This is a genomic window from Anabaena sp. 4-3 (genome assembly GCF_001597745.1).
Taxonomy (GTDB): Bacteria; Cyanobacteriota; Cyanobacteriia; order Cyanobacteriales; family Nostocaceae; genus Trichormus.
Genome location: NZ_LUHJ01000061.1, coordinates 103,481 through 205,986 on the forward strand (window position 1 = coordinate 103,481; position 102,506 = coordinate 205,986).

At 41.5% G+C, this 102,506-nt stretch carries 86 protein-coding genes, 1 other RNA gene, 1 pseudogene and 1 CRISPR repeat array (1 of these 89 cut by a window edge); of the genes and pseudogenes, 41 read left to right on the forward strand and 47 right to left on the reverse strand.

Features of this window, described 5'->3' with window-relative positions; all coding sequences use genetic code 11:
* From A3775_RS15605 to A3775_RS15645, 9 genes are all read right to left on the reverse strand, one after another.
* On the reverse strand, positions 1-860 hold the 5' end (the start) of the coding sequence (locus A3775_RS15605; RefSeq protein ID WP_066425758.1) for an ATP-binding protein. The gene continues 1,444 nt to the left of window position 1, outside the view; the window shows 860 of its 2,304 coding nt (coding positions 1-860); it begins with the start codon at positions 858-860; the stop codon falls past the left edge of the window.
* 420 nt (positions 861-1,280) lie between these two features.
* Positions 1,281-2,765 (reverse strand): dolichyl-phosphate-mannose--protein mannosyltransferase, encoded by a 1,485-nt coding sequence (locus tag A3775_RS15610; RefSeq protein WP_066425759.1) that lies wholly within the window; start codon positions 2,763-2,765, stop codon positions 1,281-1,283.
* 405 nt (positions 2,766-3,170) lie between these two features.
* Positions 3,171-4,448: direct repeats of the CRISPR family, unit length 37 nt; unit sequence GTTTCAATCCCTAATAGGGATTAGATGAAATTTCAAC.
* Between the two features lie 366 nt (positions 4,449-4,814).
* Positions 4,815-7,274 (reverse strand): phosphoenolpyruvate synthase, encoded by a 2,460-nt coding sequence (gene ppsA, locus A3775_RS15615; protein WP_066425763.1) that lies wholly within the window; start codon positions 7,272-7,274, stop codon positions 4,815-4,817.
* 404 nt (positions 7,275-7,678) lie between these two features.
* Positions 7,679-9,082 carry a WD40 repeat domain-containing protein gene (locus A3775_RS15620; RefSeq protein ID WP_066425765.1) on the reverse strand — a complete coding sequence of 468 codons (1,404 nt, stop codon included), beginning with the start codon at positions 9,080-9,082 and terminating at the stop codon, positions 7,679-7,681.
* 218 nt (positions 9,083-9,300) lie between these two features.
* Positions 9,301-10,206 (reverse strand): DUF1338 domain-containing protein, encoded by a 906-nt coding sequence (locus tag A3775_RS15625; protein WP_066425921.1) that lies wholly within the window; start codon positions 10,204-10,206, stop codon positions 9,301-9,303.
* A gap of 79 nt (positions 10,207-10,285) precedes the next feature.
* The gene (locus A3775_RS15630; protein WP_066375443.1) at positions 10,286-12,178 is read right to left on the reverse strand and encodes a response regulator; all 1,893 of its coding nucleotides are present in this window, start codon (positions 12,176-12,178) and stop codon (positions 10,286-10,288) included.
* 432 nt (positions 12,179-12,610) lie between these two features.
* A complete protein-coding gene (pyrR, locus tag A3775_RS15635; protein ID WP_066375440.1) occupies positions 12,611-13,153 on the reverse strand; it encodes a bifunctional pyr operon transcriptional regulator/uracil phosphoribosyltransferase PyrR in 543 nt (180 codons plus the stop codon).
* 173 nt (positions 13,154-13,326) lie between these two features.
* Positions 13,327-14,286 carry an adenosylcobinamide-phosphate synthase CbiB gene (gene cbiB / locus A3775_RS15640; protein ID WP_066375437.1) on the reverse strand — a complete coding sequence of 320 codons (960 nt, stop codon included), beginning with the start codon at positions 14,284-14,286 and terminating at the stop codon, positions 13,327-13,329.
* A gap of 152 nt (positions 14,287-14,438) precedes the next feature.
* Complete coding sequence (locus A3775_RS15645; protein WP_066425766.1) at positions 14,439-14,882, reverse strand: Rrf2 family transcriptional regulator; 444 nt, start codon at positions 14,880-14,882, stop codon at positions 14,439-14,441.
* 386 nt (positions 14,883-15,268) lie between these two features.
* Between A3775_RS15645 and A3775_RS15650 the strand changes: the two genes are divergently transcribed.
* Positions 15,269-15,682, forward strand: a complete 414-nt coding sequence (locus tag A3775_RS15650) for an AbrB family transcriptional regulator (RefSeq protein WP_066375434.1) — start codon at positions 15,269-15,271, stop codon at positions 15,680-15,682.
* 87 nt (positions 15,683-15,769) lie between these two features.
* On the opposite strand, the gene A3775_RS15655 is transcribed toward A3775_RS15650, so the two are convergent.
* Complete coding sequence (locus tag A3775_RS15655) at positions 15,770-17,647, reverse strand: chloride channel protein (protein WP_066375433.1); 1,878 nt, start codon at positions 17,645-17,647, stop codon at positions 15,770-15,772.
* Between the two features lie 470 nt (positions 17,648-18,117).
* On the opposite strand from A3775_RS15655, the gene A3775_RS15660 reads away from it, so the two are divergent.
* A complete protein-coding gene (locus A3775_RS15660) occupies positions 18,118-18,504 on the forward strand; it encodes a hypothetical protein (RefSeq protein ID WP_066375423.1) in 387 nt (128 codons plus the stop codon).
* 85 nt (positions 18,505-18,589) lie between these two features.
* On the opposite strand, the gene A3775_RS15665 is transcribed toward A3775_RS15660, so the two are convergent.
* From A3775_RS15665 to A3775_RS15710, 10 genes are all read right to left on the reverse strand, one after another.
* Complete coding sequence (locus A3775_RS15665; protein WP_066375421.1) at positions 18,590-20,209, reverse strand: glycosyltransferase family 39 protein; 1,620 nt, start codon at positions 20,207-20,209, stop codon at positions 18,590-18,592.
* A 243-nt stretch (positions 20,210-20,452) separates the two neighbouring features.
* The gene (locus A3775_RS15670) at positions 20,453-21,745 is read right to left on the reverse strand and encodes a recombinase family protein (protein WP_066425769.1); all 1,293 of its coding nucleotides are present in this window, start codon (positions 21,743-21,745) and stop codon (positions 20,453-20,455) included.
* 160 nt (positions 21,746-21,905) lie between these two features.
* Positions 21,906-22,265, reverse strand: coding sequence for a VOC family protein (locus A3775_RS15675; RefSeq protein WP_066375415.1), 360 nt, complete (start codon positions 22,263-22,265; stop codon positions 21,906-21,908).
* Between the two features lie 378 nt (positions 22,266-22,643).
* Positions 22,644-22,913, reverse strand: coding sequence for a DUF2795 domain-containing protein (locus A3775_RS15680; RefSeq protein ID WP_066375412.1), 270 nt, complete (start codon positions 22,911-22,913; stop codon positions 22,644-22,646).
* A 331-nt stretch (positions 22,914-23,244) separates the two neighbouring features.
* A complete protein-coding gene (locus tag A3775_RS15685; RefSeq protein WP_066375410.1) occupies positions 23,245-23,931 on the reverse strand; it encodes a PHP domain-containing protein in 687 nt (228 codons plus the stop codon).
* Positions 23,932-24,328: 397 nt separating this feature from the next.
* On the reverse strand, positions 24,329-25,351 hold the full coding sequence (purM, locus tag A3775_RS15690) for a phosphoribosylformylglycinamidine cyclo-ligase (RefSeq protein WP_066375404.1): 1,023 nt from the start codon (positions 25,349-25,351) through the stop codon (positions 24,329-24,331).
* A 557-nt stretch (positions 25,352-25,908) separates the two neighbouring features.
* On the reverse strand, positions 25,909-26,115 hold the full coding sequence (locus A3775_RS15695; protein ID WP_066375399.1) for a hypothetical protein: 207 nt from the start codon (positions 26,113-26,115) through the stop codon (positions 25,909-25,911).
* A 178-nt stretch (positions 26,116-26,293) separates the two neighbouring features.
* Positions 26,294-26,887, reverse strand: coding sequence for a superoxide dismutase (locus A3775_RS15700; RefSeq protein ID WP_066375397.1), 594 nt, complete (start codon positions 26,885-26,887; stop codon positions 26,294-26,296).
* Between the two features lie 658 nt (positions 26,888-27,545).
* Positions 27,546-29,150 carry a bifunctional pantoate--beta-alanine ligase/(d)CMP kinase gene (locus tag A3775_RS15705; protein ID WP_066425771.1) on the reverse strand — a complete coding sequence of 535 codons (1,605 nt, stop codon included), beginning with the start codon at positions 29,148-29,150 and terminating at the stop codon, positions 27,546-27,548.
* Between the two features lie 221 nt (positions 29,151-29,371).
* Positions 29,372-30,478, reverse strand: coding sequence for a septal ring lytic transglycosylase RlpA family protein (locus tag A3775_RS15710; protein WP_066375393.1), 1,107 nt, complete (start codon positions 30,476-30,478; stop codon positions 29,372-29,374).
* 801 nt (positions 30,479-31,279) lie between these two features.
* Between A3775_RS15710 and glsA the strand changes: the two genes are divergently transcribed.
* The gene (glsA, locus tag A3775_RS15715; RefSeq protein ID WP_066425772.1) at positions 31,280-32,254 is read left to right on the forward strand and encodes a glutaminase A; all 975 of its coding nucleotides are present in this window, start codon (positions 31,280-31,282) and stop codon (positions 32,252-32,254) included.
* A 97-nt stretch (positions 32,255-32,351) separates the two neighbouring features.
* Here glsA and A3775_RS15720 read toward each other — a convergent pair whose 3' ends face one another.
* Positions 32,352-34,367: a family 10 glycosylhydrolase gene (locus A3775_RS15720; protein WP_066425774.1), complete on the reverse strand. Its 2,016-nt coding sequence runs from the start codon at positions 34,365-34,367 to the stop codon at positions 32,352-32,354.
* Between the two features lie 276 nt (positions 34,368-34,643).
* On the opposite strand from A3775_RS15720, the gene A3775_RS15725 reads away from it, so the two are divergent.
* The gene (locus tag A3775_RS15725) at positions 34,644-35,174 is read left to right on the forward strand and encodes a hypothetical protein (protein ID WP_197480174.1); all 531 of its coding nucleotides are present in this window, start codon (positions 34,644-34,646) and stop codon (positions 35,172-35,174) included.
* On the opposite strand, the pseudogene A3775_RS23700 reads toward A3775_RS15725, so the two are convergent.
* Positions 35,127-35,264 (reverse strand): annotated as a pseudogene (locus A3775_RS23700) (nucleoside transporter C-terminal domain-containing protein); the annotation flags it as partial. The gene A3775_RS15725 and the pseudogene A3775_RS23700 sit on opposite strands and share 48 nt — an antisense overlap.
* A 149-nt stretch (positions 35,265-35,413) precedes the next feature.
* Between A3775_RS23700 and A3775_RS15730 the strand changes: the two are divergent.
* Positions 35,414-36,181 (forward strand): PEP-CTERM sorting domain-containing protein, encoded by a 768-nt coding sequence (locus tag A3775_RS15730; RefSeq protein ID WP_156481654.1) that lies wholly within the window; start codon positions 35,414-35,416, stop codon positions 36,179-36,181.
* Positions 36,182-36,269: 88 nt separating this feature from the next.
* Here A3775_RS15730 and A3775_RS15735 read toward each other — a convergent pair whose 3' ends face one another.
* Complete coding sequence (locus A3775_RS15735) at positions 36,270-37,667, reverse strand: amidohydrolase (protein ID WP_066375386.1); 1,398 nt, start codon at positions 37,665-37,667, stop codon at positions 36,270-36,272.
* A gap of 82 nt (positions 37,668-37,749) precedes the next feature.
* On the opposite strand from A3775_RS15735, the gene A3775_RS15740 reads away from it, so the two are divergent.
* The 3 genes from A3775_RS15740 to A3775_RS15750 all read left to right on the forward strand — a co-directional run bounded on the left by A3775_RS15740 (position 37,750) and on the right by A3775_RS15750 (position 39,676).
* Positions 37,750-38,541, forward strand: a complete 792-nt coding sequence (locus A3775_RS15740) for a cysteine hydrolase family protein (protein ID WP_066375383.1) — start codon at positions 37,750-37,752, stop codon at positions 38,539-38,541.
* 2 nt (positions 38,542-38,543) lie between these two features.
* Entirely contained in the window at positions 38,544-38,981 is a 438-nt protein-coding gene (locus A3775_RS15745) for a cupin domain-containing protein (RefSeq protein ID WP_066375381.1), read from the forward strand.
* Between the two features lie 197 nt (positions 38,982-39,178).
* Complete coding sequence (locus A3775_RS15750; RefSeq protein WP_197480175.1) at positions 39,179-39,676, forward strand: molybdenum cofactor biosynthesis protein MoaE; 498 nt, start codon at positions 39,179-39,181, stop codon at positions 39,674-39,676.
* 92 nt (positions 39,677-39,768) lie between these two features.
* Here A3775_RS15750 and A3775_RS15755 read toward each other — a convergent pair whose 3' ends face one another.
* The 12 genes from A3775_RS15755 to A3775_RS15810 form a co-directional block, all read right to left on the reverse strand.
* Positions 39,769-39,960 (reverse strand): RNA-binding S4 domain-containing protein, encoded by a 192-nt coding sequence (locus A3775_RS15755; protein ID WP_066375375.1) that lies wholly within the window; start codon positions 39,958-39,960, stop codon positions 39,769-39,771.
* Positions 39,961-40,125: 165 nt separating this feature from the next.
* On the reverse strand, positions 40,126-40,902 hold the full coding sequence (locus A3775_RS15760) for an ABC transporter ATP-binding protein (RefSeq protein ID WP_066375373.1): 777 nt from the start codon (positions 40,900-40,902) through the stop codon (positions 40,126-40,128).
* Between the two features lie 79 nt (positions 40,903-40,981).
* Complete coding sequence (locus tag A3775_RS15765; protein ID WP_066375371.1) at positions 40,982-42,007, reverse strand: iron ABC transporter permease; 1,026 nt, start codon at positions 42,005-42,007, stop codon at positions 40,982-40,984.
* 462 nt (positions 42,008-42,469) lie between these two features.
* Positions 42,470-43,384, reverse strand: a complete 915-nt coding sequence (locus tag A3775_RS15770; protein WP_066375368.1) for a manganese catalase family protein — start codon at positions 43,382-43,384, stop codon at positions 42,470-42,472.
* Between the two features lie 325 nt (positions 43,385-43,709).
* A complete protein-coding gene (locus A3775_RS15775; protein ID WP_066375366.1) occupies positions 43,710-44,051 on the reverse strand; it encodes a cupin domain-containing protein in 342 nt (113 codons plus the stop codon).
* Positions 44,052-44,067: 16 nt separating this feature from the next.
* Positions 44,068-45,237, reverse strand: coding sequence for a zinc-dependent alcohol dehydrogenase (locus A3775_RS15780; RefSeq protein WP_066425775.1), 1,170 nt, complete (start codon positions 45,235-45,237; stop codon positions 44,068-44,070).
* Between the two features lie 121 nt (positions 45,238-45,358).
* Positions 45,359-45,757, reverse strand: a complete 399-nt coding sequence (locus A3775_RS15785; RefSeq protein WP_066375364.1) for a hypothetical protein — start codon at positions 45,755-45,757, stop codon at positions 45,359-45,361.
* A gap of 320 nt (positions 45,758-46,077) precedes the next feature.
* Positions 46,078-47,247: a zinc-dependent alcohol dehydrogenase gene (locus tag A3775_RS15790; RefSeq protein WP_066425776.1), complete on the reverse strand. Its 1,170-nt coding sequence runs from the start codon at positions 47,245-47,247 to the stop codon at positions 46,078-46,080.
* 293 nt (positions 47,248-47,540) lie between these two features.
* Entirely contained in the window at positions 47,541-50,402 is a 2,862-nt protein-coding gene (locus tag A3775_RS15795; protein WP_066425777.1) for a hypothetical protein, read from the reverse strand.
* A gap of 630 nt (positions 50,403-51,032) precedes the next feature.
* The gene (locus A3775_RS15800) at positions 51,033-51,719 is read right to left on the reverse strand and encodes an SRPBCC family protein (protein WP_066425779.1); all 687 of its coding nucleotides are present in this window, start codon (positions 51,717-51,719) and stop codon (positions 51,033-51,035) included.
* 172 nt (positions 51,720-51,891) lie between these two features.
* The gene (locus A3775_RS15805; RefSeq protein WP_066375353.1) at positions 51,892-52,986 is read right to left on the reverse strand and encodes a DJ-1/PfpI/YhbO family deglycase/protease; all 1,095 of its coding nucleotides are present in this window, start codon (positions 52,984-52,986) and stop codon (positions 51,892-51,894) included.
* Positions 52,987-53,045: 59 nt separating this feature from the next.
* On the reverse strand, positions 53,046-53,447 hold the full coding sequence (locus tag A3775_RS15810; RefSeq protein ID WP_066375352.1) for a DUF2267 domain-containing protein: 402 nt from the start codon (positions 53,445-53,447) through the stop codon (positions 53,046-53,048).
* Between the two features lie 394 nt (positions 53,448-53,841).
* Here A3775_RS15810 and A3775_RS15815 point away from each other — a divergent pair, with 394 nt between their 5' ends.
* Positions 53,842-54,258, forward strand: coding sequence for a DUF6335 family protein (locus A3775_RS15815; RefSeq protein ID WP_066375350.1), 417 nt, complete (start codon positions 53,842-53,844; stop codon positions 54,256-54,258).
* Between the two features lie 125 nt (positions 54,259-54,383).
* Here the strand turns inward: A3775_RS15815 and A3775_RS15820 are convergent, their stop codons facing one another.
* Positions 54,384-54,791 carry a universal stress protein gene (locus tag A3775_RS15820; RefSeq protein WP_066375349.1) on the reverse strand — a complete coding sequence of 136 codons (408 nt, stop codon included), beginning with the start codon at positions 54,789-54,791 and terminating at the stop codon, positions 54,384-54,386.
* 90 nt (positions 54,792-54,881) lie between these two features.
* On the opposite strand from A3775_RS15820, the gene pgk reads away from it, so the two are divergent.
* Positions 54,882-56,084, forward strand: a complete 1,203-nt coding sequence (gene pgk, locus A3775_RS15825) for a phosphoglycerate kinase (protein ID WP_066375347.1) — start codon at positions 54,882-54,884, stop codon at positions 56,082-56,084.
* A gap of 360 nt (positions 56,085-56,444) precedes the next feature.
* Positions 56,445-56,663 carry a hypothetical protein gene (locus tag A3775_RS15830; RefSeq protein WP_231867022.1) on the forward strand — a complete coding sequence of 73 codons (219 nt, stop codon included), beginning with the start codon at positions 56,445-56,447 and terminating at the stop codon, positions 56,661-56,663.
* Between the two features lie 18 nt (positions 56,664-56,681).
* Here A3775_RS15830 and A3775_RS15835 read toward each other — a convergent pair whose 3' ends face one another.
* Positions 56,682-60,356 carry a PAS domain S-box protein gene (locus A3775_RS15835; RefSeq protein ID WP_369817215.1) on the reverse strand — a complete coding sequence of 1,225 codons (3,675 nt, stop codon included), beginning with the start codon at positions 60,354-60,356 and terminating at the stop codon, positions 56,682-56,684.
* Positions 60,357-60,390: 34 nt separating this feature from the next.
* Between A3775_RS15835 and A3775_RS25275 the strand changes: the two genes are divergently transcribed.
* On the forward strand, positions 60,391-60,525 hold the full coding sequence (locus A3775_RS25275; protein ID WP_255363869.1) for a hypothetical protein: 135 nt from the start codon (positions 60,391-60,393) through the stop codon (positions 60,523-60,525).
* 295 nt (positions 60,526-60,820) lie between these two features.
* Here the strand turns inward: A3775_RS25275 and bioF are convergent, their stop codons facing one another.
* From bioF to A3775_RS15850, 3 genes are all read right to left on the reverse strand, one after another.
* A complete protein-coding gene (gene bioF, locus A3775_RS15840; RefSeq protein WP_066425783.1) occupies positions 60,821-61,984 on the reverse strand; it encodes an 8-amino-7-oxononanoate synthase in 1,164 nt (387 codons plus the stop codon).
* Positions 61,985-62,213: 229 nt separating this feature from the next.
* Positions 62,214-62,852 carry a Holliday junction branch migration protein RuvA gene (gene ruvA, locus A3775_RS15845; protein WP_066375342.1) on the reverse strand — a complete coding sequence of 213 codons (639 nt, stop codon included), beginning with the start codon at positions 62,850-62,852 and terminating at the stop codon, positions 62,214-62,216.
* Positions 62,849-63,598 carry a sucrose-phosphate phosphatase gene (locus A3775_RS15850; RefSeq protein ID WP_066425789.1) on the reverse strand — a complete coding sequence of 250 codons (750 nt, stop codon included), beginning with the start codon at positions 63,596-63,598 and terminating at the stop codon, positions 62,849-62,851. Before A3775_RS15850 ends, ruvA begins: the two co-directional genes overlap by 4 nt.
* Positions 63,599-63,713: 115 nt before the next feature.
* On the opposite strand from A3775_RS15850, the gene A3775_RS15855 reads away from it, so the two are divergent.
* Complete coding sequence (locus A3775_RS15855) at positions 63,714-64,121, forward strand: thiol-disulfide oxidoreductase DCC family protein (protein WP_066375339.1); 408 nt, start codon at positions 63,714-63,716, stop codon at positions 64,119-64,121.
* Between the two features lie 16 nt (positions 64,122-64,137).
* Here A3775_RS15855 and A3775_RS15860 read toward each other — a convergent pair whose 3' ends face one another.
* Positions 64,138-64,569, reverse strand: a complete 432-nt coding sequence (locus tag A3775_RS15860) for a hypothetical protein (protein WP_066375337.1) — start codon at positions 64,567-64,569, stop codon at positions 64,138-64,140.
* A gap of 379 nt (positions 64,570-64,948) precedes the next feature.
* Here A3775_RS15860 and psbQ point away from each other — a divergent pair, with 379 nt between their 5' ends.
* The 3 genes from psbQ to A3775_RS15875 all read left to right on the forward strand — a co-directional run bounded on the left by psbQ (position 64,949) and on the right by A3775_RS15875 (position 67,610).
* The gene (psbQ, locus tag A3775_RS15865; protein ID WP_066375336.1) at positions 64,949-65,416 is read left to right on the forward strand and encodes a photosystem II protein PsbQ; all 468 of its coding nucleotides are present in this window, start codon (positions 64,949-64,951) and stop codon (positions 65,414-65,416) included.
* Positions 65,417-65,533: 117 nt separating this feature from the next.
* A complete protein-coding gene (locus A3775_RS15870; RefSeq protein WP_066425925.1) occupies positions 65,534-66,622 on the forward strand; it encodes an FAD-binding oxidoreductase in 1,089 nt (362 codons plus the stop codon).
* A 139-nt stretch (positions 66,623-66,761) separates the two neighbouring features.
* Positions 66,762-67,610 carry an alpha/beta fold hydrolase gene (locus tag A3775_RS15875; protein WP_066425790.1) on the forward strand — a complete coding sequence of 283 codons (849 nt, stop codon included), beginning with the start codon at positions 66,762-66,764 and terminating at the stop codon, positions 67,608-67,610.
* Between the two features lie 72 nt (positions 67,611-67,682).
* On the opposite strand, the gene yidD is transcribed toward A3775_RS15875, so the two are convergent.
* Entirely contained in the window at positions 67,683-67,913 is a 231-nt protein-coding gene (gene yidD / locus A3775_RS15880; protein ID WP_066375332.1) for a membrane protein insertion efficiency factor YidD, read from the reverse strand.
* 63 nt (positions 67,914-67,976) lie between these two features.
* Between yidD and A3775_RS15885 the strand changes: the two genes are divergently transcribed.
* The 7 genes from A3775_RS15885 to A3775_RS15910 all read left to right on the forward strand — a co-directional run bounded on the left by A3775_RS15885 (position 67,977) and on the right by A3775_RS15910 (position 76,770).
* On the forward strand, positions 67,977-68,690 hold the full coding sequence (locus A3775_RS15885; protein WP_066425793.1) for a diacylglycerol/polyprenol kinase family protein: 714 nt from the start codon (positions 67,977-67,979) through the stop codon (positions 68,688-68,690).
* Between the two features lie 276 nt (positions 68,691-68,966).
* The gene (locus A3775_RS15890) at positions 68,967-69,578 is read left to right on the forward strand and encodes a hypothetical protein (RefSeq protein ID WP_066375327.1); all 612 of its coding nucleotides are present in this window, start codon (positions 68,967-68,969) and stop codon (positions 69,576-69,578) included.
* Between the two features lie 1,119 nt (positions 69,579-70,697).
* A complete protein-coding gene (locus A3775_RS15895; RefSeq protein WP_066425794.1) occupies positions 70,698-72,827 on the forward strand; it encodes an HlyD family efflux transporter periplasmic adaptor subunit in 2,130 nt (709 codons plus the stop codon).
* A 95-nt stretch (positions 72,828-72,922) separates the two neighbouring features.
* Positions 72,923-75,091 carry a peptidase domain-containing ABC transporter gene (locus A3775_RS15900; protein ID WP_066375321.1) on the forward strand — a complete coding sequence of 723 codons (2,169 nt, stop codon included), beginning with the start codon at positions 72,923-72,925 and terminating at the stop codon, positions 75,089-75,091.
* Positions 75,092-75,506: 415 nt separating this feature from the next.
* Complete coding sequence (locus tag A3775_RS15905) at positions 75,507-75,740, forward strand: hypothetical protein (protein ID WP_156481655.1); 234 nt, start codon at positions 75,507-75,509, stop codon at positions 75,738-75,740.
* 307 nt (positions 75,741-76,047) lie between these two features.
* Entirely contained in the window at positions 76,048-76,233 is a 186-nt protein-coding gene (locus A3775_RS24345) for a hypothetical protein (protein ID WP_156481656.1), read from the forward strand.
* 288 nt (positions 76,234-76,521) lie between these two features.
* Positions 76,522-76,770 (forward strand): hypothetical protein, encoded by a 249-nt coding sequence (locus tag A3775_RS15910; protein ID WP_066425796.1) that lies wholly within the window; start codon positions 76,522-76,524, stop codon positions 76,768-76,770.
* A gap of 105 nt (positions 76,771-76,875) precedes the next feature.
* Here the strand turns inward: A3775_RS15910 and A3775_RS15915 are convergent, their stop codons facing one another.
* Positions 76,876-77,796, reverse strand: coding sequence for an alpha/beta fold hydrolase (locus tag A3775_RS15915; protein WP_066425928.1), 921 nt, complete (start codon positions 77,794-77,796; stop codon positions 76,876-76,878).
* An 822-nt stretch (positions 77,797-78,618) separates the two neighbouring features.
* Between A3775_RS15915 and A3775_RS15920 the strand changes: the two genes are divergently transcribed.
* The 5 genes from A3775_RS15920 to A3775_RS15940 all read left to right on the forward strand — a co-directional run bounded on the left by A3775_RS15920 (position 78,619) and on the right by A3775_RS15940 (position 82,987).
* Positions 78,619-79,173: a thioredoxin family protein gene (locus A3775_RS15920; protein ID WP_066375315.1), complete on the forward strand. Its 555-nt coding sequence runs from the start codon at positions 78,619-78,621 to the stop codon at positions 79,171-79,173.
* Between the two features lie 70 nt (positions 79,174-79,243).
* Positions 79,244-79,972, forward strand: coding sequence for a UMP kinase (pyrH, locus tag A3775_RS15925; RefSeq protein WP_066375313.1), 729 nt, complete (start codon positions 79,244-79,246; stop codon positions 79,970-79,972).
* Entirely contained in the window at positions 79,959-80,507 is a 549-nt protein-coding gene (gene frr / locus A3775_RS15930) for a ribosome recycling factor (protein WP_066375312.1), read from the forward strand. The genes pyrH and frr overlap by 14 nt, the downstream gene beginning before the upstream one ends.
* Positions 80,508-80,647: 140 nt before the next feature.
* A complete protein-coding gene (locus tag A3775_RS15935) occupies positions 80,648-81,769 on the forward strand; it encodes a geranylgeranyl reductase family protein (protein WP_066425799.1) in 1,122 nt (373 codons plus the stop codon).
* A 345-nt stretch (positions 81,770-82,114) separates the two neighbouring features.
* Positions 82,115-82,987 carry an MBL fold metallo-hydrolase gene (locus A3775_RS15940; protein WP_066425803.1) on the forward strand — a complete coding sequence of 291 codons (873 nt, stop codon included), beginning with the start codon at positions 82,115-82,117 and terminating at the stop codon, positions 82,985-82,987.
* 23 nt (positions 82,988-83,010) lie between these two features.
* Here the strand turns inward: A3775_RS15940 and A3775_RS15945 are convergent, their stop codons facing one another.
* A complete protein-coding gene (locus A3775_RS15945; RefSeq protein WP_066375305.1) occupies positions 83,011-84,708 on the reverse strand; it encodes an NAD-binding protein in 1,698 nt (565 codons plus the stop codon).
* 175 nt (positions 84,709-84,883) lie between these two features.
* On the opposite strand from A3775_RS15945, the gene A3775_RS15950 reads away from it, so the two are divergent.
* Positions 84,884-85,381 (forward strand): hypothetical protein, encoded by a 498-nt coding sequence (locus A3775_RS15950; RefSeq protein ID WP_066425804.1) that lies wholly within the window; start codon positions 84,884-84,886, stop codon positions 85,379-85,381.
* Between the two features lie 135 nt (positions 85,382-85,516).
* Here the strand turns inward: A3775_RS15950 and A3775_RS15955 are convergent, their stop codons facing one another.
* Positions 85,517-85,924 (reverse strand): hypothetical protein, encoded by a 408-nt coding sequence (locus A3775_RS15955; protein ID WP_066425807.1) that lies wholly within the window; start codon positions 85,922-85,924, stop codon positions 85,517-85,519.
* A gap of 409 nt (positions 85,925-86,333) precedes the next feature.
* Here A3775_RS15955 and A3775_RS15960 point away from each other — a divergent pair, with 409 nt between their 5' ends.
* The 3 genes from A3775_RS15960 to A3775_RS15970 all read left to right on the forward strand — a co-directional run bounded on the left by A3775_RS15960 (position 86,334) and on the right by A3775_RS15970 (position 88,727).
* Positions 86,334-87,797: an AAA family ATPase gene (locus tag A3775_RS15960; protein ID WP_066425811.1), complete on the forward strand. Its 1,464-nt coding sequence runs from the start codon at positions 86,334-86,336 to the stop codon at positions 87,795-87,797.
* Between the two features lie 190 nt (positions 87,798-87,987).
* A complete protein-coding gene (locus tag A3775_RS15965) occupies positions 87,988-88,404 on the forward strand; it encodes a XisH family protein (RefSeq protein WP_066375297.1) in 417 nt (138 codons plus the stop codon).
* Positions 88,392-88,727, forward strand: a complete 336-nt coding sequence (locus A3775_RS15970) for a XisI protein (protein ID WP_066375295.1) — start codon at positions 88,392-88,394, stop codon at positions 88,725-88,727. Before A3775_RS15965 ends, A3775_RS15970 begins: the two co-directional genes overlap by 13 nt.
* A gap of 99 nt (positions 88,728-88,826) precedes the next feature.
* On the opposite strand, the gene ilvA is transcribed toward A3775_RS15970, so the two are convergent.
* Positions 88,827-90,338: a threonine ammonia-lyase, biosynthetic gene (gene ilvA / locus A3775_RS15975; protein ID WP_066425813.1), complete on the reverse strand. Its 1,512-nt coding sequence runs from the start codon at positions 90,336-90,338 to the stop codon at positions 88,827-88,829.
* Positions 90,339-90,350: 12 nt separating this feature from the next.
* Between ilvA and A3775_RS24350 the strand changes: the two genes are divergently transcribed.
* From A3775_RS24350 to bchD, 3 genes are all read left to right on the forward strand, one after another.
* On the forward strand, positions 90,351-90,554 hold the full coding sequence (locus A3775_RS24350) for a hypothetical protein (protein WP_156481657.1): 204 nt from the start codon (positions 90,351-90,353) through the stop codon (positions 90,552-90,554).
* A gap of 359 nt (positions 90,555-90,913) precedes the next feature.
* On the forward strand, positions 90,914-92,827 hold the full coding sequence (locus A3775_RS15980) for a GTPase family protein (RefSeq protein ID WP_066425815.1): 1,914 nt from the start codon (positions 90,914-90,916) through the stop codon (positions 92,825-92,827).
* A 258-nt stretch (positions 92,828-93,085) separates the two neighbouring features.
* The gene (gene bchD, locus A3775_RS15985; RefSeq protein WP_066375287.1) at positions 93,086-95,107 is read left to right on the forward strand and encodes a magnesium chelatase ATPase subunit D; all 2,022 of its coding nucleotides are present in this window, start codon (positions 93,086-93,088) and stop codon (positions 95,105-95,107) included.
* Between the two features lie 210 nt (positions 95,108-95,317).
* On the opposite strand, the gene A3775_RS15990 is transcribed toward bchD, so the two are convergent.
* Positions 95,318-95,638, reverse strand: coding sequence for a hypothetical protein (locus tag A3775_RS15990; RefSeq protein ID WP_066375285.1), 321 nt, complete (start codon positions 95,636-95,638; stop codon positions 95,318-95,320).
* A gap of 561 nt (positions 95,639-96,199) precedes the next feature.
* On the opposite strand from A3775_RS15990, the gene A3775_RS15995 reads away from it, so the two are divergent.
* From A3775_RS15995 to A3775_RS16020, 6 genes are all read left to right on the forward strand, one after another.
* Positions 96,200-96,685: a pentapeptide repeat-containing protein gene (locus A3775_RS15995; protein ID WP_066375283.1), complete on the forward strand. Its 486-nt coding sequence runs from the start codon at positions 96,200-96,202 to the stop codon at positions 96,683-96,685.
* The gene (locus A3775_RS16000; RefSeq protein WP_066425930.1) at positions 96,685-97,830 is read left to right on the forward strand and encodes a 5-(carboxyamino)imidazole ribonucleotide synthase; all 1,146 of its coding nucleotides are present in this window, start codon (positions 96,685-96,687) and stop codon (positions 97,828-97,830) included. Before A3775_RS15995 ends, A3775_RS16000 begins: the two co-directional genes overlap by 1 nt.
* Before the next feature lie 102 nt (positions 97,831-97,932).
* A non-coding RNA gene (gene ssrS, locus A3775_RS16005) (6S RNA) lies at positions 97,933-98,116 on the forward strand.
* Between the two features lie 355 nt (positions 98,117-98,471).
* Entirely contained in the window at positions 98,472-99,740 is a 1,269-nt protein-coding gene (locus tag A3775_RS16010) for a pitrilysin family protein (protein ID WP_066425817.1), read from the forward strand.
* 94 nt (positions 99,741-99,834) lie between these two features.
* The gene (locus A3775_RS16015) at positions 99,835-101,121 is read left to right on the forward strand and encodes a pitrilysin family protein (RefSeq protein ID WP_066425819.1); all 1,287 of its coding nucleotides are present in this window, start codon (positions 99,835-99,837) and stop codon (positions 101,119-101,121) included.
* Positions 101,122-101,527: 406 nt separating this feature from the next.
* Complete coding sequence (locus tag A3775_RS16020) at positions 101,528-102,403, forward strand: peptidoglycan-binding protein (protein ID WP_066425820.1); 876 nt, start codon at positions 101,528-101,530, stop codon at positions 102,401-102,403.
* The last annotated feature ends 103 nt before the right edge of the window (positions 102,404-102,506 follow it).

Genomic DNA, 102,506 nt, shown 5'->3' on the forward strand with positions numbered 1-102,506 from the left:
ATTAATCCCCAGAGTTTTTGGTCTTTAATTAAGGATATAGTTAAGGAAGCACCTACACCCATATTGTGCAAATATTCTAAATGGCAAGATGCCGGACTTCTGAGGATAGAGTTAGTTAAATCTATCGGGCGATCGCTCACCGGATTATTATCTGGTACAATCTGCACAGGTTCAGCATGAGCATCTGGAATTACCCGAATCGAATTAGAAATAAATAATTTTCTGGCTGGGGTGGGAATATCCGACTCTGGGTAATGTAAACCTAAATATGATTCCAGACTATCAATTTTTTCTTCCGCCACAACTGAACCATGTCCATCATCATCAAATTTATATAACATCACTCGGTCAAAACCAGTGACTTTTCGGACTTCTTGGACGATAATCTGACAAAAGTCCCGCAGATTTGCTGTTTTCTCTAACTCATTAATCGAAGCTTTCGCTAGATGATAAAAGCTTAAAAAAGGAATATTTTCTTGAGTAATTGCAGGTTCTAATTCTAAAACCAGAAATCCCTCAGAATTGCGATGAAACACCGCATCAAACACAATGTAATCATCGCCTTTCTTCCGTACCCACAGTTTAGTAGGATTGATAAATTCGATATTACCTGCTAGTAAACCTGTTTTAATTCTTTCCATTTGAAAAGAATCGAGTAAATCATCTAGCGTCTTCTGTAAAATATCTTCAGCCTTAATGCCAAAAATAGACCAAGTATTGTTACTAACTTGTAAGATTTTTAAGTCAGGCTCTTCTAAAACTAAAAGTACCCCATGCGGTTGAATTTCACTATAAAGATGGATGGGAGCTTCTTTTAAGCTAGTAACATTAATTGTGGGTAAATCTATACTTATAGTCATAAAAATATCCTTTATCGTCTGGTAACAGCCAAATTACAGCAAAATTAAAGTTTTTAGCGGTCTGTTTGGGTTTACAATACTTAAAATTATGGTTTATAGTCAAACAATCAACAAACTCAGATTGAGCAGCCCTGAAAACATTTCCAGATAAAATTGTGTCTTACTTTCAGAGATGCTACTGAATTTAGCAGCCTGATATATATGCCCTCATCAACTTGTTCAGACTGCTTAACTTATGACTCCTCAGTAGTTGAATGCAGCTTTCTCTACACCTGCTTGCGTTACCAGTCTAACAACAAGTAACCATACATACAGATAAGAAATGTAAAATGTAGCTGATTAACCAAGCAGTTTATATGTAGCTATGTAAAGACTGTTGATTCTTGATGGTTGACTAATGACTAATGACTAATGACTAACTCAAACCCAAGAGTTAAACCACATCCGTAGTCTATAATCTTCAGGAGACAGAGGTAAACCTAAATAAAGCGGTAGCCAAAAGATAAAGGCAGCGATAATCATAAATGAAATTGTCATACCAACAGCGCGGAGTGGTAGATAATAACTGCGTAGACATTGATCTATGAACCAGGCGATCGCTAAAAATGCAAATACAACCGCCGTCATATAATGATAGATAAACGCGCACCTTGTCACCCTCACCCAAGGTAGTAAGTTGATGGCGTAATTCAAGACTATATATAAACCTATCCAAGTATCAACAGACAGTTGTGCAGGTAAAGATAACCGCTTGCGTTTAACTACAGCAACTACTACTGGTAATAACAACATTCCTAATAAAAATAATAAGGCAGCAAAACCAAACCACCATAAAAAAGGATTACCCATTGCATGAACATCATAATACACCTTTGCCGCACCACTAGGTAAAGGCGGCCCCAACACAGGTAGAGGTTCATTGATATTTTGTGCTGTTTGATAATAATAAGCCATTGGTCGAGTCATTAACGGCCATTTGTACCAAGCAGCACAGTAAGGGTGAACAGAAGGACTATTTCCGCCCAGGCGTTCATGAAATGCTAAAATTTCTTGATGTACTCTAATAAATCCATATTTAGGATTGATTTGTAAATGGGGAATCCAAATCAAACTATAAACACTGACGGGAATGATGCCTAAAAATAAGATAAATTGCCAAAAGTTAATTTGGGTGAGCTTTTGTAATGATAGAATATTAGCAGCAGGAATAGACGGCTGAAGCGTCCACTGAAATAGTCGTTTAAGCAAATTTTTGGCTTGATTTCCGGCTATGAGTAACTGGTGTATCCAACCCAAACCCCATATTAGATACATACCAGCCAGGAAAAATAAACCATTCCATTTTGTTCCACAGGCAGCACCAAAAGCAACACCTGATAGTGTGAGGTAAAAATTACGTTTTTTTGACTGTGTGGATAATGCTAATAAAAATAGCCACTGTCCTAATAAACCAAATAATACAATATAAATATTGATTAAGGCATAGCGAGACTCAACAATAAATATGCCATCTAAAGCGGTGAAAAAACCTGCAAGTAAAGCAAAACCCCGTCGATAACTGATTTGATAGGCGATATTAGCAATAATTAGCGGGATAAATGCACCTGATAAGGCATTCATCCATCGATAACTTTCAGGCGATCGCAGTGAACCAGTGAGTCCATTTATCGGTTCTTGCCAAAAAGGAACATGACTACCAAGCCACATTCCTAAAGCTATCATATATTTACCTAAAGGTGGATGTCCATCAAAAAATTGTGTCTGGGTAAGATAGTTATTCGCAAACTTAGCATAATAGATTTCATCAAATACCAAAGTATTAAATCTATCGAGTCCCCAAAACCGGAAAGCGAGTGATATCAAAAATATCCCCAGCAAGCCAATGCGATACAGATTTTTAGTCATTAGTCAAGAGTCATTAAAGGTTTGTAGTGAGGACTTTAGTCCTCATCATCCTTGTCATCAGCAATCAGCCACTCACTACGAACTATATATTATCGAATAGGACGGCGACTAGCACCCATCTCTAACCCTGGGGTTGTGTTTTTCTGACTCGTTTCTGGGGTATGGGGTTGATTTATCTCACGCAGAGGCGCAGAGGCGCAGAGAGAGTCAGGAGTTATGATTTCAAGACTTTACTCCTTTTAGCAATGTCTGTTTTTCTTTAGATTTGTTGTATGTGTCTTTTGGTGTTGCTGAGAAGGTTATTTTATGTTTCGCGCATACCGCTAAAGCGGAACCCGCAGGGTAGGCGCATTCGCCGCAAGGCGTTCTCGCAGAGTAGGCGCAAAGAAATTGCTTCAGTTTATTGTTTCAATCCCTAATAGGGATTAGATGAAATTTCAACGGCTGAGTTGAACGCACGCAACAAAAAACGTGCATTTTTGTTTCAATCCCTAATAGGGATTAGATGAAATTTCAACATTATTCTCAGTTCTAAATCTAAAAATTAACCCCGTTTCAATCCCTAATAGGGATTAGATGAAATTTCAACACTGAATAGCATCAAAATCAACAATCATATCGCAGATGTTTCAATCCCTAATAGGGATTAGATGAAATTTCAACCTCCCGAACACACTCAATGGGTTGAAGAATATTGGGTAAGTTGTTTCAATCCCTAATAGGGATTAGATGAAATTTCAACAAAATCCCCCAGCTTTCGCCCAATTTCATTTTTTGGTTTCAATCCCTAATAGGGATTAGATGAAATTTCAACTGTGGTAGTACAAAATTCTTCCATGAAGCCTTAGAAGCGAATAGTTTCAATCCCTAATAGGGATTAGATGAAATTTCAACTCAAGGCTAATCCTATAAAAAGCCTCTGGTTTGTTGTTTCAATCCCTAATAGGGATTAGATGAAATTTCAACGTTAGATTTGCGTCTATCAGTCTCCTTTGCTAGTTTCAATCCCTAATAGGGATTAGATGAAATTTCAACTTGGGCGATCGCAGTTCTTAAAAAGTGATCCTAAAAGTTTCAATCCCTAATAGGGATTAGATGAAATTTCAACATGTCTAGTCTTTTTGTCTTTGTCAATAAGTCTAGTTTCAATCCCTAATAGGGATTAGATGAAATTTCAACAGTTTTTAAAAATGCAGTTGTAATTAATGTGTGGTTTCAATCCCTAATAGGGATTAGATGAAATTTCAACTGCCAGAGTTGCTAAGAGGTCGTTTCACGTATATCAGTTTCAATCCCTAATAGGGATTAGATGAAATTTCAACTGAAGATTTACCTTATGTTTATTCTGATAATACTTTGTTTCAATCCCTAATAGGGATTAGATGAAATTTCAACGACCCCCTGGTCGTCCTCCAAAAAATACTACTGAAGGTTTCAATCCCTAATAGGGATTAGATGAAATTTCAACGTCAATATGGCAAGGGAGAAGGCGGATAAAATTGGTTTCAATCCCTAATAGGGATTAGATGAAATTTCAACCTCATTAAGTTGTTGTGAGGCATCGATAGTATTATCGTTTCAATCCCTAATAGGGATTAGATGAAATTTCAACTCGACCAGTACCATCGACTGTGTTAACCATGTCTGTTTCAATCCCTAATAGGGATTAGATGAAATTTCAACTGCGGAAGCCGGAAAGCTAATAAATATAAGGTTTTCAAGGTTCAGATTCGCGGATGGGTCTATTATAACACGAGAAAATGTCAGTTGATTTAAGCAAAATCGCTGAAACCCTTGCTGTGTAAGGTGCGCGGATGGTTTTAAATTAATTTTTCTGCAAAAGCCCGCCCCATAAGGAATACAGCCATTATTGCCAAACCCCAATTTTGTACACCTACCCATCCGCGCATTCAACACAATTTTTACCCAATTCCCAGTCCCCAAGAGAATGTTTAGACAGCCTCAAATTCTACCATAGTCCCACTCCCCTAAATTGTAGAGACGTTTCATGAAACGTCTCTACATATTCCAGGGGGTTAGGTCGAAAATTCAAACATCCTTAATCGACTCCTCCACCTTCGCCACCTGCAACATAGTCTTTAACACAGAATCAGGATTCAAACTCATCGAATCAATCCCCTGTTCCACCAAAAACTCAGCAAATTCCGGGTAATCACTGGGTGCTTGTCCACAAATCCCGATTTTGCGGTGATGCTTTTTCGCTGCATCTATGGCCATTTTTACCATCTGCTTCACCGCCGGACTGCGTTCATCAAACAGTCGCGCCACTAAAGCCGAATCTCTATCTAACCCCAATGTTAACTGAGTTAAATCATTAGAACCTATGGAAAACCCGTCAAATATCTCTGCAAACTGTGCCGCCATAATCACATTACTCGGCAACTCGCACATCACATACACCTGCAAGTTGTTCACACCTTGTTGTAAACCATTTTTTGCCATCTCTGCTAAAACTAACTGTCCTTCTTCGGGTGTGCGACAAAAAGGAATCATCGGGATAACGTTAGTTAAACCCATCTCGTCCCGCACTCGCTTAATGGCTTGACACTCTAAAGCAAAACCTTCTTTGTAACCTGGATCATAATATCTTGCCGCACCCCGCCAGCCTAACATCGGGTTTTCTTCCTTGGGTTCAAATTCTCTCCCACCTTCTAAGTTGGCGTATTCATTACTTTTAAAATCAGACATCCGCACTATCACAGGTTTGGGATAAAAGGCTGCGGCAATTCTAGCAATCCCTTGGGCTAATTTATCAACAAAATACTGGGGTTTATCGGCATACATCGCCGTAATCACAGCAATTTTAGCTTTTGCCTCGGCATCTGCTAATTTATCGTAATGAATCAACGCTAAAGGATGTATTTTGATTTGGTTAGCAATAATAAATTCAGTCCGCGCCAAACCTACGCCATCATTAGGTATAGCTGATAAACTTAAGGCTTCTTGAGGATTACCCACATTCATTAAAATTTGGGTACGAGTCCGGGGTAAGTTTTCTAAAGTCACTTCTTGGACTTCAAAAGGTAATATACCTTGATAAACTTTGCCTTCTTCCCCTTCTGCACAAGATACGGTAACTTCTTGTCCTGTAGTTAAAACTTCCGTGGCGTTTCCACAACCAACAATAGCCGGTACTCCTAATTCTCTGGCGATAATTGCTGCATGACAGGTACGCCCGCCAGAATTAGTAATAATTGCACTGGCGCGTTTCATAATTGGTTCCCAGTCGGGGTCTGTGCGCTGGGTGACTAACACTTCTCCCGCTTGGAAACTATGAATTTGTTTCACATCGTCAATTACTCGGACTTTCCCCTGACTAATAGCTTCACCTATCGCCCTACCTGTGACTAGGGGGTGTGGGGTGGATTTTTCTTGATTCCCTAAAACTAACCGATAATTCCGCAAGACGTTACTCTGCTTCTGCGACTGGACTGTTTCAGGACGGGCTTGCACTATAAATAATTGTTGAGTAATTCCATCTTTCGCCCATTCAATATCCATCGGTGTATAATTTCCGTGGACTTGAGAATAATGTTCTTCAATTACACTAGCCCACTTTCCTAGTTGTAAGATTTCCTCATCACTCAAGGCAAATTGATTTTGTTCTGCTTTTGGTACTGGAATATTTTTAGTAAATTCTGAACCTTGGTCATAGACCATTTTTAATTCTTTGCTGCCCAATCTTTTATCGATAATGGGACGAAAGCCTGTTTTTAAAGTCGGTTTAAATACATAATATTCATCGGGGTTAACTGTTCCTTGTACGACGTTTTCCCCTAAGCCATAAGCGGCGGTAATTAAAGCCGCATCTTTAAAGCCTGTTTCGGTGTCAATGGAAAACATTACCCCAGAGGTGGCTAAGTCAGAGCGTACCATTTTCTGCACACCCACGGCTAAGGCGACACTAAAATGATCAAAGCCTTTGGTGTGACGGTAGGAAATAGCCCTGTCGGTAAATAGGGAAGCGAAACAACGATGACAAGCTGCTAATACTGCTTCTACACCTACTACATTTAAATATGTTTCTTGCTGTCCGGCAAAACTTGCGTCGGGGAGGTCTTCGGCGGTTGCACTGGAACGCACTGCGACATCTGTGTTAGGGTTGTAGAGTTGACACAAGCTGTCATAAGCATTTGCGATCGCCTGTCGTAATTCTAACGGAAATGGTGTATTCATTAAGAGCGATCGCGCCTGTTTTCCTACCGCTTGTAAATTGTGGACATCCTCAACATCTAAATCAGCAAATAATTCTCTTAACTTCGCTTCTAAACCCGCACCTTGAATAAAATAATGATAAGCATAAGCCGTAGTTGCAAACCCCATTGGTACATTCACACCTTGGGGTGTTAACTGTTGAATCATTTCCCCCAAAGACGCATTTTTACCACCCACCAAACCAATATCCGCAATGCCAACTTCATCAAACCAGAGAACCAGTGATTTATCTTTAGAGTATTGAGCTACCTTTTGATGAGATACTGTCACCATAGATATTACCTCCCCAGTTGATGCTCTGGTTGTTATAGTGAGTTTTTGTCTGTTTTTCTTATTTTGCAATCCCAGCCCAATAGACACCAAATATTGTGTTTTTTATCTTGGTCGATTGCTTAATATTTCCTTTGGGATCACCATAACAAAAAAAATTCGCTTTTGGTTTAACAAGCAACATAAGTATTGTTTTTCGGTAATTTATTCCCAAAGATAGATGTATAAATTCATAATTTGTTACAAATTCAACAGTCCTAAAACATTGGAGACTGGTGAGCCAGCGCGGTCTTGGGGGTCTCCCCCAGGAGCGACTGGCGAACCCCGAAGGGGGGACTGGGGAAGCAGGGGAGAAAAACTAATGACCAATGACTAATAACTAATGACTAATAACTAATGACTAATAACTAATGACTAACATTCAACCGCCACACCCTCACCCCTCTGTCATCGGTAGCAGCGAGGGTTTTACCATCAGGACTGAGTGCTACGTGAGTTGTAACAATTCCCTTTGGTTTTTGCCACGTTAACAATTTTTTACCTGTGCTGATTTGCCAAATTTGCAGAGCATCACCATTACTAATTAGGGTTTGACTATCGGGAGTAATTAGCAAAGTGTTGACTGTTCCTACGTTGGGAATAGTTTTCACGACTTTTTTTGTGTTGATGTCCCAAATTTGCAAATTGTTTTGTTGAGCAGTAATCAGGATTTTACCGTCTGGTGTAACTGCTAGTGTAGTGATGCGTTTGCCCTGGTTATCACCAAAAGATTGCAGACGCTCACCTGTATTAATATCCCTGATTTCTATCTGATTGCTGTAATATCTATTTGCCACAACTAAAGTTTTACTATCGCCAGTAATATCCACAGGATAACCAGGGTCTAAAGTTTCTAATTTAGCAGGAATAGTACGCAATAATTTTCCAGTGCTGACTTGCCAAACTCCCAAATCCCTGATAGGTTTATCCGTCATTTTTAAGCCGATAAGGGTTTGACCATCAGGAGTCAGCTTGATAAAATTAGAACCTGCCAACCTATGGATAATTTTACCTGTTTCTAGTTCCCGGATTTGTATTTGTGCTGGTGCGGCTGTGACTATAGTTTGATTATCAGGAGTAATAGCGATCGCATCAATCAAATCATTCAGCGTTGTACTACCCTCTGACGGGCCGGGGAAGGTGTGGAGTAATTTACCTGTATCTATTTGCCAAACCCTGAGATCACCAACATTGGCAACTATTAATTTTTGTCCATCATGAGTAAATGCTAAACTCCGAATTCCCTGATAATAAGAGGAAAATTTCTGTTCATAACCAATAATCTTACCTACAACTGGCAGAAAGTTTTCCTCCTGTCCAGCAGCTTTAACCAACTGCAACGGGGCAGGTGCTAAGTTAAAATAGAGTAAAATCATCATCAGAGAATAGGTGAAAAGTAACCCCATCCAAGTTATGCGGCGTTTGACCGATGAGGATAGTTTTTGTTCATAAGCAGCAGCAACTACACCACCAATCAGAGAACCTGCTGGTACAAGAAAAATCATTTTCAATAATATCGCTAGTCCGCCATAGGGGCCACCTATATAAGTATCTGGACTAGCAAAAATGGGAGTCATGGCCACCAACATCGTCCCCAAGAAAGCACCCACCATTGCCGGGATAATGGTATGTTTAATACGACGAGCGATCGCACCAGTAATCAGTCCCACAATACCACCAACTATAGCCGCAATCACAGCACTCAAGAAAGTTGCATATATCAGTTGTGGCAGAATGAAAGTGAATATAAATTCAAAGTTAATAATATTCATACAGCAATTGTTTGATTTGAAAATCCCCAAGTTGAGTAGGTGTTTGTCAGCATAACCACAACTTGGACACAAACATTGCTGTTGTTAGTATTAATTTAAACTTTCAATTGACTCCAAGTTTCTAAAACTCGTCAGAAACATAAGGAGCAGGGGAGCAGGGGAACAGGGGAGGAAAACTAATGACTAATGACTAATGACTAATAACTAATAACTAATGACTAAAATCGAGTCATTTCAAACAATTGCTGGGCATTTTTCCCTAAAAAAGCCGAAAAAAGTTCTGATTTTCCAGGTGCTACTTCCACCAAATAACGCTGGGCAATTTCATAATAAGCATAAGTCCAAGGAATTTGAATTTCCTCACCACTTACATCATCAATAACTGTCACCATTTCCTTAACTGCTTGCGTCGCTGTTTGACGTAAACCACAGCTAACATCCCCTTCTATTTCCGCTTTCATCGGTACACCCAACTTAGCCAAACCCAGCACCGTAGTATCTATATCTGGGTATACTGGAGTATTCTGACGATTAACGTAACCCGTGAAATGATTCACAGCATAACCGTGTAACAGCACCCAAGCACCATATTGTGTCACTTGATTAACTGCTTCCACCACAGAGTGCCGGGGAGTTTCCCAAGGGCGAGTAAAGACTTTTTGTAGTTTTTGGGTAATATCTTCACAGTTGCCCTCTGCTTGTGGAATAACAAAAGAGCTAATTTCTTCAGAAATTGTAGAGACTGTTGAGTAAATTAATTGAGCAATATCATCTGGTAATTCATCTACAATTAACTCACTAATAAACAGCTTAGGTAAGTCAAATTCTGCCGCTTGTGGATGAGAATAGTGACAAGCATAAAGATGAGTTTCAGGAAAAATATATTCCCCAGCAGGGACATAACCCAATGCTTCAGCTATTTGTCCTAAATAATTAATCCCTAAATTAACTTGACCTTGGTTGCTATCAACTACCAAACGCAAAGACCGAAAAGCAATATGGTCATTAGCGACAGTTCCACCCGCCGCCGTAATCATTTGTTCATAAATTTGAGCATAACTAACTCTAGCTTTATATTCTTGCCAAAGTGATTCCCAAAGATGACAGGCTATTTCAGGTTTCAGCATAATTTTAGTTATTAGTTATTAGTTATTAGTTATTAGTTATTAGTTATTAGTTATTAGTTAACTGTCAACAGTTGCCCTAACTTTGACGTTTAACTGTACTAATAGTTTCTAATAATTGACTAGCTGTATAAGGTTTGGGTAAAAAAGCTTGAATACCCATTTTATACGCTGCATTAACTTTATCACTGGCAGCCAGTCCACTGACAGCAATAATTTTCACACGGGGATTAATTTTTTGTAAAGTGCGGATGGTGGTTAGCCCATCCATTGATGGCATCAGCATATCTGTCAAAACCAGAGATATTTCTTGTTGATATTCTGCATACAAAGCTATAGCTTCAATTCCATCACTAGCGGTCATTGCTTTGTAGTTATGGCTTTCTAAAGAGGTTTTCGTAATATCTCTAATTGCTGCTTCGTCATCGACAATTAAAATTAATTCGCCGTTACCAGCAGGTATTGTATTTTCTGCTTCTTCTAAGGTTTCCCTAGTTTCTTGTGCAGGTATATATACTTTAAATTGACTGCCTTTGCCTTCCTCGGTTGAGACGTTAATAAACCCACCATGACTTTTAATAATGCCTAGCACAGTTGAAAGTCCCAACCCTGTACCTTTACCTAGTTCTTTGGTAGTAAAAAATGGCTCAAATATCCGATCTAAAATCTCAGGTTTAATACCTGTTCCCGTATCACTAACTGTCACTACAACATAGGGGCCTACTTGGGCATCTAGATTCATCTTGGCGTAGTGTTCATCAAGTAAGAGATTTTCGGCAGAAATTTTTAAAGTGCCGCCGTTAGGCATAGCGTCACGGGCATTGACGCACAAATTCATTATGACTTGATGCAGTTGGGTAGCATCACCAGATACAGTCCAAAGTTGAGGCGGGATTTGGGTAATAACTGTAATTGATTTGGGAAATGTTTCTTGAACAATTTGGTGAATTTCTGTAATTAAGTGCCGTAATTGTAACAGGGTACGTTCACCCTCAAGACCACGAGTGAAAGACAGCACTTGTTTGACTAAATTTGCCCCACGTTTAGAGTTATTAATTAATATAGGCAAGAGTCGGCGCGATCGCTCTTCTTTGATTTGAGATTCTAATAATTGCGCTGTCATCAAAATCGGAGCTAAAACATTATTCAGATCATGAGCAATTCCACTGGCTAGTGTACCAATACTTTCCAAACGTTGAGCGCGGAGAAATTGCGCTTCTAGTTGCTTTTTGGCAGTAATTTCTGTATTTGCCACTAGAATAGATTGGGGTTGGTTGCAAAAGTCATGTATTAATGTCCAGCGACTTTCCACAATAATATCTTTGCCCGATATTGTTTTTTGATGTAATTCCCCCATCCAAGCACCATTTTGTAAAAGCTCTTGCTGTGCTTGTTGTAACAGTGTCGGTTTTTTTTCCTGCCAAAGATGGTCAGTTTGATTACCAATAGCTGCTTCTTTGCGCCAACCGTATAATAATTCTGCTGCTTTGTTCCAAAATAAAATTTCTTCGTTTAAATTCTTGACAAAAATCGCGTCGTTAGTAACATCAAGTAAAGCAGCTTGTTCACGGATTTGTTGCTCGGTGTGTTTGCGTTCGATAGCGTAACGAATAGAACGCTCTAGTAGAAGAGTATTCAATTGACTTTTTTCCAGATAATCTGCTGCACCTGCTTTCATGGCTTCTAGGTCTATTTCCCTGTCACCTTGACCTGTGAGCAAAATGATCGGAGCCTTGCAGCCATCAGCGATCGCTTCACGTAATAATTCTAGTCCACTGTCTGCCCCTAGGCGGTAGTCTATCAGATAGATATCATGTTGGTAAAGAGCGATCGCAGCTTGAGCCGCTTGATAATTATCCACCCATTCCAACTTGCAGCTAACCATCTGAAATTCATGGAACCAATCACGAGTTAATTTGTAGTCATTTTCGTCATCATCAACTAACAAAACTCTGATTGGATTGTTTGCCATTATCGCCTCCCGTTAATTCTCGTGGCAATTCCATAAATTCCAACCAGTATCTGCCGATGATGTTCATCTTCTTCACTAAAGAAGAGAAATTATCTGGCTGATCATTATGGAATTTGCACCCAAATCTTAGGTATGATATCTATCTTCCTCAACCCCTAATATTGTCAGGACAATAACGGGAATTCGCCTCAGATACGAGTCAGTTTGAATCTCTAGCAGTACCTCATCGTCATCTTTCTTGGGCATAACTCAATCTAACAAAATCAACCTTGGAAGTCGAGGATTACAGAGATAAAGTCCAAAAAAATTGGACATATTTATCCAATAAAACCTACTTTGGGGTTATTTGATAATCCCTCTATGGGAATAAAAACAGGATAGAGCATGGGGCGTATGGCATGAGATTTTTCCCCTCTGCTCCCCCTGCTCCCCTTAATAACCAATTAACTCCACCGCATCCTTGTGATCCCAATCTTGCAAATAAACTTTCACAATTTCTTCTTTAGCAGTTGGTAGCTGCTTACCGATAAAATCTGGATGAATGGGTAACTCCCGATGACCTCTATCTACCAACACCGCTAAACGAATAATTTCCGGTCTACCGTACTCATTAACAGCATTCAAAGCGGCGCGAATTGTCCGTCCTTTAAAAATCACATCATCCACCAACACAACGGTTTTACCTGTCAAGTCAAAAGGGATATTGGTTTTTGCCGGAGTTCGCAAACCAATTTTGTCAAGGTCATCCCGATAAAAGGTAATATCTAAGGCTCCCACCGCTACGCTTACGCCTTCTAAGGACTCTATCTGTCGTGCTAACAGTTCCGCCAACGGTACACCACGGGTATAGATACCAATCAGCACCAACTGAGATAAATCTCGTGTTCTTTCGATAATTTGAGAAGCCAAACGTGTGACAGTCCGACGTAAGTCTTCTGAAGAAAGGATTTCAACTACTTTAGCAGGTGTAGCCATAGACCAATAACCCTGAGTAAAGAACAACACCAGAATGGAGAGCAGGGAGGCTCTTGAGGCTCTTGAGGCAAGGGAGCAGGGAGCAGGGAGAAACGGAGAAAGTTCTCTCCCCCTTGCCGCCTGCACCCTGCCCCAATTCTTCTTTCCCAGTCAACAGTCAAGAGTCCCCATCTTTAGAGTATCAAGAGTATGACAATGGCTATTCCTAACCATAGTAAAAAGCAATATCTCGTTATTTGCAAAGCATGGTCAATATGATTGGGGTTGATGGGATAGATAGCATCACCTAAAAGTGGTTTTGGCTTTGGCACTCCCCGATACCAATTTATCCCTCCCATTTGTACCCCCAAAATTGCTGCATAGGCGCACTCACTCCAACCAGAATTAGGACTGGGATCATTACCTGCGTCTCGGCGACAAATGCGCCATACATCTAGAGGCTTATTGGATATCAAACCTAAAGTCAAGACTGTCAGGCGACAAGGCAACCAAGTTAAATAGTCTTCTAACCGCGCACTGAACCATCCTAAATATGTATATGGTGCTTCTCGATAACCCACCATAGAATCTAGGGTACTGCTGGCTTTATATGCCAAAGCGAAAGGAACTGCTCCCACACCTGGAATACAAGCCCCCACAATTGCATAAAATAGTGGAGACATCACGCCATCGGTAGCATTTTCTGTGACTGTTTCTAAAACGGCGCGCAAAATTTCTGATTTTGACAGATTTTCTGTATCTCGGCCGACATAGTTACTTAAAGTTTGGCGAGCTAATTTTATATCTTTCGCTATTAACGGTTGTAAAACATCAACTGCTGCATTTCGCAAACTTCTAAGCGCAAAGCAACTGGCTAAAATAATGCTTTCTATAGCAATTGCTAACAGTGGATGCAGCCATTTGGCTATTTGCACTATGAACCAACCCACTCCACCGCTACCAATAATTAATATTAGGGCTAAGGCAATTCCAGCTATCCTACGTGTGAGCGAGTGGTGAAACAGGTGCAAAAAAAATTTGCTTAGGTGGGAAATTACCCACCCCATGACTTGCACGGGATGAGGCCATCCCCAAGGATCACCTATTAAGTAATCTAAAATTGCCGCAATGATTAAAACAATCGCTGATAACACTTTTGGTTAGGGGCTAGGGATTGGTGGGGACTGGGGAAGCGGAGGAAGCAGAGGAAGCAGAGGGAGCAGAGGGAGCAGAGGGAGAAAAACTAATGACTAATAACTAATGACTAATCACTAATGACTAATGACTAATCACTAATGACTAATGACTAAACCACAAAATTCGCTTCTTCTCCTAGGGAGGCTTGCCAGCTACGAGCATCGTAATATAAATCTGCCAGAGTAATACTGTATAAAGCTTCTTTGAGTTTTTGGTTGAGTTGTTGCCACAGGGTAAATGTTACCCAATCTTCTGTTTGTGCTGGGGTGGGGGTGTGATGGGGTAAATGAGTGATGCTTTCACCCACTGCTTCTAAAATTTGTCCTATGGAGATTTGTACAGGTTCTTTTGCTAGTTGGTAGCCGCCAATGCTACCGCGAATTGATGTTACTAACCCAGCCCGACGCATTTCTATTAGTAATTTTTCTAGGTATGGGGCAGGGATATCTTGACGTTTAGCGATCGCTTTCACAGATGCAGGGCCATAACTTGGTTGCAAACTCAAGTCCAGTAAAGCCTTTACACTGTAGTGTCCTCTAGTAGTTAGTTTCATTCGTCATTAGTCATTCGTCATTAGTCATTCGTCACATCCTGATTAGCAACTTGGGTTAACTTATGACTAATGACTGATCATCAGTTGTGCTGATCATTTTGCCCCTCAATGATTAACTTGAGCAAGTAGACAACTTTTGTTGCACCACTTTAGAAAACTTAAATAAATATAGTTTAGCAGTGATTCACAAACTAGATATAGTTAGCCGCATGATCAAAAATTATATTGTCTTGCCAATATTAAAAATTGTGCAATAATTTTGGCTATGAGTGTAATATACTTGGCTAGGCTGAGATAAAAACTCAAGGATACTACTCCTATTAGCTTAATTCAGCTAAAATAAAATCGATTCAACTACTTCAACCATTGATTTTCGACCTAAGTTGATGCCTAAACTGAAAAAAATTGAACCTCTAGTCGGTGAAGAACTGCTCACAAAAGTTAAAGAGCTAGGGAACCTGAGCAAAGAAGAAAAAGCCAAGCAGTGCGGCTACTACACCGTGACCAAAAATGGTGTAGAGCGTGTCAATATGATGAAATTCTTGAATGCCTTAATTGATGCTGAAGGCATTCAGTTAGACAGTTCACCCAATAGTAATGGACGGGGTGGACGCAGTGCTAGCTATAGAATTAGTGTGCAATCGAATGGTAACTTGTTGATTGGTTCAGCTTATACAAAACAGATGAACCTCAAACCAGGAGATGAGTTTGTAATTACTCTCGGCAAAAAGCACATTCGTCTGAGACAGGTAGATGAAGATGAAAAAATAGGTGCGGAAGCTGAAGAAGCTACCGCCTAAATAGTCAACATTTCCCAGTCCCAAGTCAATAGTCCACAGTCCTGTTCTTAGTTTAATGGCATCAGTGAGTTAGCTAATGACTAACAACTAATGACTAATGACTACCTGAGCAACTGCTTTGCGTGTAACTGCTAAGTTACACGTTAATGTAATTTGCGCTCGATCTAACAAACCCAAAATCTGCTCATGGTTGTCTCGTGCTACCACAGGTAATTGATGTAAACCTCTCAGTGTCATGCGGTCTAAAGCCTCAGATAAAGGTTCATCTAGCCAAGCATAAAGAATATCCGTGGTACAGATATCTATGATAGTTTGCATGGCTAAGTTACCCTGATTTTCAGTTGAGGAATTAGGGTAATTTTGCCATACAGAAAGGGTGCGGTTTAGGTCTTCTAAGGAGAGGATACCAACTAATTGGTCGGCGGCATCAACTACTAAAGCACTGCGAGTGCGATCGCGGATCATTTCCTTGGCTGCTTCTAACACCCCTAAAGTTGCAGGTAGTTTTTTGGGACAAGCCAGCATAGCATCCTCTACTAAAAGTTGCTGCACAATTTCTAAGAGTTCATCTTTCAATTCTGAAAGACCAATTTGTTGCAGGTTAGAGTTAGAGTTAGTGTTGGGTTTGATCTGCTCAACTAGCCACACACTTAAACTCACAGCGGCCATCAGTGGTAAAACAATGCGGTAGTCGCGGGTGAGTTCAAACAGCATCAAAATGGCTGTTAATGGTGCTCTCACACTGCCAGCTAAGACTGCTGCCATCCCCACCATTGCGTAAGCAGGAGGAGCAGCCATATATTCGCCAATGCTGGGGACTACTAAAGCCAGAATTTTGGCATAAGCTGATCCCAAAGAAGCACCAAGAAACATAGCTGGTGCAAACACACCACCGACAAAGCCGCTACCGACACTAATCGCAGTGATTAGCAGCTTGACTATGAGTAAAGCCAGCAATAAATCCAAAGAAAATTCTACATCTTGCAGCATGGCTTGGACAGTGCTATATCCAATACCCAAAACTTGCGGCAATTGCAAAGCCACTGCCCCAATAATTGCACCGCCGATGATGGGATGAATGGGTTTAGGGATGCTACCTAAAAACCGCAAACCGGGAATTGCACCTGCAAAGCCGGCTGTTGCCCAACGAATGGCTTGTTTATAAACCAAAGAAACTAAACTAGCCCCCAAACCCAACCCTAAATAAATCGGCAACTCAAAAGGACTGCGGACTTGATATACAGGTAAAGCAAAAGCAGGTTGCGCCCCTAAACCAATTTGAGCAATCAAAGCGGCTACGACTGCGGCTAGTAATACCACACTCACAGCCGAAGTAGCGAAAGATGTCGCCCCCATGACTACCTCTAGGGCAAAAAATACCCCAGCGATGGGGGCATTAAAGCCGGCTGCTAATCCCGCCGCCGCCCCGGCTCCCAAAAGTAAACGCTGTCGCTCTTGTGATACTTGCAGGATTAAAGAGAGCAACATCCCAAAGTTAGCACCAATCTCCACACTCGGCCCTTCTGGCCCCAAAGAGGCACCACTGCCCAAAGACACGGATGCAGCTAACATTTTGGTGACAGGGCGTAGTTGTCGCTGGATTTCGGTACCATTTGAAGCCGCAATCAGAGAAGATAGCCCAGGGCCAAAGTCTTGGGTGCGCCAGCGCATCAACCCGACGACGCATCCACCCAGGATGGGAACTAAAGCTAGCGTCCAAGCTCCCCAAACACCAATTGCACCCATGAAATTTTCCAGCAATAGATCATGGATTAGCTCAATCAAATAGTGAAACGTTACCACACCCATTCCCGTACCGCCGCCGATAATTAGAGCTAAAAACAGCACAACGGTTTCTGGGGATAATTGAAATCGGTTAACTAGATGTAATAAATGGCTAGAAGGTGTAGGAAAGGCTGGTGGTTCCTTTGCCTTCCTCAAGTCGGCAGGAGGCAATAGAGTCATTGAAAAACGGGGGTGAATTTCAGCAGAAATTGAAATTTTTATCTGTTATTTCTCATTGTCAGCCATGATTTATCTACCAGACAAGTCTATTTGCTGGGCTTGATTGACAAAGCCTTGGGAAAAAAAATTTGCTAGTCTTAATTTTTCTAGAGATAATAGTTAAATGAGAGTGAACTTATGGTAAATGAGCAACGCTTAGTAGTAAGGTATGAGTTATTACTGTTTCAATTCTCTATCAGAGAGAATCTAGGATCAGCAACCTCAGTGGATAAACCATAGGTCAGCAACTAATAAAAACCATCCTTGCCTCAATACAGCTATCCTCGCGTTGTAGCCATTGATTCCTCTTCTGTGGGAGTGGAGTGTGACGAATGACTGAAGTTATACACAAAGGTTCGTTTTCTCAGCATTGCTTGGGAATTCTATATAAAGATAGTAAAGCGAGTGAATGGACTAAACGGACAAGGTAGATGAATACACACACCTTTGATAATCATTATGTTAATTGCCCAGTTTGCCAAAGGCATACAAAGGTAAAACTGATTAAATCTTATATTGGTTTATTTACTTGTCCGTATTGCCAAGAACGATTGGTAGTGTGTCAAAGTGGTCATTATGTGCGCGATCCATTTACTCTGAATCAGATGGTGATCTGTTCAGCACTACGTCGTCAAAGCAGTCCTTTAGCGAGAATTATACGAGATTTTATCCTTTGCAAGCGTCCTTTAGTCGCTTTTGCTGTAGGAAGTGCGATTATTGTCAGCATGATTACTGTGACTCAGCAAAGGACAAGTTATGAACCGCAGCAGTTGAATAAAGTAGAGGAAGTTGAGCGCAAATTAGAGAGTGGGGAATAGGGATTAGGCAGGGTAGCTCTGAGCAGGGAGCAAGGAATATCCTACACCCTGCCCTAATTCTTCTGGTTTCCTAGTCCCCAATCGCTCACCAGCGATTTTTGTCTTTGGTAACTAAGTTCCAACCTTCGGTTTTGTCAACTATTTTCATCGCATCTAACTGGAGATTTTGCAAGTCAGAACCTTTAATGAGTAGGTGGGGTTGTGGGTTTTGTTGCCAATAAGATTGTAATTCCTGAATGGAAGCCGGAATAATAGTGCGATCGCTATAAAATTCTAATGAGGGGCGATACTGGGGAAAGGATATATAAATTTTTTTCACATCTGGATTAACACGGTTAATCATGGCGGCGACTGGCTTGACTGGATAGACTGGTGATAATTCCCCAGCCCAATAGTTAGATTTGATGAGCAATAGCAATGAAACATAGCTTCCCCAAAACAACACCTTGAGAAATTGTCCATCGCCTCGTTCGGCTAAAATGGCTGCTAGTGTCATAGTTAACGCGACGGTGGCAAAAATTAGCTGCAATTCAATTTTTAAATTTGTACCCCAACTAAAATAAATGCTGCTAGCAGAAGCTACCAAAGCCAATATTGATAAACCAGCTACCCAATTACGGGGATAAGGTGACAATAAAGGTAACTTTTCTATTTCTGCTAACTCAGCACCGAAAGCTAACGCTAAACAAGGGTAAATTGGGAATATATAGCCAGAAAATTTGGTGCTGACGAGGGAAATTAGCAGTAAATAAACTCCACACCATACTAAAATCAGTTTTGCCCAACTCAGGTTACGATTTGACCACACTAAACGGGCAGTCTGTGGTAAAAATATTAACCAAGGCCAATTCCATTTGAGTATTTCAATGATATAAAACCAAGGTGCGTGGGCATGCTCAGGGGCAATGATCCCGACTTGATGAACAGATGGATTCCACAAGCCATGCTGGGCGAAAGCATAACCGTAGCGCAGTAGTTGAGCTACATACCATCCAGCCACAGGTAAGATGCCAATGCAGATTCCTATCCAGAGATAGCGACTGGTGAGTAATCTGGGCGTATCCCAAAATAAAAAGGCGATCGCGACAATCGCGAACAAGATACTTACAATTCCTTGAGTTAGACAAATCAAGCCAAAACTCAGCCCAATACCTAAGCAGTAGCGTAAATCCCGGCGCGATCGCAACACGCACAACATCATGATTAGCAAAAAACTCACCACTACCCCATCTAACATTGCCAACCTGCCATGACGTACCACAGGCAACATTGTCAGATAGACTAAGCTGCTATAAATCGCAACCCAACGGTGACGAAACATCTCTCGCCCTAAACAATACAGTAAAGGTACGGAAAGCGATGTTAAAATTGCACTGGGTAAACGTGTCGTGAACTCACTCACGCCGCCCAGAGAATAGGCACCAGCAATCAGGATATGCAGCAAAGGCGGCTTGTTATAGTAAGGTTCTCCTCCCAGGGTAGGGTATAGCCATCGCATTGTCTCTGCTGGCGCACGCCAAATTTCCTTAGCTACTTGCGCCACAGTAGCCTCATGCCAATCTTGCAACGGTAATCCTTCCAGGTTAATGCTAAAAAGTAGCAATGCTGCTATGAGCAACACTACTAACCACAGCCTGTCAACCCAATTTTCAGCCGTGCGGTGCTGTTTTGCTAGATGACTCCAAATAAAGCTTCCTTCTCGCATATTCTATGCTAATCATTTTACTTGCTGGTTCGATCACATAGAGATCAAAGAAAATCTCTCATGCCTCCACCGAATAACAACCTGAGATTCTGAGCCAATACTAAATTCCCAGATTAGCTCAATTTTCTCTCGTCAGCGATAATTTTTTGGGAAAATTGTCTGAGATGTGAGTCAAATGATTAAATAATTCTGTTTTGCCAAAGATGATACAAATATAGTTCAACAGACTGTGCTAATTACCGATTAAAAAATAAAAATCACCTGCAAATCCCAATCTTGATTTTGACGTACAATCTCAATTTGTTTGATAAATTCCCGAAAGTAAAATCTGCGCTCTGCTTCTGATAAATCTAGCCAAAACTGAGGAATAGAAACCGTCTGAGCGACTTTCAGTAAATTTACGGGGGGAAGAGTCGCTAATTTTGCTTGGAGTGCAGAGATTTCTGTGCGGAGTTTGTAAGCTCTTAACTGTGCGGTTTGGGTGTCTAAAATACCAGTTTCGACTAAGGCGGGTAACTGTTGGAGGATTTCTTGCTGACGAGCGATCGCATCCCCTAAACTATGTTTAACTGTATCCAATTCGGGAGAATTCAGCCCTGCCACGGCTGTGGGTAAATTACAGCATACCTGATTAATTGTGCGGTGCAAAATTTCCTGGTAGGAAATAGCCCGACACTTAGGAAGTTGAGGACAACTAATGGGGCGTAAATATAAATACTCTTTATTTTGATGGCGTTGAGTCACACGAGTAATTGTCATCTGTGACTGACACTGCTGACAGATAACCAACCCAGCCAAAGAACGCGGCGCACTAGCAGCGCGGGATGGTAAGCGACTATTGCGGCGTAAAAGTCGATCAATTTGAGCAGCTTCTTCTCTAGAAATAATCGGAATATGGGTATTCGAGATAATCTCACCATGTTGATAAGCCGTATCACCCCGATACACAGGATTAGTTAACCAACGCTTGCCGGTAGTCACAGAAATTTTTTTACCATACTTTTTCGCCAGATAACGCACAGCACCCCGCAGAGAACCGTAGAGTAAAAAGTGGTCAAAAAAATCCTTAACTACTGGTGAAGTAGTACGATCTATAATGTATTTACCCTTACCTCTACGGTAGCCGTAGGGAGGTTTTCCCGGTGGTGGTGCCGCATCTAGACGATTGCGAGCGTGTCCTTGACGGATACGACGGCTACGTTGTTGATATTGGATATGTTGTAATAATTTCAGTAAGTCGGCGTGGGGATGGGAAGTTTGAGAGTTGTAGCCTTGCTCAGTAGCAATCACCATTATACCTAAAGCTGTAAGTTGATTCAGGCGATCGCTTACCTCCTCTAGATTATCCCCCAATTCTTCCAAACGACGCACTAGCAGACAATCGACAGATTCACTTTCACAGTCGCGCAATAATTCATTCAACCCAGAACGCTTACCCAAATCCTCATATACCCGTTCTACCTCCTGCCCCCAATCAATCGACACAGGAGCAGTTTCTAACAAGGGATCACTGTAAATGTAAGCGATAATTGTCATTAGTCATTAGTTATTAGTCATTAGTCATTAGTCATTAGTCATTAGTCATTAGTTATTAGTCATTAGTTATTAGTCATTAGTTTTTCTCCCCCTGCCTCCCCTGCCTCCCCTGCCTCCCCTGCCTCCCCTGCCTCCCCTGCTCCCCTGCTCCCCTGCTCCCTCAAACCTGACTTAATTCAACTACATTCCCATCTGGATCTTTAACAAAGATAGCAGCTCTACCAGAGGCACTGGTTTGAATGGGATAATTTTGAGCAAGTAATTCTTGCTTGGCTGCTTCTAAGTCTGCAACTGCCAAAGCAATGTGGGGGTTACGTCCCCATTTTTCGTTGGGGTTGTCTGTCGGGACATTGGACGCAACTATTAGGTGAATTTGATAGTCTCCGATTTGATACCATGCACCAGGATATTTTAAGGTGCGGTTGATTTTTGATAAGCCTAATATTTTACCATAAAAGTATTCTGAGCGTTCTAAGTCAGTGACGAGAATAGCTGTATGGAGACTCTGAGTAATCTGCATTTTTGGTCTTTTGTGAGCGCGTTTATCTAAATTTTGACTTAATTGGCTCTACAGAATCAATGAGACGCGCAAAACTCAGCAATTTCACTTTTACAGGACTTACGCAACTGGCATATTAGTAGGGTGCGTCAGATATCAAAAATACGTTTATTGACAGCATTTAAACAGTCTGACGCACCCTAGAGGACATTTGTAATGTGACACTTGCGTAAGTCCTATTTTAGCCTCAATAGCGAAATTCTTCCTGTTCGTTGATTACATGAGCAGGAAGAACTTTTCTTAACTGATGTCTTGCTATTAATCACCAAAGCCAGATGAAGATTTCCAGAATTCACTAGATAGTATGCCCAGTAGTTTACCTATCTAATTCTAAGTTGATTATTCTCTTGTACTTTCACTGATGACTTCGACTAATTCCGGCATACTGTCAAATCGATCTCTACCTGTTTGATCGAGTAGGGTTTTTAAATCTATGGTCTTTTCTTTTGTCCAGTGAATTTCCTCATGACCTTTTGCTTGTTGGAGTATTTCGTCTTTACTAGCAGGAAAGTCTATCCCTGACAGTGCTTGAGTTACTGCGGCTACTCCATAAGCTTCGCCTTTATCTGGGCCGCGATGTTCGCGTCCTTTTTCTGATTCAGTAGGCATAATATTCTCCTGACAGAATCGTCATTGAGATATTTACCTTTCTAGTTTAAAACTGTGATTTATAATAGCCTTCTGTCTGGGGAATTAATCTTGTTGGTTGGTCAAGCAATCCCAGCTATATTTTGATGGCTTTTCTGGGAATTTTCTGAATAAAAAACTATTATGAATGCTCAAGTATAACTGTTAATTCAAATAAACTTTAATTTCGATATTAATATGCAAAATTAACCAAATTTAAGTCATCGTCACGGGGTAATGAGTTGTGGCTTTCTATCATGGACAAAATCCCCTGGCGGGTTAAACCAGGAGTTTTGAATAATGACAGCCATGTTTATAATCGTTGGAGTAGGCTTAAACCGTGGGTATCAGTACCACAAGTATTAAAAATTCCATAATTCTCAGCTAATTGCTGTATTTGTTGGGATTGTTGAAGGCTAGGTTTCCAGGGTTTGGGGTTGTTGTAGGCGTAGAATGTTTCTACACCATCGATCCCATATTCCACGGCGGTGGGAATTAAGTCAAAGTGCGATCGCTTATAACGTGCGGGGTGCGCCAATACAGCTAATCCCCCGGCTGCTTGAATAGCTGCAATCACGTTGGCGGCTTGATATTGTTTTCCGGTAGTCACCTTTTTTTGGAGATAAGGTTTCATCCTCGGATGTTCTAGCTCAAAAGCGTATGCCAAAATATGAACTTCCACATCCAATAAATTGGCGTTGATTTCTACACCAGTCCATAAATGCGGAGTTTCTGCGCCTGGGTGATTCCATTTCCAGTTTTCTAGCCAAACTTGCGCCGCTTCATACCCACCGACACTATGATGATCTGTAATCGCCAAGCCTTTTAAACCAATAGCGATCGCTTGCTCCATTAACACACTCGGCTCTAACTTGCCATCTGAGTGGACAGTGTGGATATGAAAATTAAACAATCTTGGACAACTTTGAGCATCTATATTTTGAAATACTTGCTGTAACAGTTCACTATTAGCAGATGTCTGGGCAAAATTTACAACCATAACCCCCTCTGATAAAAAAATAAGTAACTTTTTACACACCTACAAGCCACATCTAGAAATCAGAATTTTACAGCACTTGACATGAGTGCTGAACATGATTTTTGCAGTTTTCAACAGCCAAAATTTTGCAATATGTTAAGACTACGTTAGCAAATTTGAATGCTTATGGTCATGAGTATTTCCAATTACCTTGATAAGTGTGCGTAACAAATATTTCTTATATAAGTTTTTATACATAAAATGTACGGGTATCTTGTAGGGTGCGTCAGAAAAGGTAATGTGATAAACATCAACAGATTTTCCACATCTGACGCACCCTACTAACGTACCAGTTGCGTAAGTCCTGATTTGGTAGAACTATTCAGCCGCTTGAAACCCCTAGCAATAATGCACTTGATTACAATCCTATCAACTCACCTTCACCAGTCATCACCTCACCCACAACAAAAGCGGGAATATCCTGTGATTGAAAGAAGGTAACTGTTTGTTCGGCTTGATGGGGTGGTACTAACAGCACAAAACCGATACCCATGTTAAAGGTGTTATACATCGCTTGTGCATTTACAGAACCGGCTTGAGCTAACCATTGAAACAAAGGCGGAATTGTCCAACTGTTGGGGTAAATTTGAATTGATTGACCTTTGCCCAGACATCGAGGTAAATTTTCCGGTAAACCACCACCTGTAATATGTGCCATCCCGTGAATTTCTAAGCCGGTTTGTCTGGCGGCGAGAACGGGTTTAACATAAATACGTGTAGGTTGGAGGAATGTTTCGCCGATAGTTTTACCACCCAACAATTCTGGTGTGTCATTCCAAGAAAATCCGCGATCGCTGACAATCTTACGCACTAAGCTTAAACCATTACTGTGTACCCCAGAACTAGGGAGTGCGATCGCTACATCTCCCACTTGTACCTGGGAACCGTCCAACATTTGGCTTTTTTCCACAATTCCCACCGAGAAGCCAGCCAAGTCATACTCGCCGACTTGGTAAAAGCCAGGCATTTCTGCGGTTTCTCCACCCAACAAGGCGCAACCAGCCAACCGACACCCAGAAGCAATACCCGCCACTACCTGAGTCAACTGTTCTTTATCTAGTTTGCCGGTGGCTACATAATCTAAAAAGAATAATGGTTCTGCACCCGATGTCAGCACATCATTAACACACATGGCGACTAAATCAATCCCCACGGTGTCATGACGGTTGAGAAGGTGGGCAATTTTTAGCTTTGTTCCTACACCATCAGTTCCAGAAACCAAAACTGGCTCTTTGTAACCGCTTGGCAGTTGGAAACAACCACCAAAACCCCCCAATCCGCCGATAACTTCCGGCCTAAAGGTACTATGAACCAAATTGCGAATTTGATCTACAAAGGCTCTACCAGCCTCAACATCAACCCCTGCATCCCGATAATCCATAAGAGTAAGTTATTAGTCATGAGTCATTAGTCATTAGTCCATAGTCTATAGTCCATAGTCAATAGTCTATGGCAGTGACATACTCCTACACTGATGCAAGCATACAGTGTAGGCTTCTCAACCAATCCAGAAGACAGCTTAGGAGGCGTTGAGCTTTGTTTTAAGTCCACGGGATGCCCCACCGCAGACTGTAAATTTCTGACCTTGTACCCTACAAATTTTACTGTCCTGGATGAGATGCTGCATCTTTTCGCGCTATGGGACAAACCCGGAGGTGATTTGTATTGATCAAGATGTGCCTACTTGCTTTTATGCTGTGCAACGGAGTCGCTTACCAATAATCGTAATGCTACTGGGCAGAGGCTTATCAGACACCAATAGGGGTGAAGTTAACCAAATCTATTCTATCAAAAAATACAGAAATTGGCGATTTGTCGCCCACCCCACGCTTTCAACGAGTGATAGTCGTTATTGGTCGGGGGTGGGACTCCTTATCGCCCCAAAATTCATCTCCAAACCTCCCTATCGGGTAGGTGAGAGGCTTCTTTTTGTTTTAGCTAAAATACTTCATTTTCTAAGCCATGCCACCATTCACCCAAATTCATCAAGTCTTCGTGAATATCGGCTAATTCTTGAGCATAGGCATCTTCTGAAAGCGTGTCTCGCCTCTCTTGTAGTTTTTTCAGGCGCAACTGTACCAATAGCCAGGGTTTAGCAATGCTATTGGTTGATTCCATGTAATGTGCTAGTTCTTTGCTATCCATAGTTTTCAAGACATTACTTTTTTAATTTAAGTCAGATTCCACCAGTAGAAGCTATAAAAACAGCATAAAAATCTTGATTCTCCATTCCCCAGCCCAGAGAACAAAACAGCCACGAGTTAACTCGTGACTGTCGTGGATTTTTGCTGGAAGTCTTGACAAAGACCAAAAAAGATGGTATTTAGCCTAAGTTAGCAGCCGCAAATTCCCAGTTGACTAATTTATCTAAGTAGTTTTTGATGAATGCTGGACGAGCATTTTTAAAGTCGATGTAGTAGGCGTGTTCCCAAACATCTATGGTGAGTAGTGCCTTTTTACCATGCGCTAGGGGGTTTTCTGCGTTTGGTGTTTTCATCACTTTGAGTGTGCCACCATCATCAACCAACCAAGCCCAGCCACTACCGAACTGAGTAGCCGCAGCGTTAGAAAATTCTTCTTTAAATTTGTCGAAGCTACCAAAGTCTTTGTTAATTCTCTCAGCCAGTACACCTGTAGGTGCGCCGCCACCTGCGGGTTTTAAACAATTCCAGAAGAAGCTGTGATTCCAAACTTGGGCGGCGTTGTTGAAGATTCCTGTCTTGGATTCTTTAAAGGAGATTTGAATGACTTCTTCTAAGGATTTATCAGCTAGTTCTGTACCTTCGGTGAGCTTGTTGAGGTTATCTACATAGGCTTTGTGATGCTTGCCATAGTGGTACTCGAAGGTTTCAGCTTTCATGCCATACGGCTCTAGAGCATTGAAGTCATAAGGTAAGGGTGCTTGTGTGAATGCCATTTTATGAAGTCCTCTCTTTATTGTTTTCCAGTTGAAACCTATGACGGTAGCTTCGGAAATTACAAGTTTTATGCCTAGCGGTTTTATGTGCTTAATACTAGGATATAAAACTTAACATCGTCATTCTACTACCAAAGTGAAGATCAATACAAAGTCATTTTCTAGTAATGAACAAGGGAGTGGGGAGTGGGGAGTGGGAAGTAGGGGCGGAAGGAGCGGAGGAAGCGGAGGCAGCAGAGGAAGCGGAGGAAGCGGAGGCAGCGGAGGAGAAAAACTCATGACTAATGACTTATGACTAATGACTAATGATTATTTGTATAACTATGTAAGAATTTTATTTCTACAATTTTTTTAGTTAATTATTGAATTGTGTTATTTCTAGCGTGAGAAGTAGCAAGAGAAATCAAAAAAATCATCCTTCAGTTAGATGAATTAGTCTTGAAAGTGTTTAAAATGTTTAATACAACACTTGATGGCATTTCAATATAGCTAACTGCCTCTACATTGTCTCGATGAAAATTAAATATCCCTCAGAGACATCCGAGGGATGGAAAAACGGGATATAGAGTTTTGAACGTTTTGAACAATACACTACGCTATGCGATCGCCTAGCGACAAACTCGCACAGTTGATTTAGCTCTAGGCATGAGTGCAGCTATTAGCAGTGAGACAAGCGTTGTTCGTAGTAATTGACAATTTCTGCTGTAACGTCCGGTATGCTGAGTCCATCAGTAATAATCTCAACTGCGTCCGCAGCTTTTTGCAAGGGGGAGACTTTGCGAGTGCTATCTTTCCAGTCACGTTCGGCAATGTCTTTTTCTAATTGCTCTAAACTGACTTCTGGATGACCTTGTTTTTGAAAGTCTTGTAGACGACGACGGGCGCGTTCACTCACAGAGGCGGTTAAGAAAATTTTCACTTCGGCATCGGGGAAAACATGAGTACCAATATCTCGCCCTTCAGCCACTAAACCGCCTTTTTTACCCCAGGTTTGCTGCTGTTTTACCAATGCTTCCCGCACAGAATTTTGAGCAGCGATCGCCGATACTTGAGATGTGACTGCAATAGTGCGAATCTCTTGGGTGACATCAGTGCCGTTAATCCACACACGCACCGGGGATTGCAAATCCTGACTAGGAGTCAGTTCGATGTTGCATTGGTTGACTAATTGGGCGATCGCACAATCATCATCAATCGCAATTCCTTGTTGCAGCACTAACCAAGTGACAGCCCGATACATCGCGCCTGTATCGAGATAAATTAAACCTAACTTGGCAGCTACTTGACGGGCAACTGTAGATTTACCGGCACCGGCAGGGCCATCAATAGCGATGATCGGTTGGCGATCGCCTAAGATGGTATTGTCAATTAAACGTGTAGAACCAATACGAGCGGCGATCGCCAGCATTCCTTCCTCCTCAATTGTATTTAAAGACATCAAAGTAGTCGGTTCAACCAATTCAATATATTCCACGGACACTGTACTAACCTTTGCTAGTTCTTGTTGTACCGTTGCGATTAACTGATGGCGATCGCGAACACCTTCACGAAATGCCTTTTCAGCTTGTTGCAAGCCACGATACAATACTGCTGCTTGCTGTTTTTCCTCAGCAGTCAAATACTGATTACGAGAACTCAAGGCCAAACCTGAAGCTTCCCGCACTATAGGACAAGCAATAATATCTACTGGCAAATTTAAATCAGCCACTAACTTTTTAATGATAGCTAGCTGCTGACCATCCTTTTGACCAAAGTAGGCTCTGTCTGGTTGTACCAAGTTCAACAACTTGGTGACAATCGTCGCCACACCCTGAAAGTGGCCCAGCCGAGAACGACCACACAAACCCATTATCATATCAGATGGAGGGATAACTTGTGTTACCTGAGATTCATCTATATTTTTCTGATAAATTCCCATTTCTTCAGGATTAGGCGCGAAAATCGCATCTACTCCACCTTGCTCACATAATTTTGCGTCTTGTGCCAAGGTGCGCGGATAGCGTGCAAAATCCTCATTCGGGCCGAATTGCAAGGGATTCACAAAAATACTCACAATCACAGTGGAATTTTCTTGTCGCGCCCGTTTAATCAAGCTCAAATGTCCTTGATGTAAATTCCCCATAGTTGGTACTAGACCGACTGCGGTGGGATACCAGTCAGTCATACCATCCAGTACCATATTTTCTGATACCGTTAGCTGATTTTGCTGACGATGTTTAGTTAAAAAGCAACGTAAAGCTGCAACTGTTGTCAACAGGCGCACAAAAAAATACCCCTAGTTCTTCTTTAGCCTCTCCTCAGTTAGTTTATCTCTGAAGTCGAGCTAACAGACGTTTGAACTAGGGGTATTAGGGATCGGGGATAAATCAATTCAAAATTGTTGATTGTTGATTGTTGATTGTTGACTGTTGACTGGGTAAAAGTCTTCTCCCCCAGTCCCCAGTCCCCAGTACCCAATACCCAGTCCCTTCCAGCACCCAATCACTATCGACCTAAAACTTCAATCTTGACTGGTGCCAGACCACTACCAATCATTCCTAAAACTCTGGCTGCACCAGTTGATAAATCAATAATTCGACCCCGAATATATGGCCCCCGGTCGTTGATTCGCACTACCACAGAACGACCGTTACGGGTATTGGTGACACGAACTCGTGTACCGAATGGTAAGCTACGATGGGCAGCAGTCATAGCTTCTGGGTTAAAGCGTTCACCGGTTGCAGTTGGTCTACCAGCAAAACCACGACCGTAAAAGGAAGCTATCCCTCGGAAGTTGAGTTTAAATCCACTCGCAATTTTTTGCGGCAAATTGGCAATTGATGAGGTTGAACGTGAACGCGATGGTAAGTTAGCAATCTCACTGATGGGGGAAGCATTGCCGATCAGTCTCCGCATCCGGTTTGTGGCTTGCAATGCGTCTTTGGCTAAGTTATTGGTGGTATCTGCCAGGCGAGTATTTTGATTGATTTCCACCAATTCTTGGTTTTTAATCTTAATGGTGTAGCGATCGCCTGAATTTTGTGGCACAGAGGCATTTTTATTTTGCGGTTGAGTGGCAACTACAGATTCACCTGCTGCCTTCCAACTAACACTGATTTTCTCGGCTTTCACATTGTCCCGGATCATCTGGTTAATTCTAGCTGCTACCAGACTTGCTCTATGCACTGGGTCATCATGCTGCGAACCAGTTTGGATCTTAGCACCCGCTAATTTGCCTATGCTCGCCACCTGGACAGGATTATCAGTGATCAGGGCGTAGGATTGCACGCCCTCAGCTTCTCCAATTACTCCGACTTTTTTCTCAGAACTTTTCACAGGCTGAGGACTCAAAAAGGTGAGAACTGGAATATTTCGGATATACAGGGTTGCCGCCCTTTTACCTCCAATGTTGTGCGGGTGAATGCTCGTAATCACAGCATCAGAGGTACTTTCCCCTGCGGAAGTTTGCAACTCTCCTACCTTGACTACACTAGCTGGTGATTTTTGAGCAACTAGGGTAGTTTCCTTAGTAGTCTGAGTGCGACCAATAGAGGGTGTCCCCAATATAGTCACAGACAGGGCGACAATAGTCCACAAATGTCTTTGATTCATGCGTCCGATTTTCAAGCGACTTTAGAACAGTAGTTGACTAATTTCTGGAAGCTTGTGCCTTTGCTAGTGGCTCGCTCCTAAAAATACAAACTCGTTCCGTTTTCACTTTTCGTGTTTATAACGGCAACAGACTAACATGAACTTCTGACCCTGGGGATCAGGGTTTTAGCGTAGGAATTCCCATGTTTGAGCAGTTAAAGTTTTGCTCACAGGGGTGAAACCTTCTTCAATTGCGGATTTCACCTATGTAACCGTTTTTTCGATCTACCCACGTTTTCTTAACAAAACTTAACATATTTGGCTCGGTGAGTCCTCTAATTTTACGTCCGATTTTTAGGTATTTTTACTCATCAATTTAGTAAATTTTGCATCCTCTAAGGATTAAAAATCTCCTTGATAATTATCCCATATAATACAAAATTTATACAATTAATTGCTGAAGTGCAGTTTAATTTAGATTTATTTTATAATAACTGACAAACCAAGTAAATCAAATATTTCTAGCCATAAAAGTTTTTCTCGCCGCTAGAGGTATATCTCTGGAATTATATAATTTGGATGATGCAGAATATGTCATACTACTCTCAAACTAACTACAAGTTGTGATATCAGTGACAAGAAATAGCAGTAATACTGAGTAAAAAAAAACTGCGTGTTACTGTAGCGGCTATTGTGTTCGGGTAGAATGAACAGAATTTTGCAAAAATCGAAAATCATTGAGCAAATTGTGTAGGACAATTTTCTTAGGTATTAAAATTAACATCAAACCAGTAGATTATCAGAAATCAAGCTTTTAGCCTCATGGCAGATACAGCAAATCAAGGAGATTTAGAAACAGTTTCGTCCTCGCTGTTAACCGTGATTAACGACTTGCATACTAAATACAAGTCATTGCAGGAAGGAATAGTAGCAAACTACATACCAGAACTGGCGAAAGTCAACCCAGATTTATTTAGTATTTGTATTGCGACAGTAGACGGACAGGTTTACGAAGTTGGGGATATTAAACAGCTATTTACTATCCAGTCAATTTCTAAGGTGTTTAGTTACGGACTCGCTTTAGAAGATCATGGACGAGATTATGTATTGACTAGGGTAGGTGTGGAACCAACAGGAGACGCATTTAATGCGATCATCTTGGATGAGCGATCAAAGCGACCGTATAATCCAATGGTAAATGCCGGAGCGATCGCCACTACCAGTTTAATCAAAGGTTCAGGAGCCACAGAACGCCTCAACCGCTTACTGGATATGTTCCACCGCTATATAGGTCATGACGTATTTGTTGATATTTCCGTCTTTACCTCCGAGCGTAGCACAGGACATCGCAACCGAGCAATGGCACACCTGATGCTTAATTTTGGCATGATTGACCAAAATATAGAAGAAGCCCTAGACCTATATTTTCAACAATGCGCCGTTATGGTAAACTGTCGGGACTTAGCAATCATGGCGGCGACTTTGGCTAATGGAGGTATCAACCCGATCACCGGAGAACAAGCCGTAGAGAAAACTTATATCAAAGATATACTCAGCGTCATGTACACCTGCGGGATGTATAACTTTGCGGGTGAGTGGGCTTATAAAGTGGGAATTCCGGCAAAAAGCGGCGTTTGCGGGGGAATTATGGCTGTAGTTCCCAACAAGATGGGAATTGCTGTGTTTTCGCCCCCCTTGGATATCCGGGGGAATAGTGTCAGGGGGGTGAAAGTGTGTGAAGAATTATCTCAGCGATTAGGTTTACATTTATTTGACTGTTCCGGGTGTAGGGAGTAGGGGGGGATGAGGGGGATGAGGGGGATGAGGGAGAATGACTAATAACATCTATATATATAGATATATAAATTTCCCAGTCCCCAGTCCCTTCCAGTCCCTAACTTACCTTAATCACTACCCCCTCACTTTCATTCGCTAACCTATCGACAGCACAAACAGCATAAGTTCCTGGTTGTGGTACTGTGGCGAAAGTTGTGCCAGCAGACAATATTCTTTGTATTGTCCAAGTGTCACCTGTTTGACGATATAGTGTCCAAGAGCGTACCGGTTGATTATCGCCGGGTTCCCAACTGAGTCTTCGGTTGTTGACTTGTAGTTGTTTGGGTGGGGGTGGTGGGGATTGATTGCGCCATGACATTGTAGGTACTATGGCAGGTGTGGAGTAAACTGAGCTTTGGAACTTGTCAGCAATACCTTGGCGATTTTCACTAATGGAACTCATACTAAAGAAGATATTTCCTAGTGATAAATCTCTGACTAGGTTACGGCTGATTTGTACTTGCTTTGCTATCTCCTCATATTTCCAGGCTTTTCCGTCTAATTTGGCGATGTTGTTACCTGTGTAAATGTGTCTGCGCTGGGGATTAATTTCTGTCCACCATTTGAGTAATACAGGATAACTTTGTTGAGTTTGGTCTGTGCGCCAATATAGTTGAGGGGCGATATAATCAATCCAGCCTTGTTCTAACCATTTTTTGGCATCAGCATACAATACATTGTAAGCATCTAGTCCGATGATTCCTGGTGGTTGTCCGGGGCGGTAAATTCCAAAGGGACTAATTCCGAATTTTACATGGGATTTGGTGGCTTTGATTCCCTGTGAAAGACGCAGCACCATTTGATTGACGTTTTCTCGTCGCCAGTCTTCTAAACTTAACTTGCCACCGCTTGATTTATATGCGGCGTAGGTTTTATCATCGGGAAATGTTTGACCGGCGATGGGATAGGGATAAAAATAATCATCGAGGTGAATACCATCGATGTCATAGCGACGAACAACGTCGATAATTACGTTGTAAGCTCTATCTTGAACGATTTTTGAGCCTGGTTCCATCCATAACTGATTCCCCCATTGATAGACTACCTCTGGATTGGTGAGGGCTATGTGGGGGCGGACATTGGCAACGCCGTTTTTTGTGCTAGTTTTGGCGCGGTAGGGGTTAAACCAAGCGTGAACTTCGATGTTGCGTTTGTGGGCTTCGGCGATCGCAAACTCTAAGGGATCATAAAATGGTTCTGGGGCTTTACCTTGAGTTCCGGTTAACCAAGCACTCCACGGTTCAAGGGCGGAAGCATACAAAGCATCACCTTCGGGACGCACTTGTAAAATTAGGGCATTAAAATTCAGTTGTTGTAATTTTTTGATAATTTCTACGAGTTCCGCTTGCTGTTGCGCTACAGATAATCCGGCTTTAGCAGGCCAATCACTATTCCACACTGCTGTTAGCCATACTCCCCGAAACTCTCTTTGATGACTCACTTTGACGGTTTTGGGGACAGTGCTGGGCGGAACTACTAAATATGTAGAGTTGATTTTGGGGGCTTTGCCGAGATATACTAATACTTGGTAAACTATGACTGCAACCTCAGCACGAGTCGCAGGTGTCTTGTAGTTAAGTAATTTGATATTGGGAAAGCTAACAACTAAACCGGCACTTGTGGCGATCGCCATCTGATTTTTCCCATAACCGGGAATATTTGCCCCATCTTGATAAATTTCTGGGAGTTGATCTAGTAATGCTGGTGGAATTTTCTGGGCAATTTCCCAGCCATTCACCAAAGCGACTAAAACATCACCACGAGGAATTTTGTTATTCAGTCCGAAAGTCTGATTGGGATAACCAGTTAAAAATCCGGTTTCGTAAGCTCTTTTAATGGCACTAGCAGCCCAATGATTCACGGGAACATCAGTAAAAGGAACATACTGACGCTTTACCGGAACGTTAAACACAGATGCAATGATAGCGGCAAACTCAGCACGGGTGAGAGATTTATCTGGGCGAAAAGTCCCGTTAGGATAACCATTTAAAATGCGTCTTGCTGCCAAGGCTTCAATAAACGGACGCGCCCAATGGTTTTGAACATCGGAGAAGCGTACAGTATTAGATACCATAATTACCGTTTGGTTGATTATACAGCTTTTTTGTTACTTTAACAAGCCACAGGCGCACTCTACCTTAATCACGTATAAGTTTTCACATTTAGGATTTTTTCCCCTTGCAAGTTTGTAGTGTACTCCTCCGGGGAAGCAAGCTACGCATAGCGTCCCCACCAAAGGACTTTCATCCTCCGCTTAACCATGAGGACTAAAGTCCTCACTACGAACTATGTAATCACACTGTTGTTGAGCTAGCTAAAATAGCTGAAAGAAGTTGCTAGGGTTGAACAAGTGGGTAAAAAGTCACTAAAATTAGGATTTTATCTGTTATTTGCCCTGAGTTTAGTGAGTATTGTCGGTCTATCTTATTTTACAGATATAACAGAGCGATCGCCTTTAGTGCTATGTCAGTCTTGGTGGGCTTTTCCCCCTACAAAAGAAGTTAGATATTATACTACACCTGAAAAAATCATCATTAAGCCTTGGCTGGGTCAACATCATGTTTATGGTGTGTTTATGATTCCCACAGGATATAGATATGATTATTTATTCAAGTTAAGTTTACCAGGAGAAAATACCCGTTGCGGGGCTGTACAACCTACTTCTGAGTCTCTTGTCCCCGATGTTGATGTCAAGCCAGGATATTATTTACTTAAGGGATATTTAAATACTCGCATTGCTTTGCGTCTGATTTTCCAGGGACATCTCAATCAGTTAAAGCAACCGGAAAACTGGAAATTAGGCTATTTTAAACCACGAAAAAAATCCGTTTTTTCAAAAAAGCATACTCGCAATACAGGCAGTAATCAAACCAGCCAATAATCCCGCAATCATGGTTCTCACACCCAGACGCGCTAAGTCATGTTGGCGTTGGGGAGCAATTCCAGTTATCACACCTATAGTAATAGTTACACAAAGGGGTTCAAACCTATTTTTCTGATGAAGATTCTACAAAAATTATATAAATTTTATACAAACAAACAGTAAATATATTGACACATACCAGTTAATTAGATTATTGCTTAATACATAAAAATACTTAAATCAATGTAATCATAAACATGAATATTGCAACTGCCATCACAAGATTTTCAATGGCTAGTATCGCAGGATCAATCATTAGCGTAGGACTGAATCCTGCTGTGGTGTATGCTTTCGTTACTCCTGTTAGCTCATCATTAAGACTAGAAGCTAATTCCAACGCTGGTAGTGGATTAGTCACTGATACTTATACAGACAGTCAATTCAAGACCATAAATTCATTAGGCGCCGCAGTTGCAGCATTGGCAACTTCAGGTAATGCGAGCGTTTTGTCGCAAGCACAAGTAACATCAATATGGAAAAACAGTTATGAGGGTGTAGTAACCTTCACTGATGTAGGCTGGAAAACTATCAACGTTAATTCAGGTCTTGCAAACCTATATGGAGGCTTAGACTGGAGTTATGAATTTATCGCTGACACAACGGGTTTCTTGACAATGGATTACGATGTTAAGGAATCTGGTACAAGTACATTTGGTTTGAACGCATTCCTCTTCAATTGGTCAAAGCCAGGAGGTGATGCTGCCTTCTTGCCTAATACTTCTGGTACTATAGAAAGAACCATCTACGCAGGACAAACCTATACTGTCGGTTTAAAAAATTTCGCTAATATTTCCGGTGGCTTAGGCACAAGAGAAGCTATGATGAGTGGTACTTTTAAATGGAAAATTGTTAGTGTTCCCGAACCTACAACTATACTAACTTCATTAATCATAGCTGGTGGTTTTGGTGTAGTTAGGCATCGAAAAAACAAACACTCACAAAAAGCTATCATCAAAGATAGTTAGCATTTTTTTTGAGTTTGTTTGACAACGCTCTAAAATTCCTCACTGTGACAAACTATGAGGAATTTTAGTCAATCTCCCCTGAACTGTTTTACAAACCCATGACTTTACGATAATGCGCTTCAATTTCTGCTACTGTTGGAGATTCGCGTTTGGTTTCCCACTGACTACGGTTAAATAATTCTTGTCGCAGTTGCTCAACGTTAATTGTAGTTACTTGACCATTGGCTATAATTTGTTTACCATTCACCCAAGCACTATCTACTATATTATTCGGACGACCTAATACTAATAAACCAATGGGGTCGGTACGGGGTAATAATGATAAATTAGTCAGGTCATAAAGTACCAAATCAGCTATTTTACCAACTGTTAAAGTACCAATTTTATCTGCCATGTTTAATCCTTTTGCACCACCTAATGATGCCATTTCTATGGCTTGTCGGGGTGTAATCCAGTGGCGATAATCAAAATCTGTAATATTATGTAAAATAGAGCCGATTTTGATGGCTTCTAATAAGTCTTGAGAGTCATTACTAGAGGCACCATCACAACCAAAACTGACGTTAACTCCAGCTTGACGATATTTTAAAATCGGGGCGATGCCACTACCTAAACGCAGGTTACTGAGGGGATTGTGAACTACTGTTGATTGGGTTGCGGCTAGGATAGCGATGTCAGCATCATTTAACCAGACACAATGAGCTAAGGAGGTGCGATCGCTCAAGAAACCCATGCTGTTAAGATGGGTAACAGCACTACCACCGTATTTTTCTAAGGCGAGTTTTGCTTGGGCTTTGGTTTCTAATAAGTGAGAGTGACGACAAATATGATAGCGATCGCTTAACTCAATACACCCTTCAAATAAGGCATCTGTACACAATTGTATCCCCGTCGGTGCCACTAACATACTCACACCCTCATCAGGGCGGTGAAACTTTTTGATAGCTGTTTCGATAATTTCTAGCGTCGCGGCTGTAGAACGCAAAAACGGCTCATGGGTTCGGTTTGAATCCCCGGAAGGTATCCCCGCAGTCAAAGACTCATCTTGAATTAAGGGAGCGATAAAAGCTCGTATTCCCACTTCTTGATAAGCACGCACCGCCGCAGCGATGGTTTCTAACTCTTGCCCTGGAATTAGTACCAGATGATCTACTACACTTGTACCACCAGATAACAGAGTTTCTACGGCTGTGCCTAAAGCACTCAGATAAATTTGCTCAGTGTCGATGCTGGCAAAATCATACAGTTCCGCTAACCATAATTCTAACGGCAAAGGGGACATGATGCCACGTTGCCACATTTCTGATGAATGGGTGTGAGCGTTGATCAAACCCGGTAGTAATAGCTTATGACTGCCATTGATTGCCGTACCGACAACATCTAAATGAGGAGCGATGGCAGCGATTTTACCATCTATAATCTGTACATCTGTCGTAGTGTAACCGTCATCGGTGGCAATCAAAACATTTTGAATTGTAAACCGCATGATTTTAACCTTGATTAAGTAATTAAACTCTCAACAGCATTTCAAGTTACAACATAGAAAATATAGTTAAGTATGGCAATTTATGGAGCAGCCGTTACGGAGATTGGGAGTTTTACCAAATGCGTGGATGGTGAATCAAGCGATCGCAGATATTACCCGTCCTCAAAAGACTCCACAATCAGTTATCTTACCAACAGAAACAAAAACACTGCGCCTCGACTTGGCAAAATCTGCCATCCTCGTCATCGATATGCAAAACGATTTCTGTCACCCTGATGGGTGGTTAGCGCATATTGGTGTGGATGTCACTCCAGCCCGTAAACCGATTGTACCTTTAAATCACTTACTTCCAGAACTACGGGCGGCAAATGTGCCTGTAATTTGGGTAAATTGGGGTAATCGTCCCGACTTACTGAATATTAGTGCCGGTTTACTTCATGTCTACAACCCTACAGGTGAAGGTGTAGGTTTAGGCGATCCATTACCGAAAAACGGTGCTAAGGTACTAATAGCAGATAGTTGGGCGGCGGCGGTAGTAGACGAACTCCCCCAGTTACCAGAAGATATTCGTGTGGATAAATATCGCATGAGTGGCTTTTGGGACACTCCTTTAGATAGCATCCTGCGAAACTTGGGGATAACTTCCTTATTCTTTGCGGGTGTGAACGCTGATCAATGTGTATTAACTACCTTATGCGATGCTAACTTTCTTGGTTATGACTGCATTTTAATTAAAGACTGTACTGCTACAACGTCCCCTGATTATTGTTGGCTAGCGACGTTATATAACGTCAAACAATGTTTTGGTTTTGTTACCGATTCCCAAGCAATTTTAACAGCCCTAAATCATCCTGAAGCAACAGGAAGGGAATAACAATGTACGCTACTCGTTGTGTAATTCCTGTAATTAAATCTCCCAAAGATTATCAGGTTTACCGCATCAGTCCCCACGACACAAATCGGTTAGCAATTATCTTTGATTCCACAAATGCTAACACTTCTCTCACTTGCTGTGTAGAAATTTTTGATGTCGGCGGGCAAACACCACCAAATCGTCATCAATGGGCGGTAGAAATGTTTTTTGTCCTCAAAGGAAAAGGTATTGCTATGTGTGATGGGAAAAAAGTCCCCATTGCCGCCGGAGATAGTTTATTAGTCCCACCAACGGGAATTCATTTGATTAAAAATACAGGTTCTACCCGGTTGTACACTTTAACAATTATGGTTCCCAATGAAGATTTTTCTGAATTAATTCGTAGTGGTACACCACAGGAATTGGACGCTGAAGATATGGCAGTATTAAGAGGTTTATGATTATAGTGGTTCTCTATTCATTGAGGTACAGAAAAAATAATTGAACGCAGATGTACGCAGATAAACGCGGATGAATTTGTATTCTATCCGGTTGCAATCGGCTATAAATATAAAATGATCAGGATATAGATACCCGATTTCTTAAAGAAGTCGGGTATCTGGACATGATGTTTTTTAATTTGAGCTAGTTAATAATTATGAAATCAATATTGACAAACACATCAAATTATGTTTTAAAACCTAAAAGTGAAGATAGTTTTGCTATTACCTTTGCGCCATTATCTTTAGAAGAAGTCTACACTAAAGCTGATGACCCTGCCAATGGTGCAATAGTGGTGATGAGTGGTATGGTTCGTAATCAAACTGATGGAAAACCTGTTGTTTCTCTAGAATACCAAGCATACGAACCAATGGCTTTACGAGTGTTTTATCAAATTGCTGCTGATATTCGCGCAAAGTGGTTTGATGTTAACCGGGTAGTAATTCACCATCGCATCGGGCGTTTACAAATTGGCGAAATTAGTGTTTTAGTAGCAGTAGGTTGTCCTCATCGTAGTGAAGCGTTTGAAGCTTGTCGTTATGCTATTGATACCCTCAAACATAATGCGCCAATTTGGAAAAAGGAACATTGGGCTGATGGTTCTAGCAGTTGGGTAAGTATTGGTGCTTGTGAACAATCAGACGCAAATTGTTAAATAGTCTTTTGTAGGGTGCGTCAGAAGAGATAATTTGGCAACAATGAACTTATTTTCGGCATCTGACGCACCCTACTCATGTGCCAGCACATTTATTTGATAAAATCAGCTACGTTGAAAGTTTTTCCTTCTACTGTAACTTGGTCTGTTAATTCTAATTTTTTTCCGCGTCGAGTTTCGACTATACCGTTAACTTTGATATCACCATTAACAATCATCATTTTAGCTTGACCGCCAGTTGGGGCTACACCGATAAACTTTAAAAATTGGTCGAGTTTAATCATTGATTTGATGCTTGGAGAAAAGAATTAATACCGTTTCTTGATGTTGCTTGCGTGGCGTAGCCATAGACGCGCTTGATTCTTAAATGTAGAGACGTTGCATGCAACGTCTCTACTTTAAGGCTTGACAAACATTATCTTAAAATTATATATCAATTCACCTGTTAATTATACCGCAGAAATCGCACAAACTTGTAAACCAACGGGTGTGTTAATGATGATTGATTCTACCCCAAAAACTTGGGCGATCGCGTGAGGAGTTAGCACGGTTGCTGGTGTACCAACTTCCCACAGTTGACCTTGTTTTAACAAGGCAATGCGGGAACTATAACGCGCAGCTAAGTTTAATTCATGTAAAACTGTGACAATGGTAATTTCTTGTGATTGATTCAGTTGTTTGAGGAGTTCTAACAGTTGTAATTGGTAGTTGATATCTAAATAAGTTGTCGGTTCATCTAATAGTAAAACTTTCGGTTCTTGGGCTAAGGCTAAAGCTAAAAAAGCCCGTTGTCTTTCTCCACCAGAAAGGTTTTCAACTAGGCGATCGCTAAATTTTTCTAGTTGAGTTTTTTGCATAGCTGTCTCAACTTTCTGCCAATCTTCGGCGGTTAATTCCCATTGCCACCAAGGTTGATGCGGTGTACGTCCTAAACTGACTAATTGTCGCACTGTTAAGCCCACAGGAATTGTTTGTTGTTGCGGTAACAATGCCAATTTCTGAGCAACTAAATGCGGCGGTTGGGTATGAATTGCTTTACCATCTAAAAGTACAGTTCCTTGTTGTGGGGAGAGAATGCGACTGAGTAATTTTAGTAAAGTAGACTTACCAGAACCATTCGCACCAACTAAACTTAACCATTCTCCTGTTTGCAGAGTCAGGTTAATATCTTTAACGATGGGAATAACGGTATAACCACCAGTGAGGTTTTGTAATTCAATAGGCATTTTGATCAATTCAAAATTCAAAATTCAAAATTAAAAATGGTTTTGCATGATGTAGAGGTTCTGCACTAGAAAGACTCTACTATTTATTCAACCCAGATGAACGGCGATATAGTAACCAGATAAACAAAGGTGAACCTAGCAAAGCTGTCACAGAACCTACAGGAAGTTCTACAGCACCTAGTCTAGAGAGTAAATCTGCAAAGGTGAGTAACCATGCACCAGCTAAGGCGGATAATGGTAACACAAAGCGATGGTCTGTACCGACAATTAGACGCACACCGTGAGGGACAACTAAACCCACAAACCCGACTAAACCGCTAATACTGACTGCACCGGCGGCTAATAATGTAGCAACACCACCGATTAATAAGCGCGATCGCGTTAATGATACTCCCAAACCAACAGCTAAGTCATCTCCCAACGCCAGCACATTCACAGACCTAGCTAGTAACCATCCCCCCAGTAATGCCATCATAATATAAGGGCCAGCCGTGGCAATTTCTCGCCAACCCCGACCATTTAAGCTACCCACCAGCCAACTCAGTGCTATTTGAATTTGACCATCTTCCGCCAACAGCAGCAATGTACTTTGCACAGCACCCAACAAAGAACTAACTGCAACTCCCCCTAAAATCAATCTTTCGACGGAGATACTCGAACCCGCACGACCCAGTAAAATCACAATAGCTGAAGTTATAATTGCCCCTATCCATGCCGCTAGGGGAATAGCAATTGGGAATACTTGCAAGACTATCATCACAATTACAATTAGCCCCGCGCCGGCGGAAATGCCTAAAATAAAAGGGTCAGCTAAACTATTGCGTAACATTCCCTGTAATAACGCCCCTGACATTCCCAAGGCTGCACCCACGATACACGCCGCCGTGATGCGTGGTAGACGTAAATCCCAGATAATTGTTTGTTTGATGGGGTCGCCTTCTCTAAGAATAGCTTGCCATAATTCGCCAAGAGTTAAGGGTACTGCGCCTTGAGCCAGAGATAAAGCGAGAGTGAAGATTAATCCTGTCACTAACAGCAAGACAGCCCAGAATATGCGCTGTTTCACCCAAATAGTCTGCAATTGCCGAGTTATATGGCGGTACATTATCGTTATAGGGGGAGCGATCGCTGTAATATATCTACATACTAATATTTTCCCAATTCTTTGGTTGAGCCTGTGTAATAGTAGGAAATTGGCGGAGATATTATTGTTATTCAGTGATAAAAGCAAGCTTTATAGAGCTTATTAGGTATTTATATCTATTAATATCCTATTTTTCCCATAAATACCAAAAAAACCCCCCTTTAGGGGGATAGAGCAATAGATATTAGTTCGTAGTACAATCTAATTTGTATAGTTAATTCGTCTACGATCACGGTGATCACTGTGGTCGTTTCTTTTATTCTAATTTATCCGGCTATCAACTGGGGTGAGGGGTCATAGCTCCCACCACACTCTAGGCTAAAAAAGTCTACCCTAGAGAATTGACCAAAAAATTGCCACATACAAAGTTTGACCCCTTCGCCTACCAGAGTGGATGATAAATGAGCAGTCAGTGAGACAGTATTAGCCGATACGCTCAACTAAAGGAGGTGCGCTAGAACCATTACCTTGTTGAGCTTGTCTATTTTGGGGTGTACCGTGCAGTTGTTCTGGGGGTTGTGGTGGTTGTGGTTCTGGCCCTACAGCTTGGGGGTTAGCAACATACTGAAATTCACCTTTACCATCCATTGAACGACCTTTAGCCCAACGACCTTCAGCACTTTCATTACCTTCGGAATGATTCCAAAATTGGTAGGCAAATTCCCGTTTTTCTAATTCCAATGGGAAGGAACTGGGAACAGGTGTGGTTTCTAGTCCAGACTGTTCTAAATCCTCAATTGCTGCCAACCAGAGGTTTTGGTGCATGGTATCACGGGCAATCATAAAACTCAAGGTATCTTTCACCCCTGGATCATCCGTCATCTCATACAATCTGACTGCTTGCAAGCGTCCCTGACTTTCGGCGTGGAGATTAGAGCGAAAATCAGCTAAAAGATTACCACTAGCAACAATAAACCGACCATTCCAAGGAAAGCCTACACTATCAGCCGGCATTGCACCCAAACCGGAAACAATCGCGTGCTGGGGGTTCATGGCAGCGTTCATGATTACATCTCGTGGGTTAGTACCACCCATCACAGCACCAACTACCGCATCTCTCACACCCTCCTCTTGCACTTCCAGGGGTGCTTTATCTAAAAGATGGGCAATCATGGTAGCTAGCATCTCAATGTGACCGATTTCTTCAGTCCCCACATCTAGCAGCATATCCCGATATTTGGCAGGGCCGCGACAATTCCAACCTTGAAATAGGTACTGCATCATTACAGTCATTTCCCCAAAAGTGCCGCCGATGAGTTCTTGTATTTTCATCGCGTAAACTGCATCTGGCTTTTCTGGGGGCTTGAAATATTGCAGTTTTTTGGAATGATAAAACATTTCGCTTCCTAATAAGTGACAGATTTCCAGCGCACAAAATTAATTTTTGTGTAGGTTATTTCTTCTAGGAAACTGTTTCAATTTCTTATTTACATCAGTCGATAGTTGTATAAAAATATAAGTTATTGAACTTAAATTTAATTCTCTAGTTGGACTAGATAAATAATAGGATTTGCCTCACGCAGAGACGCAGAGAGCAAGATTGGATAAGATAAGATAGTTTGTAGGGTGGGCATTGCTTGAGATTTACTCAAGCTTTGAGTTTTATATTGTTGGCAATGCCCACCTATGATGTTTGAGAATGGTGGAAGATGGAAAATTATTGTTAATTTTCGTCGCGCCCATGAATATGAGCCGGGGGGCTGGTGGCTTCCACAGCCGTAAATGGTTCTAGAATGTTGTAGTGGTGGTTTGCTCCTTTGGGAACTACCCAAGAACTTCCGGGTTCTAGTAATATCATTTGCCCTTCAATGTGCAACTCTGCACGTCCATTAATTACATAACCAACTGTTTCATATTCACGACTGGTTGGTTGTTTATCTGCACTGGGTTGTTCATTTTCCCAAAGGCGCATAGAAATAGTTTTGCCTGATGCTAAATATTTCTGACCAAGTTTACCTTTGGGGGAATGGGTAGAGTCTATTTTTTTCACGCTGGTATCACTCATAGTTTTAGCTTTTTCCTTATGGTTTGAGTACAACTTTGATGCAGTTATCTTGTTTGTGTTTAAAAATTTTGTAGCCGTGGGGTGCTTGTTCTAAGGGTAGAGTATGGGTGATGACAAATGTGGGGTCAATGTCACCGTTTTGGATGCGTTCTAATAATGGTTTTAAGTATTTATGAACGTGTGTCTGTCCCATTTTGAAGGTTAGACCTTTGTTCATCGCAGCACCCATCGGTATTTTGTCGAGGAAGCCACCATACACACCCGCGAGTGAAACATGACCACCCTTAGCACAAGACACCATTACCTGCCGTAATGCGGTGGGGCGGTCTGTTTCTAAGCGGACGGTTTGTTTTACTTGGTCGTAAAACGCCATCACATCTGTACCGTGGGCTTCCATGCCGACTGCATCAATGCAAGCGTCGGGGCCGCGTCCGCCGGTCATTTCTTTGAGGGCTTCCCCAATATTGACTTGTTCGTAGTTGAGAACTTCGGCTTGACCGTATTCTTTAGCCATTTGTAGGCGTTCGGGAATGCGGTCAAAGGCAATGACTCTTTCTGCACCCAGCATATATGCGCTTTTGATGGCAAATTGTCCGACTGGGCCACAGCCCCAAACGGCGACAATATCACCGGGTTTGATGTTGCAGTTTTCTGCGGCCATGTAGCCTGTCGGGAAGATGTCTGTTAAAAATAGCACTTGCTCATCTGTAAGATTTTCGGGGATTTTCAGCAAGCCGACATCCGCAAAAGGTACACGGGCGTATTCTGCCTGACCGCCAGCGTAACCGCCAAATAAGTGCGAGTAGCCAAATAGACCTGCTGGTGAATGTCCCATTTGCAGTTCTACCATCCAGGCGTTAGGGTTGGAGTTATCGCACAAAGACCATAATTGCCGTTGACAGAAGAAGCAGGAACCGCATGATATGGTGAAGGGAACAACCACGCGATCGCCTACTTTCACATTTTTAACGGCACTTCCTAATTCAACTACTTCCCCCATGAATTCATGACCGAGAATATCACCCTTTTCCATTGTGGGGATATAGCCATCATATATATGTAAATCTGAGCCACAAATTGCCGTAGAAGTAATTTTAATAATCGCATCACGCGGGTTAAGAATTTTCGGGTCTGGTACTGTCTCAACTCGCACGTCGTTTGCTCCATGCCAGCAAACTGCTTTCATAGTGATTAGTCCTTAGTTATTAGTCATTAGTCATTAGTCAGTAGAGACATGACTATTTTTTTGATCAGAAGACGCTCTATGAGCGTCTATATGTCTGTTAAGATAGTTATGATTTTTAAATCTATCTTCTCATTTCTCTCACCGACTCAGGTTGTTGGTAATAACCGCGTGGGGTTCCCGTGACTGGCTCAACTGTTTTTTCTACTCTTCTTTGTACAGATTTTTGAAACTCTTTTGTGGCTCTAGGTGTTTCTTCGTCTAAATTTAACTTTTCACGCACAGTATCAGCAGTTTCTTTTAGTCTTTCTTGGGCATTTCTCACTTGAGTATCATTTCTAATGCTTTCATTTTCTGGAGTGCCTTTGTAATAAATCCCCTCTGGAGTTTTAACATCCGCTTGGGCAATCATTGCACTACTGGATATAAAACACTGACCTAAAAAGAAGGTAGCTCCTATGAGACAAACAATTAAAACTTGACGCAGCAAAAAATTTTGTAACCAAGAAAGTACACGGTTCATAAATAGCCTCAATTACATTATGTGTACAATGTTGGCACCAGCGATGTAATGAAACATCTTTTCTAGGTGGGATTTATTAATATGTAATTAGTCGCATTCTCTATCTATGACTTCTGACTAAATACTGATTAAATGTTGCATTAAAACTCTCTTGTGGGATAAGCTCTCTAGCCCGTCCGGTGCAGGCTAGAAGCCCGCACCACAAGAACTATATTTTTGCACTACTTTAGCCTTGCGACGCTACTACAATTTTTTTGCATCAATTTAGTCGTGTCAGTCCACTACAAAATTACACCACTCACTACTCTCTATTCCCTATCTCAAGGTTTGAGAACAACTTTGATACAGTTATCTTGTTTTTGTTGAAAAATATGATAGGCGTGGGGGGCTTGTTCTAGTGGTAATTGATGGGTAACTACAAATGATGGATCAAGTTTGCCGTCTAAGATGAGTTGTAGTAACAAGTGCATATATTTCTGTCCGTGCATTTGTCCCATTCTGAAGGTTAGACCTTTATTAAAAGCCGCACCAAAAGGCATTTTGTCTACAAATCCCCCATAGACACCCATGATGGAAAGAGTACCACCTTTACGACAAGCCACCATCATTTCTCGTAATACATGGGGACGATCAGTTTCGAGTCTGAGTTTTTGCTTTGTTTGGTCATAGAAATCTTCTATACCTATACCATGAGCTTCTAAACCAACGGCATCAATGCAAGCATCAGGCCCTTGTCCGCCTGTCATTTCTTTTAATGCTTCCCCGGCATTGACTTCTTCATAATTAATAACTTTGGCTTTGGCGTAGGTTTTCGCCATTTCTAAACGTTCAGGAAAGCGGTCTATGCCGATGACTTTTTCTGCACCCATCATATAAGCACTAATCATGGCAAATTGTCCGACAGCACCGCAACCCCACACGGCTACAGTATCACCGGGTTGAATATCACATAATTCTGCACCCATGTAGCCTGTAGGGATAGCATCGGAGATGAATAACAACATCTCGTCTGATAAATCTGGCGGTACTTTCACCACACCGACATCGGCGAAGGGTACGCGCACATATTCAGCTTGTGCGCCGGCGATACCACCTAACAGATGAGAGTAGCCGTAAATAGCGGAGGTGATATTGCCAAATAATATTTCTTCCATCCAACCCTTCGGGTTAGAGTTGTCACACAATGACCACATATCATGTTGACAATAGTGGCATCTACCACAGCCTATTACAGAAGGAACAACAACGCGATCGCCTACTTTTAAATTGTTGATTTCCTTACCAACTTCTACCACTTCCCCCATAAATTCGTGACCAATTATATCACCCTGTTGCATTGTGGGGATATAGCCACCATAAATATGTAAATCTGAGCCACAAATTGCTGTAGAAGTAACTTTAATAATCGCATCACGCGGGTTAAGAAGTGTAGGTTCTGGCACTGACTCCACCCGCACCTCATTAGCACCATACCAGCAAACTGCTTTCATAGTCATTAGTCATTAGTAATTAGTCGTTAGTCATTAGTTATGAGTCATTAGTTTTTCTCCTCCGCTCCCTTGCCTCACTTCCTATCTTCCGGGAAGTGTAGAACAAAGAATTATTTGACCACATCATCTAAATTCCGTTGTCTTGCTTTGACAAATAATTTCTCAAGCTGAAAGTCACAAAGTTTAATTTTGTTTAATTTTGAGTCCAGCTTGTGATGTGGTCAAATAATCTACTGCTCTACAGTAATTAAATCTGTTGCTGTTTTTACTCTGCCTAAAGTAACAAAAGATGGTTATTGATTGCTCTCACCTAACTGGTGCGCTTGCACAGATGGCAGTTCAGTAGATTTGGTTGAGAGAGGTTTAAATGGCTTGAATGTGTTGATATCTACACAGTTGGTACTATCTAGCTTCACTCTAAGTTCAGAACTGAAAGTAACTAGCTGCTCGACGAGAGCCTGGCGGTCAGTTAAGCAGCCTTTGATTGCCATGAGTTCTCCCAAAGTCCATTCATAAAGATGTCTGTCTGCATTGTTAATAATCACAGTCAGTTCATTCCTGATTCTCAAAATTTGGTTGAGAATCTCGTCTACTTTCACATTGATCAAATTGGCAATTAGGATGTTGAAGGAATCTCTGTCTCCGATAATATTGATCATTTCATCAACATACTGTCTAACCAGATTGATGAATGTTTGATTCCACTCGTTACGGACATTCTCAATTTTGATGTCAACATCTCTGTAGATGTTATGAATTTTGTTGTTAATTTCTGCGCTATTAACAATGAAATTTAGCATTCTGTTATTAATTTCATTGCTATTCAACACAACACTCTCAATTCTTTGGTGTATTTGAGAATTATTGTGGAAGATATTCTGAATCTTCTGGGTGATTTGCTCGTTATCAAAGATTTGGTTAATAACAACTTGATTATTAGTTACATTGTGCTGTAAGCGGTGATCAATGTACTGGTTAAGCTCAATATTGTTATTAACAATTCTCTGAGTAATTAATCTTGTAAATCCCTCTCTACCACCTATTACGTTGATTAATTCATCAACTTGTTCTGTCACCAGACTGATGAATGTCTCATTCCACTCTTGGCGGATATTATTAATCTTGTTGTTGATTTCAGTACTGTTAGCCACAACATTGACAATAGCATGATTAACTTCGGTATTGTGGTTAACAGTTTGCTCTAAACGTTGGTCAAGGTACTGGTTGAATACATCATTATCATTGATAATGTTTTGGGTAATCAGTTGGATGTGGTTTTGTATCTTTTGCTCAAAAGAATTGTCTATTTCCTGGCTAACGTAGTGATTAAACTCATTACTGTTAGCTATATTCTGAGTTATTAGGTTAATGTTGTTGTGTATCTTCTGCTCGAAGGTATTGTCTATTTGCTGATTAACCTGCTGGTCAATGTAATGATTGAATTCCTGCTTATTGACGATATTGTTGATAATCAGTTCAATGTTGTTGCGTACTTTTTCCTCGAAATTATTATCGATTTGCTGACTGACATACTGATTAAATTCAGTATTGTTGTTGACAATGGTTTGAGTAATTAAGTTGACGTTGTTGCGTATATTCTGCTCGAAGGTTTGGTTGATTTGCTGATTAACTTGTCGCTCGATGTACTGGTTGAGTTCTTGCTGATTAACAATGTTGTTGATAATTAAGCTAACGTTATTACGTATTCTTTGCTCGAAGGTTTGGTCAATGTACTGATTGATTTGCTGGTTAATGTTCTCCGTTACTTTTCTGTTAATCTTATCTTGTAAAATCCTCTCTAAATAGCCAGACAAACCCTGTAAATGCTGATTGAAGCTAAACTCTACTTGCTGCAAATAGGCATCCATCGAAAACTTGACTTTTGCCACTTCTACAGACAGATTTTTAAAATGTTTCTCATAGTGTTTCAATAGCCACTGTTCGAGTTGATCCCAATATTTAGCTTCAAGGGTTACATCAGTTTCATCTATCACGCCGATAGAAGTATTAATCTGCTGTAACTGCTCTTCCCACTTCTTCTTAAATTCTTCCTCATTAAAATGGAAGGTGAATTCTGGTGCATTACCCACCAGTTCACGACTGACAGACCCACCATTACCTTCAGTTGTGATCACAGTCTTGCCTGTAACAGTTTTTCCTGTTTGCTGTTGACTGAATTGATGATTTTCTTGCTTTCTATATGCTTCAGTTAATTCATCTGCACTGAGTGACTTGATTTCTAGAATAATCTGACCTTCATTATCTTCTTTGTAGGTGTCAAAAAATAAACCTGTGAGTGTAGTTTTTTCTTTGACCTCTAAAACTACTTCATCCTTGAGACCATTTAATGAAACCCAGGTCTCTTCAGTTTCAATGCCTGTCAGTTTGGTAACAAATTTTCCACCTTTGAGCAAAATTAATGCCCAAGGTTCTATATTAAATTTTTTATGGTCTGACCAATAGGTAGCATTGCCTTGACGAATTTTTATGCGATAATTACCTGGGTTCAATTCAACAAAGTTAGAACCGGATTGTTTGAGAGTTGACAGGTAATTGTCATCAAGAAGATAACAGTTTTGTTTGCTATCTACTGTGAGATTTACAGGATTAAAAAATTGCTTGTCGCTAGTGATTAGTAGGTTAATTGAACCACTATTATCTTCCTTATTAAAATCAAAGAACAAAGCATTAAGAACTGCTCTTTCTTTGACTTCTAGCTTTAAAGTATCATTGTATCCATTTAAAGTTGTCCAGGTTGCGCCTACCTCTAAACCTGTATTTTTGTTGATAAATTTACTACCATTGTCTCCATATATCCACAGTAGCACAAAAGGCTCACCTGGTGTTTTGGTGTTGCTGTAGCTATACCGACCCCCAGTAATCTTGATATCAAAATTACCTTTATCAAAAACAAAAGTTGTTGCAACATTTTGTTGCAAATTGTTCATGTGGTTAGCATCGATAACATAACAATGGGTTTTAGTATCGATAGTTAAAGACTTCATATTTTTCTCCTCGAAAGCTTTAAGACCTTGCGAAACTTTTGAATTTTCAGAGTTATCTTCTAGGTTGACTTCTGGAGTGATTTCGGTAGGATTTATATAGCTATAGCTTCTGCGATCGCTCGTACTTGTTTCTTTGTTTTGCTGTCGCATGAAACTAAATATTTTTGTCACTAAACTACATATTCCCATAGTTACAAGCTCATACGAGTGTTAAAAATATAGGGTTTAGTCTGCTTTATAGATAAATGACTGCATTTTTTAGTGTGTATCTCATTCGATTAAAAATCATGAAAAGATAGATAACTAAATTTTATTGGTCTTAATTGTTCAAATACTAAATTAGAATGCTTGTTAATTTTTAATCCAAATTTTCGTGCATTAGTAAGACTCAAACCTCTTTCTTAAGAAAGAAACCTATTGACGATTATTGTGGTGACTGGCACAACAGTAATCATATCTATTGACAAGCATTCTACTATTTTCTACCAACAAAATTCATGAATAACAAGCAGTGGTATTAGAATTAAAAGACATATTTCTAAAGTAGTAAAAGATGTTATAGTAAGTTTAGGTTGTCCATGCTAACCAGACAGTATCAATGGACATAAACGCAAAAAAAACGCTGCTCTCCGGCGAACGAAAGAGTAAGTGAGTTCAATCAATTCAGGTGAAATTTTGGCAATTAGTTCTAGATTTTCAGCATAAAAACCTGATTTTTATTGATGAATCAGGTTAAAATTTATTTGTCTGATTTTTCTTGAGTCCGATTCGCGTCTTCTTCTACTTCCTCCCAGAAGGTTGTCCTTGGGTGGTGGCGATTTCCCCGGCTTCCATGAGCATTTTGAAGCGGCGTAATTCGTCGCCGATTTGTTGTTCTGGTTCTTCACCGAAAAGTTTGGCGAATATTGCCGCTAATGTTCCGCCTGGGGGATTGTATTCTAAAACTACTTTGACTTCTGTACCGCGATCGCCTGGGGCTTTTTTAAACCTCACAAAACCAGAGTTTTCCACATCTGCACCTTCGACGGAAGCCCAAGAAATAAACTCATTTTCTCGATCTTCTAAAATGTCTGCATCCCATTCTACGCTGTTACCTAAAGGTGCATTGGCTATCCAGTGAGAACGTCTATCATTGTAGACTCTGACATATTTGAGATGCTTCATAAATGTGGGCAGATTCTCAAAGTTATGCCAATAACGGTAAAGTTCCTCTGCTGGTTTATCAATTGTCACCGTTTTTTCAACTTTGATTGGTTTATTCAAACCGATAGCTGCTTGCACTTGCTCAATTGTGCTATGTTTGGTTGCTTTTTGGGCAACAACGCCACCACCAGCTAAAGCCGTCAGCACTCCCCGCAAAGAGGCTTGTTTTAAACCCGTCAAAACTAACGCCCCATCCCTAATTAGAGATGCCCAACGCTCCATTTCGCCGGCTTGTGTCTGTTTTTCTCCTGATGTCAAAGTCATACCAATTCAAAATTCTCTCATTCAAAATTCAAAATTAAACAGATGTCTTGTAGGGTGCGTCAGACTTTTTCATATCTGACGCACCCTACTAATATGTCAGTCGCCTAAATCCTGATTAAATCACTTCTAACTTTTGCTCCTCATCTCCCTCAACTCCCCTACTCCCTCACATTCAAACAGCCGCCCCAGTTGTAGGCTTGGGAGGCTGCACTTCAGTAGTAGCCATACGTCTGCGATATAAGTCTGCTAATCGCTGTTCGTATTTGAGTAAGTCGTGGTATATTTCTTTAAAAATGGCGGTGGCAACTGGGTCAGTGAACATAGCACACAAGTTACCAATATCACCCAAACCTGTCTGCACATCACCCAAGGCGCAACGCAACTGATAGATATCATCGCTACCTGTGAAGGCGGATTTGACTTTGGCGTATTGATTAGCAATGTTTGCTCCAAACGAAGGTTTTTCACCCAGCTTGTGGAGATAGGTTTCTAGCCTTTCAATATGACGTTGTTTATTAGTAATCATTTCTTGAAACAACGCCTTGAGTTGTGTATCTGATTCTTTATCGGCGTATTTCTCCAAAGCTTCTAGGGAATAACGCTCACCACCTAAAGCAGTATTGATACCTCTAAGAATCTCTCCTTTAGTGGAACCACCCCAAGCATCGGCGATTTTCCACCATTCGGCACTGGTATCATTTTCATCTGGTAATGCTGCGTCTTTACCACCGTAACCCAGACGGCTTAATATTGCGGTGGTGAAAATTGCTAAATCTCCGGGTTCACGGGATGTGATGAGATTTCCGTCAACTACTAGGGGATTATCGAGGTAATTCGCACCAGCATTAATCATATCTTTGCTGATAGAACTAAAACCAGTGGCTCGCTTACCTTTGAGTAAATCACCTTCTATTAAAAGTTGTGGCCCGTGACAGACGGCTGCTACCCATTTACCTTGCTGCATTGCTGCTTGTACAAAGCGGACTGTGTTGGGGTTGCGGCGCATTTTATCAGGAGCCATACCACCAGGAATGACTACGGCATCAAATTCGGAAGCGATCGCCTCTGTAGTGGTAGCATCAGCTTGTGTCGAAAGTTTGCCGCGTTTACCCTTATATTTTTCATTCATCCGCGAACCCAGCACTACTACCTCAAACCCGGCTTGTTTTAGCCCATGACAAGGAATAATAAATTCTGTATCTTCTACTGCTTGTTCAATCAGAATAGCTACTCTTTTCTTAACTGCATGATGATTATTGTTAGTCATATTCTTTCCTTTTTATTGGTCTACCAATCTGTACTTTTTCAGGGGAAATTTTAAATTTTTTATGCTGGTATTTCACTACTGGGTGATTTCCCAAACATTTCTTCATAATCCTGCGAAAAATGATGATGCAGTTTGGCAAATTCTTCAGGCTTGACGGCATTCTGCAAAACTGCAAACACAGCCCGCACATGAATTGCTGTTGTTGTTGGTTCTATATCCTCTTTTTCACTCACACGCACAATAAAATTTTGCAAATTAAAATCCTGATCAGGTTGTCCTTCTCTCCCTCGCAAACAGCCACCTAATTCCTGTGGTAGTTGACTGGCTAAATCTTGTGCTTCATCACCTGAAATCCGTTCTTTAATTGTTTCTAGTGTGGCACGAGTAGCGCGTTCTGCTTCTTCACGAGAGTTAGATTGAGCGAGGCTTTGCACATGGGTAATAAACTCAGTGTATTCCACTTTTCTCTCCCCTATATACAATTCAAAATTCAAAATTCAAAATTCGTTTTTTATTTACAATATTCTTTTTAATAATCAGCTTATTTACTGGCAATTAATTAAATTGGGCATTTCAATAATATTTAACTAACAAAAAAAATAGTTATGAGTAGGTAAGTTTCATCTAAATCTTTTTATTTTCAAGTTGAGAACTCCTAGCTCATAACTACCGAATTCAACTACAACAACTACAAGTGGCTTGACCTTGATTTCATACTCTTAAAGTATGCTGTCATAGCAATTTTTCCGTCGTTCTTAGGAAATAGATTCTTTTATGCCGAAAGTTGTACAACCTTTGTAGTACAACATGAAGACAAGAAAACGTTATTGTGTGGGTATAGAAAAGGCTAAAATTATGACAGAGCAAAATAATCATCAAAATAATCAAGATAATCAAGAAGAAATTAAATATGATGATTTGCCACAGGAAGTTACAGAATCCTATGGAACTGGTGTAAAAGACCTACCAGGATACAATATTGGTGGGCGATCGCTGCAAGTCAAAAGACATGAGTACACAGATACCAGTCCCGAACTCACCGGTGGTGACATTGATGCTTATTGGCAAGATGCAGACGCAGTAGGCGATGAAGCGGTGGGTGGTACTGCTCCCACACCCGATCAAAATGTCACAGAAGATATAGAAAAAGCTGTGGGATTGGAAATGAACGATAAAGCATTTCTCCGCACCAACGACATTTTAGAACAGCGTGATGATAGACGCTGGGAATTAGACCCCAAGTCTTCAGAAGATTATGAAGAACGCAGGTAGAAACTGGGGATAAGGAAGCGGAGGGAGCAGAGGAGTTTTTTTCCCCAAAATTCAAGAATTTTGAATTTTGAATTTTGAATTTTGAATTGATCTGCCCCAATCCCCAATCCCCAATCCCTAGATAACTAAGGCACAATTAACACAGGACAAGGTGACAAGTTAATCACGCGAGTTGTAACGCTATCAGTTGCACCTTCTTCGGTTAAGCCTAGTCCCCGACAACCCATAATGATTAAATTTGCGCCGATTTCGTCGGCGACATCGCAGATGGTAAAGGCTGGTTTACCTTGCCTTTCCATAATTTCTGATGTGATACCTTGCTGAGAAAATAAAGCTTGGGCATCTGCTAGCAGTTTAGCAACGGCTGCTGGTGACACCATAGGATCAGTAGTTGGCGCGTCTGGTGGTGATTCTTCAACCACAGACAGCAGCACTAACCGACTACCATATTGCTGTACAATGTTGGCGACAACATCGGCAGCTTCCCGCGCTTCCCGACTTTGATCAATTGGAAATAATACTGTCTTGAACATATATCTCTCCTCAGCACCCCCTACTCCGGTAAAATTTTGATGGTTCTACTTTCAAAACGATAACAAAAAGGCAATCAGGAGGGTTTGGCAGTGTCCAAAAAAACTTTAGCAAGTTTATCTGCGGCTGATATTTCTGGTAAACGCGCCTTCGTGCGGGTTGACTTTAATGTGCCTGTGGATGATCAAGGCAACATCACAGATGATACTCGCATTCGTGCTGCTCTACCAACCATTCAAGATTTAACGCAGAAGGGTGCTAAGGTCATTTTAGCAAGCCATTTTGGTCGTCCCAAAGGTGTGGATGACAAATTGCGTCTAACTCCGGTTGCAAAGCGTCTGTCTGAGTTATTGGGGCAAGAAGTCGTTAAAACTGATGACTGTATTGGCGATGAAGTCGCGGCAAAAGTGGCAGCTTTACAAAATGGTCAAGTTCTGTTACTAGAAAATGTCCGTTTTTATAAAGAAGAAGAGAAAAACGACCCAGAATTTGCTAAAAAGCTGGCTGCTAATGCCGATTTTTATGTAAATGATGCTTTCGGTACTGCACACCGCGCCCATGCTTCTACTGAAGGTGTGACTAAATACCTGAGTCCTTCTGTGGCTGGTTATTTGATTGAGAAGGAATTGCAGTATTTACAAAGCGCAATTGAACAGCCTCAACGTCCTTTAGCCGCGATTGTGGGTGGTTCTAAGGTTTCTAGTAAAATCGGTGTCATTGAAACTCTGCTTGAGAAGTGCGACAAGCTAATCATTGGTGGTGGGATGATTTTCACCTTCTACAAAGCCCGTGGTTTAAATGTGGGTAAGTCTTTGGTAGAAGAAGATAAGCTGGAATTGGCGAAGTCTTTGGAAGCTAAGGCGAAAGAGAAGGGTGTTACCTTCCTATTACCTACAGACATCGTATCTGCTGATAAATTTGCCCCCGATGCTAATGCTACCACCGTCAGCATTGAAAATATTCCGGCTGATGGTATGGGTTTGGATATCGGGCCTGATTCTGTCAAAGTTTTCCAAGCAGCTTTGGCTGATTGTAAAACTGTGATTTGGAACGGGCCTATGGGTGTATTTGAGTTTGATAAATTTGCTGTAGGTACAGAAGCGATCGCTCGTACTCTAGCAGATATTAGCAAAACTGGTACAACCACGATCATCGGTGGCGGTGACTCTGTAGCGGCTGTTGAGAAGGTAGGTTTGGCTGATCAAATGAGCCATATCTCTACCGGCGGCGGCGCAAGCTTAGAGTTACTCGAAGGTAAAGTATTACCCGGTATCGCTGCTTTAGATGAAGCGTAATTAGAGATTGGGGATTAGTGACTAGGGATTAATCTCTAGTCTCTATCCTCATCCGCCTAGGAAGCAGGGGAACAGGGAACGGGGAATAGGGAACAGGGAACAGGGTAAAGAGGCAAATTTTGTGATCATATCCAAAATTTGTGGCTGATTGCTGATGTATATTAAGCCTTCGGCAATTTTTTGAGATTGATGCAAGCATATTAGGTACTGAAGAACCAGCATTTTTGAAGGCTAAAATTTTAAATTTTTCTGTGTCACAGTTAATAATTTATAATTTTTTTGGTAAATTAAATTTAATTAAATAATAATTAAGCTGAAAAATTTAAATTTTGTATTTAAATTTTTCGAGGGTGGAAGAAGATGAAGATGATTCAAGATAGTGATTCCGTCGATGCTGTTAACGAACTAATGCGGAAAATCAGAGTCAAAGAAAAACAGCTAAAAATTGCCCAAGAATCTCAGATGGTTTATGTGGCTAAAGCTATTGAGCGGCAAATATTAGAGTTGAAACGCGAGTTATCAACACCACGAGAAGCAGAACCGGAATTCTACGCTTTGATGAGTTTGTTGGATGATTAAATGCTCGCTGATCAAATTTCACTTACGTCCTAAGAGTTGAGCGATCGCCATGACTAATTCTACTGTTTCGGCGGGTTTAGGAATATGTTTTTGGAAACCTGCGGCTAAGGCTTGTTGATAATCGATTTCTCCAGCATAGGCAGTTAAAGCGATCGCCGGAATTTCTCCACCTTGTTGTGGTGACAATTTTCGGATGTGGCGCAGCAACATATAACCATCCATCTCTGGCATTCCAATGTCACTTAACAACACATCTGACTGGAAATGTGCTAAAATATTCAAGGCTTCCATAGCTGATGCAGCCGTTGTCACATTCGCACCATATTGTTCCAGTGCAAAGCTGAAAAACTCCCGGACATCGGCTTGATCATCCACTAACAGAATTTGCACACCAGCTAATAAAGAATCTGGTATTTCCTCTTGCTCAACAGCAGACTCACCATTAAGCAACTTATCCTCAACATTTTTGCACAGTGGTAGTCTAACTGTAAAAGTTGCGCCCTGTCCATCTCCGGCACTGTCTGCTTGTACTGTGCCACCATGTAATTCGACAAAATGACGCACAATTGCTAATCCAAGTCCCAACCCACCGAAGACTCTGGTAGTTTTAGAATCGGCTTGGCGGAAATATTCAAATACATGGGGTAAAAATTCTGGTGTAATTCCCTTACCTGTATCAATCACCTGGATTTGCGCTTCTAGCCCTACCTGCTGTAAGTTTACCTGTACCTGTCCGTTAGGTGGTGTGAACTTCACAGCATTTGAGAGTAAATTCCAGAATACCTGTTGCAAGCGATCGCCGTCACCCATGACTTGCCCGACAGAATCATCTAAACAGGTGCAAATCTCAATTGATTTTGCTTCGGCGGCTAACCGCACCGTTTCGAGTGCGGCGGTAATTGTGGTTGGCAAATCCACAGCACTGATATTGAGTTGCAGCTTGCCGCGTAAAATTCGGGAAACGTCTAACAAATCATCAATTAATTGTGTTTGTAACTTGGCATTGCGTTCAATCGTCTCCAGAGCTTGGTTGATGGTAACTTGATTATGTTGGCGGGTGCGGAGTAACTTAGCCCAACCTAATATCGGGTTAAGCGGAGTTCTCAATTCATGGGAAAGTACGGTGAGGAATTCATCCTTAATGCGGTTAGCTGACTCCGCAGCAGCGCGGGCGTTTTTTTCGGCTTCGTAAAGTTGAGCGCGGGCGATCGCTTGGGCGCACTGTTGTGCTAAAGTCAGCATAAATCTGCGGTCGGCTTCTGTAAATACTTGGGCTGTGGCAAAACTCAAACCCAACACTCCAATAGTCTGCTGCTCCACAATCAACGGAATACAAGCAAAAGCACAATTACCTGTATTGGCGGGAATATCGGCGATTTCAGGATATTGAACCGCTAAAATTTCGCGATTTGCCAAAAAAATCGCCGTCTTAGTTCTGGCAGCCTCGGCGATGGGAACATTAGCTGTCATCGGGAAACTCGCCCAGCCTTCTCTGACAGCTTCAGGATAACCAACTGCTTGCAATATCTTCAGGCAAGTACCTTCTTCGATTAAAACCACAGAACCCGCACTAGCACCCAAGGCAGCAATGCCTTGATTAACAACCACATCAGCCACTTGTTGAGGAGTTAAAGCTTCTGAAAGGGCAGCAGTAATGCTTTGCAAGCGCGCTGTACGACTGGCAGCCATTTCTGCCGCTTGTTTTGCCTGTTGAGTTTCTTGGTAGAGTCTAGCATTATCAATAGCTGTAGCGGCTCGTCGGGCAATATCTTCAGCCAAAGCCAAGTCTGTGGTTGGGAATTTTCTCCCGGAGTCTGCTGTCACAAACGAAATCACTCCGAAGATTTGCCCGTGTGAGTATAAGGGAACCACCATCAAAGAACGCATCCCCAAACTTTGTAGTAGTTGTAAATGCGTCTCATCCTGAGCCATTGCCACTAAAGTAGAATCTGGCAATTCTGGATAAAAAACAGATTTACCTTCTAGTAGGGTTGGGTGAAATGGGTGATTACTGTCGCTACCGGCTGGATAGCGTTGTTGAATTTCTGCGATGATTTGAAGTTTTTGGGGATAAGCAGAGGCGATCGCCACTCGTTTAATTGACCAATCTGGTTGTAGAATATCTGCAATACACCAGTCGGCTAAAGTCGGTACTGCCAAATTAGCTACATTACTCAGGGTAACTTCATAATCTAAGGAAGCCGCTAAAATGGTGCTGGCTTCTACTAAAAAGTTTTGGTTTGCTTGGGCTTGTTTGCGTTCACTAATATCCTCAACAATACCTAAAGCATATTTTGGTTCTCCCTGCTCATCACACACCACCGATGAAGTCACATTAATGCAAACAATCCCACCGTCTTTACGGATATAGCGTTTCTCTAGAGAATAACAACTAATCTCTCTTGCTAATACCCTCAAACCATAATTCCAATCAGTTACTAAATCATCAGGGTGAGTAATATCCTGAAAGTTCATCTGGATTAACTCATCCTGACTATACCCAACAAGTTGACATAAAGCCGGATTTACTTGCAGAAACTTACCATCCAAGCTGACAAGAGCCATTCCTAACGCCGCTTGATTAAACATCGCCCGAAACCTAGCTTCGCTTTCTCTTAAAGCTTGCTGAGTGGTTTTCTGCTGAGTAATATCAATCCCCGTCACACCCACACCTAACAATTTCCCATCTGGTAAACAGACTGGGTAGTAACTCACCAACCCACAACGATAAACCCCAGATGGATGGGTTTCTCCCATGACTTCTTGATTAAGTAGGGGTTCTTGAGTTTGCATCACTCTAGATAAAATCGGCTCAATTTGCTCTGCCCAATCTGGTAAAATTTCCCGGAAGATACGCCCAATATGCTGACTTTGCGGTAAACCATTAATTGCCGCTAGTGCTTCGTTAATATAAACGTAACGAAGTTCTGTATTCAAAAAAGCCAAACCTACAGGGGAACTAGCCAGCCAAGCATTTAACAATGCTAATGATTCTTCTTTCTCCTGGTTTGCTTGTTGTAATTTCTGGCGCAATTTGGCTTTTTCTTGCTCTACTTGCTTGCGTTCAGTAATGTTAATCGCTACACAGGTAATACCCTGAATTCTACCATTCACTTTCAGGGGTTCCACCAGCAAATCATAGTAAAGCACTTTGCCACAGACGATGACACGAACTTCTTCTCTGTCAGCAACTGCTGTGTCTAACACTCCTTGCTTAATTTTTGTCAGTTGCTCTGCTACGGAGGCAGGAAATAAATCATCATCAGACTTGCCTAGCATTTCCTCAACAGTGGTTGCACCCTGGGGATTATGAATCCACTGATAGCGCAAATTGCTATCTTGCTGAAAGACTACAATATCTGAATTGCTGAGTGCTAATTTAAATCGCGCCTCACTCTCTTTGAGTTTATGTAAATTCGCCTCATCCCTGCGTTTGGCATTCCTTAATGCTATACATAGGATTGTAAAAAACAATCCTTGTACCACAAATAAACCGATTTTTACCAGATGAGAAATATCCAGAGACAGATTGTATTGTGTGTGTAGCAAGAAATAATTGTTAACTAAAGCAGACAAACACGTTGCGACAATTCCCGCCTTCCCTCCACCACACCAAGCACTCACCATCACAGCACTGAAAAATAGCAAAAAAGCAGCGTTACTCATTTCTACCCAAGGATCTAGTAGTAGCATTAGTATCAGTGCAAATGCTACGGTTATGAGGCCAATGCCAAAACTTAGCCAAGAAGAACTAGGAGTATCAGGCATGAAAATTTCGGGCAACCAATACTTGTTGCAGAGGCTTTACATAACCTACGCTAGTTTACGGATTTTCGGTATTTATCTGGAGATAGATTCTTGAATCCGCTAAAAAGACTTCTTTTGCTAGATGCCAAAATTTATTTTCTGAAAATTCGCTGAAAAAGGGATATTTGTTCTCTCAATTTCTGGATAAATTTCGCAAAATAATCTATAATCTAGGTGGAGGACGGCGCATTTTGCCTGATAATTACCCCAGAAAATTGACAATATAACAAAAGCTATCAGATAAAATCTGACTAAAGAAATGCTCTAGTCGAAAAATAAATATAAAGTTTTTATTTGTTTCGATTAAATCAAAAACTAAATATGATGAAAAGTTGATAATTAATTGATAATTATAATTTTTTCAGCACTCCTACCAGTTTTTCAATATGTGCGGCTTGGTGGGTTGCCATGAAAGAAATTCTAATACGACTGGTGGGGACTGTGGGCGGACGAATAGCTGGCGCAAAAATCCCAGACGCTTTGAGTTGCTTACCTGCTTGCAGTGCGGCTGTGGCACTTGACAATTGAACACAGAATATTGGTGACTCTGATGGCAGTAATTTCAGGTGGGGTAATTGCTGTTGTAGTAATTGTTTAAAGTAATCTACATTCTGCCATAATTGGATGCGGCGTTGCGGTTCCTGTTGGATGATTTTGACAGCTGCTAAGGCGGCGGCTGTGTCTGCGGGTGAAATTCCAGTAGTGTAAATCCAACTGGGGGCGCGATTCCGTAAAAAATCAATTAAGGTGGCACTGCCGGCGACATAACCGCCTAAACTACCAAAAGCTTTGCTCAGAGTGCCAATTTGAATTAATTCCCTACCTGTACACCCGAAATATTCTACACAACCTGCGCCAGTGCTGCCCATGACACCAGTTGCATGAGCTTCATCAACTAGCAGCATACAGCTAAATTCATCTGCTAAATCTAATATGGCTGGTAAAGGACATAAGTCCCCATCCATGCTGAAAACAGTATCAGTCATGATTAAACAACGTCGGTAGTTGTGCCGTTGCTGAATCAATAAAGTTTTGAGTTGGGTAATATCACAGTGGGGATATTCTATGACTGTGGCTTGACTGAGAATTGCGCCATTTTTCAGGCTGGAATGATTATATTGATCAGATAAAATTAAATCTCTTTTGCCTACCAAGGCAGCGATCGCCCCAATATTAGCCAGATACCCAGAACTAAATACTAGCGCGTCTGCCGTTTGTTTTAAACCGGCGATCGCTCTTTCTAATTCTCTGTGTAATTCCCGATGCCCACTGAGTAATCTAGAACCAGTGCTACCCGTGCCGTACTCTTGAACTGCCGCCACAGCAGCCGCTATCAAGCGTGTATCCCCAGCCAACCCCAAATAATCATTACTAGCAAAATTAATCACCTCTTGCCCCTCTAAATCCACCGTTGCCCCTGGCAGTCCATGTATAGTTTTTACAGAACGATACCAGTCAGCCTGATGAATGGTTGTTAAGGATTTTTGTAACCAAGCATAAGCATCTGTGGGCATATCAATTCAAAATTCTCTCATTCAAAATTCAAAATTAAAGAATCCTTGGGAAATGGGGATGAGGGAGATGGGGGAGATGGGGGAGATGGGGGAGATGGGGGAGATGAGGGGGATGAGGGAGAACAACTAATATTGATTAACTAATAATTAATAATGATTAACTCATACAACATATTTCATCTTGATGAGGTAAATTTCTCTAGCCCCTAGCCTCTGTCCCCATTGACTATTAACTAACCTGTTCGCTACTACTAAGATAAGCGATCGCCTGTTTGATCCAGTCTTCTACATAGGCATCCTTTGGTAAACCGATGTCTTCGCTAACTACGTGTAGGGCGTGACTGACTTCATGGGCTGTGTAACCAAGGGCAAACAGAGTCATTTGCACTTCTTCTAAAATACCAGGAGCAGGCCCGGCGGTAGCGACGAAGAACCCGGCTGATTTGCGCCATTCGATTAATTTGGCTTTGAGTTCTAAACAGATACGTTCAGCGATTTTCTTACCCACACCAGGGGCTTGAATCAGTATCTGTACGTTACCAGTGATGATCGCTTGAACTAAATCGGGTAATTCTAGAGTATCCAACAAAGCGATCGCTAAAGCTGCACCCACACCACTGACAGTCAATAAATGACGAAATAAATCGCGTTCAGATGGGGAAGAAAACCCATAAAGTAAGGGTACTTCTTCCCGAATTTGGTAATGAGTGAAAATTTGTACCAAATCACCCGTTGTGGTTAATTGCTTGGCTAACCGTTGCGGAACTTGCAAGTCATAACCCAAGCCATTCACCTCTAGAGTCAGAATCACGCGATTACTGCCTAGATTTTGGATACCAGCAACTATACCTTTGAGATAACTAATCATTTGATGAAACCGAAGTATTTTAAACCTTCAAGGATACCCCCAGCACAGAAATTTTGTGCTAGGTAACGGTGGTTTGCAGGATACTGGTTATGCCACTCCAACAACTCTTGTCGGGCATTCCCAACGATGATTCCCCTTTCGTTGCCGACAGCAAACAAAGCAATATCATTACCTGAATCACCACAAACAACTGTTCGTTCTGCTGCAAATTTCCACTTTTGACGTAGAAACTGCATTGCCTGACCTTTATCGCTGCTACGAGGCACAATGTCAAGGTCAACACCGCTACTATAAATTAACTTTACATTTAATTTATATTTTTCCAACATTAACTCAATTTGGGGAATCACACTGGCGGCGACTTCTTGCTTGAGGAAAAAACTGACTTTAAACGGACGCTGTTCTGAGTCAGGTTGTAATTCTAACTCAGAAAATTGCTCAGTAATAGATAATACCTGTTCTCGATGCCAACCTGTAGACAGAATTTCTGCCCAACTAGAATCAGCAGTATTTTTACCATCTAGATAAATTTCCGTACCCACCGAGACAACTAACGCATCTGGTGCGATGAGATTTTTTTCAATTTGCAGTTCTTTGTACAAAACAGGCGATCGCCCAGTCGCATAGACTATCTTTGTACCATATTCGTGGCGATGCTGAGTCAATATTTGATTCAGTTGTGTGAGTGCTGCGTCATCACCGACCAAAGTGTGATCTAAGTCAGTCACAAACATAAAAGGTGTCATAATCATATACTCCCAGTGATAGAGTTGCCAAAATCTGGAAAAATATCGTATCTAGAAATTAACTACCATAGAACTTACACAAAGCAAAATCAACACTCTCATTCGGAGCAATTCTATGAGTTACTACGTGATTTATGATGGCAACTGCAATCTCTGCGTTACTTTAGTGCAATTACTGGAAAACCTAGACCAAGGTAAGCTGTTTCGTTACATTCCCATGCAAGATGAAGCTACTCTAGCGCAATGGGGTGTGACATCTCAAGATTGTGAACAGGGAATGATATTAATTGATGCTAATGCACCTGATAGACGTTGGCAAGGCAGCAATGCCGCCGAAGAAATCGGGCGATTATTGCCTTTGGGTAAGATTTTTGTAGATGCGTATCGAGCCTTACCGGGGGTAAAATGGACAGGCGATCGCTTTTATGAACAAATCAGGGATAATCGTTATACCCTATTTGGTAAACGCCCCAATACCTATCAATCAGCCTACTGTGTTGATAGCAACTGCAACCTTGGTTAAAAATAAATAACCCTTGTTAATCTTGATTTACCTGATTAAACACCTCTAAAATCTGTAGGCAAACTTGTTTTAGCCTATCGCCAATTTCCGGGGAAGGTGCAGTATCACCGAAAAAACTCCAGTTTTCCACGGTAGATAGTCGCCATACCTCACCACGATGATCAAAACCAGCCACCTCCAAACCTATCGCCCGTCGTGATTTCGTGATCGGATCTTCGTGAAAGCGGATTTGAATTAAAACGCTGCGACTGCGCCAAGATTTGCTCACACCTGGAAAATGAAACCCAATATCTATAGAATCTGGATCAACTAATTCTCTGGTTTCTGGATCATTGTGCCAGGGTTTTAAATCTGATTTAGCATGAGGAAACTCAAATTTGAATAAATTCACCACCGTAGCAATTTTGCTGGCGAGTTCAAGATTGGTTGCCTGTTCAGCTGCATTCACGAAAAAACACTCCTTTATTATGACTCACGTAAAACTGGGGAATGTTGACTGTTGATTGTTGACGGTTGACGGTTGACTCTGAAAGAATTTCTCCCTCATCTCCCTCATCTCCCTCATCCCCCTCATCTCCCTCATCTCCCTCATCCCCTCATCTCCCTCATCCCCCTACTTCTTCCTAGCCTGTAACCTTTCATCCTTAATTAAGCAATTGTACTTAAAATTTTGGCAAAAATAGCTCACACTGAGCTTTTTGTGGAAAACACGTTATGGTATATCAAAAATTTTCTCCAAAATAATTTCCAGGTAAGAACGATAAATTACCTCAGCGATCTAAAATTACACTGTGAATCGGCAAAATAAAACCAACCCATTTCAGTGTATGGCGCGACAACGCTCTATTATTTCATTACTAATTGTACTTGTAGCAACTTTCCTAGTGAGTTGCGGTAGTCCTACAACCGCAGTTGCACCTCCAACTTACACAGCTGCTCAACTGGAAAAAATTCAGGTACACTCACCTGAAGTACAAGCTGTGCGCGATCGCGCAGAAGAACTGAAAACTCTGATTGAGAAAAAAGAATGGATCGATGTGGGTAATTTTATCCACGGCCCTATGACAGAAGCTAGGTTGAGTATGAACTATATCACACCCAACCTACTACCTAAAGAACAATCCGCCGCCCGGCAAATTAGTAAAGATTTGCTCAACCACCTAGTTAAAATCGATCAGGCTGCAAGCACTGGTAATACTCAACTTGCCATCAGTAACTATCAAGCTGCTTTTGCAGATGTTGATCAGTTCCTGCAATTGCTGCCTGAGACAAGCCCTGAATCAGAAGCTAGCTAAGGTAGGAGACAATAAGAGAGGATGAGGGGGATGAGGAAGCAGAGGAGCAGAGGAGAGGGAAAAATGCGATCCCCAATCCCCAATCCCCAATCCCCCACTCTTTTATCAGCAAAAATCATGAATGTAATTATTATCGGGTGTGGCGTGGTTGGTGCAGCGATCGCCTATGAACTTAGCCACATCTCAGGAATCAACATCACAGTTTTCGATCAACAGCCACCAGCACAAGCTTCTACAGGTGCAGCCCTTGGTGTTTTAGTGGGGATAATTAGCCAGAAAGTCAAAGGGAAAGCTTGGAAAATGCGCCAAGCCAGCATCCAACGCTATGAGACTTTAATTCCTGAACTAGAAACTTTAACAGGTCAAACTATCCCTTTCAACCGTCAAGGTATTCTTCACCTGTGTCTAGAAGGAGATAACTTAGCCGACTGGGAAAAGTTAGCAGCAACTCGCCATTCTACAGGTTGGCAATTAGAAATCTGGGATACAGCAAAACTCAAAGATATTTGTCCACAAGTTAATCATCCTCAAGTTATCGGTGCTGTTTACTCTCCTCAAGACCGTCAATTAGACCCCACTGCCTTGACTTTAGCCTTAGTTACGGGCGCACAGCAAAAAGGTGTAAATTTCCAGTTTGGTGTAAAAGTCTTAGGCATTCCTACACCAGAAACTAGCCAACCTCTGACAGTCGAGACAACAGCAGGTAACTTTAGTGCTGATTGGTTGGTAATTGCTGCTGGCTTAGGTTCTACAGAACTCACTGCACAACTCCATCAAAAGGTAGATATTCGTCCTGTATTGGGGCAAGCATTGCAAGTATCTTTAGGTCATTCATTAGGAAATCCTGACTTTCAACCCGCCATCAATGGTAATGATGTGCATATTGTACCGATTGGTGGTGGAGATTATTGGCTAGGCGCAACAGTAGAGTTTCCTACCAATGGTGATGAAATTCCACCGAATCACGAACTGTTAGAATCTGTCAAACAACAAGCTATAGCCTTTTGTCCAGAGTTAGCAACAGCGCAAATTATCCGCACTTGGTCAGGTTTGCGTCCCCGTCCAGAAGGTCGCCCTGCACCAGTAATTGAGATATTACCAGGGTTTAATCATGTCCTTTTAGCGACCGGACACTATCGCAATGGCGTTTTACTAGCTCCCGCCACAGCTAGCGCAATTCGTGAGAAGATTCTAAGTGGGGAATAGGGGCAAATCAATTCAAAATTCAAAATTCAAAATTCAAAAATAAATAATTTTCACCATAATTATTTACTTTTGACTTTTGACTTGTTCGTTACCCTATGCCCTATTACTAGGATTTTGAAAAAATTTTTAGGAAAATAGCGTGTCAATAACAGAACATAAAATAACAGTAGATTCTCTAGAGTGGTTTTATCGGGAAGCTCAACCAATTGGTCAAAGTGATTTATTGCCCGTGGTTTTATTACATGGGTTGCCATCACAAAGTTATAGCTGGCGTAATATCATATCAGCTTTAGCGAGTCAAGGAACAAGAGCGATCGCACCCGATTGGATTGGTTATGGCTTTTCTGCCAAACCAGAAAAACGAGACTTCGCTTACACTCCTGATGCTTATATCAAAGCTTTAGAAAGTTTTATTAATGCTTTAGAACTAGAACGATTTTCTTTAGTTGTGCAAGGTTTTTTAGGTTCTGTAGGCTTACAATATGCCCTAAAAAATCCCCAAAAAATTGTCAACATCGCTATCTTAAATACACCCATTTATACTACTGCCAAATTACCCTGGAAAATTCAACAAATGGGTTTACCTTTAGCGGGTGAAATGATGACTCAAGACCCCTTATTAGTTGACCGGACTTTAGAAGGTGGTAGTCGTTATCGTATCGAAGATAAAGACTTAGACGTTTATCGTAAACCGTTTCTGAAAACTTCGGCAGCAGGACGGGCGTTATTAGCAACTATTCGTAATTTACAATTGCCATCAGCAATGACAGAAATTACATCTGGTTTTCAACAATGGCAACAACCAATCCTAATTCAATGGGGTATGATTGACCCGTGGTTGCCTATAGATGTAGCAGAAAATTTCGCCAAGTCTGTACCCAATGCCGAAGTAATTAAACTAAACAACGTTGGTCACTATCCACAGGAACACTATCACGAAGCCATTTTACAAGACCTTCTACCCTTCGTGCGTTGTGCTGGCGGTTGACGGTTGACGGTTGACGGTTGACTCTTAAAAAATTTTTCCCTCATCCCCCTCATCTCCCCCACTCCCCAATCCCTACTCCCCAGTCACCTCTTTCTCCGGTACGGGATCATAACCACCGGGATGAAAGGGATGACAGCGTAAGATGCGCCAAATAGCCATCCAGCCACCGCGAAATATGCCAAATCTTTCAATGGCTTGGATGGCGTACATTGAGCAAGTTGGCTGAAAACGGCAAGTTGGGGGGAATAATGGCGAGATAAAGATTCTGTAGCCTTGAATTAACCAAATCAATAATTGCTTCATGAGTGTTGCCTAAATCTTATACATTGGTAACAGAGGTCAATTTGTTGTATCTATTAACTTCTTTTGTTGAGTTCATTTCCTGATATCATCTCTAATCCCCCTTTGTGGCTGCAAATTTCTGTAGTTGCGGCTTGGGTGTCGTTGATTCTGGCGATCGCGGGTTTGGTACGTCGTTTTACCACTAGCGATGCTGAAATTGTCCGCAAAATAGTTCATATCGGTGCTGGCCATGTGATTTTAATCGCTTGGTGGCTGAATATTCCTGCTAATGTAGGTATTGGGGCTTCCATTTTAGCGAGTATCGTCACACTATTGTCGTATATATTCCCTATTCTCCCAGGTATCAACAGCGTAGGCAGACAAAGTTTAGGAACGTTTTTTTATGCTGCTAGTGTGGGTATTTTAGTGGCTTGTTTCTGGCACTTACAACAACCTCAATATGCTGCAATTGGGATGATGGTGATGTGCTGGGGTGATGGACTAGCGGCTTTGATTGGTCAACGCTTTGGTAAACACAAGTATAAACTTTTGGGGGCGCAAAAAAGTTGGGAAGGCTCCTTCACTATGGCTGTAGTTAGCTATTTGGTGTGTAGTCTGATTTTGTTGGGTGTATTCGGCAATATCTGGCAGACTTGGATAGTAGCATTGGCGGTTGCTGTGGTTGCTAGTAGCTTAGAAGCTTTTTCATTTCTTGGCATTGATAATTTAACTGTACCCCTAGGCAGTGCAGGTTTAGCTTTTGCGTTAATGGAAATCTTGCCTTTTTACTTCAATTAATAATCGATCAAATCAATTATCTAATCTTGTAATGTTTGTAGTAAGGACTTTAGTCCTGATTGATTTTGAGGACTAAAGTCCTCACTACGAAAATTAAACCACTAAAGTAACCCTCTTTAGTGGTTTTTTAATATGAATTTTTTAGGGAAATAAAATAATTGGAATTATTACCAGTAGCAGATATAACTTAACTCAAGTTATTACTCTAGAGAGTGGGAGTCACTAATTTATAAATGTAAACCAAGAGTAAGCAAGAAAATCTCACTTGAAAATAAAATGAGTTTTTTTGATTATTCAATTCCACCTCTACGGCGCAAACACACAACTGTAGATAAACATGAATTACAAGGAATTTGGTATGTTAATTGGAAAATTGGTCAAATCCCAATTTATTCTACTTTTTATACTTGTATTGATCAAGCTTGTATATTTTGGAGTTTATTGCTAATTCCGATGTTTGTTACCGCCCAGTTTCTTCCTATTAGTTGGAGTTTACAGGCAACTTGGTGGTCATTACTCAGTTTAATTGGAATTGTAGCTATGGTAATTTGGACGCATTATTGGGTAAAAATGCACCAAGTTAGATGGGTGCTGTATTCCTGGGTGATACTCATGATATTTGGGGTGATATTAACTGATTTAAGTATTTTCTTAGGCTGGGGTAAAATCTTGGTGCATTTGTGTCCGTTATGGTTGGGATTGAGTAGCATCGGCTACTTTTGTACTGGGTTAGGGGTGCGATCGCGTGCTTTAATTTTCACAGGTATACTGCATTTACTGTGGATTTTTATCTTACCTTATATGATGGCTTGGCAATTTCTCAGCACTGGTGCTGTCATGGTTTTTTCCCTGTTACTACTAGCTGAATTCCAGTGGGATGGTTTATAGTGATCTCCCAAAACCCAGGATAGCTTTACTTGTAGCCCATCAGGTAACTTTACATCTACTACAAGTAGTAAACTTTCAACTTTGAATTATGTCTTCAGATTTATGAATTCCTCAAGAACAGGACGTATAGTTAAGTTCTTAGATGGTGTTCCCTCTAAGTTATGTAAGTGAGGCTAAGAAGATATGTTTATCCCTAAATTCTTTGTGCATCCGCCTACTAAACATTTGCAATGGCTGTCTTGAATAATTAAATGATTGCAGATGTAAATCTTGTGAAATTTCCCAAATAGCAGTGTAAAATTTGGGATTTGAGGAAAATAATACCAAGTTGGATATTTTGGCTCAATTCTCTTTGACGATGGGAATTGATAGGTAATTTTTCTGTCCTGCTTAAGTTAGCATCATTCTAGAAAATACTCTAGGAAAATTAACACCAGCTAATTTTTCAACAAGACTATTTCGACAGCAGCACAGCTACCTTTTGTTGGATAAGGTTAGGGTTATGCTATGGCTGCACTGGGTTCTTCAGCTTAATTTGCCTGAGTTCAGGCAGATAAGTAAGAACTAAATTCATCTATTTCATTTATCTGAAAACTACTATATAAGTCTTGGGGCTTTTAGTTGTCATGGCACAAAAAAAATTGTGCTAAAACAACTAAATTAATTATTGTTTCAGAAAGTAAAGGTTCAACATTGTGTGTCTACCCTGATTTAAAAAAGGGGAGAGGAGGTGATAGCAACTCGCTCAACGTAAGTGAGGATTTTGAGGGAGTTTGAGCGTTCTCCTCTGTTTTCTCTGGACGCTATTAACGTCACAGTTTTAAGAAAAGTCATGACTGTACTAGCGCACTCTTTTCTTAATCCCCACCTTTTATTATATCAATTAACAAACATGATGTTTGCTAATATTAGCAACATTTGTTGACATTTCGCGTTGACCTTTTAAGTCCTCAGAAGGTCGTTAAATGCGCTCGCCTATCCACCCTGGGAATTCTGTCTTTTTCGACTGAAAATAAGTAGTTTCACGATTTGTGGTGATGAACAGTGCTTGATAGATCAACAGGCACTTGATTCGCTGAGTCTAATTTCTGCACACATATATATAGAAGGTGCAACACTGTGAACACCTTACGCCAACAAATCAATAATTTTTGGCCTCAGTCAAATGAGCCAAATCCAGAGCAACTTCCGACATTAGAAGCCAACGAGTTTCTACCCCATATCGGTAAATGGACAACTATCGGTGGCGGAGTAGTCTTAAGTTTGTTTGTCGCCGGGGTTGGTCTGGCAAGTATACTCAAGTACAACGTCACAGTTAAAGTACCCGCAACTATTCGTCCTGTGGGAGATATTCGGGTTGTGCAGTCGCTCATTAGTGGCAAAATTCAAAAGATTGATATTGCAGAAAACCAGACAGTCGGGCCAGGAGAAGCTATTGCTTATATTGATAATTCCCGCCTTCAAAACCAAAAAAGTCAATTACAGAATCTCATTCAGCAGGTACAGTTACAACAAATAAACATCAATGCTCAACTCAGAGAAATTGATGCTCAGATTGCTGCCCAAACTAACTTAAATTACCGGACTAATCTAGCGGCACAAGCTGAACTCAGTGGTACACAACGCAACTATGGAGATCAGCAAGTTAAAGCTATGGCTGAGATGACGCAAGCCGAAGCGGCGTTATCTTTAGCCAGGATACAACGCGATCGCCTACAACGAGACAAGCTATTAAAACTGACTGTGCAAGAAACGGAAGCCGCCTTAAATTTAGCCAGAGTCCAACGTGACAGATTACAACGGGAAAAACTGTTAACAGCAACGGTAGAGGAAGCCGAAACCGCCCTGAAATTAGCCAGAGAACAACGCGATCGCTTACAAAATGAAAAACTCTTAACCACAACTGTAGAGGAAGCAGAAGCCGCCTTCAATTTAGCTAAAGCACAACAAGAACGTTTACAACGGGAAAAACTGTTAACAGCAACGGTAGAGGAAGCCGAAACCGCCCTGAAATTAGCCAGAGAACAACGCGATCGCTTGCAGAGAGAAAACCTGTTAACCGCCACAGTAGAAGAAGCAAAAGCCGCCTTAAATCTAGCGATCGCCCAACGTGACCGCATGCTACCCATAGTTGCATCAGGAGCCATTCCTCGCAACACCTTTGAAGAAAAAGCACAAGCCGTCAAAACAGCCGAAGCCAGACTTGCCCAAGCCAAAGCCAACGCCAAAAACCTTTTAGAAGAAAAAGAGCAAGCCATCAAAACAGCCGAAGCCAGACTTGCCCAAGCCAAAGCCAACGCCAAAAATTTGCGCGAAGAAAAAAACCAAGCTGTCATCTCCGCCAAAGCCAAACTTGAGCAAGCCAAAGCCAACGCCAAAAACCTTTTAGAAGAAAAAGCACAAGCCATCAAAACAGCCGAAGCCAAACTTGCCCAAGCCAAAGCCAACGCCAAAAATTTGCGCGAAGAAAAAGAACAAGCCGTCATTGCCGCCGAAGCCAGACTCGCCCAAGCTAGAGCCAACGCCCAAAATCTCCTTGATGAAAAAGACCAAGCTTTAACAACCGCACAAACAAATTTAATCAAGGCTAGAACAGGAGTTAATCCGAGTGATGCGCCGGTGACAGTCGCACAGGAACGAATTAAGCAAGAACAAGCAAGAGGTGAAGCTAACTTAGCAGCTTTAAACAAAGAAAGAGCAACCCTACTGCAACAACGCCTAGAATTTGAAAAACAATTGGATAGAAGCCGCAAAGAACTGCAACAGACTATCAACGATATTAACCAAAGTGTAATTCGCGCCCCCATTGCCGGGACTGTCTTACAGTTAAACTTGCGTAATCCAGGGCAGGTAGTGCAACCAAGCGAGGCGATCGCTCAAATTGCCCCCCTCAACGCCCCCTTACTGATTAAAGCTAATCTACCAGCCCAAGAGATTAACAAAATCAAACCCGGTCAACAAGTCCAAATGAGAGTTTCTGCCTGTCCCTATCCAGATTATGGCACTCTCAAAGGCACTGTCAAAACCATTGCACCAGATGCCCTACCCGTTGCCAATAATAACCCAACACCCAGCGTCAAAGCTTCCGCCTATGAAGTCACCATAGAACCACAAACTCCTTATGTTGGTAGAGGCACAAGACAATGCCAACTCAAACCAGGAATGGAAGGTCAAGCAGATATTATTTCCCGTCAGGAAACAGTCATGCGGTTCATTCTCAGAAAAGCCAGATTAATTGCAGATATGTAGGGATTGGAAGGGATGGGGAATTGGGTAAAAATTTTTCTCCCCTGCCTCCCCTGCCTCCCCTGCCTCCCCTGCCCCCAACAATAGGTACACCGCTCATGTTTGGTTTATTCAAATCCCGCAAAAATTACAAGTGTGTTTTGCAGTTGAGTGAGGAAGACTGTGGAGCAGCTTGTCTCGTGACGATTTACAGGCATTACGGACGCTTTTTAAGCATCAATAAAAGCCGAGAATCTGTAGGCACAGGACAGTTAGGTACAACCTTATTAGGACTTAAACGTGGTTGTGAACATCTAGGTTTTAATTGCAGAGCCGTCAAAGCTGCACCTGCAATCATCGACAGAATCAAAGAAATACCATTACCTGCCATCATTCATTGGCGAGGCTATCACTGGGTAGTTTTATATGACAAAAAAGGGCGAAACTATGTCATAGCTGATCCAGCCGTGGGCATTCGCTACGTCAGCCGGGAAGAGCTAACAGCAGCTTGGAATGGTGTCATGTTGTTAGTAGAGCCAGATCCCATACGCTTTACTCAACAACCCCAAGAAAAACCACAAAACGGCTTTGCTCGCTTTCTCAAGCGCATCATCCCTTATCGGGGACTAATCACCCAGGTGTTCATGCTCAATATTGTTCTGGGTGTACTCGCTTTAGGTACTCCAATTCTGATTCAACTGCTAACAGATGATGTTTTGATTCGCGGTGATACTCAGTTACTAACTGTTGTAGTCACGGCAGTTGTGATCATGAGTTTGTTTAGTAGCACGATGCAGGTGATGGAATCAACCATGATTGCTCACTTTAGTCAAAGGTTACAACTAGGTTTAGTCTTAGAGTTTGGACGCAGAATTTTACAATTGCCTTTGACTTATTACGAAGCTCGTCGCAGTGGAGAAATTACCAGCCGACTCAGAGATATTAACGAGATTAATCAGTTGGTGTCACAGATTGTAGTGCTTTTACCTAGTCAATTGTTCATTGCTGTCATCTCATTCTGTTTGATGCTGTTTTATAGTTGGCAGTTGTCAATAGCAGTGATTCTGGTTGGTGCGTTAATGAGTTTATCAACCTTGCCACTTTTACCTGTTTTACAACAAAAAACGCGCAGTCTATTAGTTTTAGGAGCAGAAAATCAAGGTGTCTTGGTAGAAACTTTTAAAGGCGCACAGGTTTTAAAAACGACCAATGCAGCACCACAATTTTGGGATGAATTGCAAAGCCGTTTCGGCCGGTTGGCGAATCTGACTTTTAGCACCATTCAAATTGGGATTATCAATAATACTATTGCTAGTCTTTTATCTACTCTTGGTAGTGTGGCTTTACTGGGACTAGGCAGCATTTTAGTAATACAAGGTCAATTAAGTATTGGTCAAATGTTGGCTATTAACGCTCTACAAGTTAATGTTTTGGCGTTAATTAGTACGTTAGTGGGTTTAGTGGATGAATATTTTCGTTCCCAAACTGCTGTTTCTCGTCTATTAGAAGTGATTGATGCTACCCCAGAAGTCGATGAAACGGCGCAAAAACCAGTAGCGCAAATAGCTGCTGATGCAGATATTCGGTTTTCCCATATCAACTTTCATCACCCTGGTAGAGTTGATTTATTAGAAGACTTTTCTCTGAAGCTACCGGGAGGAAAGGTTATTGCATTGATTGGTAAGTCAGGTTGCGGTAAAAGTTCTTTAGCAAAACTGATTGCTGGTTTATATCAACCAAATTCCGGCAACATTCGGATTGGTTTTTATAATATTCACGATTTGGCACTGGATTGTTTACGACAACAAGTAGTTTATGTCCCCCAAGAACCTCATTTTTGGAGTCGCTCAATTTTAGAGAATTTCCAGCTAGGAACGCCACATATTCCCTTTGAAGATGTTGTCACAGCTTGCGAGATGGCTGATGCTGATGGTTTTATCAGCCAATTACCGAATAAGTACCAAACAGTGTTAGGGGAATTTGGGGCAAATCTCTCTGGCGGACAAAGACAACGATTAGCGATCGCCAGGGGTATTCTGAATAATCCTCCCGTACTGATTTTAGATGAAGCGACTGCGGGATTAGACCCAGTTAGCGAAACTCAAGTTTTAGATAGACTCCTCAAACATCGACAAGGTAAAACCACAATTTTGATCACCCACCGTCCTAGCGTAGTCCATCGCGCTGATTGGATTGTCTTACTAGATCAAGGTAAGGTACAACTACAAGGTACTCTAGAAGAATTCCTGGCTCAACAAGGAGAGCATTTAAAGTTTCTCTCGGTGTAAATTTTGTTTTCGGCTTGAGGTATTAAAACTTTAAATTTTCTCATTCAGAATTGTAATAAACGCCTTATAGATGTGCAAAATTGTGCATCTTTTTTTTGGGAATTTACATAAATTTAATTAATATTCTCATACCTTAAATAAAAAAGCACATTTCATAAATTGTCTGTATGCTTGTCAAGGATTGTATTACTCAAAAAACATATAGTGCTTAACTTTTATATTCATGTTTAAACCTAGAAAACCTCAAATAATTTTATTATCAATATTATGATAAATTCCTAAATTTCATGTATCAGCAGAAAGAAAATATATATATGTAATTCCTACTTTTGACTCATTCAAATAACTAGGATTTCATTAATAATAAAAACATAGGTAATTAACACCTATTTAACGTAAGTGAGGTAAAGATTTTATGTCAGTTATAATGATGTCTGATTTAGTTGCAGACTTATCCGCCGAACAACAACAACTCCTAGCTGGCGGACAAGCTACATCACAACCTACTCAAGAGGATGACTTGTTAGATAGAGACGGCGAAGACGGCGGTATGCAAGGGTTAATGACTCTACGTTCTGGTACTTACAGAATTAGAAAAAACAGCCGAACCACAGCTATCGTCCGCATTCAAAGAATTGACCGAAACTAATCTTTGAATGTATGAAGTCAGGATAGTAGAAGATGGACATAATTGTTGAAAAATCAATTATTTTTGCAAAATTTTGCTCATTCTTCTACTTGATTTGACTGATTAACCAGAGTGACAACAGAGAAGCAAGTGCTAAATATAAGTGCTAATTTTTGTTGTCTCTGTTTCTAAATGCAAATGAATCTCACTGATGTTCATTTCTGTACGGTTTAACTCAAATAGTTAACCGTAAATTTGCACCCATCAAGGTATTTTTATCCCCAAGGGTGCTAACTAAAAACAATGTACAAAACTGAGGCAATTAATTATGTCAACTCAAGTCATTACATCTGATTTGTTGGTGCCATTATCCACAGAAGAACAGCAACTGCTATCTGGCGGGCAGAGAGAAGAAGTAGAAGCACAACGTTTTGGAGGTGGTTTTGAATGTCGCCGAATTAGAAGAAGATACTTTAGATTACGTCGATGTGTCCGCAGATGCTCAAGATTCTAATCCTACAAAACAACCGGATTAATTAGTAACTTAGTTTACTTAAAATTGCACCCACGCAGGTATTTTACCTGTGTGGGTGCAATATATTTATTCACAAAATTTACAGGAAAAAGTCCTAATTAATCCAGTTCAGAAAAATCAAATGTTTATATTTTTTCAACATCTAAAGACATAAGAATTATAGTTTTTTTTATGTCTAAAGAATAATTTATTTACTAGCAAATAGTTTTATAAATAAGTCATAGGTGATTAACACCTATGTAGGTAACGTAAGTGAGGTAAATATCCATGTTTAGTCAAACAATTGCATCCGATTTATTGGTCGAATTATCCACAGATGAACAGCAACTTCTCGCTGGCGGTAAATCTTGCTGTACTAAATCAGGTTCAACTCAGCCACCTGATGATGGAACTGAGCCTGAAGCAGTTGCGCCAGCAAAAGCACGTTTGGCTGTTGGTAAAATAATCACAGTAACACCATTTGCCAAGTGTTTAAATGGCGAAGAAACTGATGGTGGAATGGAAGACATGATGTAATGTTGATAACTCGCTAGCATCAACCCATGATCACAAGTCTGAATTGTACCTCTGCGTAATGCAGATAAAGTACATCAGACTTGTTTTTTTGCTATGAATGAAGAATTATGCGGGGATTTTTTGAGTCTTCGATATTCTGACGCGCTCCCAGATCCAATCTTGTAAAATGGGGTTGACTAATTCAGGTGCTTCATCTTGCGGACAATGACCTACACCTTCTAAGGGAATAAATTTGAGGACTTGGGGATAATTGGCTAACTCTCTACCTAAATCTACAGGTTCCCACGGGTCAGCTGTTCCCCATACAATCATTGCTGGACAAGGTAGTAAAGGTAAAAGGTCTTCTGGCAGAGGCCCTGTAGAATAAGAGGTAAATGCTAGGAAGACAGCCACAGCACCAGGATCACTGGCTGGTGCTGTGAGAACATCCACCAATTCCTCTGTGACTGCTGCCTGATCAGCATAAGCTTGCAACAAGATTTTGCGGACTGTTTTTGCTTGAGCAACTTGATTAAAAAAGAAATTGCCAATAGGCTTGACGGATAATACTCTTTGCAGTGCAGGCGCGCCTACACGACGTGACCAAGGTAAGGTTTCTCGTTTGCGATCGTGCAATAATCTTAAGGAACAGTTGAGTAAGGAAATACCTAAAGCAATGTCTGGGTTACTGACTGCTGCTTGCATGGCTACAATACAGCCAATAGAATTTCCCACTAAAAAAGCTGGCTCACCTACTACTTCCCGGCAAAAGTCTGCTAATTGCTGTCCCCAAGTTTCTAATGTATAAGCAATTTTAGTGTTTGGTTCTGGTTTAGCTGAACTACCAAAACCAATTAAATCAATGGCATAAACACGGCAATTTTCTGCTAACACAGGTATGTTTTTTCGCCAGTGTAACCAAGAAGCACCAAAGCCATGTATTAAAACAACAGCCGGCCCAGTAGTTCCTTGAGTTTGATAGCAAATGGGGAAGCCTTGCCAAATCCAGGTTTTTGTAGAACACAAGTTGATTGTAGAAGTAGTCATGGGAATCAAGACCTGAAGATTAAATAAACAACCCAACAGCCGAGTCACTCATGGTGGATGTGCGTTTTTAGTTCTAAGCAAAATCTATAAAATGGTCAGTCATGCGATCGCATTACACAATCATCACTACATCTCTAGAGTATTTGTACTAACTTTTGGCTTGATACTGATACGTGACTTTAGCCTCAAAGTTTTCCCGGCAGTCCAATTACTTTTTTAAACACCACAAGCAGTTTCATTGATTTTTTTATTTTCTTTAAATCCTACTTTTGATATTGACATAAAATTTTGATTTTGTAACGCCATTTAGGCTTGTATATGATTTCTATTGATAATACTCAAGCGTACATTCAGCATAATTAACCTCGCAGGTGAAATTATATTGAATTGATGTACAGTTTTAAGTATTAGTTAACAGAAATATGTGATTTGGATGTTTTTGACTCATAAAGTTTAGTTAAACTAAATATGATTTTTTTAAAGTTTGTGAGGATTTTGGGGGAGGAAAAGTTTTATTTTATGTCGGTGAAGGCATAAAACACTATCGATTTTGTAATTTTGAGTGGCTGAGGCAGTGACTATAGATATTTGAGAACGAGACTGTTAATAATCCTAGGTAGGATATAAGCAAAAGCTATCAATAATTGGCACAGGTGATGAAGCTAGCATGATGGTGATTTCAGTAGTTTCACAATGTACGATGTCGAAATTTATTTTTAGGATATATTCAATATTAAGCATCTGCCCAAGGTGATTTGCAACTGAGAATTCACGCAAAACTCCACCTATGTTTTTGTTGCTAGTGCCTTCCAGTAAAAGAAGATGACTACACTAGAAATCCTTGAGACTCCCGTTGGTGGTTATGCACCAGATTTTGAACTGCCAGGAATTGACAATCAAGTACACCATCTGAGGCGTTATTTAGAAAAATGGCGTGCAGTAGGTGTGATTTCGATGTGCAACCACTGCCCTTATGTAAAGTTATATCTCAGCAGATTAAAAAATATCCAAACAGAATTGGCAGCAGAGGGATTCCAACTGATAGGGATAAATGCCAGTGAGAATACGGAATATCCTGGGCAGAAGTTGGAAAAGATGAAAATGTTTGCTCAGGAACACCAGTTGAATTTTCCTTACTTGTGGGATTCCACCCAAGAAGTGAGTCGGAGTTTAGGCGCGACTAAAACCCCGATGGCATTCCTGATCGATAGTTGTGGTATATTGCGATATAGAGGACAGATTGACAATCATCCTGACAAACCATTTTCCCAAGGTGAAGACTATCTCAGAAATGCGATCGCAGCTTTGTGGAAAGGGGAAGAAATCCTCATACCTGAGACGGAACCAGTAGGAACTTCATTAATTTGGCGTATCTAGACATAGGTAGTCACTGTGCTGTTATCTTAAATTGGAGGCAATTGCAACTTTTTTGAGAAAGCGTGACTTCATGGGAACGAATTACCGACGGGTTTTACTTAAACTGAGCGGTGAAGCCTTAATGGGCAACATGGGCTATGGCATTGATCCAGAAGTGGTGGAAGAGATAGCCCAAGAAATAGCAGAGGTGATCGCCAGTGGCGTTCAAATTGCCATCGTCGTGGGCGGTGGCAATATTTTCCGGGGCGTAAAAGCAGCGTCAGCAGGGATGGATAGAGCAACTGCTGACTACATTGGTATGATTGCCACAGTCATGAATGCGATGACGCTGCAAGATTCGCTAGAAAGGATGGGAGTACAGACGCGGGTACAAACTGCGATCGCTATGCAAGAACTAGCAGAGCCATATATTCGTCGTCGAGCCATCCGTCATCTAGAAAAAGGACGGGTGGTTATTTTTGGTGCTGGTTCTGGCAACCCATTTTTTACTACAGATACGACAGCAGCATTAAGAGCAGCAGAAATTGATGCAGAAGTAATTTTTAAAGCTACTAAGGTAGATGGGGTTTACGATGCTGATCCCCAAATCAATCCTAACGCTAAACGGTACACCAGTCTCACCTACACTCATGTGTTAGCGAACGATTTGCGAGTCATGGATAGTACCGCGATCGCCTTGTGCAAAGAAAACAATATCCCTATTTTAGTCTTTGACTTAACAGTGCGCGGCAACATTCGCCGGGCAGTTTTAGGAGAATCTATCGGTACCCTTGTGGGAGGTTCGTGTGAAATTAGCTGAAGCTGAAAGTAAAATGCAAAAAACTGTTGGAGCAACTCAAGAAGCCTTCAACACCATCCGTACTGGTCGCGCTAATGCCAGCTTGCTAGATAAAGTCATGGTAGAGTATTACGGTTCACCTACACCGTTAAAATCTCTAGCAAATATCAGTACACCAGATGCCACAACAATACTGATTCAGCCTTACGACAAAAGCAGCTTAAGCCTGATAGAGAAAGGCATTTCTCTCTCGGATGTAGGTTTAACACCCAGCAACGACGGTTCTGTAATTCGGCTCAACATACCACCACTAACCACCGAACGCCGTAAAGAATTTGTCAAACTGGCAGCTAAGTATGCTGAAGAAGGTCGTGTTGGGATTCGTAACATCCGCCGGGATGCCATAGACTCAATTCGTAAACAAGAGAAAAACGCCGAAATTTCCGAAGATGAGTCTAAAGACTTACAAGATAAACTGCAAAAACTGACCAACAAATACACCGCCAGAATTGACGAGTTACTGGCAGAAAAAGAAAAAGACATTACCACTGTCTAAATAGTTTCCTGTCATCGATGACAAGGGGAAAGGGCAAAGGGAAAAAGCCGATTTATATCGCTTTTTCCTGGGAAACTTTCCCCTTTTGCCTGAAAACTGAGTTTTTGAATTTTGAAAGAGATAAGTTTAAATTTTGAATTATGTACGACACCATCATTGTGGGTGCTGGGCCAGCAGGGGGAACAGCTGCTTATCATTTAGCGAAAAAAGGGCGTTCAGTATTAATTTTAGAAAAAGAATCCCTACCTAGATATAAACCTTGTGGTGGTGGTTTGTCACCAGCGATCGCTCAGTGGTTTGACTTTGACTTTACCCCAGCCATTTCCGTCAAAGTAGACTCGATTCGCTTTACCTGGAAACTAGATGATCCTGTAGAAGCAAAAATTGAGACAAAAGAACCAGTCTGGATGGTGCGACGGGATATTTTTGACCATTTTTTAGTGCAGCAAGCCCAGAAACAAGGCGCACAACTACAAGACAACACAGAAGTTACAGGTATTGAATTTCACAGCGACCACTGGCAAGTAAACACAGTCAACGGCCCCGTTACCGGTCGCTACCTGATCGCCGCCGATGGTGCAAAAGGGCCGATGGCAAAATGGCTAGGCTTCAAAGACCGTAAACGCCGCCTCGCTGGTGCTTTAGAAGCAGAAGTAGCGGCGGATGTGGCAGATAAATCTACAATTCATTTTGAATTTGGTTTAGTAAAAAACGGCTATATCTGGAACTTTCCCAAAGCTGATGGTTATTCCATTGGCGTAGGTACATTTATCGGTGGAGAACCCCAAGACTTTAAAAAAATTGTGGCTGAGTACGCCCAGTCATTTAATTTAGATATGAAAAATAGTAAGCAATATGGTCATCCGCTTTGCCTGTGGGATGGTAATCAAAAACTACATACCCAAAACGCTGTGTTAGCTGGTGAAGCAGCTTGTGTAGTTGATCCGATGACCGCCGAAGGGATTCGTCCCGCTATTTTTAGCGGTTTAATAGCCGCCGCTATGCTTGATCAGGCACTATCTGGTGATATCAACGCCTTAGAGCAATACACTGAGATTATCCATGAACGATGGGGTGCGGAAATGGCTTGGGCTAAAAAATTAGCTGGCGCATTTTATCGCTTTCCTGGCGTTGGTTATCAAGCTGGTATCAAGCGTCCTTCGAGTACAAAAGTCATGGGTCAAGTTTTGTGTGGTGAACTTTCTTATAGTGATGTTGCTGGACGCGCACTTAAGAGATTAGTCCCTGGTTTTAGAAGCTAAATCTTAGAGGATGTCTGAGAAGTTAAGAAAGATACTAAAAACCCCTCTCCAAACCTCTCCCCTGCAAGGAGAGAGGCTTTTAAACCCCCCTTCCCTTGTAGGGAAGGGGGGCTGGGGGGTTAGGTTTGAGTGACTTTGGTGTTACTAAAAATACTTTTCAGACATCCTCTTAGTTAATTATTTCTTGTGGTGCGGGCAAGATGCCCGCACAGGACAGTCAAGATGACCATCCCACAGGAGTTTCCTGATACATAAATTAAGACTTACCTCGACTGGTGCTGATAAACCCTGGTGAATTTTGCTAGCGTGGTGAGATAGGGGTTAGCTAGGCAAGCAGAGGATAACATGGCGCATTTAAATCTTCGTCGTCCCCAAAATGTCACCGGCGATTTTTATGTTGATACTAGCTGTATTGATTGTGATACCTGTCGCTGGATGACTCCTGAAGTATTTTATCGTGTTGATGAACAATCGGCAGTGCATCATCAACCAACCAATGAAGCAGAAAGATTAGCGGCACTGCAAGCACTTTTGGCTTGTCCAACTAGCTCTATCGGCACAGTTGAAAAACCCAAAGATATCAAACTGGCTCAAGAAAGTTTTCCGATTTTAGTAGCAGAAAATGTTTATCATTGCGGCTATCACTCCGAAAAATCCTATGGTGCAGCTAGCTATTTAATTCAGCGTTCAGAAGGAAATATATTAGTAGATTCTCCCCGATTTACACCACCTTTAGTCAAACAGATAGAAGCAATGGGGGGAATTCGTTATCTGTATTTAAGCCATCAGGATGATGTGGCAGACCATGAAAAGTATGCTGAACATTTTCAGTGCGATCGCATTCTTCATACTGATGATATTTCTGCGGGGACTCGCCATGTAGAAATACAATTAACGGGTTTAGACCCTATAGAATTTCAGCCAGATTTATTAATTATTCCCGTTCCAGGTCATACAAAAGGACACACAGTTTTATTATACAAAAATAAGTTTCTGTTCACTGGCGACCATCTCGCCTGGTCAGAAAGCAAGCATCAGTTAGCAGCATTTCGTGATTACTGCTGGTATTCCTGGTCAGAACAAATTAAATCTATGCGAAAATTGGCAAATTACACCTTTGAATGGGTGCTACCAGGACACGGGCGGAGATTTCACGCTGATGTTGATACCATGCGTCAACAGATGCACAAATGTCTTGAATTGATGGAGAACCTTTAGATTTTAGGACGTGATAAAATCCTTTAAGGATAAGTTTGTGTACCACAAACTCGCTCATTACGCCACAATTGATATAACTTATTAGCTGGCATCGTCAAATACAAAACATCACCTTCATTGAGGTAACTTGTTAATAAATTCCAACCGTGGAGGCTTTGACCATTGCTTTCTACATACAACGGTACAAAGTCGGCAGACATGGCTATTTCTTTGACTAACTTACCGCAAAAAGGATGTGATGGTGTAATTAAAGTAGCAAAGGCTACCCACAGTCTATCTGCGGTGATGCCATTACCGAGAACACGCCCACCCAAAGCCGCCGCCGCAAAGGCTGGTGCTGCTAATTCTGCGGAACTGAGTACAGCCTCAAAGTCAAATACTTGTTGTGCCATCCCGGCAAAATCAGGATCAGCGTAGTGGACAATAACTGGTATTTTGGGTGCTAAACCTTTAGCTTTGAGGGCAATTTCTAAATTAGTGGCATCATTATTAGTGACAGTCAGCACAGCCGCCGCCGAGGTGACATTGCTAGTTTGCAGGATGGTGCGAAAACTAGCATCACCTTGAATTACGGGAATACCTAGCCCACGCACAGAGTTAATATATCTGTTATTCGAGTCTGTTTCAATAACTACTACTTCATAACCATTAGCATGGAGTTGCTGGACAATTCTATTACCAATACCACTTAAGCCACAGACTATATAATGATGTCGTTGTGGTACACGGGCAACATCCCAAAATTGTTTAAACCGACTACCCAAGACAAAATCGGTCAGCATGGCGTACCAAATGCCAATCACCACTGCCCCTACTAGCATCATTACCACTGTAAAAACTTTAATACTGTTAGGAGCGTTTTCTACAACTTTGTCATTACCACCTGCGCCGGTAATCATGCCTACGGAGAAGTATAACGCATCGACTACAGACAAACTTAACTCAGTAGACATATAGGTGAGTGTAGCAGTTAAAATCACTGCCAATAGCACAATTGCACCTACTACGACTGATTGCCCATGTTGTCGAAAATGTCGCAGACTGGTAAATATTTTCAGCAGTTTTTTAATTAAGGATCTGCGAGTGGAACGGATGCGGGGTTGGATAGCAACAATTAGGCGATCGCCTACTTTTAATTCTTCTCCCGACAGCACTGCCCCTACTAAATTTACCTCACCTTTTATGGGTAAATAATTAATCGGTATCCTGGTTGAATCTGCCCACAAATCATTTAATTTACGTCCTAACCACGGATGATATTCATTAATATATTCTTCTTGAATCGGCCAAGTTTGCTCATATAACTTAATTTGTCCAATCGCTTGATTTCCTAAAGCTGCAAAGCTGAATAATGGTGCTGCTAAACTCACAACACTCATGCTTAAGTGGTCTGATAATGTTTGATCCAGACGTTCACCTAAGTTCGTATTATATAAACGGTTGATGATGCGAATGCGAGAGTTTAGTACCCGCGCTTGCATCATGATTGATAAATTTATTTCATCATTTGAGCTAGCGATAACTAAGGTGTGCGCTTCATGAATTCCTGCTGCTGTTAGTGTAGCAGCTGCACATAAATTACCCACAATCACGTCGCCTGCTGCTTCGCCAGGGATGGGTTTGTGATGAATACCCACAACTAACGCTCCCTGTTGTCTGAGCAAACGAAAGATTTTATATCCAGTACGTCCTAAGCCACAAACTATAATTCTAGGTTTCATGTAACAGCAGCATTATTGATTAAAAAGGGCTGCGTATTGATTAATCAACATTGTGGCTTACTTTCCTCCAGCAAAACTGTAACTGAAGGTACGATACTTTTACAGTTAATGGCACTTTTATTTAAAGTATCGAGTCATTGTTATAGAAGTAGCTGGAATTTTAATACTTAGTTTTATGAAAAAACTAACTCAAATTATCGCTCTTGCTGGGATTTTATCTTCATTAGCTGTAGTAGGAACAATTACAACCAAAACACCTGCACAACCACAGTCACAACCAGGGCCGATTTTTACACCCAATGTGCAGTTACAGGTACAACGCACCAGGGGTAATTGTCCCAAAACTGTTGGTTTGTGGTGGATTGGGCTACCCTATGAAGGTGGCGCAGAACATACTGTGATTGCAGACACTAGAGCCTTTGCTAATGAAACAAAATTAGTACCGTCTCAAAATAAGCGGTTTGTAGAATTTGTTTCAACTCTAAACAGTAACTATGCGACTTGTGTAGGTAAAGCAAGCTCAAAAGAATATGCTTTCTACAATGTAGAATTTAAACATAAAAAAGCCTATTTTCGTGTAGATTTGCGGAATATTAATGCACCTGCTAGCGAGATTGTCTATAAAACTGTGACAGCTTTTCGTCCTTATGTCCGGTGGGCGATCGCAGATTAATTACAGATTAATTATGGAGAGTTGAGAGTGCATAGTCTCAAGTTACAAATCTCGGATACATCCCCAACATAAAACTGTGTTACCTATCACTCTCTTTTCCCCGATATTTATGAGTATGACAATCCGTTTTATCTCCTATTGAATTTCACCGAAGTTAAAAATGTCATAACGTATCTCTGCTCTATCCACACCTTGAAATCTATCACCCATTCTCACAGAAGGGGCTGTTGGTTCTACCAGTGGTTGATTAACCAATAGTCTGACATTCTCATTAATTCGCCACACACCTGCATTTTCATTGGTGACAGTGAAAATGTCATTATAATTGCTCACCAAATTTGTAGATATAGTCTGGTTGTTTTGAAAAAATGCTTGATAGTCATCTGAAATTGACCGAGTAGCGATACCAGCTAGAGGTTTGCCGGATAATGTAAAATTATCTTGTTTTGGTGTAGCGGCTAATGCTAACTGTGGTTGTACTAAGATAGCCAGCCCAGCAACAGCTAATATGCTTTTGCAAGCATTCACAATTTTGTCAATCATTTTCTTATAACCTAATTATTTATTATTAGTTTTATTGTCGGTAAAAACCAAGAAATATATCTCTATCTTGAGTCGAAATAATATCTAGAATAAATAATTATATTCTCCAGCTTTTGTTTGAAAGAAAAACCAGTTAATTATTTGAATATACAAGTTTTTAATCTATCAAAAGAAGGTTGACACTAATTGTTGAGCAAGCTGCTAGATAATAGACAAGGTAGAATTTTTTACCTAATCCCTAATCCCCAGCCTCCCAAGATTCTCCAACACTAAAGAACATGGGTTCTAAAGCCTAAAATGCTTGTTGGGAGATAATTTTGCGGCTTTAACCAGCAAATGAGTCTGTTACGCCGTGTTTAGAATGAAATAACTAGCAGCTGATTCTAGACACAGGCTACAGAGGAACGCAATGCTAATTTTTGAAGAACACTTTCAAGATAATCGCTGTAGCTGGGTGACACGGGATAGTTCAGAGTGTAGCCTTTACATGGAAGTGGGTCATTATGTATTTGACCACAAACGTACAGGTGATGCCTATTGGCTATCGTGGAACTCGGCGGAGTTCTTTTATGACAGAACTGATTTTCATATTCATATAGTTTTAGAAAAAGCTGCTGGTGTAGATAATCACGGGTACGGTTTTGTCTGGGGACTGTTAGACGATCGCAATTTCTTTGAGTTTGTGATTTCTGGTCATGGTAATTATCGCATTGCTCAAGTCAAAAACGGTAACTTTATTAACTACACAGACTGGAAACGCTGCGATCGCATCCAACAGGGTGATGCTGTAAACTTACTAGAAATCTGCCGTGTGGGTAATTTTGTCGAGTTTTACATCAACAGTACCCTTGTAGATAAGTTTCCCGCCGATAAATTAATGGATGTCCCCGGACGAAATTTTGGTTTCGTTATCCATGACACTATCAAAATGAAAGTCCACAGCCTGATGGTAAGTGCGCCTGATACAGAAAAAGACTTCTGTGATTTTAATTCAGAACTTTATGATTCCAGGTATGAAACCAAAGCTTCTTTTATTGAGCATGAACCACCACATAATGATAGCATAGAAAAAGTGTTTGCAGACTTACAGGCGTTAGTGGGACATGAACGCACCAAGCAGCAACTTTTTTCTTTAGCAAACTTCCTCAAAGTCCAAACTGCACGCCAAAACCGAGGACTGAAAACCGTAGAAACTTCACTACACCTGATGCTTTCCGGGCCACCAGGAACAGGTAAGACCACAATTGCGCGTTTAGTGGGGCGATTATATCAACAATTGGGCTTGCTGGAGCGTGGACACGTTGTAGAAACAGACCGTGCCGGGATTATTAGTGGATATATTGGACAAACTGCACTCAGAGTAGAAAATGCGGTGCAGCAAGCTTTAGACGGTGTATTGTTCATTGATGAAGCTCACGCTTTAGCTCCTGAAGATAGCCCGAATGACTACGGCAAAGAAGCATTGCAGATATTAATTAAACGTATGGAAGATTACCGCGATCGCTTGGCGGTAGTTATCGCCGGGTACAATGAAGAAATGGATCGTTTACTTGAATCTAACCCCGGTTTTAAATCCCGTCTGCATAGATTATTTTATCTTGATCACTACACTCCTAATCAGTTATTATTAATCTTCAAAAAATTCTGTCAAGATAATGGCTATATCCTTGATTCTTCAGCCAATATTATCTTACAAGCCACCTTTGAACTAGCTTACGCCAACCGAGACAAAACTTTTGGTAATGGACGTTTTGCCCGTGCTTTATTTGAGCGTACAATTGAAAAACAAGCTAATCGCATTGTGCATGACATCGACAAGTTAGATAATTCTCAGTTAACTTTAATTACGGCTGAGGATTTATCGGGAAATTAAGGGGACTGGGTAAAAGTTACGAGACTTACGCAACGTAATATCCAGATCCCCGACTTCTTTGAGAAGTCGGGGATCTATCGCATCATCATTTTATCTTTAATTATATTGACCTAGTTAGTAGGGTGCGTCAGATTAATAATCATCATTCCTAGTGCGTTAGAATTTATAAAAAAGATATTTGGTTTTACTTGTGTCAGCCAAAGATATTTTTCATGAATCAGTTAAAAAAGCTTTACAGAAAGAAGGATGGAGCGTTACAAGTGATCCATTAAAATTTAAATTCGGGGAAGTCAACTTCCAAATTGATTTAGGTGCAGAAAAAATCATTGCCGCAGAAAAAGGAAATGAAAAAATAGCAATTGAAATCAAAAGCTTTTTAAATCCTTCACCAATTACAGATTTTTACTCTGCTTTGGGACAATTCCTCAGTTACCGTCTAGCGTTAGCAGGATATGAACCAGAGCGAGTATTATACTTAGCAGTTCCATTGGATACTTACAAAATATTTTTTCAACTTGAATTTACTAAAACTGCGATACAACAGTATCAAGTGTTGTTAATTGTTTATGATCCAGAGAATGAGGTGATTGTAGAGTGGATAAAATAGCAAAATATCAAGAATTAGTTAAAACATTGTTGACTAACTACGCCAGTGATGATGTTTCAGATAATGATGTGGAAGTGCAACTGATTTTAGACACAGAACGCAATCATTATCAATGGATGAATGTAGGTTGGCAAGGATTTAATCGGATTTATCGATGCGTCATGCACTTTGATATTAAAGATGGTAAAATCTGGCTGCAACAGAATTTAACTGATCGCAATCCAGCAGAGGAATTAGTGATGATGGGAGTACCACGAGAGGATATTGTCCTGGGTTTACAAGCTCCTTACAAGCGTCAGTATACAGATTATGGTGTAGCTTAAGGCGACACCTGATATCTTCAATCTACAACAGATGCGATCGCCTTGTTGGTTATAGTCAAACTCAGCGATAATTTCAGGCGATCGCATACACTAACCCACTCAACCCAAAAACAATTTATACGCCGGGTTTTGGCTTTCATCCCAATAGCGATAGCCAAGGGTATCCAGAAACGCTTGCCATTCCTCCATTTCCTGCGGTGGGACTTGCATTCCTACTACAATGCGTCCGTAATCTGCGCCATTGTTGCGGTAATGGAACATACTAATATTCCAATTAGGACTCATAGAGGCGACAAACTTCATTAATGCACCAGGGCGTTCGGGAAACTCAAAACGGTAGAGTAATTCATGATCAGCTAGGGGAGAATGTCCGCCAACCATGTGGCGCAAATGCAGTTTTGTCAGTTCATCATCGGTTAAATCAAGAGTTGGGAAACCACAAGTTTCAAAGGTTTCTACCATCTTGCTTCTATCAGCAAGGTTTTGAATTTGCATCCCGACGAAAATATGGGCGATTTTCTCATCAGCAATGCGGTAGTTAAACTCTGTCAGGTTGCGTCTGCCAATACATTCACAAAATTTATGCAGACTTCCTGGTGCTTCGGGGATGGTGACTGCAAAAATGGCTTCGCGACGTTCGCCAAATTCGGCTCGTTCCGCCACAAAGCGCAGTCTGTCAAAGTTCATATTCGCACCACAGGCGACAGCTACTAAAGTTTGTCCTTGGATTTGCTCCCGTTCTACATAAGCTTTTGCGCCAGCGATCGCCAATGCTCCCGCAGGTTCTAAAATTGAGCGTGTATCCTCAAACACATCCTTAATCGCCGCACAAGTGGCATCTGTATCTACTAAAATAATCTCATCTACATATTCCTGACACAACCTAAAGGTTTCTTCCCCTACTTCCCTCACTGCTACCCCATCGGCAAATAAACCCACCTGCGACAACCTTACCCGCTTTCCGGCTGTTAATGACTGGTGCATCGCATCCGCATCAACGGGTTCTACACCAATAATTTTAATTTCTGGGCGGATGCGTTTGACATAAGCCGCAATTCCAGCAATTAACCCACCGCCACCAATAGCGACAAATATGGCATGAATCGGTTGCTGATATTGGCGTAAAATTTCCATGCCAATTGTACCCTGTCCGGCAATCACATGGGGGTCATCAAAAGGATGAATGAAGGTTAAACCTTTTTCAGCTTCAAGTTGTCGGGCGTAAGCATAGGCATCATCATAAGTATCACCATGCAAAACCACCTCGCCACCTCTGGCTTTGACTGCATCTACTTTAACTTGCGGCGTAGTCACAGGCATCACGATAATGGCTCTAGTTCCTAACCGCTTTGCACCCAAAGCCACACCTTGAGCATGGTTTCCTGCCGATGCAGCAATTACGCCTTGTGCGAGTAAATCAGGCGGTAGGTTTGCCATCTTGTTGTAAGCACCACGCAGTTTAAACGAGAATACAGACTGCATATCCTCGCGCTTCAACAAGAGTTGATTATTCAGTCTAGCAGAGAGGTTGGGGGCATACTCCAGAGGAGATTCCTGAGCAACATCATACACACGAGCCGTCAGAATTTGTACCAGGTAGTCGCAAAGCATGGGGTAGAAGAAATGAGCAATTGCTGGATAAAGATTAATTTTACGTTAAGTTTGTCCCCATGCTGTGGTGTTGATGAGCGATCGCTAGCAATTCAGGGACATAAAACATCTCTTCACCCTTGGGTAGCCCGGATATTAGGGGTGGTATATCTGTTGATTGGCAGTGTGGCGATTTTGGTCGGAATGATAGTTTTAATTGTAGCGATCGCCAATTAATCACTAGCCAATCTTAAACTTATTCATAGGATGGGGGAGCGGAGGAAGCGGAGGAAAGAAACTAATGACTAATGTACGGGCGGGTTTACTAAGAACTTTCATGGCTATACAGATTATCGCAGCTTACCCGCCCCTACTGACTAATAACTAATTAGGACTTACGCACAAGTCACGGAATAATGAACCACGAAGAAACGTTCGCGAAGCGTTCCGAAGGAAAGAACACGTTCGCGTAGCGTCTCGTAGAGAAGGAAATAGGGTTTGAGAGATATTTTGCATAAGTCCTGCTAATGACTAATGACTAATGACTAGAGTGAAAATGGCAATATCAGCAATCTAACAAAAGCAGGTATGAGATTATGGTGCGTTTAAAGCTTTGGCAGTGGGTAATCTTGGCTACACCAATCACAGCCATCATCGTTTTCTTACTGGTAGCGGCAGGAATGCAAATCCATGCTTGGGGGATCAATTGGATTTGGGGTGTGTTCACTGTCCTATTTTTGGGTTGGCGTTGGTTGTTGGTGCGGTGGACTAAACCTGTAATTCAACAAGTAGAAGCAGCATTAGCTGAGGTTAAGGTTGAACTGACATCTCAGATTGAAAATACCACTACACCTGTCAGTAGTGATGCTACCCAACAAGCAGAAGCCGCACTACAAGAAGTCCTCACAGCCTCACAAAGCGATCGCCCGATTTGGGAAGATTGGACAACATTTTGGCAACGTTGTCAAGATTTAGTTGTAGCTGTTGCCCATATCTACCATCCAGAGGTGAAATATCCTTTACTAAATATCTACGTTCCCCAAGCTTATGGACTGATACGGGGAACGGTGGATGATTTAGATCAATGGATGCAAAAGTTATCACCTGTTCTCAATCAGGTATCGGTAGGACAAGCTTATCAAGCTTATGAAGTCTACCGCAAATTAGAACCATCAGCCCGGAAGTTTTGGCGGGCTTGGAGTTGGGCGCAGTGGGTTTTAAATCCTGTAGCAGCAGTAGCTAACCGGGCTACTAAAGGTTACACTAATCAGGCAAATCAGCAATTATTGGCGAATTTGGGGCAATTATTCCGAGAAGCGGCTTTACGGAATCTGTGTAAACAGGCGATCGCCCTCTACGGTGGTGAAACTATCGCTATCGAAACCCCCACAGTTTCCACACCCACCTTACCTAAAGCTAAAACTCAAACTCTGCAAAACATCCTCAGCCAAGCCCAACCAGTCGAAAAAGTTGAACAAAAACCAGTCAGTATCTTACTTGTGGGCAGAACAGGCGCAGGAAAAAGCAGTTTAATTAACACCCTGTTTCAAGGTGATATCGCAGAAGTTGATGTATTACCCAGCACCGACCAAATTCAGGATTATCACTGGCAAACCCAAGACGGCGAAACCCTACATCTATGGGATACCCCAGGATACGAACAAGTGAAGCGGGAGGATTTGCGGCAGATGGTGTTAGATTATGCCACTAACGCTGATTTGTTGCTGTTAGTGAATCCCGTGCTTGATCCCGCCTTGCAAATGGATGTAGATTTTTTGCAAGCCATCAAAGATATAATTGCAGATATCCCAGCGATCGCAGTTGTGACGCAAGTAGATAAGCTGCGTCCGATGCGAGAATGGCAACCGCCTTATGATTGGCAAACAGGCGACAGACCCAAAGAAATCGCGATTCGGGAAGCTACAGCCTATCGTGCCGAATTATTGGGTGATTTTTGTCAATTAGTCTTACCTGTGGTCACAGGTGATATTGCCAGTGGTAGAATTGCTTGGGGAATTGATGCTTTATCCTTGGGATTAATAGAAGCGATCGCACCAGCCAAACAACTGCGACTAGCCCGGTTTTTGCGTAACCTCGAAGCCCGAACCGTAGCAGCTGCCAAAATCATCGAGCATTACACCTTGCAAATGGCAACCACCCAAGGACTCACAGCAATGCTCAAAAGTCCTGTACTTCAGTTCATTGCTACACTGTCCACAGGTTCGCCCACATTAGCTTACATCCTAGCCGAACAAATCCCCGTAGAACAGTTACCAATTGTGATTGGTAAACTGCAAATGGCTTATGATTTGTTCTCATTGTTAAAGACAGAAGACTCAAACACGCTCAAATTTGACTTATTATCTTTGTGGCCGTTACTGTTAGAAAATCCAGGCACACCAGAGCGCAATGCTTGGGCATTTGGTCACGCACTGGTAGAATACTGGACGCAGAATTTAAGCATTGAACAACTGCGCCAACGTTTTGACTATTATATGCAGCAAGTTTAGAAGGGATTAGTGACTGGGGACTGAAAGGCAGACAAACTCTTACACCTAAAGAGTGAGTTTTATCTGTTTCTGTCAGAGCTAATATATATCTATCAAAATAGACAACACAATCATGTTTTGATTTGGACTAACCTAGCAATATTAGCTGTAGAAAATGGCTGGTTCAATGCTTTAGAACAGATAAATTTTTATGTCTGATTAAACAAAAACACCAGCTAAAATCGCCCATTTACAGCTAATATTCCATGCTATCACCCCATGAATTTATCGAGTTACTCATCCGTAATTCCCACCTTTCCCCTGACAGCTATAGTTGGTCATCAGGCGATTAAATTAGCGTTATTAATCGTAGCAGTAGACCCTGATTTGGGAGGGGTGGTCATTTCTGGTCGTCGTGGTACAGCTAAATCAGTAATGGCTCGCGCTCTCCATGCACTGCTTCCCCCTATTGAAGTAATTCAGGGTTCTTGCTGCAACTGTGACCCCAATAAACCAGATGAGTGGGATGATGAAACAGTTACAAGAGGCAGGAAGCAGCAGGATGGACAAACTAATTTCTCCCTACTGCCAACAGAAGTAATTCCCGCGCCTTTTGTGCAAGTCCCCTTGGGTGTGACTGAAGATAGATTACTAGGTTCAGTGGATGTGAGTCAGTCAATCAAGCAGGGAAAGACGGTATTTCAACCAGGATTGCTCGCACAGGCACACCGGGGGATTTTGTATGTTGATGAGATTAATTTGCTGGAGGAACATATTGCTAATCCGCTCTTGGCTATTTTAGCTGAGGGATGTAACCAAATTGAGCGGGAGGGCATTAGTTTTCAACATCCCTGCAAACCGTTATTTATCGCCACCTATAACCCAGAAGAAGGTAAACTACGAGAACATTTATTAGATAGAATTGCGATCGCCCTTTCTGCTGATGAAGTTTTGAGTATAGATCAGCGCGTCCAAGCTGTGGAGCAAGTTGTCAGTTACGCAGAGTCTCCGCAAAAATTTCTCCAGCAATATGCCGAAGACATCGCCGACCTCAAAACCCAAATTATTCTAGCGCGAGCATTACTCAAAAATGTACGAGTTCAACGTGAGCAAATTGCCTACTTAGTCAACGAAGCTATTCGCGGTCAGGTGCAGGGACATCGCGCCGAATTGTTTGCACTGCGAGTTGCGAAAGCTAGTGCCGCTTTGAATGGGCGATTAGAAGTGAATGCTGAGGATTTGCGCCATGCCGTAGAATTAGTAATTATACCCAGAGCAACAGTAATTGAGGTGACAAAAGAACAGCCACCACCAGCACCACCCCAACCGCAACCAGAACAACCAGAACAAACAGACACCGAAACCCAAGAGGAAACCAAACAGGAAACACCAAGTATCCCTGAAGAATTTGTCTTTACCCCAGAAGGAGTGATCCTTGACCCGGCGGTGCTTTACTTTGCTAAAATCGCCCACCGCAGACAGGGTAAAGCAGGGGGACGTGGGCTGATTTTTTCCCAAGACCGAGGACGCTATGTCAAGCCGATGTTTCCCAAGGGAAAAATTCAACGGATTGCTATAGATGCCACCTTGCGAGCTGCTGCTCCCCACCAAAAGATACGTCACCAACGTCAGCCAGGTCGCCGGGTGATTATTGAAGATGACGACATCCGAGTGAAGCGATTAGCCCGCAAAGCCGGAGCATTGGTGATTTTTGTCGTTGATGCTTCTGGCTCAATGGCCTTGAATCGAATGCAATCAGCCAAAGGTGCAGCTTTGCAATTGCTAGGGCAAGCATACCGCAGCCGTGACCAAATCGCTTTAATTCCCATCCGGGGTGAGCGTGCAGAGGTGTTGTTGCCTCCCACTCGTTCAATTACCACCGCTCACAAACGTCTAGACTGCCTACCCTGTGGTGGAGGTACTCCCCTGGCTCACGCTCTGGCTCAGGCTGTGCGAGTCGGTTTAAACGCCATGCAATCCAAAGATATTGGTCAAGTTGTCATCGTACTGATTACCGATGGTGGGGCGAATATTCCCCTGTCACGCTCCCTAGGTCAACCGTTTCTGGACGAAGAGCAACCAGATATTAAGGGGGAAGTGCTAGATATTGCTGTCAAAATTAGTACATTAGGAATGCAGTTATTAGTAATTGATACAGAAAATAAGTTTATTTCTAGTGGGTTTCCCAAGGAGATAGCACAACGGGCAGGAGGTAAATATTATTACTTACCTAAAACAACAGAGCGAATAATTGCGGCAATGACGCAGGGAGCAATAGCAGATATCAAAGCTGGTTTTTAGTGGTGATATCATGTCCGGCTAATTACTTATGATCAGTTTTCGATGCTGAACTTTTCCCTGTTGCCTGTTGCCTGTTGCCTGTTCCCTGTTGCCTATTTCCTCAAGCGATTCCCCGCGTTAGCTTCTTTCATCTTCCGTCACTGGGGTGCTTGTTCTTACAGGCATCCTACTAGACTTGACTATCGCTCTTCATGTAGTCTACAGTCTAATTTAAGCATCTTCTGGTTCAAGTTGAGCCACGGTAACAGCATTGAGGGCGAAAGCAAAAACCAAGGGCATCGGACATCTAAATACCAAGGTAGTAATAACAGCTACTATCGTGCTAATTAAAGCTGTATATGACCACCATTTTTCTTCCCTTGTTAGCCCTTTTTCAGATTTAATTTCTCTCAGCACATGATTAGGGATTGGTTCGGGCATGACACAACCCGGAGGAAACGCCCAATAATGATTGCGTCGCTCTACAAATAGTTCTGTCCAGCCATTTGCTTGGCACCATGCTTCGATCCATTCAATAGAGTAGTGTGTCATGATTGCAATTACTTAAGTAGCTTGTTGAATTAGTCTAGTTAGGGAAGATAAATATACTCAAGATTTAGCGATAGTTCAACACTCAAATATAAAAATATGGTTAATACTCCCCCGATAGAGCTTTTTAAGCATCAGAAAGATAACATCAATCATGCTTAATGCTCGCCTTGATTAAAGATTAGCAGTCAACATTCCCAGTCCCACATAAATGACAATAAACTTTACTTTGAAAAATCCAAATTGAAGAATTGTAAATTGGATGGCGATCGCTGACATTGAGTACAAATATATATCCTCAACATCCACCGGAAAAATCAAGAATTGTAAATCAATGACTGAGCCATTACTTGACAAGTTGACTTAATACTTTTAATAACTCCTAAAGTGATGATTTATCTACTATCTAGAGTTGTATTTACTTCATTATCCCTCAGCCTTTAGTTATCAATCTCTGAATATTTATCTCCAAAAACAGACTTTTATGACAAAATGTTAAGCTAGATGCAAAACGCCTGAAAATGGGGAAAATCCACAATGAATCACAAAACTAACTACCTAAAGATGTTTTGGCGGCAATTATTGGTTTTAGTATGTGGGATCATAGTATTGTGCTTGCCATCCCCAGCGTTAGCAGACTGGACACATCCCCTATCATTTAGCAATGCAGAACTCTCTAGACATAATTTTGCCGGGGATAGTTTACAAGCGGCGGAGTTTTCTAACGCTAACTTAGAAATGACAGACTTTACAGGTGCTGATTTGCGAGGCGCAGTCTTAAGTGCTTCCGTAATGACACAAACAAATCTCCACCAAGCAGATTTAACTAATGCAATGGTGGATCAGGTAAACTTAACAGGGGCAGATTTAAGCGATGCCGTTTTTAAAGAAGCCCTGTTACTCCGTGCCATCTTTAACGATGTCAACATCAAAGGTGCAGACTTTACTGATGCAATTTTAGATAAAGCGCAAATTAAAGAACTGTGTACCAAAGCTAGCGGAGTAAATTCTCAAACAGGCATAGCAACTCGTGATTCTTTAGGATGTTAATGAAGCGTGTAGGTGTAATTGGTGGTGGGCAGCTAGCTTGGATGATGGGAGGTGCAGCCAAAAAACTAGGTGTAGAATTAATTGTACAAACTCCTAGTCATCAAGACCCAGCTGTTACCATTGCCCAAGATACTGTATTAGCAGCAGTTGATGATGCTCAGGCTACAAAATTATTAGCAGCCAAAAGCGATGTCATCACCTTTGAAAATGAATTTGTGGATTTAGCAGCATTATCACTGTTAGCACAACAAGGTGTCTACTTCCGTCCTCGGTTAGCAGCATTATCACCTTTATTAGATAAATATCATCAACGTTGTTATTTACGGGATTTGGGGCTACCAGTTCCGCAATTTTTCGCCGTTGAACCGCAGGAAAACCTGACAGAAAAAATCACAGCTTTAGGATTTCCGTTAGTGTTAAAATCTCGCCGTCACGGTTATGATGGACAAGGGACTTTTATCATCGATGATTTAGAGACTTTGCAGCAGAAATTAGCGATTAATCACAGCCAACAACCGAGCCAAAGTCTATATTTAATCGAAGAATTTGTACCCTTTGAACGGGAACTAGCGGTAATTGCTGCCCGTTCCGTAGATGGGGAAGTTGTCATCTATCCAGTGGTAGAAACCCAGCAAGAACAACAAGTATGTCGGCGAGTCATAGCCCCTGCTGATATTACACCAGAACAAGCAGCAGAAGCGGAGGCGATCGCCCACACTTTATTAAACAGCTTGCAAGCAGTCGGAGTCTTCGGCATCGAATTATTTCTTACACCACAAGGCAAAGTCTTAGTCAACGAAATCGCCCCCCGCACCCACAATTCCGGGCATTTTTCCCTAGATGCCTGTCAAACCTCCCAATTTGAGCAACATCTGAGAGCCGTTTGTGGACTACCTTTAGGTAATCCTAATTTAAACTGTGCAATGGCAGTCATGGTCAACCTCTTAGGTTACGAAACTTCACACAGCGACTACCAAGACAAACGCCAAAAATTAGCAGCAATTCCCCAAGCGCACCTCCACTGGTACAACAAAACAGAAGCCCGCCCAGGGCGCAAACTAGGACACGTTACAGTCTTGTTAGACAAGCATAACCAAACCCTAGCCGATGAAATCGCCCACATCGTAGAATCTATCTGGTATTAGAGGCTGTTTGTAGTGAGGACTTTAGTCCTTACCACAAACCTCACAAGAAAAAAATTTCCTAACACACTACACAACCAATGAGATAAAGCTATAATGGTTTGAGTTACACTGCGACGTTGGTGACTGCCATCAAGTTTTTTGATCTATGTCTTTAAGAAAAAGGGAACCAAACGTCCTTCGTGGCAGTAGACTGGGCAAGTACCCAGAAACTTTAAACGAAGAAAATCGGTACCCACCTGGTTTAACCAGGTCATAAACTTAGGTAAAACGGCGTTGCGGTGAACTTAAAATTTTAAGCTTCCTAAGTTAAGTAAAACTGGGAAGCTTTAATATTTTTAATTAGCATCTTCGTCGGGTGCGTCAGATATCAAAAATACGTTTATTGACAGCATTTAAACAGTCTGACGCACCCTACAAGACTAAAACCGTTTATTGATGTAGCTTGCGTGGCGTAGCCATAGATGCACCTTATTTTGCACTGTAGAGACTAGCCATGCTTAGTCTCTACATAATTTATCTGGTATGTGAACTACTTGCATCTCAGACCAAATATCACATCTGTATAACCTGATGCAAATTGAGATACCATTCAGAGTTATGATCACAAAAAAAGACATTAATTCTTAGTTAAGAATACAAAATTGTCAAAACAGCAACAAACACATCCTTTATTTCCAGCTTCGGTCTTGCGGTTAGATAATGGTCTAACCTTGATTCATCAAGAAATTCCCACAACTCCCGTAGTTGTAGCTGATGTTTGGGTAAAGGCGGGAACATTCCACGAGCCAGAACCTTGGTTCGGGATGGCGCACTTTTTAGAACACATGATTTTTAAAGGTACAGCCACCCTAGCACCGGGAATGTTCGACCATAATATTGAAAATACGGGTGGTGTGAGTCATGCGGCGACAAGCTACGATTATGCTAATTATTCCTTGACTACTGCTGCTAACTACTTAGAAGATACTCTCCCCCATTTAGGAGAACTACTACTTAACGCCGCCATTCCAGAGGATGAGTTTAGCCGGGAACGGGATGTAGTTCTAGAAGAAATTCGCGCCAGTTATGATGATCCCGACTGGGTAGGCTTTCAATTGTTGCTACAAAGCGTTTACCAAAATCATCCTTATGGGCGTTCAATTTTGGGAAGTGAGGAAGAACTCATCCAACATTCGCCAGAGGAAATGCGCTGCTTTCACCGTGCTTACTATCAACCAGAAAACATGACGGTAGTAATTGCGGGAGGTATTCAGCAACAGCGAGCCTGGGATTTGGTAAATCGTTCATTTGCGAATTTTGCCGCACCTGTGCAGTGTCCGCAAATCACACCAGTAACCAAGCCAGTTATTAACGGTATACAACGTCAAGAAATACATTTACCACGTTTAGAACAAGCAAGGCTGTTATTAGCCTGGGTAGTACCAGGAGTAGAACAACTCCGCACTGCCTACGGTTTAGATTTATTATCAGTGTTATTGGCTCAAGGGCGGACTTCGCGTTTAGTGCGTGATTTAAGAGAAGAATTGCAATTAGTCCAGGGAATTTGTTGTAATTTTTCTCTACAACGAGAATCAAGCTTATTTACTATTACTGCTTGGTTAGAACCCGAAAATGTAGAAATAGTTGAAAACTTAATTCTCAGTCATTTGGATGATATACAAAGCACAGGCATTAATGAGCAAGAATTAGCCCGTACACGTAGATTGTTGTGTAACGAGTATGCTTTTTCGACGGAAACACCCAATCAACTCACGGGGATGTATGGATATTATAACACCATTGCCCAAGCAGAATTATCAGTGACATATCCGCAGCAAATTCGCTCATTTGCGCCTCCAGAACTGCAACAATTAGCTAAACAGTATCTTTCACTGCAAAATTACGCCGTAACTGTTTTGAAACCTTGTTAAGTTGGGGAGCAGAGGAAGCGGAGGAAGCAGAGGAAGCGGAGGAGAGAAACTAATGACTAATGACTAATGACTAATGACTAATAACTAATGACTAATGACTCAAACTGTGAATAATTCTTTATCTAACGCTTCTATTCATCGGACTGTATTAAATAATGGTATTGTGGTGTTAGTCGCTGAAAATCCGGTGGCTGATATTGTGGCGACGCGAATGTTTATCCGGGCTGGGAGTTGCAGCGAACCACGAGAAAAAGCTGGGTTGGCGCATTTGCTAGCAACTGTGATTACTAAGGGATGTGATGGACTTTCTAGCTTAGAAATTGCGGAAGAAGTCGAGTCTGTGGGAGCTAGTTTGAGTGCAGATACTTCGACTGATTATTTTTTAATGTCGTTGAAGACGGTAACGGCAGATTTTCCGCACATACTAGGGTTAGCAGGGCGGATTTTGCGATCGCCTACCTTCCCCACTACTCAAGTAGAATTGGAACGGCGTTTAATTATCAATCATATCCGTTCCCAAACTGAGCAACCCTTTGCTCTAGCGATGGAACAAATGCGCCGGGTAATGTACCAAAATCATCCCTATGCAATGTCGATACTCGGTGATGAAAGCACTGTCAACAGCATCACCCAAGCTGATTTAATCCAGTATCACCAGACTTATTTTCGTCCAGATAATCTAGTAATTAGTATCGCTGGACGCATCACACTTGATGAAGCTGTAGCTTTAATAGAATCAGTGTTTGGTGATTGGCAAGTTCCCAACCAAACCCTACCAAAATTAAATTTACCACAAATCCGACTACAGCCACAACACCAGTTACAGCCTCTACAAACACAGCAATCTATTGTCATGCTTGGTTATTTGGGCGCGTCGGTGAGTTCCCCCGACTACGCAGCTTTGAAGTTGCTGTGTACCTATTTGGGGAATGGTTTATCTAGTCGCTTGTTTGTGGAGTTACGAGAAAAACGCGGTTTAGCTTACGAAGTCTCAGCATTTTACCCAACTAAGCTACATCCAGCTTCATTTGTCGTGTATATGGGGACAGCACCCGAAAATACCACTATAGCCCTAGAAGGTTTGCGTACAGAAGTAGAGTTACTTTGTCATACAGAAATAACTGAAACCAATTTACAAGCGGCGAAAAACAAAATTTTAGGACAGTATGCTCTAGGTAAACAAACTAACGGACAAATCGCCCAAATCTACGGCTGGTACGAAACTTTAGGTTTAGGAATCGACTTTGATAGTCAATTTCAAGAATTAATTGCGGCTGTGAGTTCTCAAGATGCTTTAATGGTGGCAAGTCGCTACTTACAGGAACCTTATTTGTCTTTAGTTGGTCAAGAAGAGGCGATAAATCGTGCAATTCTTGAATGATGAGTTATGAGTGGCAGTAAAGTTGTTCACAGTAGGGGTTTAGCATGGCTAATCCCCTACAATCTTGAATTTGATCAATAATTCCGTCTACTTACTCAGCACCAGGCGATGCACAGCCAACAACTTAAACTAAGAGTTTGAGCAAATCTCAAACTATGCCCATTCTACAAAAGTTGTCATCAAGCAACAGGTACAAGTTAACTCGTATCTTGCACTATTCTCAATAAACTCCAGGCGATGCACAGCCAACAACCTAAACTCAGAGTTTGAGCAAATCTCAAACTATGCCCATTCTACAAAAGTTGTGATCAAGCAACAGGTACAAGTTAAGAGTTAACTCGCCTCTACTACTCAATCGCCGCAAGCGGCTGTAATATTAGCAACAGAAATTCTGGGAGCAATTTCCATGAAAGACAGCCTGAGAGCAAGTATCATGAATCACCTAGAGTCACCCAAGGCATTTTGTAAATTTCGCGCCAGTCAGATTTATGGGCTACTACTGTTTTCTTGTATGTCTGTTTTTATTGGCTCGTCGCCTGTAGTAGCAGTTGCAGCACCGCTACAAATTGCCCAACAAGTTGTAATTAATCGCCCTACCCTCAAGGTTGGTAGTCAAGGTGAGCGTGTTTCGGAACTGCAAGCAGCTTTGAAGCTTTTGGGCTTTTACTCAGGTGCTGTGGATGGCATTTATAACAACAATACAGCCAATGCTGTTTCTCAGTTTAAACAAACAGTCGGCTTGAGTCCAGATGGTATTGTTGATGCTGCTACTTGGCAGAGGCTTTTCCCTAATGAAGCAATGGCGGTAACACTACCCAATTCCACACCTAGTGTAAACAGTGGTTTTCCTGTTCCTACCCAACCTGTTACTGTTATCAAACCTGCGACGACTCAGGTTGTCAATCCGAAACCAGCCGCAAAACCTCCTAATACTCAACCGGCGACGACTCAGGTTGTCAAACCAGCCGCAAAACCTCCTAATACTCAACCATCTTCCACAACTCGCCCTCAACTGACTCCACCAACTACCCGCCTGGCTGGTGTACAGTACACTACAGAAGGATGGCCGATTTTGCGTGTCGGTATGAGTAATGCGGAAGTTACCAAGTTACAAGAAAGATTGAGTCAGCTTGGTTTTCTCAAAGGTGGTGTAGACGGATATTTTGGGATATTAACTGAAAACGCTGTGAAAGCAGCACAAAAACGCTATGGTTTAAAGGCTGATGGCGTGGTTGGTGGTGCAACATGGAAGGCTCTGATGCGATCGCCCCAACGACGATAAGCTGAAAAATGGTTATTAGTCATTAGTCATTAGTCATTAGTTATTAGTCAGTAGGGGCGGGTAAGCTGCGATAATCTGTATAGCCATGAAAGTTCTTAGTAAA

Bases quoted from the DNA above. Each gene is read 5' to 3' on its own strand.
- A3775_RS15805 (WP_066375353.1), bottom strand. From the start codon at position 52,986: ATGACTAACAATAATCATCATGCAGTTAAGAAAAGAGTAGCTATTCTG.
- A3775_RS15960 (WP_066425811.1), top strand. From the start codon at position 86,334: ATGCTAATTTTTGAAGAACACTTTCAAGATAATCGCTGTAGCTGGGTG.
- A3775_RS15995 (WP_066375283.1), top strand. From the start codon at position 96,200: ATGTTTTGGCGGCAATTATTGGTTTTAGTATGTGGGATCATAGTATTG.
- bchD (WP_066375287.1), top strand. From the start codon at position 93,086: ATGAATTTATCGAGTTACTCATCCGTAATTCCCACCTTTCCCCTGACA.
- A3775_RS15735 (WP_066375386.1), bottom strand. From the start codon at position 37,667: ATGCGGTTTACAATTCAAAATGTTTTGATTGCCACCGATGACGGTTAC.
- yidD (WP_066375332.1), bottom strand. From the start codon at position 67,913: ATGAAGCAATTATTGATTTGGTTAATTCAAGGCTACAGAATCTTTATC.
- A3775_RS15915 (WP_066425928.1), bottom strand. From the start codon at position 77,796: ATGACTACTTCTACAATCAACTTGTGTTCTACAAAAACCTGGATTTGG.
- A3775_RS15855 (WP_066375339.1), top strand. From the start codon at position 63,714: ATGAGTTACTACGTGATTTATGATGGCAACTGCAATCTCTGCGTTACT.
- A3775_RS15790 (WP_066425776.1), bottom strand. From the start codon at position 47,247: ATGAAAGCAGTTTGCTGGTATGGTGCTAATGAGGTGCGGGTGGAGTCA.
- A3775_RS15740 (WP_066375383.1), top strand. From the start codon at position 37,750: ATGGAGCAGCCGTTACGGAGATTGGGAGTTTTACCAAATGCGTGGATG.
- A3775_RS15655 (WP_066375433.1), bottom strand. From the start codon at position 17,647: ATGACTCTATTGCCTCCTGCCGACTTGAGGAAGGCAAAGGAACCACCA.
- A3775_RS15645 (WP_066425766.1), bottom strand. From the start codon at position 14,882: ATGAAACTAACTACTAGAGGACACTACAGTGTAAAGGCTTTACTGGAC.
- A3775_RS25275 (WP_255363869.1), top strand. From the start codon at position 60,391: ATGCCAAAACTTAGCCAAGAAGAACTAGGAGTATCAGGCATGAAAATT.
- A3775_RS15870 (WP_066425925.1), top strand. From the start codon at position 65,534: ATGAATGTAATTATTATCGGGTGTGGCGTGGTTGGTGCAGCGATCGCC.
- A3775_RS15835 (WP_369817215.1), bottom strand. From the start codon at position 60,356: ATGCTACTACTAGATCCTTGGGTAGAAATGAGTAACGCTGCTTTTTTG.
- A3775_RS15630 (WP_066375443.1), bottom strand. From the start codon at position 12,178: ATGGCAAACAATCCAATCAGAGTTTTGTTAGTTGATGATGACGAAAAT.
- A3775_RS15920 (WP_066375315.1), top strand. From the start codon at position 78,619: ATGACTACACTAGAAATCCTTGAGACTCCCGTTGGTGGTTATGCACCA.
- A3775_RS15940 (WP_066425803.1), top strand. From the start codon at position 82,115: ATGGCGCATTTAAATCTTCGTCGTCCCCAAAATGTCACCGGCGATTTT.
- A3775_RS15685 (WP_066375410.1), bottom strand. From the start codon at position 23,931: ATGGTTGTAAATTTTGCCCAGACATCTGCTAATAGTGAACTGTTACAG.
- A3775_RS15620 (WP_066425765.1), bottom strand. From the start codon at position 9,082: ATGAATATTATTAACTTTGAATTTATATTCACTTTCATTCTGCCACAA.
- ruvA (WP_066375342.1), bottom strand. From the start codon at position 62,852: ATGATTAGTTATCTCAAAGGTATAGTTGCTGGTATCCAAAATCTAGGC.
- A3775_RS15720 (WP_066425774.1), bottom strand. From the start codon at position 34,367: ATGGTATCTAATACTGTACGCTTCTCCGATGTTCAAAACCATTGGGCG.
- A3775_RS15695 (WP_066375399.1), bottom strand. From the start codon at position 26,115: ATGGATAGCAAAGAACTAGCACATTACATGGAATCAACCAATAGCATT.
- pyrH (WP_066375313.1), top strand. From the start codon at position 79,244: ATGGGAACGAATTACCGACGGGTTTTACTTAAACTGAGCGGTGAAGCC.
- A3775_RS15795 (WP_066425777.1), bottom strand. From the start codon at position 50,402: ATGCGACAGCAAAACAAAGAAACAAGTACGAGCGATCGCAGAAGCTAT.
- A3775_RS15610 (WP_066425759.1), bottom strand. From the start codon at position 2,765: ATGACTAAAAATCTGTATCGCATTGGCTTGCTGGGGATATTTTTGATA.
- A3775_RS15660 (WP_066375423.1), top strand. From the start codon at position 18,118: ATGAATACACACACCTTTGATAATCATTATGTTAATTGCCCAGTTTGC.
- purM (WP_066375404.1), bottom strand. From the start codon at position 25,351: ATGGATTATCGGGATGCAGGGGTTGATGTTGAGGCTGGTAGAGCCTTT.
- A3775_RS15830 (WP_231867022.1), top strand. From the start codon at position 56,445: ATGAAGATGATTCAAGATAGTGATTCCGTCGATGCTGTTAACGAACTA.
- A3775_RS15950 (WP_066425804.1), top strand. From the start codon at position 84,884: ATGAAAAAACTAACTCAAATTATCGCTCTTGCTGGGATTTTATCTTCA.
- glsA (WP_066425772.1), top strand. From the start codon at position 31,280: ATGGCAGATACAGCAAATCAAGGAGATTTAGAAACAGTTTCGTCCTCG.
- psbQ (WP_066375336.1), top strand. From the start codon at position 64,949: ATGGCGCGACAACGCTCTATTATTTCATTACTAATTGTACTTGTAGCA.
- A3775_RS15765 (WP_066375371.1), bottom strand. From the start codon at position 42,007: ATGTACCGCCATATAACTCGGCAATTGCAGACTATTTGGGTGAAACAG.
- A3775_RS15935 (WP_066425799.1), top strand. From the start codon at position 80,648: ATGTACGACACCATCATTGTGGGTGCTGGGCCAGCAGGGGGAACAGCT.
- A3775_RS15675 (WP_066375415.1), bottom strand. From the start codon at position 22,265: ATGCAGATTACTCAGAGTCTCCATACAGCTATTCTCGTCACTGACTTA.
- A3775_RS15785 (WP_066375364.1), bottom strand. From the start codon at position 45,757: ATGAACCGTGTACTTTCTTGGTTACAAAATTTTTTGCTGCGTCAAGTT.
- A3775_RS24345 (WP_156481656.1), top strand. From the start codon at position 76,048: ATGTCAACTCAAGTCATTACATCTGATTTGTTGGTGCCATTATCCACA.
- A3775_RS16020 (WP_066425820.1), top strand. From the start codon at position 101,528: ATGAAAGACAGCCTGAGAGCAAGTATCATGAATCACCTAGAGTCACCC.
- A3775_RS15750 (WP_197480175.1), top strand. From the start codon at position 39,179: ATGAAATCAATATTGACAAACACATCAAATTATGTTTTAAAACCTAAA.
- A3775_RS15665 (WP_066375421.1), bottom strand. From the start codon at position 20,209: ATGCGAGAAGGAAGCTTTATTTGGAGTCATCTAGCAAAACAGCACCGC.
- A3775_RS15755 (WP_066375375.1), bottom strand. From the start codon at position 39,960: ATGATTAAACTCGACCAATTTTTAAAGTTTATCGGTGTAGCCCCAACT.
- A3775_RS15775 (WP_066375366.1), bottom strand. From the start codon at position 44,051: ATGAGTGATACCAGCGTGAAAAAAATAGACTCTACCCATTCCCCCAAA.
- A3775_RS15680 (WP_066375412.1), bottom strand. From the start codon at position 22,913: ATGCCTACTGAATCAGAAAAAGGACGCGAACATCGCGGCCCAGATAAA.
- A3775_RS15710 (WP_066375393.1), bottom strand. From the start codon at position 30,478: ATGAATCAAAGACATTTGTGGACTATTGTCGCCCTGTCTGTGACTATA.
- bioF (WP_066425783.1), bottom strand. From the start codon at position 61,984: ATGCCCACAGATGCTTATGCTTGGTTACAAAAATCCTTAACAACCATT.
- A3775_RS15770 (WP_066375368.1), bottom strand. From the start codon at position 43,384: ATGTTTTATCATTCCAAAAAACTGCAATATTTCAAGCCCCCAGAAAAG.
- A3775_RS15910 (WP_066425796.1), top strand. From the start codon at position 76,522: ATGTTTAGTCAAACAATTGCATCCGATTTATTGGTCGAATTATCCACA.
- A3775_RS15670 (WP_066425769.1), bottom strand. From the start codon at position 21,745: ATGACAATTATCGCTTACATTTACAGTGATCCCTTGTTAGAAACTGCT.
- A3775_RS15700 (WP_066375397.1), bottom strand. From the start codon at position 26,887: ATGGCATTCACACAAGCACCCTTACCTTATGACTTCAATGCTCTAGAG.
- A3775_RS15820 (WP_066375349.1), bottom strand. From the start codon at position 54,791: ATGTTCAAGACAGTATTATTTCCAATTGATCAAAGTCGGGAAGCGCGG.
- A3775_RS15900 (WP_066375321.1), top strand. From the start codon at position 72,923: ATGTTTGGTTTATTCAAATCCCGCAAAAATTACAAGTGTGTTTTGCAG.
- A3775_RS15945 (WP_066375305.1), bottom strand. From the start codon at position 84,708: ATGAAACCTAGAATTATAGTTTGTGGCTTAGGACGTACTGGATATAAA.
- ilvA (WP_066425813.1), bottom strand. From the start codon at position 90,338: ATGCTTTGCGACTACCTGGTACAAATTCTGACGGCTCGTGTGTATGAT.
- ppsA (WP_066425763.1), bottom strand. From the start codon at position 7,274: ATGGTGACAGTATCTCATCAAAAGGTAGCTCAATACTCTAAAGATAAA.
- A3775_RS15650 (WP_066375434.1), top strand. From the start codon at position 15,269: ATGCCTAAACTGAAAAAAATTGAACCTCTAGTCGGTGAAGAACTGCTC.
- pyrR (WP_066375440.1), bottom strand. From the start codon at position 13,153: ATGGCTACACCTGCTAAAGTAGTTGAAATCCTTTCTTCAGAAGACTTA.
- A3775_RS15990 (WP_066375285.1), bottom strand. From the start codon at position 95,638: ATGACACACTACTCTATTGAATGGATCGAAGCATGGTGCCAAGCAAAT.
- A3775_RS15955 (WP_066425807.1), bottom strand. From the start codon at position 85,924: ATGATTGACAAAATTGTGAATGCTTGCAAAAGCATATTAGCTGTTGCT.
- A3775_RS16015 (WP_066425819.1), top strand. From the start codon at position 99,835: ATGACTCAAACTGTGAATAATTCTTTATCTAACGCTTCTATTCATCGG.
- A3775_RS15780 (WP_066425775.1), bottom strand. From the start codon at position 45,237: ATGAAAGCAGTTTGCTGGCATGGAGCAAACGACGTGCGAGTTGAGACA.
- A3775_RS24350 (WP_156481657.1), top strand. From the start codon at position 90,351: ATGAGCAATTGCTGGATAAAGATTAATTTTACGTTAAGTTTGTCCCCA.
- A3775_RS15980 (WP_066425815.1), top strand. From the start codon at position 90,914: ATGGTGCGTTTAAAGCTTTGGCAGTGGGTAATCTTGGCTACACCAATC.
- A3775_RS15815 (WP_066375350.1), top strand. From the start codon at position 53,842: ATGACAGAGCAAAATAATCATCAAAATAATCAAGATAATCAAGAAGAA.
- A3775_RS15850 (WP_066425789.1), bottom strand. From the start codon at position 63,598: ATGACACCTTTTATGTTTGTGACTGACTTAGATCACACTTTGGTCGGT.
- A3775_RS15800 (WP_066425779.1), bottom strand. From the start codon at position 51,719: ATGACTTTGACATCAGGAGAAAAACAGACACAAGCCGGCGAAATGGAG.
- A3775_RS16000 (WP_066425930.1), top strand. From the start codon at position 96,685: ATGAAGCGTGTAGGTGTAATTGGTGGTGGGCAGCTAGCTTGGATGATG.
- A3775_RS15730 (WP_156481654.1), top strand. From the start codon at position 35,414: ATGAATATTGCAACTGCCATCACAAGATTTTCAATGGCTAGTATCGCA.
- A3775_RS15760 (WP_066375373.1), bottom strand. From the start codon at position 40,902: ATGCCTATTGAATTACAAAACCTCACTGGTGGTTATACCGTTATTCCC.
- A3775_RS15745 (WP_066375381.1), top strand. From the start codon at position 38,544: ATGTACGCTACTCGTTGTGTAATTCCTGTAATTAAATCTCCCAAAGAT.
- A3775_RS15905 (WP_156481655.1), top strand. From the start codon at position 75,507: ATGTCAGTTATAATGATGTCTGATTTAGTTGCAGACTTATCCGCCGAA.
- A3775_RS15890 (WP_066375327.1), top strand. From the start codon at position 68,967: ATGAGTTTTTTTGATTATTCAATTCCACCTCTACGGCGCAAACACACA.